The sequence below is a fragment of the Rhodococcus sp. MTM3W5.2 genome, assembly GCF_001984015.1.
Classification (GTDB): Bacteria; Actinomycetota; Actinomycetes; order Mycobacteriales; family Mycobacteriaceae; genus Rhodococcus_G; species Rhodococcus_G oryzae.
Window position 1 is genome coordinate 5,404,931 of the sequence record NZ_CP019572.1, and the last position, 112,457, is coordinate 5,517,387.

Annotated in this window: 105 protein-coding genes, 4 tRNA genes and 8 pseudogenes (2 of these 117 running past the window's edge); 48 read left to right on the top strand and 69 right to left on the bottom strand. The window is 69.1% G+C overall.

What is annotated here, in order from left to right; genetic code table 11:
- Positions 1 to 316: the 3' portion of a hypothetical protein gene (locus tag BTZ20_RS24695; RefSeq protein WP_077043166.1), read on the top strand. It extends 77 nt beyond the left edge of the window; 316 of the gene's 393 nt are visible here — the last part of the coding sequence; its start codon lies off the left edge, out of view; the stop codon is at positions 314 to 316.
- Here the strand turns inward: BTZ20_RS24695 and BTZ20_RS24700 are convergent.
- The gene (locus BTZ20_RS24700) at positions 297 to 983 is read right to left on the bottom strand and encodes a YceI family protein (protein WP_077043167.1); all 687 of its coding nucleotides are present in this window, start codon (positions 981 to 983) and stop codon (positions 297 to 299) included. The two genes, BTZ20_RS24695 and BTZ20_RS24700, sit on opposite strands and share 20 nt — an antisense overlap.
- Positions 984 to 1,023: 40 nt before the next feature.
- Positions 1,024 to 1,515: an SRPBCC family protein gene (locus BTZ20_RS24705; RefSeq protein WP_077043168.1), complete on the bottom strand. Its 492-nt coding sequence runs from the start codon at positions 1,513 to 1,515 to the stop codon at positions 1,024 to 1,026.
- Between the two features lie 110 nt (positions 1,516 to 1,625).
- Between BTZ20_RS24705 and BTZ20_RS24710 the strand changes: the two genes are divergently transcribed.
- Complete coding sequence (locus BTZ20_RS24710) at positions 1,626 to 2,210, top strand: TetR/AcrR family transcriptional regulator (RefSeq protein WP_223263509.1); 585 nt, start codon at positions 1,626 to 1,628, stop codon at positions 2,208 to 2,210.
- Positions 2,211 to 2,226: 16 nt separating this feature from the next.
- Here BTZ20_RS24710 and BTZ20_RS24715 read toward each other — a convergent pair whose 3' ends face one another.
- The 5 genes from BTZ20_RS24715 to BTZ20_RS24735 all read right to left on the bottom strand — a co-directional run bounded on the left by BTZ20_RS24715 (position 2,227) and on the right by BTZ20_RS24735 (position 4,608).
- On the bottom strand, positions 2,227 to 2,730 hold the full coding sequence (locus BTZ20_RS24715) for a hypothetical protein (protein ID WP_077043169.1): 504 nt from the start codon (positions 2,728 to 2,730) through the stop codon (positions 2,227 to 2,229).
- A gap of 2 nt (positions 2,731 to 2,732) precedes the next feature.
- The gene (locus BTZ20_RS24720) at positions 2,733 to 3,236 is read right to left on the bottom strand and encodes an ImmA/IrrE family metallo-endopeptidase (protein ID WP_189636545.1); all 504 of its coding nucleotides are present in this window, start codon (positions 3,234 to 3,236) and stop codon (positions 2,733 to 2,735) included.
- A 202-nt stretch (positions 3,237 to 3,438) separates the two neighbouring features.
- Positions 3,439 to 3,529 (bottom strand) — tRNA-Ser (locus BTZ20_RS24725).
- A 65-nt stretch (positions 3,530 to 3,594) separates the two neighbouring features.
- Positions 3,595 to 4,029: a nucleoside deaminase gene (locus tag BTZ20_RS24730; protein WP_145982504.1), complete on the bottom strand. Its 435-nt coding sequence runs from the start codon at positions 4,027 to 4,029 to the stop codon at positions 3,595 to 3,597.
- Positions 4,030 to 4,068: 39 nt separating this feature from the next.
- On the bottom strand, positions 4,069 to 4,608 hold the full coding sequence (locus BTZ20_RS24735; RefSeq protein ID WP_077043983.1) for a tRNA adenosine deaminase-associated protein: 540 nt from the start codon (positions 4,606 to 4,608) through the stop codon (positions 4,069 to 4,071).
- A 48-nt stretch (positions 4,609 to 4,656) separates the two neighbouring features.
- Between BTZ20_RS24735 and BTZ20_RS24740 the strand changes: the two genes are divergently transcribed.
- Positions 4,657 to 5,652 (top strand): prephenate dehydrogenase, encoded by a 996-nt coding sequence (locus BTZ20_RS24740; protein WP_077043171.1) that lies wholly within the window; start codon positions 4,657 to 4,659, stop codon positions 5,650 to 5,652.
- A gap of 21 nt (positions 5,653 to 5,673) precedes the next feature.
- Here BTZ20_RS24740 and BTZ20_RS24745 read toward each other — a convergent pair whose 3' ends face one another.
- From BTZ20_RS24745 to BTZ20_RS24765, 5 genes are all read right to left on the bottom strand, one after another.
- A complete protein-coding gene (locus tag BTZ20_RS24745; RefSeq protein ID WP_077043172.1) occupies positions 5,674 to 6,273 on the bottom strand; it encodes a putative glycolipid-binding domain-containing protein in 600 nt (199 codons plus the stop codon).
- A 76-nt stretch (positions 6,274 to 6,349) separates the two neighbouring features.
- Positions 6,350 to 7,408 carry a hypothetical protein gene (locus BTZ20_RS24750; RefSeq protein ID WP_083742838.1) on the bottom strand — a complete coding sequence of 353 codons (1,059 nt, stop codon included), beginning with the start codon at positions 7,406 to 7,408 and terminating at the stop codon, positions 6,350 to 6,352.
- A 602-nt stretch (positions 7,409 to 8,010) separates the two neighbouring features.
- A tRNA-Arg gene (locus tag BTZ20_RS24755) sits at positions 8,011 to 8,083 on the bottom strand.
- Positions 8,084 to 8,118: 35 nt separating this feature from the next.
- Positions 8,119 to 8,210, bottom strand: a tRNA-Ser gene (locus tag BTZ20_RS24760).
- Positions 8,211 to 8,294: 84 nt separating this feature from the next.
- A complete protein-coding gene (locus tag BTZ20_RS24765; protein ID WP_077043173.1) occupies positions 8,295 to 9,023 on the bottom strand; it encodes a dienelactone hydrolase family protein in 729 nt (242 codons plus the stop codon).
- 114 nt (positions 9,024 to 9,137) lie between these two features.
- On the opposite strand from BTZ20_RS24765, the pseudogene hisC reads away from it, so the two are divergent.
- Positions 9,138 to 10,227 (top strand): annotated as a pseudogene (gene hisC / locus BTZ20_RS24770) (histidinol-phosphate transaminase).
- A 217-nt stretch (positions 10,228 to 10,444) separates the two neighbouring features.
- Here hisC and BTZ20_RS27450 read toward each other — a convergent pair.
- On the bottom strand, positions 10,445 to 10,657 hold the full coding sequence (locus tag BTZ20_RS27450; RefSeq protein WP_077043174.1) for a hypothetical protein: 213 nt from the start codon (positions 10,655 to 10,657) through the stop codon (positions 10,445 to 10,447).
- Between the two features lie 61 nt (positions 10,658 to 10,718).
- On the opposite strand from BTZ20_RS27450, the gene BTZ20_RS24780 reads away from it, so the two are divergent.
- Together BTZ20_RS24780 and BTZ20_RS24785 are read left to right on the top strand one after the other, a co-directional pair.
- Positions 10,719 to 11,534, top strand: a complete 816-nt coding sequence (locus BTZ20_RS24780) for a GTP pyrophosphokinase family protein (RefSeq protein WP_189636546.1) — start codon at positions 10,719 to 10,721, stop codon at positions 11,532 to 11,534.
- 1 nt (position 11,535) lies between these two features.
- Positions 11,536 to 11,754: a hypothetical protein gene (locus BTZ20_RS24785; protein ID WP_223263510.1), complete on the top strand. Its 219-nt coding sequence runs from the start codon at positions 11,536 to 11,538 to the stop codon at positions 11,752 to 11,754.
- Between the two features lie 89 nt (positions 11,755 to 11,843).
- Here the strand turns inward: BTZ20_RS24785 and BTZ20_RS24790 are convergent, their stop codons facing one another.
- The 10 genes and pseudogenes from BTZ20_RS24790 to BTZ20_RS24830 all read right to left on the bottom strand — a co-directional run bounded on the left by BTZ20_RS24790 (position 11,844) and on the right by BTZ20_RS24830 (position 16,909).
- Entirely contained in the window at positions 11,844 to 13,037 is a 1,194-nt protein-coding gene (locus BTZ20_RS24790; protein WP_077043177.1) for a phage major capsid protein, read from the bottom strand.
- 439 nt (positions 13,038 to 13,476) lie between these two features.
- The gene (locus BTZ20_RS24795) at positions 13,477 to 13,785 is read right to left on the bottom strand and encodes a hypothetical protein (RefSeq protein ID WP_077043178.1); all 309 of its coding nucleotides are present in this window, start codon (positions 13,783 to 13,785) and stop codon (positions 13,477 to 13,479) included.
- A gap of 139 nt (positions 13,786 to 13,924) precedes the next feature.
- Positions 13,925 to 14,230, bottom strand: coding sequence for an HNH endonuclease signature motif containing protein (locus BTZ20_RS26990; RefSeq protein ID WP_189636547.1), 306 nt, complete (start codon positions 14,228 to 14,230; stop codon positions 13,925 to 13,927).
- Between the two features lie 31 nt (positions 14,231 to 14,261).
- Positions 14,262 to 14,480 (bottom strand): CheR family methyltransferase, encoded by a 219-nt coding sequence (locus BTZ20_RS27455; protein WP_077043179.1) that lies wholly within the window; start codon positions 14,478 to 14,480, stop codon positions 14,262 to 14,264.
- A 181-nt stretch (positions 14,481 to 14,661) separates the two neighbouring features.
- Positions 14,662 to 14,910 (bottom strand): annotated as a pseudogene (locus tag BTZ20_RS30020) (CheR family methyltransferase); the annotation flags it as partial.
- A 6-nt stretch (positions 14,911 to 14,916) separates the two neighbouring features.
- Positions 14,917 to 15,087, bottom strand: coding sequence for a hypothetical protein (locus BTZ20_RS27460; RefSeq protein WP_189636549.1), 171 nt, complete (start codon positions 15,085 to 15,087; stop codon positions 14,917 to 14,919).
- 496 nt (positions 15,088 to 15,583) lie between these two features.
- On the bottom strand, positions 15,584 to 15,928 hold the full coding sequence (locus BTZ20_RS24815; RefSeq protein WP_077043181.1) for a helix-turn-helix domain-containing protein: 345 nt from the start codon (positions 15,926 to 15,928) through the stop codon (positions 15,584 to 15,586).
- Between the two features lie 17 nt (positions 15,929 to 15,945).
- A complete protein-coding gene (locus tag BTZ20_RS24820; protein ID WP_077043182.1) occupies positions 15,946 to 16,137 on the bottom strand; it encodes a hypothetical protein in 192 nt (63 codons plus the stop codon).
- The gene (locus BTZ20_RS24825; RefSeq protein WP_077043183.1) at positions 16,137 to 16,595 is read right to left on the bottom strand and encodes a hypothetical protein; all 459 of its coding nucleotides are present in this window, start codon (positions 16,593 to 16,595) and stop codon (positions 16,137 to 16,139) included. Before BTZ20_RS24825 ends, BTZ20_RS24820 begins: the two co-directional genes overlap by 1 nt.
- Before the next feature lie 107 nt (positions 16,596 to 16,702).
- Positions 16,703 to 16,909: a helix-turn-helix transcriptional regulator gene (locus tag BTZ20_RS24830; RefSeq protein WP_077043184.1), complete on the bottom strand. Its 207-nt coding sequence runs from the start codon at positions 16,907 to 16,909 to the stop codon at positions 16,703 to 16,705.
- 126 nt (positions 16,910 to 17,035) lie between these two features.
- On the opposite strand from BTZ20_RS24830, the gene BTZ20_RS24835 reads away from it, so the two are divergent.
- Both BTZ20_RS24835 and BTZ20_RS24840 read left to right on the top strand, forming a co-directional pair.
- A complete protein-coding gene (locus BTZ20_RS24835) occupies positions 17,036 to 17,578 on the top strand; it encodes a helix-turn-helix domain-containing protein (RefSeq protein ID WP_189636550.1) in 543 nt (180 codons plus the stop codon).
- The gene (locus tag BTZ20_RS24840; protein ID WP_077043186.1) at positions 17,578 to 18,708 is read left to right on the top strand and encodes a tyrosine-type recombinase/integrase; all 1,131 of its coding nucleotides are present in this window, start codon (positions 17,578 to 17,580) and stop codon (positions 18,706 to 18,708) included. Before BTZ20_RS24835 ends, BTZ20_RS24840 begins: the two co-directional genes overlap by 1 nt.
- 37 nt (positions 18,709 to 18,745) lie before the next feature.
- Here BTZ20_RS24840 and BTZ20_RS24845 read toward each other — a convergent pair.
- From BTZ20_RS24845 to BTZ20_RS24855, 3 genes are all read right to left on the bottom strand, one after another.
- A tRNA-Ser gene (locus tag BTZ20_RS24845) sits at positions 18,746 to 18,833 on the bottom strand.
- A 52-nt stretch (positions 18,834 to 18,885) separates the two neighbouring features.
- The gene (locus BTZ20_RS24850) at positions 18,886 to 19,320 is read right to left on the bottom strand and encodes a MarR family winged helix-turn-helix transcriptional regulator (RefSeq protein WP_077043187.1); all 435 of its coding nucleotides are present in this window, start codon (positions 19,318 to 19,320) and stop codon (positions 18,886 to 18,888) included.
- 122 nt (positions 19,321 to 19,442) lie between these two features.
- Positions 19,443 to 20,624, bottom strand: a complete 1,182-nt coding sequence (locus BTZ20_RS24855) for an alpha-hydroxy-acid oxidizing protein (RefSeq protein WP_077043188.1) — start codon at positions 20,622 to 20,624, stop codon at positions 19,443 to 19,445.
- 102 nt (positions 20,625 to 20,726) lie between these two features.
- On the opposite strand from BTZ20_RS24855, the gene BTZ20_RS24860 reads away from it, so the two are divergent.
- Entirely contained in the window at positions 20,727 to 21,713 is a 987-nt protein-coding gene (locus tag BTZ20_RS24860) for an NAD(P)H-quinone oxidoreductase (protein ID WP_077043189.1), read from the top strand.
- Positions 21,714 to 21,719: 6 nt separating this feature from the next.
- On the opposite strand, the gene BTZ20_RS24865 is transcribed toward BTZ20_RS24860, so the two are convergent.
- Positions 21,720 to 22,922: a cysteine desulfurase-like protein gene (locus tag BTZ20_RS24865; protein ID WP_077043190.1), complete on the bottom strand. Its 1,203-nt coding sequence runs from the start codon at positions 22,920 to 22,922 to the stop codon at positions 21,720 to 21,722.
- A gap of 181 nt (positions 22,923 to 23,103) precedes the next feature.
- Here BTZ20_RS24865 and BTZ20_RS24870 point away from each other — a divergent pair, with 181 nt between their 5' ends.
- From BTZ20_RS24870 to BTZ20_RS24885, 4 genes are all read left to right on the top strand, one after another.
- Positions 23,104 to 23,688, top strand: coding sequence for a bacterial proteasome activator family protein (locus BTZ20_RS24870; protein ID WP_077043191.1), 585 nt, complete (start codon positions 23,104 to 23,106; stop codon positions 23,686 to 23,688).
- A 65-nt stretch (positions 23,689 to 23,753) separates the two neighbouring features.
- A complete protein-coding gene (locus BTZ20_RS24875) occupies positions 23,754 to 24,599 on the top strand; it encodes an ABC transporter ATP-binding protein (RefSeq protein ID WP_077043192.1) in 846 nt (281 codons plus the stop codon).
- Positions 24,596 to 25,495 carry a glycosyltransferase gene (locus BTZ20_RS24880; protein ID WP_077043193.1) on the top strand — a complete coding sequence of 300 codons (900 nt, stop codon included), beginning with the start codon at positions 24,596 to 24,598 and terminating at the stop codon, positions 25,493 to 25,495. The genes BTZ20_RS24875 and BTZ20_RS24880 overlap by 4 nt, the downstream gene beginning before the upstream one ends.
- Positions 25,496 to 25,526: 31 nt before the next feature.
- A complete protein-coding gene (locus tag BTZ20_RS24885) occupies positions 25,527 to 26,405 on the top strand; it encodes an ABC transporter permease (protein WP_083743001.1) in 879 nt (292 codons plus the stop codon).
- A 9-nt stretch (positions 26,406 to 26,414) separates the two neighbouring features.
- Here BTZ20_RS24885 and BTZ20_RS26430 read toward each other — a convergent pair whose 3' ends face one another.
- The 4 genes from BTZ20_RS26430 to rfbB are packed head-to-tail and all read right to left on the bottom strand — an operon-like array spanning position 26,415 to position 30,998.
- A complete protein-coding gene (locus tag BTZ20_RS26430; protein WP_145982410.1) occupies positions 26,415 to 26,612 on the bottom strand; it encodes a hypothetical protein in 198 nt (65 codons plus the stop codon).
- Positions 26,600 to 27,952, bottom strand: a complete 1,353-nt coding sequence (locus tag BTZ20_RS24890) for a glycosyltransferase family 39 protein (protein WP_083742842.1) — start codon at positions 27,950 to 27,952, stop codon at positions 26,600 to 26,602. The genes BTZ20_RS26430 and BTZ20_RS24890 overlap by 13 nt, the downstream gene beginning before the upstream one ends.
- 3 nt (positions 27,953 to 27,955) lie before the next feature.
- Complete coding sequence (locus tag BTZ20_RS24895) at positions 27,956 to 29,860, bottom strand: glycosyltransferase (RefSeq protein ID WP_077043986.1); 1,905 nt, start codon at positions 29,858 to 29,860, stop codon at positions 27,956 to 27,958.
- 49 nt (positions 29,861 to 29,909) lie between these two features.
- Positions 29,910 to 30,998 (bottom strand): dTDP-glucose 4,6-dehydratase, encoded by a 1,089-nt coding sequence (rfbB, locus tag BTZ20_RS24900; protein ID WP_083742843.1) that lies wholly within the window; start codon positions 30,996 to 30,998, stop codon positions 29,910 to 29,912.
- Between the two features lie 61 nt (positions 30,999 to 31,059).
- On the opposite strand from rfbB, the pseudogene rfbA reads away from it, so the two are divergent.
- Positions 31,060 to 31,934 (top strand): annotated as a pseudogene (gene rfbA / locus BTZ20_RS24905) (glucose-1-phosphate thymidylyltransferase RfbA).
- Position 31,935: 1 nt separating this feature from the next.
- Positions 31,936 to 32,541 (top strand): dTDP-4-dehydrorhamnose 3,5-epimerase family protein, encoded by a 606-nt coding sequence (locus BTZ20_RS24910; RefSeq protein ID WP_077043195.1) that lies wholly within the window; start codon positions 31,936 to 31,938, stop codon positions 32,539 to 32,541.
- 37 nt (positions 32,542 to 32,578) lie between these two features.
- Here BTZ20_RS24910 and BTZ20_RS24915 read toward each other — a convergent pair whose 3' ends face one another.
- Positions 32,579 to 33,118 (bottom strand): pentapeptide repeat-containing protein, encoded by a 540-nt coding sequence (locus BTZ20_RS24915; RefSeq protein ID WP_077043196.1) that lies wholly within the window; start codon positions 33,116 to 33,118, stop codon positions 32,579 to 32,581.
- Between the two features lie 209 nt (positions 33,119 to 33,327).
- Between BTZ20_RS24915 and BTZ20_RS24920 the strand changes: the two genes are divergently transcribed.
- Positions 33,328 to 34,497, top strand: coding sequence for a S1C family serine protease (locus BTZ20_RS24920; protein WP_077043987.1), 1,170 nt, complete (start codon positions 33,328 to 33,330; stop codon positions 34,495 to 34,497).
- Between the two features lie 13 nt (positions 34,498 to 34,510).
- Here BTZ20_RS24920 and BTZ20_RS24925 read toward each other — a convergent pair whose 3' ends face one another.
- Positions 34,511 to 34,978: a GtrA family protein gene (locus tag BTZ20_RS24925; protein WP_077043197.1), complete on the bottom strand. Its 468-nt coding sequence runs from the start codon at positions 34,976 to 34,978 to the stop codon at positions 34,511 to 34,513.
- Between the two features lie 163 nt (positions 34,979 to 35,141).
- Between BTZ20_RS24925 and BTZ20_RS24930 the strand changes: the two genes are divergently transcribed.
- The 3 genes from BTZ20_RS24930 to BTZ20_RS24940 all read left to right on the top strand — a co-directional run bounded on the left by BTZ20_RS24930 (position 35,142) and on the right by BTZ20_RS24940 (position 38,157).
- Positions 35,142 to 35,765, top strand: a complete 624-nt coding sequence (locus tag BTZ20_RS24930; RefSeq protein WP_072752934.1) for a superoxide dismutase — start codon at positions 35,142 to 35,144, stop codon at positions 35,763 to 35,765.
- Between the two features lie 185 nt (positions 35,766 to 35,950).
- Positions 35,951 to 37,399: an FAD-binding oxidoreductase gene (locus BTZ20_RS24935; protein ID WP_077043198.1), complete on the top strand. Its 1,449-nt coding sequence runs from the start codon at positions 35,951 to 35,953 to the stop codon at positions 37,397 to 37,399.
- Positions 37,396 to 38,157, top strand: coding sequence for a decaprenylphospho-beta-D-erythro-pentofuranosid-2-ulose 2-reductase (locus BTZ20_RS24940; protein ID WP_077043199.1), 762 nt, complete (start codon positions 37,396 to 37,398; stop codon positions 38,155 to 38,157). The genes BTZ20_RS24935 and BTZ20_RS24940 overlap by 4 nt, the downstream gene beginning before the upstream one ends.
- Positions 38,158 to 38,263: 106 nt before the next feature.
- On the opposite strand, the gene BTZ20_RS24945 is transcribed toward BTZ20_RS24940, so the two are convergent.
- Entirely contained in the window at positions 38,264 to 38,500 is a 237-nt protein-coding gene (locus BTZ20_RS24945; protein ID WP_145982411.1) for a hypothetical protein, read from the bottom strand.
- Between the two features lie 259 nt (positions 38,501 to 38,759).
- On the opposite strand from BTZ20_RS24945, the gene BTZ20_RS24950 reads away from it, so the two are divergent.
- Positions 38,760 to 40,604: a galactan 5-O-arabinofuranosyltransferase gene (locus BTZ20_RS24950; RefSeq protein ID WP_077043988.1), complete on the top strand. Its 1,845-nt coding sequence runs from the start codon at positions 38,760 to 38,762 to the stop codon at positions 40,602 to 40,604.
- A 52-nt stretch (positions 40,605 to 40,656) separates the two neighbouring features.
- On the opposite strand, the pseudogene BTZ20_RS24955 reads toward BTZ20_RS24950, so the two are convergent.
- A pseudogene (locus tag BTZ20_RS24955) lies at positions 40,657 to 41,096 on the bottom strand (DoxX family protein).
- Positions 41,097 to 41,191: 95 nt separating this feature from the next.
- Positions 41,192 to 41,662: a MarR family winged helix-turn-helix transcriptional regulator gene (locus BTZ20_RS24960; protein WP_077043202.1), complete on the bottom strand. Its 471-nt coding sequence runs from the start codon at positions 41,660 to 41,662 to the stop codon at positions 41,192 to 41,194.
- Positions 41,663 to 41,745: 83 nt separating this feature from the next.
- Between BTZ20_RS24960 and BTZ20_RS24965 the strand changes: the two genes are divergently transcribed.
- The 3 genes from BTZ20_RS24965 (at position 41,746) to BTZ20_RS24975 (ending at position 44,405) form a co-directional block, all read left to right on the top strand.
- The gene (locus tag BTZ20_RS24965) at positions 41,746 to 42,297 is read left to right on the top strand and encodes a carboxymuconolactone decarboxylase family protein (protein ID WP_223263511.1); all 552 of its coding nucleotides are present in this window, start codon (positions 41,746 to 41,748) and stop codon (positions 42,295 to 42,297) included.
- Positions 42,298 to 42,428: 131 nt separating this feature from the next.
- Positions 42,429 to 43,118 carry a TetR/AcrR family transcriptional regulator gene (locus BTZ20_RS24970; protein ID WP_077043203.1) on the top strand — a complete coding sequence of 230 codons (690 nt, stop codon included), beginning with the start codon at positions 42,429 to 42,431 and terminating at the stop codon, positions 43,116 to 43,118.
- Positions 43,119 to 43,175: 57 nt separating this feature from the next.
- A complete protein-coding gene (locus tag BTZ20_RS24975) occupies positions 43,176 to 44,405 on the top strand; it encodes a serine hydrolase domain-containing protein (RefSeq protein WP_083742846.1) in 1,230 nt (409 codons plus the stop codon).
- Here BTZ20_RS24975 and BTZ20_RS24980 read toward each other — a convergent pair.
- Both BTZ20_RS24980 and BTZ20_RS24985 read right to left on the bottom strand, forming a co-directional pair.
- Positions 44,402 to 44,995 carry a TIGR03086 family metal-binding protein gene (locus BTZ20_RS24980; RefSeq protein WP_077043204.1) on the bottom strand — a complete coding sequence of 198 codons (594 nt, stop codon included), beginning with the start codon at positions 44,993 to 44,995 and terminating at the stop codon, positions 44,402 to 44,404. The genes BTZ20_RS24975 and BTZ20_RS24980 overlap by 4 nt on opposite strands.
- Positions 44,992 to 45,978, bottom strand: a complete 987-nt coding sequence (locus BTZ20_RS24985) for a sigma-70 family RNA polymerase sigma factor (RefSeq protein ID WP_077043205.1) — start codon at positions 45,976 to 45,978, stop codon at positions 44,992 to 44,994. Before BTZ20_RS24985 ends, BTZ20_RS24980 begins: the two co-directional genes overlap by 4 nt.
- 137 nt (positions 45,979 to 46,115) lie before the next feature.
- On the opposite strand from BTZ20_RS24985, the pseudogene BTZ20_RS30025 reads away from it, so the two are divergent.
- Positions 46,116 to 46,748: pseudogene (locus BTZ20_RS30025) on the top strand (alpha/beta fold hydrolase); the annotation flags it as partial.
- A 192-nt stretch (positions 46,749 to 46,940) separates the two neighbouring features.
- Here the strand turns inward: BTZ20_RS30025 and map are convergent.
- Positions 46,941 to 47,708, bottom strand: coding sequence for a type I methionyl aminopeptidase (gene map / locus BTZ20_RS24995; RefSeq protein ID WP_077043991.1), 768 nt, complete (start codon positions 47,706 to 47,708; stop codon positions 46,941 to 46,943).
- Positions 47,709 to 47,759: 51 nt separating this feature from the next.
- Between map and BTZ20_RS25000 the strand changes: the two genes are divergently transcribed.
- The 6 genes and pseudogenes from BTZ20_RS25000 to BTZ20_RS25025 all read left to right on the top strand — a co-directional run bounded on the left by BTZ20_RS25000 (position 47,760) and on the right by BTZ20_RS25025 (position 51,553).
- Complete coding sequence (locus BTZ20_RS25000) at positions 47,760 to 48,029, top strand: helix-turn-helix domain-containing protein (RefSeq protein ID WP_077043206.1); 270 nt, start codon at positions 47,760 to 47,762, stop codon at positions 48,027 to 48,029.
- A 172-nt stretch (positions 48,030 to 48,201) separates the two neighbouring features.
- A complete protein-coding gene (locus BTZ20_RS25005) occupies positions 48,202 to 48,843 on the top strand; it encodes a dihydrofolate reductase family protein (protein WP_077043207.1) in 642 nt (213 codons plus the stop codon).
- A 105-nt stretch (positions 48,844 to 48,948) separates the two neighbouring features.
- Positions 48,949 to 49,176: pseudogene (locus tag BTZ20_RS30030) on the top strand (YybH family protein); the annotation flags it as partial.
- 278 nt (positions 49,177 to 49,454) lie between these two features.
- Positions 49,455 to 49,703, top strand: a complete 249-nt coding sequence (locus BTZ20_RS30035; RefSeq protein ID WP_411269170.1) for a YciI family protein — start codon at positions 49,455 to 49,457, stop codon at positions 49,701 to 49,703.
- 40 nt (positions 49,704 to 49,743) lie between these two features.
- Positions 49,744 to 50,931: an RNA polymerase sigma factor gene (locus BTZ20_RS25020; RefSeq protein ID WP_262982518.1), complete on the top strand. Its 1,188-nt coding sequence runs from the start codon at positions 49,744 to 49,746 to the stop codon at positions 50,929 to 50,931.
- An 85-nt stretch (positions 50,932 to 51,016) separates the two neighbouring features.
- The gene (locus tag BTZ20_RS25025; protein ID WP_077043209.1) at positions 51,017 to 51,553 is read left to right on the top strand and encodes a VOC family protein; all 537 of its coding nucleotides are present in this window, start codon (positions 51,017 to 51,019) and stop codon (positions 51,551 to 51,553) included.
- On the opposite strand, the gene BTZ20_RS25030 is transcribed toward BTZ20_RS25025, so the two are convergent.
- Positions 51,550 to 52,761: an erythromycin esterase family protein gene (locus BTZ20_RS25030; RefSeq protein WP_317616061.1), complete on the bottom strand. Its 1,212-nt coding sequence runs from the start codon at positions 52,759 to 52,761 to the stop codon at positions 51,550 to 51,552. The genes BTZ20_RS25025 and BTZ20_RS25030 overlap by 4 nt on opposite strands.
- 27 nt (positions 52,762 to 52,788) lie before the next feature.
- Here BTZ20_RS25030 and BTZ20_RS25035 point away from each other — a divergent pair, with 27 nt between their 5' ends.
- The 7 genes and pseudogenes from BTZ20_RS25035 to BTZ20_RS25060 all read left to right on the top strand — a co-directional run bounded on the left by BTZ20_RS25035 (position 52,789) and on the right by BTZ20_RS25060 (position 64,886).
- Complete coding sequence (locus BTZ20_RS25035) at positions 52,789 to 53,601, top strand: TioE family transcriptional regulator (protein ID WP_083742847.1); 813 nt, start codon at positions 52,789 to 52,791, stop codon at positions 53,599 to 53,601.
- Positions 53,602 to 53,801: 200 nt separating this feature from the next.
- Positions 53,802 to 54,467, top strand: a complete 666-nt coding sequence (locus tag BTZ20_RS29590; RefSeq protein WP_317616062.1) for a hypothetical protein — start codon at positions 53,802 to 53,804, stop codon at positions 54,465 to 54,467.
- Positions 54,464 to 55,285 carry a GMC oxidoreductase gene (locus BTZ20_RS29595; RefSeq protein WP_317616063.1) on the top strand — a complete coding sequence of 274 codons (822 nt, stop codon included), beginning with the start codon at positions 54,464 to 54,466 and terminating at the stop codon, positions 55,283 to 55,285. Before BTZ20_RS29590 ends, BTZ20_RS29595 begins: the two co-directional genes overlap by 4 nt.
- A gap of 102 nt (positions 55,286 to 55,387) precedes the next feature.
- Positions 55,388 to 57,178, top strand: coding sequence for a glycosyl transferase (locus tag BTZ20_RS25045; RefSeq protein WP_077043211.1), 1,791 nt, complete (start codon positions 55,388 to 55,390; stop codon positions 57,176 to 57,178).
- A gap of 15 nt (positions 57,179 to 57,193) precedes the next feature.
- Positions 57,194 to 60,468 (top strand): annotated as a pseudogene (locus BTZ20_RS25050) (arabinosyltransferase domain-containing protein).
- 203 nt (positions 60,469 to 60,671) lie between these two features.
- Complete coding sequence (locus BTZ20_RS25055; protein WP_411269171.1) at positions 60,672 to 63,947, top strand: arabinosyltransferase domain-containing protein; 3,276 nt, start codon at positions 60,672 to 60,674, stop codon at positions 63,945 to 63,947.
- 84 nt (positions 63,948 to 64,031) lie between these two features.
- Complete coding sequence (locus tag BTZ20_RS25060) at positions 64,032 to 64,886, top strand: dienelactone hydrolase family protein (RefSeq protein ID WP_077043212.1); 855 nt, start codon at positions 64,032 to 64,034, stop codon at positions 64,884 to 64,886.
- 28 nt (positions 64,887 to 64,914) lie between these two features.
- On the opposite strand, the gene BTZ20_RS25065 is transcribed toward BTZ20_RS25060, so the two are convergent.
- The 7 genes from BTZ20_RS25065 to BTZ20_RS25095 all read right to left on the bottom strand — a co-directional run bounded on the left by BTZ20_RS25065 (position 64,915) and on the right by BTZ20_RS25095 (position 78,076).
- Positions 64,915 to 66,459 carry an acyl-CoA carboxylase subunit beta gene (locus tag BTZ20_RS25065; protein ID WP_077043213.1) on the bottom strand — a complete coding sequence of 515 codons (1,545 nt, stop codon included), beginning with the start codon at positions 66,457 to 66,459 and terminating at the stop codon, positions 64,915 to 64,917.
- Complete coding sequence (gene pks13, locus BTZ20_RS25070; protein WP_077043214.1) at positions 66,460 to 71,490, bottom strand: polyketide synthase Pks13; 5,031 nt, start codon at positions 71,488 to 71,490, stop codon at positions 66,460 to 66,462. It lies immediately after the preceding gene.
- A 50-nt stretch (positions 71,491 to 71,540) separates the two neighbouring features.
- The gene (fadD32, locus tag BTZ20_RS25075; protein ID WP_077043215.1) at positions 71,541 to 73,424 is read right to left on the bottom strand and encodes a long-chain-fatty-acid--AMP ligase FadD32; all 1,884 of its coding nucleotides are present in this window, start codon (positions 73,422 to 73,424) and stop codon (positions 71,541 to 71,543) included.
- 177 nt (positions 73,425 to 73,601) lie between these two features.
- Complete coding sequence (locus BTZ20_RS25080; RefSeq protein ID WP_077043216.1) at positions 73,602 to 74,594, bottom strand: LLM class F420-dependent oxidoreductase; 993 nt, start codon at positions 74,592 to 74,594, stop codon at positions 73,602 to 73,604.
- 99 nt (positions 74,595 to 74,693) lie between these two features.
- Positions 74,694 to 75,668, bottom strand: coding sequence for a cutinase family protein (locus tag BTZ20_RS25085; protein WP_077043217.1), 975 nt, complete (start codon positions 75,666 to 75,668; stop codon positions 74,694 to 74,696).
- Between the two features lie 6 nt (positions 75,669 to 75,674).
- Complete coding sequence (locus tag BTZ20_RS25090) at positions 75,675 to 76,208, bottom strand: DUF732 domain-containing protein (protein WP_077043993.1); 534 nt, start codon at positions 76,206 to 76,208, stop codon at positions 75,675 to 75,677.
- A 149-nt stretch (positions 76,209 to 76,357) separates the two neighbouring features.
- A complete protein-coding gene (locus BTZ20_RS25095; protein ID WP_083742848.1) occupies positions 76,358 to 78,076 on the bottom strand; it encodes an alpha/beta hydrolase-fold protein in 1,719 nt (572 codons plus the stop codon).
- 72 nt (positions 78,077 to 78,148) lie between these two features.
- Between BTZ20_RS25095 and BTZ20_RS27005 the strand changes: the two genes are divergently transcribed.
- Positions 78,149 to 78,760, top strand: a complete 612-nt coding sequence (locus BTZ20_RS27005; RefSeq protein WP_077043218.1) for a hypothetical protein — start codon at positions 78,149 to 78,151, stop codon at positions 78,758 to 78,760.
- Positions 78,761 to 78,812: 52 nt separating this feature from the next.
- Here BTZ20_RS27005 and BTZ20_RS25105 read toward each other — a convergent pair whose 3' ends face one another.
- From BTZ20_RS25105 to BTZ20_RS25140, 8 genes are all read right to left on the bottom strand, one after another.
- On the bottom strand, positions 78,813 to 79,808 hold the full coding sequence (locus BTZ20_RS25105; protein ID WP_077043219.1) for an alpha/beta hydrolase: 996 nt from the start codon (positions 79,806 to 79,808) through the stop codon (positions 78,813 to 78,815).
- Positions 79,809 to 80,092: 284 nt separating this feature from the next.
- A complete protein-coding gene (gene zomB / locus BTZ20_RS25110; RefSeq protein WP_223263853.1) occupies positions 80,093 to 82,081 on the bottom strand; it encodes a flagellar motor control protein ZomB in 1,989 nt (662 codons plus the stop codon).
- Between the two features lie 49 nt (positions 82,082 to 82,130).
- The gene (locus BTZ20_RS25115; RefSeq protein ID WP_077043221.1) at positions 82,131 to 83,036 is read right to left on the bottom strand and encodes a decaprenyl-phosphate phosphoribosyltransferase; all 906 of its coding nucleotides are present in this window, start codon (positions 83,034 to 83,036) and stop codon (positions 82,131 to 82,133) included.
- On the bottom strand, positions 83,033 to 83,569 hold the full coding sequence (locus tag BTZ20_RS25120) for a phosphatase PAP2 family protein (RefSeq protein WP_223263854.1): 537 nt from the start codon (positions 83,567 to 83,569) through the stop codon (positions 83,033 to 83,035). Before BTZ20_RS25120 ends, BTZ20_RS25115 begins: the two co-directional genes overlap by 4 nt.
- Positions 83,570 to 83,582: 13 nt before the next feature.
- Positions 83,583 to 85,505 (bottom strand): glycosyltransferase, encoded by a 1,923-nt coding sequence (locus BTZ20_RS25125; protein WP_077043223.1) that lies wholly within the window; start codon positions 85,503 to 85,505, stop codon positions 83,583 to 83,585.
- Positions 85,502 to 86,749 carry a UDP-galactopyranose mutase gene (glf, locus tag BTZ20_RS25130; RefSeq protein ID WP_145982413.1) on the bottom strand — a complete coding sequence of 416 codons (1,248 nt, stop codon included), beginning with the start codon at positions 86,747 to 86,749 and terminating at the stop codon, positions 85,502 to 85,504. The genes BTZ20_RS25125 and glf overlap by 4 nt, the downstream gene beginning before the upstream one ends.
- Before the next feature lie 130 nt (positions 86,750 to 86,879).
- Positions 86,880 to 87,641, bottom strand: a complete 762-nt coding sequence (locus BTZ20_RS25135; RefSeq protein WP_077043225.1) for a MerR family transcriptional regulator — start codon at positions 87,639 to 87,641, stop codon at positions 86,880 to 86,882.
- A gap of 99 nt (positions 87,642 to 87,740) precedes the next feature.
- Entirely contained in the window at positions 87,741 to 88,277 is a 537-nt protein-coding gene (locus BTZ20_RS25140) for a MepB family protein (RefSeq protein WP_223263515.1), read from the bottom strand.
- Positions 88,278 to 88,357: 80 nt separating this feature from the next.
- Between BTZ20_RS25140 and BTZ20_RS25145 the strand changes: the two genes are divergently transcribed.
- A complete protein-coding gene (locus BTZ20_RS25145; RefSeq protein WP_077043226.1) occupies positions 88,358 to 89,089 on the top strand; it encodes a VIT family protein in 732 nt (243 codons plus the stop codon).
- A 26-nt stretch (positions 89,090 to 89,115) separates the two neighbouring features.
- Here BTZ20_RS25145 and BTZ20_RS25150 read toward each other — a convergent pair whose 3' ends face one another.
- Genes BTZ20_RS25150 through BTZ20_RS25160 form a run of 3 tightly spaced genes read right to left on the bottom strand, consistent with a single transcriptional unit; the run spans position 89,116 to position 91,842 of the window.
- Positions 89,116 to 89,697: a TetR/AcrR family transcriptional regulator gene (locus BTZ20_RS25150; protein ID WP_077043227.1), complete on the bottom strand. Its 582-nt coding sequence runs from the start codon at positions 89,695 to 89,697 to the stop codon at positions 89,116 to 89,118.
- The gene (locus BTZ20_RS25155) at positions 89,694 to 90,923 is read right to left on the bottom strand and encodes a cytochrome P450 (RefSeq protein ID WP_077043228.1); all 1,230 of its coding nucleotides are present in this window, start codon (positions 90,921 to 90,923) and stop codon (positions 89,694 to 89,696) included. Before BTZ20_RS25155 ends, BTZ20_RS25150 begins: the two co-directional genes overlap by 4 nt.
- A 31-nt stretch (positions 90,924 to 90,954) precedes the next feature.
- Entirely contained in the window at positions 90,955 to 91,842 is an 888-nt protein-coding gene (locus BTZ20_RS25160; protein WP_077043229.1) for a sigma-70 family RNA polymerase sigma factor, read from the bottom strand.
- Between the two features lie 105 nt (positions 91,843 to 91,947).
- Between BTZ20_RS25160 and BTZ20_RS25165 the strand changes: the two genes are divergently transcribed.
- Positions 91,948 to 93,075, top strand: coding sequence for an alkene reductase (locus tag BTZ20_RS25165; RefSeq protein ID WP_077043230.1), 1,128 nt, complete (start codon positions 91,948 to 91,950; stop codon positions 93,073 to 93,075).
- 13 nt (positions 93,076 to 93,088) lie between these two features.
- Here the strand turns inward: BTZ20_RS25165 and BTZ20_RS25170 are convergent.
- Positions 93,089 to 93,561: pseudogene (locus BTZ20_RS25170) on the bottom strand (VOC family protein).
- A 76-nt stretch (positions 93,562 to 93,637) separates the two neighbouring features.
- Complete coding sequence (locus BTZ20_RS25175; protein ID WP_077043231.1) at positions 93,638 to 95,164, bottom strand: SpoIID/LytB domain-containing protein; 1,527 nt, start codon at positions 95,162 to 95,164, stop codon at positions 93,638 to 93,640.
- Positions 95,165 to 95,385: 221 nt separating this feature from the next.
- Here BTZ20_RS25175 and BTZ20_RS25180 point away from each other — a divergent pair, with 221 nt between their 5' ends.
- The 3 genes from BTZ20_RS25180 (at position 95,386) to BTZ20_RS25190 (ending at position 99,733) form a co-directional block, all read left to right on the top strand.
- A complete protein-coding gene (locus BTZ20_RS25180; RefSeq protein ID WP_077043232.1) occupies positions 95,386 to 97,629 on the top strand; it encodes an N-acetylmuramoyl-L-alanine amidase in 2,244 nt (747 codons plus the stop codon).
- Between the two features lie 158 nt (positions 97,630 to 97,787).
- Positions 97,788 to 99,092, top strand: coding sequence for a sensor histidine kinase (locus BTZ20_RS25185; RefSeq protein ID WP_189636551.1), 1,305 nt, complete (start codon positions 97,788 to 97,790; stop codon positions 99,090 to 99,092).
- A complete protein-coding gene (locus BTZ20_RS25190; RefSeq protein WP_077043234.1) occupies positions 99,092 to 99,733 on the top strand; it encodes a LuxR C-terminal-related transcriptional regulator in 642 nt (213 codons plus the stop codon). Before BTZ20_RS25185 ends, BTZ20_RS25190 begins: the two co-directional genes overlap by 1 nt.
- A gap of 23 nt (positions 99,734 to 99,756) precedes the next feature.
- On the opposite strand, the gene BTZ20_RS25195 is transcribed toward BTZ20_RS25190, so the two are convergent.
- Positions 99,757 to 100,344: a TetR/AcrR family transcriptional regulator gene (locus tag BTZ20_RS25195; RefSeq protein WP_077043235.1), complete on the bottom strand. Its 588-nt coding sequence runs from the start codon at positions 100,342 to 100,344 to the stop codon at positions 99,757 to 99,759.
- A 191-nt stretch (positions 100,345 to 100,535) separates the two neighbouring features.
- Here BTZ20_RS25195 and BTZ20_RS25200 point away from each other — a divergent pair, with 191 nt between their 5' ends.
- Positions 100,536 to 101,549 (top strand): NAD(P)H-dependent flavin oxidoreductase, encoded by a 1,014-nt coding sequence (locus BTZ20_RS25200; protein WP_223263855.1) that lies wholly within the window; start codon positions 100,536 to 100,538, stop codon positions 101,547 to 101,549.
- Positions 101,550 to 101,554: 5 nt separating this feature from the next.
- Here the strand turns inward: BTZ20_RS25200 and BTZ20_RS25205 are convergent, their stop codons facing one another.
- Positions 101,555 to 102,529: a helix-turn-helix transcriptional regulator gene (locus tag BTZ20_RS25205; RefSeq protein ID WP_077043236.1), complete on the bottom strand. Its 975-nt coding sequence runs from the start codon at positions 102,527 to 102,529 to the stop codon at positions 101,555 to 101,557.
- A 134-nt stretch (positions 102,530 to 102,663) separates the two neighbouring features.
- On the opposite strand from BTZ20_RS25205, the gene BTZ20_RS25210 reads away from it, so the two are divergent.
- Positions 102,664 to 103,059 carry a RidA family protein gene (locus tag BTZ20_RS25210; protein WP_077043237.1) on the top strand — a complete coding sequence of 132 codons (396 nt, stop codon included), beginning with the start codon at positions 102,664 to 102,666 and terminating at the stop codon, positions 103,057 to 103,059.
- 66 nt (positions 103,060 to 103,125) lie between these two features.
- Here the strand turns inward: BTZ20_RS25210 and BTZ20_RS25215 are convergent, their stop codons facing one another.
- Positions 103,126 to 103,956, bottom strand: coding sequence for a Cof-type HAD-IIB family hydrolase (locus tag BTZ20_RS25215; RefSeq protein ID WP_077043996.1), 831 nt, complete (start codon positions 103,954 to 103,956; stop codon positions 103,126 to 103,128).
- 259 nt (positions 103,957 to 104,215) lie between these two features.
- On the opposite strand from BTZ20_RS25215, the gene BTZ20_RS25220 reads away from it, so the two are divergent.
- A complete protein-coding gene (locus BTZ20_RS25220) occupies positions 104,216 to 105,133 on the top strand; it encodes a hypothetical protein (protein ID WP_077043238.1) in 918 nt (305 codons plus the stop codon).
- Between the two features lie 83 nt (positions 105,134 to 105,216).
- Here BTZ20_RS25220 and BTZ20_RS25225 read toward each other — a convergent pair whose 3' ends face one another.
- From BTZ20_RS25225 to BTZ20_RS28735, 4 genes are all read right to left on the bottom strand, one after another.
- Positions 105,217 to 105,795, bottom strand: a complete 579-nt coding sequence (locus tag BTZ20_RS25225) for a vancomycin high temperature exclusion protein (protein WP_083743005.1) — start codon at positions 105,793 to 105,795, stop codon at positions 105,217 to 105,219.
- A 65-nt stretch (positions 105,796 to 105,860) separates the two neighbouring features.
- Positions 105,861 to 106,604: a lysophospholipid acyltransferase family protein gene (locus tag BTZ20_RS25230; RefSeq protein WP_077043239.1), complete on the bottom strand. Its 744-nt coding sequence runs from the start codon at positions 106,602 to 106,604 to the stop codon at positions 105,861 to 105,863.
- A gap of 191 nt (positions 106,605 to 106,795) precedes the next feature.
- Entirely contained in the window at positions 106,796 to 107,491 is a 696-nt protein-coding gene (locus BTZ20_RS28730; RefSeq protein WP_223263516.1) for an LCP family protein, read from the bottom strand.
- A complete protein-coding gene (locus BTZ20_RS28735) occupies positions 107,446 to 107,991 on the bottom strand; it encodes an LCP family protein (RefSeq protein ID WP_223263517.1) in 546 nt (181 codons plus the stop codon). Before BTZ20_RS28735 ends, BTZ20_RS28730 begins: the two co-directional genes overlap by 46 nt.
- A gap of 251 nt (positions 107,992 to 108,242) precedes the next feature.
- Here BTZ20_RS28735 and BTZ20_RS25240 point away from each other — a divergent pair, with 251 nt between their 5' ends.
- On the top strand, positions 108,243 to 109,778 hold the full coding sequence (locus BTZ20_RS25240) for an MBL fold metallo-hydrolase (protein WP_077043240.1): 1,536 nt from the start codon (positions 108,243 to 108,245) through the stop codon (positions 109,776 to 109,778).
- 32 nt (positions 109,779 to 109,810) lie between these two features.
- On the opposite strand, the gene BTZ20_RS25245 is transcribed toward BTZ20_RS25240, so the two are convergent.
- Positions 109,811 to 110,854: an alpha/beta hydrolase family protein gene (locus BTZ20_RS25245; protein ID WP_083742850.1), complete on the bottom strand. Its 1,044-nt coding sequence runs from the start codon at positions 110,852 to 110,854 to the stop codon at positions 109,811 to 109,813.
- 490 nt (positions 110,855 to 111,344) lie between these two features.
- Between BTZ20_RS25245 and BTZ20_RS25250 the strand changes: the two genes are divergently transcribed.
- Positions 111,345 to 111,641 carry a hypothetical protein gene (locus tag BTZ20_RS25250; RefSeq protein ID WP_077043241.1) on the top strand — a complete coding sequence of 99 codons (297 nt, stop codon included), beginning with the start codon at positions 111,345 to 111,347 and terminating at the stop codon, positions 111,639 to 111,641.
- Positions 111,642 to 111,725: 84 nt separating this feature from the next.
- Here the strand turns inward: BTZ20_RS25250 and BTZ20_RS25255 are convergent, their stop codons facing one another.
- Positions 111,726 to 112,457, bottom strand: the 3' portion of a protein-coding gene (locus BTZ20_RS25255; protein ID WP_262982519.1) for an MFS transporter. Its footprint extends 453 nt past the window's final position; only the last 732 of its 1,185 coding nucleotides appear in the window; its start codon lies off the right edge, out of view; the stop codon is at positions 111,726 to 111,728.

The window sequence follows — 112,457 nt, forward strand, 5'->3', positions numbered from 1 at the left end:
GTCGGCGTCGCGGGTCGAGTCCCTCTACGGCGTGCGGGTGGGCGACGCCGACCTGGAACTGCTGCTGCGCCACCGCGCCGCGCTGCTGGCGATCGTCGGCGGCGGGCTGCTGGCGGGCACGTTCGTGCCGTCGATCCGCGTCCCCACCGTCGCCGCCGCCGCGACGAGCATGGGCAGCTACGTCGCGCTGACCGCGGCGGTGGGACCGACGAACCCGCAGTCGTCGCGGGTACGTGCGGTGGACGTTGGCGCACTGGCGGCGCTGGCCGTCGCGGTGGGCCTCGGGTCCCGTTCGCTCAGGCCCGCCGCAGGCTGACCAGGAAGTCGACGGTCCCGGACCCGTCCACCGTGACGAACCCCAGCGACGGCGGCTGCACACCGAAGTCTGTCCACGTGACAGGGATGCTGCCCGAGGCGACCAGCGCATCGCCCGACCGGAGCACCTCGACGTCGACGGTGACCGGCCGCGCCACCCCCTTGATCGTGAGGGTTCCGGTCGCGGTGACCGTTCCGCTGGTGCCGTCGACCGGCAGGCCGGACAGGTCAACGGGTCCGTCGGGGACGAAGGTGGCGGTGGGGAATTCGTCGGTCGACATCACCCTTCCGTCGAACTGCCCGTCACGGCGGGAGTCGTCCGTGGCGATGGACGCGACCTGCACGGTGATCTCGCCTGCCGTCAGCTTCTCGGCCTCGACGGTCGCCGAGCCACTCACCTCCCCGGTGGAGCCGACCACGGTGACGCTGGCGCCGTTGAGGATCTCGTGCACCGTGTAGCCGGCGGCGGTCTCGTTGGGCGGTAGGCCCGCGTAGACCGCCCACTGCCCGTTCATCTCCCCGGTGGCGGGCTCGGCGCCGGAGGTGGACACCGAGGCGGCGGGCGCATCGTCCTCGGCGATCCAGGTGCCGTACACCCACGGCCCCACGACGAGCGCGAGCACCGCGACGACCGCGATCCCGCCGAGTACCCACCAGCGTCTGCTCATGTCGGGGACAGTACTGATCTCCCGCGCCCTCCGCAGGGTGTCAGTTCACTGCACCGAAGTGCTTGCGGGTGTCCCGCACGAAGCTCGCGAACAGTGCCTTGTTCACCGGCAGCGCGAGCAGGACCGGGACCCCGAAGCCGCGGCGCGGGGTGAACGCGAAGGTCCAGACGAATCGGCAACCCGTCGGCGTCGGCTCGACCCGGTAGTCCTCGGCGAACGATCGGAACAGCGGGACGTTGGCCTGTTTCACGTAGAACGCGTGCCGCCGTTGCTCCTCGTCCCAGACGAAGAACTGCTCGCGCAGTTGCATGAAGCCGCCCGCCACCTTGGCGACCCTGGTCGTCGCCGTGCTGTGCGGGGCCGCCGAGGTGTAGTGCACGTCGAGCAGCCGGCACCACGACAGCGGCTCGGCGCCGGTCAACCCCCGCCACACCTCGTCCGCGCCCGCGCGCAGATCCATGCCGTAGGTGTAGACGAAATCCGCGGTGTCGAAGTAGGAGTCGTCGATCGGGTCGAGGTCGAACCAGTGCATGGTCGCTCGCTTTCGCTCGAGGGCCAGCCGATTGTGTCGCGCGACATGTCTCGAGGGCCGACAGTACCGAACTATGCTGACCGACATAGGCAGCAAGGGAGAACGAGCACGTGACACAACGCCCCACCGCCCGCGACCGGATGCTCACGAGCGCCATCGCCCTCTTCCGTGAGCGGGGCATCGACGCAACCTCCTTCGCCGACGTCATCGAGCGCGCCGAGGCCCCGCGCGGGTCGATCTACCACCACTTCCCCGGCGGGAAGACCCAGCTGGCCGAGGAGGCCACCCGCACGGCGGGCGGGCTGATGGAGACGCTGATCGAGTCGAGCCTCGCGCAGGGCGGACCGTCCGAGACCCTGGCACGGCTCATCGGCATGTTCCGTCGCCAACTGCTGGACTCGGACTTCCGGTCGGGCTGCCCGGTGGCCGCGGGCGCGCTGGAGAGCGGGGACTTCGCGGCCGTGCGGGAGATCGCGGGCGAGAGCTTCACCGCCTGGGAGGACGCCATCGCGGCCGCCCTCGTCGAGCGCGACGTCCCCGCGGCCCGCGCCGCGTCGCTGGCGACCACCGCCGTCACCGCCGTCGAGGGGGCGCTGCTCGTGGCACGGGCGCAGCGCAGCGTTCAGGCCCTCGACCGCGTGGGCGCCGAGCTGTCCGGGCTGATCGACACGGCGGTTGACGCGGCTCGGCGGTGACCGCGGTGAGAACCCGCTAGCTGGAGCCCTGCGCGTTCCCGTTCTTGACGGGGAACAGACTTCGTGCGATGACCAGCAGGATGCCGATGACCTCCACGACCGAAGCAGTCAGCCACGCGATCATCACCTGGGAATCGGGGTTCTCCCTGTTTACAAAGAGATACACCCCGAAGAACACGTTCGACATGAGGAGTTGCGCTCCGACAAAGATGGTCGACCAGAGCGCAAGGCGCTTCCGAAGCTTGATGTCCTGTTCGCGGTTCTTCGCCTTCAGTGTCCGAATGCGCAGCTCTGCCGCGAGGAGAGCACTGTTCGAGTCCTCATCCCGCTCCGATTGCTCGCCAGATTCCAGACCGCTGTCGGATTCAGCGGGCGCATTCGCCGCAGCAGTGTCTCCAGCACCGGCGCCTGAAGGCTCCTCTCCAGCGACATACCGCTTGTGGAGCTCTTCCAACCTGGTCGCGCGCGCTAGTTTGACGCCGACCTGACTCTGATCGACGGCAGTTCCATCCCCACTCACAGTCAGAGCAATCCCAGGCTGGCCAGGCGATTGTTCATCGCGGGAGTCGACACGTTGAACTTCCGTCGCAGATCACCGATCGACAAGCCCTCGGCCCACCCTTTTTTCACGATCGCCGCCGGCATCAACAACTCGGCGGCGAACTGGTTTGCCCAGATCTCCTCGGGGTCGGTTCCTGACGAGGCGAGCTCCGCGCGCTCGTCGACGAACCCCATCGGCTCGGGGTCGTCTTGATGCCGAATGTAGTGGCCGATCTCGTGCGCGAGGGTAAACCGCTGGCGTACCGGGTGATCGGATTCGTTCACATAGATCTCGGTCGGACCGTCTGCCTGCTCCCGGACAATGAATCCAGCCAGGTTGTTGTCCAGCATCGCAGGCCGAACCGCGATACCGAGGCGCTCGGCAATCTCCCAGGGATCGATCGGGAAAGCGATATTTCCCATGCCGTCGTTCCAGTACTGCATTCGCAGTTTGCGGGCAGCGTCCTTCGCGGTCGCGGTTGCCATGGGTCCACCTCCGATCGCTGGGTTCACTCCCGCCAAGGGACGGGTATCCATGCCCTTGGCCTACGGGGCAAGTGGGACTGTACCCACAATCTATGACGCTCGAACTCGTGCCCTCGGGCAGCTCATTTGCTCGCGTTCGCGCCCGTTGCGGCGCCTCTGATGACAAAAAAGACCCTCACCTGCGCGAGCAGGTGAGGGTCTTTGGCGGTGGCGGAGGGATTTGAACCCTCGGACGGGGGTTACCCGTCACACGCTTTCGAGGCGTGCTCCTTAGGCCGCTCGGACACGCCACCGCCGGTGACTTTACCCGACTCCGGGCCTGGCGCTAAATCGGCCGCTGACCGGGGTCTCCGCGCGATCAGCGCTGCTCGCGGAAGAAGCCCTCCAGCAGCGCCGCGCACTCGTCCTCGAGCACGCCGCCACGCACCTGCGGACGGTGGGTGAGCCTGCGGTCGCGCACCACGTCCCACAGCGACCCGACGGCCCCGGTCTTGGGCTCCCACGCCCCGAACACGACCTTCTCGATCCGGGCCAGCACCAGCGCCCCCGCGCACATCGTGCACGGTTCCAGGGTCACCGCCAGGGTCGCGCCCTCCAGCCGCCAGCCGTCGCCGTGCACCAGCGCGGCCGCGCGCAGCGCCAGGATCTCGGCGTGCGCGGTCGGGTCGGCGTTGGCCTCGCGGGCGTTCGCGGCCCTGGCCAGCTCGACACCGTTCGCGTCGAAGACCACGGCACCGACCGGGACGTCCGCGGAGGCGGCCGCGGAGGCGGCGGCGATCGCGGCCCGGATCATCGCCTCGTCGCGGTCCCTCGCCCCGCTGGGCAGCGACATCTACCGGGGCAGGGTGTCGAGCACCGAGGAGAGTTCGGTGGCGAAGCCGAGCCGCTGCGCGATCATGCCCAGCTGCTCGTCGGGGTACAGCTCGGTCTCCGCGAGGATCACCCCGAGCACCGGCTCCGGCAGGCCGAGGTCCGCCAGCAGACTGAGGTCGCCCTCCTCCCACGGGTCGACGTCGTCGAGTTCGTCGGGGTCGAGGTCCGGGGTCTCGATGTTGAGCGCATCGAGCACGTCGGAGGCGATGTCGTAGTCGAGCGCCGCGGTGGCGTCCGAGAGCAGCAGCCGGGTGCCCGACGGGGCCGGGCGGAGGATGACGAAGAACTCGTCGTCGATGTCGAGCAGGCCGAACACGGCGCCGGAGCTCCGCATCTCGCGCAGCTCGGTCTCCGCGGCCTCGAGACTGTTCAGTGCGGCCGAGGTCAGCGCTGTGCACTTCCACTTGCCGTCGTCGAGGACAACCGCGACGCCGAAGCCATCGAGATCCTCGAACTGGTCCGAGGGGGCGCTGTTGTCACGCGCGCGCTGAGCAGCCATGCCGTCACCGTAGTCCGCCGGGCGCCGGTAACTGAAGTCCGCTGGCAAATGTGCCAACCTATCCGGGTGTCTGATGAAGCGACTGACCCGCCGGTGTGCGTTCTCGGGCTCGGACTGATCGGCGGTTCGGTGCTGCGGGCCGCCGTCGCCGCGGGTCGGACAGCCTGGGGCTACAACCGCTCCGCCGGTGCCGTCGAGGATGCCCGCGCCGACGGATACGACGCCGACACCGACCTCGAGGCGGTGCTGGAACGGGCGCAGCGGTCCGGCGCGCTGATCGTCGTCGCGGTGCCTGTCCCTGCCCTCGACACCGTGCTCGGCGCGGTCGAGGTGCACGCCCCCGACTGCGCGCTCACCGACGTGGTGAGCGTGAAGCGGGCGGTCCTCGACGCGGTGCGCGGCCACGGCCTCGGCGCGCGGTTCGTCGGGGGGCACCCGATGGCGGGGACCTCGCAGTCCGGCTGGGCGGCGGGCGACGTCGCCCTGTTCCGCGACGCGGTGTGGGTGGTCGGCACCGACGACGGCGTCGACCCCGTCGTGTGGGGCCAGGTGGCCGCGCTGGCCCTGGACTGCGGCTCGGTGGTGGTACCAGCCGCCGCCGACGAGCACGACGCGGCGGCCGCCCGCATCTCGCACCTGCCGCACCTGCTGGCGGAGGCGCTCGCGGTGACCGCGGCGGCAGGCGGCGACCTGGCACTCGGGCTGGCGGCGGGCTCGTTCCGGGACGGCACCCGGGTCGCGGGCACCGCGCCGGAGCTGGTGCGCGCGATGTGCGAGGCGAACTCGGGCGCGCTGATCGTGGCGCTGGACGAGGCGCTGCGGCTGCTGACCGAGGCCCGCGACGCCCTCGCCGACAGCGGCAGCACGGAGGAGCTGGTGACGGCGGGGCACGCCGCGCGGCTGCGCTACGAGAACCTGGACCGCTGGGAGATCACCGACGTCGCGGTGGGCGAGGACGGCTGGGTGGAGCGGATGCGCGACGCCGGCCGCCGGGGTGGGGCGCTTCGCGCCCGTGCGCGCTTTGCGAGTGCAGGGACTCGGTAACCACGCACAGGCGCGGAGCGCCTAGATCCGCTCGGCGAGGCCCTGGTAGTCGAGGATGAAGCCGTCGCGGTCGATGGTGACCGAGGAACTCGACACCGGCGAGAGCACGTGGATGCCGTCCGAACCGCTGCTGTAGGTCAGGCTCGCCTCCTGCACGCTCAGGTCGGGCAGGTACACGTACACGACCGGGACCTGGATGTCCTCGGAGTCGGTGTGCATGCCCAGCCGCCGGATCGGCAGGGTGTTGAAGAACGGGCTGAGCACCACGTCGACGTCCAGCGCGCCGCCGAAGGTGGATCGCTTGGGGTTGGTCCCGTTCTCGACCATCCAGTTGCCCTCAGAGTCCCTGCTGATCGAGACCTGCCGCTCACCCGAGGCCAGGCTGGTCCGCAGCGAGAGCCTGCGGGTCACCCCGTTCTCGTCGGTGACCAGGTCGTAGGACGCGCTGAACGCGGGGTGCTCGGCGCACTGACCACCGATGATCCGGCCGGCCGCCTTGATCCGGTTACCGACGAGCTGCACACGAACCGACTCCATCCGAGGAGCGGTGTGGGCCCGCCACGTGAGGACAGCTGGCCAGACCGATTCGGTGGCCGCGGCGCCCTGAGCTGGATTGGTCACCTGACTACGGTAAGCGACGTGGGGCCTTCGGGCAGCGGTGGCGCCGAACCTCGCGGGTCGCGGATGCGCCGACCACTCACGCCGCCTCGGCCGCGCGGCGCTCGAGCACCGCGATCCTGGCCGACAGCACCGCGAGGGCGAACAACCCGACCACCACGTTGAGCAGCGCCCCGAACTCCTGCGCGACGAAGTCGAACACCTGCGTCAACAGCACCGTGACCAGCGCCGCGGCTCGCAGGAACTGCAGCGGCCACAGCTTGCCGTTGCGCAGCCTCGCGACGCCGACCCAGCTCAGCGCGCACGCGACGGCGGTGCCTGCGAGCTGGCCAAGGGTGGTGATGGTCCCGGCCGAGCCCTCGAGATCGGAGGACAGGGTGACGATGGCGTTGATCAGCCCAGACGTCGAGAAGAGCACAAGGACGAAGGCTGCGACGCCGACCGCGGTGCGGCTGCTCAGCGCGGACGGGATCCGCCGCGATCCCCACGCCCGCACTCCCCCGAACCGGCCGGGCTCCCGCGGATCGCAGCGCGCGAGCAGATCACCGATGTCCGCGATCGCGGTCACGTCGGCGCCCGCCGCCTTGGCCCGGTGCAGTTGCACCTCCGCGAGCGCCCGACGCTCCGGCGGCAGTCCCCGGATGAGGCCGTCCACCGCGATGGCGGCGGCGTTGCTGATGTCCTCGGCAACGCTCGGCGGCCGGGAGTCGTGCAGCCAGCGGTTGAGCAGCAGCAGGACCACCACGACGACGTACATGATCGCGACGGCGGGACGATAGAAGTAGTCGTTGGTCTTGGTGACGAACTTGCCGACCTCGTCGAGGAAGAGCCCGAATCCGATGCCGCCCAGCACCACCGCGAGGAGCCGCGGCCGCAGGCCGAGGAACGAGAAGACCACGACAAGGGCCGCCACCATCAGCAGCCCGCCCCACAGCACGTGTGCGACGTGCAGAGTGGACCCGCCGACCTGTGGGTATCCGGTCAGATGCAGGTAGGCGCGGGTGACCAGGATCGTCAGCACCCCGATGATGACGAACGCCTCGACGAGCGAACTGGCCTGCGCGTCACGCAGCAGCAGCGGCCTGCGCGGGGCGCGCCCGGTCTCGGTCCGACCGATCAGCGCGGACGCCAGTGTCATGGCTGCGTTCCTTCCGTGGCCCTGGGTCCCCCAGTGTCCCCCAACCGGGCGGTCGTCGTCCCCGTCCCCGATCCCGCGACTTGTCCACAGCTGTGGATAAATCCTGTTAACACCCGACGCCAGACTGTGGACAGTGTGGACGAATCTGTGGATTACATTGATGTAATTAGCCTGTACCTGCGGTTTTGCCATCCACAGGCCTGTGGATGACGAGGTGGCGCGATGGCCATGCGCTGTTGATCCCTAGCCCGATCGGAGGCTCGTCCACAGGCGGCACACAGTTGGTGAGGAGAATCCCGGCAATTCGAGTGTCGCTGCGCCGGATCGTCGATGCGAAAAGCCCCGCCGATCACGTGGATCGACGGGGCCCGCATGCCGCCCCAGGTCGGGGAACCGGGCGGCACGATTGGTGCGGGCCCATGCCTTCGAGCTGGCTGGCTCCATCGGCCCGCGACGACCACCTTAGCGGTAATCGAACGTGCGTGCTAGTCGACCCGCGTCGGTCGCGCGGCCGAAAGCCGCTGCGCCCGACGGGAGTTCGACCGGGAGGCCCACGAGAAAACCCCTCACCGGCACTACTGCCGGTGAGGGGTTCCTCACTGTGCGCCCGAAGGGATTCGAACCCCTAACCTCTTGATCCGTAGTCAAGTGCTCTATCCGTTGAGCTACGGGCGCATGTCTTCAGTTGTGCTGGCCTACGAGCACCAGCGTGGCGGAAGCGAGAGGATTTGAACCTCCGGTCCCCTTTGAGGAGGACAACTCATTAGCAGTGAGTCCCATTCGGCCGCTCTGGCACGCTTCCTAGGCTCAGGTCCTTTCGGAACCGCCGGATGGAAAGATTACACAGGCACGGCGTAGGGCGCAAAACGGCCGGTCACAGCGATTTCTAGCGCAGATTGCCATCGAACCAGTCGAAGATCCGGCGCTGCGCATCCATCATCGCCTGCGCGGCCGGATCGTTGTCATCCCCGTCCACCGGGAAGTCCGGCGGCTCGTCCGCACGGTGCTCGAGACCGGTGTAGCTGACCACCAGGGTCGCGACGTCGGCGCGCGCGATCGCGTCCCGCAGTCGTTCGACCTCCTCGCGCGGTGCGCCCGGGTCGTCCTCGCCGTACAGCCCCAGCCACGGGGCCTGCAACCTCGGGGCGGCATCCACCAGAGCCGGGGCGCCCTCCGCGAGCGGGTGGACGATGCCGCGCGCCGACACGCTGACCGCGGCGCCCACCGGCCTCGACGTCGCGACGAGCAGGGCGGCCGTGCCCGCGTCGTCGAAGCCGAGCACCCCGACGCAGTCCGGGTACACCCCGCGCGTGGTGAGCCAGTCGAAGGCCGCGTCGAAGTCGGCGAACAGGTTGTCCCCGAACACCTCCGCGGTGCTGTGCAGCGGCTCCCGATGGAACAGGTGCGGCGCCACCGTCAGCCAGCCCTCAGCCGCCAGCGAGCGCATGAGAGCGAGCAGGTTGTCGGTGAACTCCCGCGATTCGTGCAGGACCACGATGCCGCCGCGGGCGGGTCCGTCCGGTTCGACGGCCGTAACGGGGACGCGAACGGGAGGCTCGTCCGGATGCTCCCCCAGGGCGCGCAGCACCGCGCTGTCCGTGAAGATTCCCGACATACGTATACCTTGGCACGCTCACGGCCCACCCGTTCAAGATTCTTTTCGGGGTCGCCGGATTCTTTTTCGCCGCACCCGCCACGCCCGATCGGAAGCGGCGCATAATGTCGATCCATGACCGTGCGCACCCGCCCCGACCTCTCGAGAATCGCCCCCTACGTGCCGGGACGCAACTTTCCCGGCGCGATCAAACTGGCCAGTAACGAGACCACCGCCGGTCCGCTGCCCAGCGTGATGGACGCGATCGCCGAGGCCGCGGCAGGCGCCAATCGCTACCCGGACAACGGGTCGGTCGCCGTGCGCGACGCGCTGGCCGCCAAGCTCGGCGTGAGCGCAGACCGGATCACCACCGGCTGCGGATCGGTCGGTATCTGCCTCGAACTGGTGCAGGCGACCTCCGGGCCGGGCGACGAGGTGATCTACGCGTGGCGCTCGTTCGAGGCCTATCCCGTGGTGGTCAAGGTCGCGGGCGCCACCCCCGTCGAGGTCCCGCTGACCGCCGACTACGAACACGACCTGGACGCCATGCTCGCGGCCATCACCGACCGCACCCGGCTGATCTTCATCTGCAACCCGAACAACCCGACGGGGACCGTCCTCGACGCCGAGGCCCTCGCGCGGTTCCTCGACGCGGTCCCCCGCACATCCTCGTCGCGCTGGACGAGGCCTACTACGAGTACGTGCGACCCGACGCGGGCGCCGAGACCGCGCCCGACGGCATCGCCCTGGCCGAAGGGCGGCCGAATGTCGTTGTACTACGGACCTTCTCGAAGGCCTACGGCCTGGCCGGTCTGAGGATCGGATACGCGATCGGCGACCCGGAGATCATCGCCGCCCTGTTCAAGGTGCACCTGCCGTTCGCGGTCACCAGCGTCGCCCAGGCCGCCGCGGTCGCCTCGCTCGCCGCCGACGCGGAACTGCTCGCCCGCACCGACGGGGTGGTCGCCGAGCGGACGCGGGTGCGGGACGCGCTGATCGCAGGCGGATACGACGTGCCGCCGACCTCTGCCAACTTCCTCTGGCTCCCGCTCGGCGACCAGGCCGCGGCCTTCGGCGAGGCAGGCGTCAGCGCGAAGGTGCTCACGCGACCGTTCGCGGGGACGGGGTGCGCGTCACCATCGGCGATCCCGACGAGAACGACACCTTCCTGGCGTTCGCCCTCGGGGCCGGGCTGCCCATCTGGAAGGCCTCCCAGCAGGGCTGAGGACTCCATACCACCCACAACGGCTCCGACCAGGGGACCTGGTCGGAGCCGTTTGTTGTTGGCGGAAGCGGAGGGATTTGAACTCTGCGGAACCCTGCAGGTCAGGACAGAAGATGCCCTCTCACCTGGCATTTCGGGTGACGCCGGGTACCGTCGGATGGCCCGGAATTGCGGCCATGTGTGCCCAAAATGTGCCCACGGATCGGGCGCCGGGAAGCTAGTCCTCAACCTCGAACGTCATGATCCAGTTGACACCACCGCCGCCAACCCAGGTGAGCTGATGCCCGACGATCCGCGCACCGCCGATCTCTGCAGCGAGGTCAGGATAGGACGACTGCAAGCTGGTGGGATCCAAGCTCAGCGAATGCGGCCTGTTTGCATACGGGAACAGGTCATTCGGCGGGACCCAGAAGACGATTCGATTTGCCATGGCGAGTTCATATCAGCCCATAGCGTCATCCAGCCACGCGGGTTGGTGCTTCACTACCCGAGTGGATCTGACGGAAACCCTGCCGTGGTCGCGCCGGAAGCTGCGACGCCTCGGCGAAGCCCTTGCGGCCGGCGACGAATCGCCAGATGGTTGCCCTCACTACGACGAGGTCATGCTCTGGCACAACGACCTGGCCGCCGAGGTAGCAGCGACACTCGCGATCACCGATTGGACGACGATAGATTCAGATTCATTCGACTTGGCTGCACGGCCGAAAACGCTCGACACCCTGGTCCAGAAGCTCCGCCGCCGTCCGCCGCGGCTCACCTTAGACCAGGTCCAGGACATCGCAGGGGTGCGAGTGGATGCAGAGTTCACACTCGATTCTCAGCTCGCACTCGCTCACGAGGTTGTTGCTTTCTTCGGCGAGGACTCCGTTGTCAAGGACATACGGGACAATCCTCATAGCGGCTACCGGGCGGTGCATGTGTGGCTCCGGCTTCCACCCGGCCGTGTGGAGATCCAGTTACGCACGACTACGCAGAGCGCATGGGCGAACACTTACGAACGTCTCGCCGACAGGATCGGACGCGGAATCCGCTATGGGGAGATTCCGGACGCCCCCGGCATCCGCGGAGTCGTCGAACACCTCCACACCTTCTCGAATGAGATTGCAGCCCTGGAGCAGCTGGAGCAGCAACTTTCCGACCTCCAAGCCGAGCTAGAGGCCGTCCCACACGGTGACAGAGATGACAATCATCGTGCCCTAGTCCGGCGCGTCGGTGAGATCGAAGATGGTGTCAGGGATTCAAGAAGCAGGTACATTGAGCTGCTACTTGACCTGAAACGTACTCTTGACGATATGGAGGATGCTTGACATGCCTGGCTACGTCATTGAGTTCAATCGTCGCACCCGAGATCGCCGAGTCCACGAGTTCGTGGACCACCAGGACGCGATGCGGTACCGCCTTCGTCTTGAAGCCGAACGAGTCGACCGAGATGTGGAAATCGCCGCACTGATCAGCAAGTCTTTGGAGACACTGCAGCGAACACACTCGCGCTACTTCACTGGCAAGGAGCTTGCCTCGGCCTCGTAGGCCCGGATCGACTCAGCAGAACGCCCCGACCTCGCTGCGAGGTCGGGGCGTTCTCTGTTCGCTGGGGTACGGCAGGCGTACCCCAGCGACTACGCGGTCGCGGTCGCGATCTTCACGACGCCGAGCGGCTGGAACACGTCAGCCTGGAACCGGCCCTCGACGCGGGCCCGGGTCTGGTTCTTCGTGAAGTCGTCGGCTACGTTCTCGCTCCACTTCACCTCGATGCCGTTGGCGTCGGTCGAGATCCCGACCGAGCTGAGGTCGAGCAGTGCGCCCGTCTTGGCGGGCAGGGCCGTCGAGACCGCAACGGGCACACCCCAGACCTTGCGCGCAGCGCGGTCGACCGGGCCGCCGAGCTCGAGCTGCCCCGCAGTGTCGGTGCGAGCGAGCTCGAGCGCTTCCCAATCGCCCGGCGCCAGCACGAACAGGCCGGGCTCGTGGCCGGCCGTCTCGGCCTTCGTGATCGCCTGCCGGGTCGTGGTGAGCAGGTTCGTCGCGAACGCCTGCACCTGGATCCCGGAGGCGCCGAGCACACCGTCAAGCTGTGGGCTCGCGCCGCTGCCGTTGAGGAACTGATTTTCGAGTGCAACCTGCAGCCCGTACAGCAGCTCGGCCGCGATGAACTGCTCAAGGTTGGTGTTGTCGGTGAGCCAGTACGAGTGAACCGGCTCCGACAGGTGCGCCACTACTTCGAGCGCCGCCTCGATGTTCTCGAGGCCGAGGACGGTCGTCGGCTTGGTCGCTCCGATCGCGACGGGCGCAGCGTTGTTCGTGCGCCCGTTCTGCCTCAGGTAGCTGTAGTGCGCCGCGCGGGTGATGGCGGGCACCGCGTCAAGCAGCGACAGCACCCGGCGCCCGAGCGCGATCGGCGACTCGGCGAGCATCGGCACGGTGGAGACGACCGCACCGGACGGCAGCAGCGCCTTCGTGCCGCCCGCCTGGTCATAGGTCATCTTCTCGGCGATTCCGGAGACTGTCCCGGCCACAGCCTTCCGGCCGAGGGCCAGGTACCCGCGGCCCTTCGCCTGTCCGCCTTCACCTTCCGGTGAACCGATTTCGGAGGCCAGGGACTTCGCGGCGTCGAACACCTCGAGATCGCGCCGGCCTTCCTTGATCTGCTCGAGGAGGCTCCTGCTCTTCGCCATGCTGTTGTCGAACTCGCGCCGCTCGTCCGTGGTGAACTCGCGGCCCTCGAGCTGCGTCTTCGCAGCGATTGCCTGCGCCTTCGCGACAACCGTCTCGGCCTCGTCGCGGAGCTCCTTGAGCTTGCTCTTGGTCATCATGGTGAAACCTCTTTCGGTACAGCGCCGCTCACGGTTCGCAGGCAGCGCGAAATGACTTGGGGGTTTCGCCAGGTGGACGGGTTTACCGATGGCCTGCCAAGGCGCCCTAGGGCCTCGGAGGCGGGCGGATTCATGTGGCCCAGTCCTGGTCTTCTCGACCGTCCTCCGGGAGCGACGCCCGAACTGCTGGCCCTTGCCTGCGTCTTCGCCGCGTCCGGCGAGACCAGGGGACGGACAGTTCGAACGTCGCCTACAACCCGAGAAAGGTCGATGCAGATTCTACGGCCTTGCGTGCCAATATCGCTCGTCCCATTCGCGGGCGGTGTCGACGGGCATCGTGGCGACCTCGGCCCCGTCCTCCACGCCAAACGGGCCCCGCACGGTCTTCCGCACACGGACGGGACGGGTCTCGGCGGTCGTCTCCGCGCGGCAACCGAGGTCATGATGACCCCAACTGCCCACGACTTCGCCCGGAGCGGACTCGGTGTCGCTCATAAGCCCCCTCGGTCTGACTCACGCTCGCGTCGAGCAGCACCATGCTCAGCGTCTTCCGCGCGCCGTCCTCGCCGACCGTTCCGACGAGCAGCTCCACGGTGGCAGAGGCCATCGCGGCGAGCAGTCCGGGCAGCCCGGCCGGTGAGGCGTGGGCTTCGTCGAGAATCTTGGTGACTTCGGCGGGCGTGCCGTCGAGGCAGGCGAGCAGCAAGCTCGCGGCCCGGATTGTGTGGATGGTATCGATCTCGGTCATGGTGAACCGTCCTGTCGTCGTTGTGGTTTCGATCTGCGGCCCAGGCCGGGCGAGATACCCCCATGAGCCCGAATCTGAGCGCGAAGAAGCGGGGCTACCGCAGCGCAGTCCGCCGGCCAGGGTGTAGAAATCCCGACCCCTATCCCCCGGCCCGTCGCTTCCGGCCCTCAGCTGCCTCCTGCGCGGTCTTCTCCCGGTGGTGAGGAACGCAGATGCCGCGGAGGTTCGTGCGGTCGTAGCGATCTCCTCCGGCCGCCAGCGGCACGATGTGGTCGACCTCGACGGACGCGCGCTGACATCCGAGGACCGCGCAGAACGGTTGCTCGTCCAGCACCTGGCGCCGCAGTGCCCGCGCCCGGCGCGTCGAGCTGCCAGGGTTCTTGGACCCGGCCCACGGCGGTCGGCAGGTCGGGCACCCGCGGGGTTGCTGTGCGCCTTGCGGCACTTCGGGCACATCCGAGGTGGTGCGGTGGGCATCAGATTGCCTCCTTCGGCTGAAAGATGAGCTCGTATCCCGCAGGGCTGAAGTAGGTTTCGAGGGTCGGCGGCCGGTGGTCACGCAGATGTTGCGAGTACAGATCGGCTGGTCCGATCACCAGCCGTCCGTCCCGGGGTAGCGCGCCGTGAATTGCCCTGAGAAGGCGGTGCTGCTCGTCCGACGTGAAGAAGCGCCAGCAGTTCGCCACGATCACCACATCGACAGCCGGGCATTGAAGTGGCGGAGATCTCGCACGGCGAAACGCACGCGACGTCGGATGTGCTCGCGCACGATGTACCGGTCCCCCGCTGCCGCATAGCTGCGGCAGTCAGTCTGCGCAGTCCTGAGGGGAGTCGGCTCCCGCGGTTCATGTACTCATCCATGAGCTCGACGCCGTAGCTGCTGGCGCGTGCCGCGGCGACCGCGTCGGGATTGACGTCGGAGGCGTACACAGTGCCGTCGACGCCGAGTGCGTCGAGCATGATCGCCGCGGAGTACGCTTCCTCGCCCGTCGAGCAGGCAGCCGACCAAATGTCGCAGCGCTCGCGTCCACGCACGTAGGCGCCGAGGTGCCGCCACACTTTCGGGCTGCGAAACCACCCGGTGGTTGCGTTCTGCGGACTGTCCACGGTCGGTGGGGTCAGCATCTCAGATCACCCTCTCTGCTTGACCTGGTCGGCTGCGTCGTGCAGCTGGTCGGCGAGCGCGCGGGCCTCATTGCACGAGAGCGCGTAGCCCTGACTGCCCAGAAGCAGCAGGATCGGATTGCGGCAGTTCGGGTTGTGGGTGACCGTTGGATCGACCCTGCGGGGCTGCAGGCGCATCAGTTCTCGTCCTCCTCGCGGTGCATCGGGCAGTAGGTGCCCGTCCGGATCAGATGCGCGCAGCTCGGTGCTGCGCAGCGTTGGATGGTCATGCGGTGGCGTTCCTCGCTGCGAAGTCATGGACGGTCGCGGTGCGGGCCAGGTGCGGCCGGCACTGCAAGCACGGCACCGGTCGGCCGTCGAGGTCTGTTCCGAGCCAGCCGCTCTGACACCGGGGGTCGTGGAACCGCGGCGGCTTGGCGTCTTCGGGCTCTTCGCCATATCGATCAGGCATAGTTCGTCCTCCTCGCGCGTGCGGTGGTGAGTTGCGCTCTCAAGCCGGGAACGCTCTCTTTGTTCTGGTAGTGGGTGGTCTTGTTCTGGGTGTCCGACATGGGTGTCGGGTAGAAGCGACACCCATGTCGGGTAGACGTGTCACCGGTGTCGGGTAGACATTTCGATCTACCCGACAGTGGTGTCGGGTAGAGACGAGTTCTCTGCCCGACGCCCATGTCGGCTAGACCTTCCACTCGTCGGCATCGAGAACCAGCCGATCGAGCACATCGGCAGGCACCGTGAGGCGGTACTCGTTCGGCAGGCCGATGTGCCGGTTGCCGTACTTGGTGCGGACGATGAAGCCAGCAGATTGCAGCCACGCCATCCCTCGCTCGACCGTCCGAGGGGTCTTCTCGATGACGTTGGCAAGACGGATGTTTGACGGGTGCACCCGGGTGCCGTCACCGTCGGCATAGCTCGCCAGCACGAACGCGAGGAACTTCACCCCAGCGGGCATAGACGCACGGCGGACGATGCGCTCCCACTCGAACCGGCGCACCGGCTGCGGCCCCTCGTACTCGATCACTGGCTCAGCGGACACGGTCAGCGGCCGCCCTGCTCGAGCTCGACGAGCGCAGCGGCAAGGGCGTCGACCAGACCGACGGCCTCTGCAGTGGTGAGGGACAGGTACAGCCCCATCCCGTAGCGGATCCGGACGCCGGGTGAGAGCTGATCGTGCACCGCGGTCGCGGTCGGCGTTACGGCCTCGATCTGGTGGTCTGTGGACACGTGCATCACGCCACCTCCTCGGTCGTTCCGCGGGCGGCGTCCACGGCCAGCAACAAGCTGTGTGCCAGTTCAGCGGCTTCGTCGAGGGTGAATCGATACTCGCTGCCGGCGATTCGCTCACGCCTACCGTCAACGCCGGCCCAGCGTTCGACATGGATGTACGGCTCACGCTCGAGCGCGTACTGGCGGATCTGTACCGAGACGTGCGCCGGGTCGATTCGTTCACCATTGGTGACGTAGGAACCGGGGTGACGACTCAACGTGTTTCGCATCGCCTCGGATCGCAGCTCAACGCCGTTGGGTGCGGGCCTGACGAACTCGCTGTATGCCCACCAGGTGGGCAGTTCGAGGTCGGCAGTGGTCTCGTCGACATGGATGGACCGACCGTGCTGGCTGTTCTCAGCGAGGGCGTTCCATCGCGAACCCGACGAGGTGGCGCTGGGCTGATCGGGCGATAGGCTCACGGTCGAATCTGCTCCTTCTTGGGTGTTGGGGTGGTTCTCGGCGCCCTCGGCCACATGTGCGGTTGCATCCGCGTGGCCGGGGGCGTTTCTCGTGGTACGGGTGCTGGTCATGCAGCACCCGGCCGGTCGTCTGTGCGCTGCAGAGTGTTCGCATCAGCCCATGCCAGGACGTCCGCCCAGCGGTAGAGCACACGGCGGCCGTGCTTCACGAACTTCGGGCCGACTCCGCGGTAGCGGTCCTGGGCGAGCTTGGAGCTAGTGGTCCGCAGGTAAGCGGCAACTTCGTCCGGCGTGGCGAGAGGGGACTCTGGCATCGTTGAACCTCCGTCATGATTCTGATGCCTATCATTTTGATAGGTCTGACGAGCACTATGCAGTGCGATCGACGAGAAGTCAATACGATGCTGGTGCATATCATTTTGATAGTTCATACTTCGGGGATGAGCGAGAAGAAGAACCCGCTGGGACCCACCGGCATCACGGTCGCCGAGAACATCAAGCGCCTTCGGGAAGAACGCCGACTGACGTACGTTGAGCTCAGCCAGACGCTCACTGAGCTCGGCCGGCCAATCGCCACGCTGGGCCTGTCTCGTATCGAGTCCGGACAGCGTCGGGTGGACGCGGATGACTTGATGGCGCTCGCAAGCGCACTAGGCGTATCGCCAAACTTCCTTCTTCAGCCTCGAGGCCGCGACCGTGACACGCCCGTCGAGGTAACAGGAACTCGCGAAGCGTCGACCGTGGAGAACGCTTACTACTTCCTCGAGGGAGTTCGAACCCTGAACGGGGACAACAACCTTGAGTTCGCTGCCCGCTCGCTCCCCGAGTTTCTCCATATCCGACGGGAGGCCAGGCGCGACTCCTGGAGCACCCCGGGCCGCACGTGGATCTACCGAGCTATGGAGACGGACGGGAATGACGTGAAGTGGTCAGTCACCGAGTCGGACGAAAGCGTGCTGGCTCGGGAGGACGAGGACGACTGATGGCAACCATCGAGCCGTACTCGACGGCGGCCGGCAAGCGGTACATGGTCCGCTACCGCACGCCCGAGCACGGCCAGACGAAGAAGCGCGGCTTTAGGACGAAGCGCGATGCCGAAGCGTTCGCCGCGACGGTCGAAGTCGAGAAGCTCACCGGGTCATACGTCGCCCCGGCGCTCGGTCGGATCACGGTCGGCGAACTCGGTGCGGACTGGCTGGCACGCAAGCAGACCGACGTAAAGCCGTCCTCATACAACAGCCTCGAGACCGCGTGGCGGATCCACGTCGCGCCGCGGTGGGGGCGTACCCGGATCGCGGACATCGACCTCGATGCGGTCGAGCGCTGGATCACGGAGCTGGTGCGCGCAGGCAAGGGCCCGACAGTGGTGATCCGGGCGTACGGCGTGCTCGCGAGCATCCTGGACGGCGCGGTGAAGGCGAGGCGGCTGGCGTCGAACCCGGCCCGCGGCGTCGAGAACCTGCCTCGGAAACAACGCAAGGCGCGGGTCTACCTCACACACGAGCAAGTGCAGGCGCTCGCCGAGGAGTCCGGCCAGCACGAGACCCTGGTCTACCTCCTCGCGTACTGCGGCCTGCGCTGGGGCGAGGCGATCGCGCTGCGCGTCGAGCACCTGGACCTGCTCCGGAAGCGGCTCACGGTCGTCGACAACGCGGTGCAGGTGAACATGCAGATTCACGTCGGGACCCCGAAGTCGCACGTGCACCGCTCGGTGCCGATCCCACCGTTCCTCGTCGAGATGCTGGCGCGGCAGTGCGAGGGCCAGGCCCGCGGCGACCTCGTGTTCCCCGGCCGCGGCGGCGGGTATCTCCTGCGGCCGGTGAGCTTCACGGGGTGGTTCACGAAGGCCGTCCAGCGCGCGGACGTCCCTCCTCTGACACCGCACGACCTCCGGCACACCGCGGCGTCGCTGGCGGTGTCGGCGGGCGTCAACGTGAAGGCGCTGCAGCGGATGCTCGGACACGCGTCGGCGGCGATGACGCTGGACACCTACGCGGACCTGTTCGACGACGATCTCGAGGCCGTGGGAAGCGCCCTCGATGACGCGCGTTCGCGAGCGAGTGTGCCCAAAGTGTGCCCACCAGCGCCCCGGAGCGACCGCGGCAGCGCATGAAAATGGCCCTCACCTGCACTTACAGGCGAGGGGCCAGTGGCGGAAGCGGAGGGATTTGAACCCCCGGTCGCTCTCACGACGCTCGCTTTCAAGGCGAGTGCATTCGGCCGCTCTGCCACGCTTCCATCGCAGATCCTAACGGCACCCCCGGTGCCCGGCGGAATCCACCGCGCCGGGTCAGCCCGCCGATCGCTCGCCGATGGCCGTGTTCACCTTGGTGAACACCCCCTCGACGCTCGTCAGCTCGTCCGCGTCCAGCAGATCGACGAGATAGCGACGAACCCCGTTGACGTGCGTTGGGGCCGCCTCCTCGAGCCGTCGGCGCCCCTCCTCGGTGAGGATCGCCAACACCCCGCGGCCGTCGTCGAGGCAGGTGTTCCTGGTGACCATCCCGTCCGCCTCCATCCGACGGATCTGGTGGGTCAGCTTGCTGCGTGAGGAGATCACGCCGTCCGCGAGATCGCTCATCCGGACCGACCCGTCCGGCGATTCGGACAGCATCACGAGAATTCGATAATCGGCCGTGGTGAGCCCGTGGCGATCCTGTAACTCGCGGTTGAGTAAGCCCATCAGCCGCTGGGAGCCGTCGATGAAGGCGCGCCACGCGGCCATCTCCGTGTCGTCGAGCCAGCGGGGGTCTCGTCCTCAGAACCGTCGATCTGTGTTGTCACGCAACCATTCTAGTTGCCTGCCCTCACGATTCATACCGCTCGGTCTGAAAGACCGGCGTTGCATCAGCCGGACACCGCGCGCAACGCGGAGGTGTCGATCTCGGCGAGGTTCGCGAAGCCGGCCAATCCGAGCGTCAGATCGAAATCCGCCAGCAGAATTCGCAGCGCGTGCCGGACGCCCGCCTTGCCCGCTATACCGAGCCCGTACACCCATGGCCTGCCGTAGAGCACCGCGTCCGCACCGAGCGCCAACGCCGTGAGCACGTCCGCCCCACACCGAATTCCCGAGTCCAGCAACACATCCGCGTGGTCGCCCACCGCCGCGGCGACCGGCGCGAGGGCGTCGAGCGCGGCGATCGCACCGTCCACCTGCCTGCCGCCGTGATTGCTCACCACCACGCCCGACGCGCCCGCGTCGACCACCGCGCGTGCGTCGTCCGGGTGCAGGATGCCCTTGACCGCGATCGGCAGGTCCGTCCACTCCCGCAGGCGGGTCACGTCCGCCGGGCGCAGGCTGTGGTTCCCGAACATCGACACCCAGGTCAGCACGGCCATCTGCATCGCCTCGGCGCTCTCCTCGGGCGCGCTGGCGAGCCGAGACAGGAAGACGGGGTCGGTGAGATAGTTCGCGATCCCCTTGCCCTGCAGGAACGGCAGGTGACCGAGCTCGAGATCTCTTGGGCGCCATCCCATTCCCGGCGTGTCCGCGGTGAGCACGATTGCCTTCGCGCCCGCGGCCTCGGCCCGGCGCACCAGCGACTGCGCCACCTCGTCGTCGGCGGGCCAGTAGAGCTGGTACCACCAGTTCTCGCCGGACACCGCCCCGACCTGCTCGATGGGGGTGGACGACGCCGTGGACAACACCGAGCCGATCCCGAGCTCGTCGGCGGCCTCGCCGACCGCGAGCTCCGCGTTCGGGTGCACCAGTTCGAGGACCCCGACGGGCGCGGTCAGCACCGGTGCGGCCAGCCGGGTGCCGAGCACCTCCACGCTCAGGTCCCGCGCGTCCGGGGCCGCGGTCCCGCGCAGCATCCGGGGCACGATCGAGTGCCGCTGGAATGCAGCCAGGTTCGCGGCGGCGGTCCGCTCGCTCGATGCGCTGCCGGCGATGTAGGCGAAGGCCTCCTCCGACAGCGTGATCGCGGCCAGCTCCTCGAGCCCGGCCGCGGTCATCGGCAGCTCGGGCCTGGCGCCGCCGACCCCGGACAGGTAGATCTCGTTCTGCAAGTTGCCGAAGTAGGTCACCCGCGTGACGGTAGCGGGTCGCGGCCCCCGACGGGAGGGGTCGGCGCATCGGTTCGGCCGCTCCCGCGACAGCGGGACGGCCGCGGGGATAGCGTCGACATCATGCGCGCCATCACCGTGACCGGCCCCGGCGGACCCGAGGTGCTCGAGTGGACCGAGGTCCCCGATCCGCGGCCGGGACCGGGCCAGGTCCTCATCGACGTCGCGGCCACCGCGATCAACCGCGCCGACCTGTTGCAGCGGGAGGGCCTGTATCCCCCGCCGCCGGGAGCCAGCGAGATCCTCGGGCTCGAATGTTCGGGCACCATCGCCGAACTCGGCGACGGCGTGCGCGGCTGGGCGGTCGGCGACCCGGTGTGCGCGCTGCTGTCCGGCGGCGGCTACGCGCAGCGGGTGGCGGTCCCGGCGACCCAGCTCCTGCCGGTACCCGACGGCCTGGACCTGATCGCGTCGGCGGCGCTGCCCGAGGTGGCCTGCACGGTGTGGTCGAACCTGGTGATGATCGCCGGCCTGCAGGCGGGCCAGGTGGTGTTGATCCACGGCGGCGGGGGCGGCATCGGCACCCACGCGATCCAGGTGGCGGCCGCGCTCGGCGCCACCGTCGCCGCGACGGCGGGCTCCGAACACAAGCTGGCGGTGTGCCGTCGGCTGGGCGCGTCGATCGCCGTCAACTATCGCGAGGACGACTTCGTGGCCGCGCTGTCCGCGACCCCCCGCGGCGGCGCCGACCTGATCCTCGACAACATGGGCGGCGCCTACCTCGGACGGAACATCGACGCCCTGGCCAAGGACGGGCAGCTATGCGTCATCGGCATGCAGGGCGGCCGGGTCGGCGAGCTGGACCTGGGCAAGCTGCTCGCCAAGCGGGGCCGGGTGTTCGCGACGGGCCTGCGCGGCAGGCCGGAGACCGGGCGCTCGAGCAAGGCCGCCATCGTCGCCGCGGTCACCGAGCGCCTCTGGCCGATGGTCGCGGACGGGGCCGTCCGGCCTGTGGTGCACGCCGAGCTGCCGATCACCGACGCCGCGCGGGCCCATGCCCTGCTGGATTCGCCCGAGACCGTCGGCAAGGTCGTGCTGACGCTCGAGTGAGGCCGATCAGCCGAGGGCGGCGACGGCGCGCACGAGCTGATCGATCTCGTACCGGGTGGTGTAGGGCGCAAGACCGATCGTCACGGCACCGCCCTCGTCACTGACCCCGAGCGAGTCCAGCAGCCTGCTGCCGCCCCGCTCGCCGACGAGGGTCCCGATCCGGCGCTCGGCGAAGTGCAGCGACACCTTCTCCGCTGGCACCCCCGCGACCGTGAAGCTGATGGTCGGCACGCGGCTGTGTGAGGTGCCGATCAGCATCACCTGGGGCAGCCGCCGCAGCGACGCCATCAGATAGTCGAAGATCCGGTCGTGGTAATCCTGCAGCGAGCTGATCGAGGTCTCCAGGCGCTCCCTGCGGCTGCCGCGGGCGGTCTCGTCCAGTCCGGCCAGGTAGTCGATCGAGGCCGTCAGCCCGGCGAGCAGGGCGTACTGGTGCCCGCCCATCTCCAGCCGCTCCGGCCCGGTGGCGTACGGGTTCAACGAGATCGCGGGGATCTTGTCGAGCAATGCGGGCTCGCGGAAGATCAGGGCGCCGATCTGCGGACCGCCCCAGCTCGGCGCGTTGACCGCGAGCACGTCGGCACCCATCTCGTGGATGTCAACGTGTGCGTAGGGCGCGGCAGCGATGGCGTCGGCGACCAGCAGGCCACCGACCTCGTGGATCCGGTCCGCGGCCACCCGCACGTCCGGCGCCGACCCGACGATCGGGGAGGCCGCGGTCAGCGCGACCAGTCGCGTTGTCGACCCGATCAGCTCGGCGAACTGCCAGCTGGGCAGGTCGCAGGTGTCGATCTCGACCTCGGCCCAACGAACCTGCGCGCCATAGCGATTCGCCACCCGCAACCAGGGCGCGACATTGGCTTCCTCGTCGAGCCGGGAGAGCACGACCCCGGTACCGAGGCCGAGCCTCGAGCTGAGCGCCTCGGCCAGCCAGGCCAACAGCACGGCCCGATCCTGGCCGAGCACCACGCCGGCCGGGTCGCCGCCCACGAGATCGGCGACCGCCTCGCGGGCCGCCTCCAGTGTCGCGGCGCTGCGCCGCGACGAGACGTGCTTGCCGGTGTGGGAGGCCGCGGAGCCACGGAACGCGGTCGAGACCGCGGTGGACACCGAATCCGGATGCTGCATGCCGGCCTGAGGATCGAGATGGATCCAACCGTCTCCGAGCGAAGGGATAAGTCCCCGCACCCGGGCGACGTCGTATGCCATGCCCGACAGCCTAGGACCTAATTTCGAAACGGTGCGATGCGGATGGCCGGATTGTGAGGCATCACAGTATCTGTAACTGCATACAACACAAACTTTTCCGGGCCCGTGCCGCACGCCGAAACCCGTGCATGGTTCGCAGCCGGTCGATGCGCGGGCTGCCGTCCTGAGACAAGATGGAGCCATGACGCAACCGGACAATGAGCAGGTGGTCGTGATCGGACCCGACGGGCAACCCATGATGGTCGCCGCCGCAGGCCTCCCCGGCGTCGGATCGGGTCCGGGCGACACCGGCTTCGCGGGCGCGGGCCGGCCAGACGGAGAGAACGGCGAGAATCTCGCAGAAATGGTCGAACAGCCGGCCAAGGTGATGCGGATCGGCACCATGATCAAGCAACTCCTCGAGGAGGTCCGCGCGGCACCGCTCGACGACGCCAGCCGGAACCGGCTCAAGGAGATCCACAAGTCCTCGATCCGGGAGCTCGAGCAGGGGCTTGCCCCCGAACTCCGCGACGAACTCGAACGACTGACCCTGCCGTTCACCGACGACACGGTGCCCTCCGACGCCGAGCTGCGGATCGCGCAGGCGCAGCTCGTCGGCTGGCTCGAGGGCCTCTTCCACGGCATCCAGACCGCACTGTTCGCCCAGCAGATGGCGGCCCGGTCCCAGCTCGAGCAGATTCGCCAGGGCGCGCTGCCACCAGGCATGGGCGCAGGCCACGGGCACCAGAATCCGCAGCAGGGCTCGGGTACCGGCCAGTACCTCTAGCCGTGCGCGTGGTTGGGCCCGCCGGTGCGACCAGTAGGCTCGACCCTCGTGGATGAAAGGCGCGCATGACTGAGCACGTGAGCATCGAGACCGACAACGCGTGCGTCGACTTCCCCATCTTCGACGCCAAGACCCGGTCTCTGAAGAAGGCGTTCCTGGGCAAGGCGGGCGGCTCGATCGGCCGTAACAGCTCGGACGTCGTGGTCGTCGAGGCACTACGCGACATCACCATGTCCCTCAAGGAGGGCGATCGGATCGGCCTGGTCGGCCACAACGGTGCGGGCAAGTCGACGCTGCTGCGGCTGCTGTCCGGAATCTACGAGCCGACCAGGGGAAGCGCCCGCGTGCGGGGCCGCGTCGCCCCTGTCTTCGACCTCGGCGTCGGCATGGACCCGGAGATCTCCGGGTACGAGAACATCATCATCCGCGGCATGTTCCTTGGCATGACCCGCAAACAGATGCTCGCCAAGATGGACGAGATCGCGGACTTCACCGAGCTCGGCGAGTACCTGTCGATGCCGCTGCGGACCTACTCCACCGGCATGCGGGTGCGGGTGGCCCTCGGCGTCGTGACGAGCATCGACCCCGAGATCCTGCTGCTCGACGAGGGCATCGGGGCGGTTGACGCGGACTTCATGAAGAAGGCCCGGGTCCGGCTGCAGGCGCTGGTGCAGCGCTCCGGGATCCTGGTCTTCGCCAGCCATTCCAACGAGTTCCTCGCCCAGCTCTGCGACTCCGCGATGTGGATCGACCACGGTCAGATCCGGATGCACGGCGGGATCGAGGACGTGGTCAGGGCCTACGAGGGCGACGACGCGGCCGATCACGTCGCGCATGTGATCAAGGAAATGGAACGCGAGAATGCCGAGTCGGCGACCGAGTCGGCGCGCGCGGCGAACGGCACCGCGTGAGCGTCCCGTCCGACCCCAAGATCATCGGAGTGGTGGTCACCCATCAGCGCCGCGAGCTGCTCGCCGAGTCGCTGAAGGTGCTCGCCACCCAGTCCCGGCCGCTCGATCACCTCATCGTGGTCGACAACGCCGCCGAGGATGCGGTCGCCGAACTGGTGGACGGCGCCGACCTGCCGACCACGTACCTGGGCTCCAAGCACAACCTGGGCGGCGCGGGCGGCTTCGCGCTCGGCATGCTCTATGCGCTCTCACTCGGTGCCGACTGGGTGTGGCTCGCCGACGACGACGGCAGGCCCGACGGCCCGGACGTGCTGGCCACGCTCTACGACTGTGCGCAGCGGCACGGGTTGGCCGAGGTCTCCCCCGTGGTGTGCGACATCGGCGATCCCGACCGGCTGGCCTTCCCGCTGCGCCGCGGGCTCGAGTGGCGGCGGCTGCGCTCCGAACTGGGCGAGGACGACCTGCTGCCGGGGATCGCTTCGCTCTTCAACGGCGCCCTGTTCTCGGCCGATGCCATCGACGCCGTCGGGGTGCCCGACCTGCGACTGTTCGTCCGGGGCGACGAGGTCGAGGTGCACCGTCGGCTGGTCCGCTCGGGGTTGCCGTTCGGCACCTGCCTGCAGACGGCGTACCTGCACCCCTACGGCACCGACGAGTTCAAGCCGATCCTCGGTGGGCGGATGCACACCCAGTACCCCGACAACGACACCAAACGCTTCTTCACCTACCGCAACCGCGGGTACCTGCTGTCCCAGCCCGGCATGCGCAAGCTGCTGCCCCAGGAGTGGCTGCGGTTCGGCTGGTATTTCCTGATCACCAAGCGCGACCCGGCCGGCCTGCGGGAATGGGTGCGACTGCGCAAGCTGGGCCGAGAGGAACGTTTTGAACGACCGTGACCTGAGTGCCGTTCGCGACGAGGCAGACGCCATGGACGGACGGGTAGTCTCGTCCCCTGTGTCAGTAGTCCCCGCCGAAGCCGATGCGCAGCCCGTCACCTCGGACTCCCGAACCTTCCGCCGGGCCGTCCAGGATCTGCGGGAGGGCCTCGGCCACCACCAGCTGTGGTTCCACCTCGGCTGGCAGGACATCAAGCAGCGCTACCGCCGGTCGGTGCTCGGACCGTTCTGGATCACCATCGCCACCGGTACCACCGCTGTCGCGATGGGCATCCTGTACGCCTCGCTCTTCAACCTCGAAGTCGCCGAGTTCCTGCCGTATGTGACCCTCGGGTTCATCATCTGGAACCTCATCCAGGGTTCGATCCTCGAGGGCGCCGAGGTGTTCATCTCGAACGAGGGCCTGATCAAACAGCTGCCCACACCACTGAGTGTGCACGTGTACCGGCTGGTGTGGCGGCAGTTGATCCTGTTCGCGCACAACTTCGTCATCTACATCGTGATCCTGTTCGTGTTCCCGAAGAACCTGTCCTGGGCGGACCTGTCGTTCATCCCGGGGCTGATGCTGATCGCACTGAACGCCGTCTGGGTCAGCCTGGTGTTCGGCATCCTCGCGACCCGCTACCGCGACATCGGCCCGCTCCTGAACAGCATCGTGCAGCTGCTGTTCTTCATGACGCCGATCATCTGGACCACGCAGTCGCTGGAGGGCACCGCGAACGCCGAGCGCGCCAAGATCGCCGAGCTCAACCCGCTCTACCACTTCCTGGACATCGTGCGGACCCCGCTCCTCGGCGGCACCCAGCAGCTCTACCACTGGGTGATCGTGCTGGCCGTGACCGTCGTCGGCTGGACCGTGGCGCTTGTCGCCATGCGCAACTACCGCTCGCGCGTCGCCTACTGGGTCTGACCAGGGGCGTCACCAGTTCGCGCGCACCATCCGCACCACCTGGGTGTGGTTGACGGGCGTCCGCTGGTCGATGACGAAGCCATCCGAGGCGAGCGTCCGGTACAGCGCTGACCCGGCGAAACGGAATGGCTCGAACTGCCACCACACGTTTCCCGGGCCCAGCAGTCGCGAGGCGCCGGCCCGCTCGGTGTCGGTCAGAACCCACACCACCTGGCAGCGCGCCGCCCGCGCCGCGACGACCGTGTCGGCGACATCTGTGTCCCACAGCTCCCCCGCGACGCACCGGACCGGCCGAACCCGATGTCGACGAGCCCGGCGAAGGCGTCCGGCCGAGCCTGCTCGATCGCGCGCAGCGAGGTCGGCTGCCAGGGCACCGTCGGCTGGAACACCACGCAGTCACCCCCGGCGGCGTGATCCCCCACGAAGTCCGCGACCGAGCTGTAGTCCATCCCGCCCTGCTTGCCCCACGGCTGACGCTGAGCCAGGTACGCGGGCAGCGCGGCCAACCCCAGCGCCAGCACCGCGACGACGACCGCGAGCCGCGCGGCGAACAGCCGCACCAGGCAGACGGCGACCAGCAACGCCACCGAGGGTGCGGTGAAGATGAGATAGCGGCCGACATAGATGTTGGTCGCGAGCGCGGAGTACGCCAGGAACGCCGCGATCGGCACCACCATCGCGGGCAGGGCGAGCCGGAGTAGGTCGGCGTCGCCACCGCGAACCACCGACGGCCCGGCCAGGACCATTCGGAGCAGGCCGGCCACCACCACCGCCGCGCACCCGGCCGCGAACCACGGCGCCTGCTCGAACCACTGGTCGAGGAGCACGGTCCGCACCCACCGGCCGTCGAGCGGCGGCACCCAGGACACCTGACCTGCCTGCGCAATCGCGAGACCGGCGAGGGGCGCCGCCAGGACGGTGGCCCCGGCGGCCGCGACCACGAATCGCAGCCTGGGCGCGCCGCGGGTGCAGGCCACGGTCACCGCGTGCGCAGCGACCAGTGCCGCGCTGTAGACGAACAGCATGATCGAGAGCGCGACGACCACCGCATACAACGCCCACCACCAGCGGCTGGTCGAGCGCATCGCGAGAACCAGCACCAGACCGGCCACCGCGGCCAGCGCCGCGACCATCGCGTACGACCTGGCCTCGGTGCTCGCCCAGGTGATGCGCGGCATGATCGCGAACACCGCGCCCGCCACCACCGCGGTGCGGGTGCCTGCGAGCAGGCTCGCCGTCTGCACCAGGGCGGCGGTACCGATCCCGATCGCGATGGCGCCGGGCGCCCGGGCGGACAGCTCGGAGACGCCGAACAGCTCGAACCAGCCGTGCATCACCAGGTAGTACAGGCCGTGCACGGCGTCGATCCCGCGCAGCAGCTCGACCAGCTCCGGCACCGAACGGTCCGCGGCGGACACCGTCGCCGCCTCGTCCCACCAGAAGGACGGCCGCCAGGACCACGCGACCCCGATCAGCGCCGCCGACAGACCGGCGGCGAGCGGCAGCAGCCACCGCGCCCGACCCGTAGCGTCAGCCGGTGGCGCCACCGGTCACCCCTTGGCGCCGAACAGGCGAGTCCAGTTCTCCTTGCTGGTGATCCGCGGCAGAGCGTCGGAGTAGATGGTCTTCATCTGCGGCGCCTCCTTGCGGAGCCGCCAGCACACCTTCGCCGCCCGCTTCGTCAGGTCCAGCGCGGTCTGCTTGTCACGCCTGCGGACCCGGACGCCACCCTGCGAGGAATCGGTCACCGTGGCCTGCGAGAACAGGGATACATGCCACCAGTTCGCGTAGTGCGCCGGGATGGTGACCGGGCGGCCGTCGACCTTGCCGAGGAACTGCTGGACCGCCCGCTTCGCCAGCACCAGGCCCTCACGGCTCTCGTCGGGCTCGAAGTCCCACACGTCCATCTGGGTGTGCGGATCGGCGTCGGCTCCCGCCTCGACGGCGGGGCGGGCGACGGTCTCGGGATACTTGGCGCGCAGCTCGCGGATCGACGACAGCACCGACTGGCCGCCGTCTTCGAGGAAGGACGGACCGGCGAGGAAGTCCTCCGCGGCCTGGATGAAGGTCGCGGCGAGCCCGTACTGCATGGAGACGATCAGCTCGCTGATCTTGCGGAACAGGTACTTGGACATGGTCTTGCCGTCGAACCGGCCGTAGATCGACGAAACGATCAGCCCGTTGCGGATGCTGAAGTACCGCGCCCAGTCGTCGTAGTCTTTGAGGTGGAAGTCGGCGTGCCACACGCCTGCGTTGGGCAGGGTCACCGTGGGGTGGCCCCTGAAGCGGGCTCTGATGCCGTACTCGATGTCGTCCCACTGGAAGAACAGCGGCAGCGGCAGCCCGCAGTCGGCGATGATCTCGGCCGGCAGCAGGCAGGTCCACCAGCCGTTCCAGCCCGCGTCGAAACGCTCTTCCTGCTTCTTCTTGAGCAGGTCGACGCCCATCATCGCGCCCGCGGTGAGGGTGCCGGCCTTGATCTCGTCGAGCACCTCCCGCTCCGCGCTCACGTGCAGGGTCTGCGGGTTGCTGAGCGAGAGCATCTGCGCGCCGACGATGGCGGGCTTGACCGTCATGTTGGCGAACGCGTTCATCCGCAGCACCGTCTCGGGCTCGCAGAGGATGTCGTCGTCCATCAGGATGACGTTGGCGTGCGCCGATCCGGGCGCCGAGGTGACCTCGTGCATGCCACGGGCGAAGCCGCCAGCGCCGCCGAGGTTCGGCTGCGTGAGGTAGATGAGCTTCGTGCCGAGTGCGGCCGCGACGTCCTGGAACTCCTGGCGCGACTGCACCTGGTCGGTGCCCTGGTCCACGACGCAGACGGCGTCGATGTCGGCCATGGCGCCTGCGTCGGCGGCAAGGGTTCCGACGGTCACCGCACAGTCGTCGGCGCGGTTGAAGGTGCAGATCACCACGGCCGCCGGGCGGAGGTGCTCGGGTGCGGGGACGGTCCAGCGGGCCTCGGACAGGCTGAGCTCGCCGCGGTCGGCGTCCGCCTCGAACCAGAGCGCACCGCCGTCGACGAACCGGTCGAGCTTCCCCTCGAGGGTCAGTACACCGGATCCGGTCACGGTCTCCTGCAGGATCAACCGCTTGCGGCCGCGCGCGTCGGAGGCCCGCAGCGCGATCCGCGCGGTGCCGGTGGTCTCGTAGCGCACCTCGAAGCGGAGCGCGGTGACTGCGGTCCAGCGCTGCCAGAAGCTGGCCGCAACCCTGCCGAAGTAGGTGTTGGTGTCGGCGTGCGCACCCTCACCGAGCTGGAGGGAGTCGCGGGTCGCGGTGGCCGCGCCCTTGAGGTCGACGTACATCTTGCGGGGCACCCGCGGCGACGTCGACGAGAACAAGCCGCGCTGGACCACCAGTCGGTCGCGCCGCTCGTGCTCGACGAGCGCGTCCTGCAACGCGTCGACGTTGTTTTCGATCGGCGGCGCCCCGACCGCAGTTGCCTGATCCATCGAGCTGTCCCAACCGTCGTCTGTCCCGAGCAAGTCCGCGACGAGACTATCAATGCGCGGGGTACTCCCTGAATCGCGCGACGCGAGGTCCCGGAGGAACCCGCACCGACCCAGCCGGGCGAACCCGGTGTTCAGGCCCCGATCCCCGTTCGGCCGCCGCGTACGCCGCCTCGGTGGCCGCCTTCTGTGGTCGCCACCACTGCTCGTTGTCCCGGTACCACCCGATGGTGGCCTCGAGCCCGGCGCGGAAGTCGACATAGCGCGGGCGCCACCCCAGCTCGTCGCGGAGCCGGCTCGGGTCGATGGCGTAGCGCAGGTCGTGCCCGGGCCGGTCCGTGACGAAGTCGAACTCGTCCCGGTCCCGGCCGAGAATCTCCAGAATCGACTCGACGACGGTCCGGTTGTCGGTCTCGCCGTCCGCGCCGATCAGGTAGGTCTCGCCGATCCGCCCGCGCTCGAGCACCGCCCACACCGCCCGGTTGTGATCGTCGACGTGGATCCAGTCCCGGACGTTGAGGCCGTTGCCGTAGAGCTTGGGCCGCACCCCGTCGAGCACGTTGGTGATCTGACGGGGGATGAACTTCTCCACGTGCTGGTACGGCCCGTAGTTGTTGGAGCAGTTCGACAGCGTCGCCCGGATGCCGAACGAGCGCGTCCACGCCCGCACCAGCAGGTCGCTGGAGGCCTTCGTCGACGAGTACGGGCTAGAGGGGTTGTAGGCGGTGTCCTCGGTGAACCGACCCGGCTCGCCGAGCTCGAGGTCGCCGTAGACCTCGTCGGTGGAGATGTGGTGATAGCGGACGTCGTGGGCGCGCACCGCCTGCAGCAGGCTGTAGGTGCCGATGATGTTGGTGTGGACGAACGGCCACGGATCGGCGAGCGAGTTGTCGTTGTGCGACTCCGCGGCGAAATGCACCACCGCGTCCGAGCGGGCGATCAACCCGTCCACCAGCGCCGCGTCGGTGACGTCGCCGTGCACGAACTCGATCCGATCGGCCACCGGGTCCAGGGACGCCCGATTGCCTGCGTAGGTGAGGGCATCGAGGACCGTCACGTGCACCTCCGGGTGCTCGGCCACGGTCTGGTGCACGAAGTTGGCGCCGATAAACCCGGCGCCGCCTGTGACGAGAAGCCTCATGTGCTCGAACAGTACCGGCGTCGCAGCGTGTGCCCGGTGCCTGCGTGGGACACTGCAGACCATGCGCGGAATCATTCTGGCCGGTGGGACGGGGTCGCGGCTGCATCCGATCACCCTCGGGGTGAGCAAGCAGCTGGTGCCGGTCTACGACAAGCCGATGATCTACTACCCGCTCTCGACCCTGATGCTGGCGGGCATCCGGGACATCCTGGTCATCACCACCCCGAGGACTCCGACCATTTCGCCCGGTTGCTCGGCGACGGCTCCCAGTTCGGCGTGCACATCACCTACCGCGTGCAACAGACCCCGAACGGGCTGGCGCAGGCCTTCGTGATCGGCGCCGAACACATCGGCGGCGACACCGCGGCGCTGGTGCTCGGCGACAACATCTTCTACGGGCCCGGCATGGGCAGCAGGCTGACCCGGTTCAACCGGCTGTCCGGGGGCGCGGTGTTCGCGTACCGGGTCTCCGATCCCAGCGCCTACGGCGTGATCGAGTTCGACACCGCAGGCCGGGCGGTGTCGCTGGAGGAGAAGCCGAAGAAGCCGCGCTCCAACTTCGCGGTGCCGGGCCTGTACTTCTACGACAACGACGTGGTCACCATCGCCCGCGACCTGCGGCCGTCCGAGCGGGGCGAGTACGAGATCACCGACGTCAACCGCACCTACCTCGAGGCGGGCACCCTGCAGGTCGAAGTGCTGCCACGGGGGACGGCCTGGCTCGACACCGGCACCTTTGATTCGCTGCTGGATGCGTCGAACTACGTGCGCACCATCGAGGAACGGCAGGGCCTGAAGATCGGTGTGCCCGAGGAGGTCGCGTGGCGGCAGGGCTTCATCGACGACGACGAGCTCCGCGAGCGCGCGGAACGGCTGGTGAGATCCGGCTACGGAAGCTATCTGCTCGGGCTGCTCGAGCACGGCAAGGACTGGTGACGTGGAGTTTCGGGAACTGAAGATCGCCGGCGCCTGGGAGATCACCCCACGGCAGTTCGGTGACGGGCGCGGCGTCTTCCTCGAGTGGTTCAAGGGCTCCGCGTTCGAGGCGGCCGTCGGCCGGCCGCTGGACCTGCGTCAGGCGAACTGCTCGGTATCGGCCGCGGGCGTGCTGCGCGGCATCCACTTCACCGACAACCCACCTGGTCAGGCGAAGTACGTCACCTGCGTCAGGGGCGCCTTCCTGGACGTGATCGTCGACCTGCGGGTCGGATCGCCCACGTTCGGCCAATGGGATTCGGTGCTGATCGACGACGTCGACCGTCGGGCGGTGTTCCTGTCCGAGGGGCTCGGACACGCGATCCTCTCCCTGGAGGACGGCTCCACGGTGATGTACCTGTGCTCGCTGGAGTACACGCCGACGCTCGACCGGGACCTGCATCCGCTCGACCCGGAGCTGGGCATCAACTGGCCCACGGCGGGCCGGGACGGAACCGAGTTCGCGTTCCAGCTCTCCGACAAGGACGCCGCGGCACCTACGCTCGCCGCCGCGTCGGAGGCCGGGCTGCTGCCTCGCTACGAGTCGGGGACGCACCCAGTCGGCTAGGCCTCCTTGCCTGACCCCTGTCCGGTCCGATGCCGGCTCAGTTCCAGTTGATGCCCAATGATCCGAAGCCGACCGATCCCAGCCCGGTGACGAGGATTCCCTCGGTGAGGATGCCGGTGTTCCCCGAGCCGGTGTTGAGCGAGCCGGTGTTCAGGGACCCCACGTTGCCGGAACCCGTGTTCCCGAACCCGACATTGCCCGAACCCGTGTTCGCGAACCCGATGTTGCCCGAGCCGGTGTTCGCGGACCCCACGTTGTCGGAGCCGGTGTTGAAGGACCCGGTGTTCTGCGAGCCGGTGTTGTCGGGTCCGTTGTTGGACGATCCCGCGCTGCCGGAGTCGAAGGTGGTCCCGAGGCTGCCGAGCCCGGCGAAGCCGGTGTTCAGGCTGCCGATGGCGGGGTGGGTCAGCGAGTCCGCGAACTCCGCCAGGCCCGTCGGCGGGGCGGCGCCGGGCGCAGCAGGGCCGGTGGATGCGACGGCGATGCCTGCCGAGCCGGCCGTCACGAGCGCCGACGCGAGGGCGATGGTCGTCGCCCGTGCGAACCGGCGCGACCTCCCCTTCGATGTGACCTCCATGGAAGTGCCCCTCCCCGGTTCGCAACGAATGAACGTGCACGCGCCAGGGACGCTACCGCCGCAACCACGCCGAACTGCCGAAATCGGCACTTTTCGGCGAGTCCGGCAATGAAGCGGGGCGCCAAACGCCCGACCACGCATGGGCCGCCCGCGTAATCTTGAACGACCGCACCACGCCGACCAGAGCCCCCTCCGGATGCCGGGTGTACATGACCAGGACCGAGCGCGACCGGACCACCCCGCAGCGTCGCCGTGCCCGCCGGACGCTGGCGATCCTGGCCGTCGCCGCGGCCGTCACCGCAGGCCTGCTCGCAGGCCAACGCCTGGCCTCGGACCCGCCGAACCAGCTTCCCGCCCCGGCGCAATCGGGCGTCGTCGCTCCGGAAGTCGCCACCCCGCAGTCGATTCCGCCACCGGCACCGCCGCCGCCGGTCCTGCTCACCCCCGAACAGATCCACCAGCGGGTGGCGCCGACGACCGTGCACCTGATCTCGCGGGTTGGCTGGCGCGAGACCGCGGGGACCGGCATCGTGCTCACCCCCGACGGCCTCGTCCTGACCAACCACCACGTGATCGACGGCGCCACCGACATCATGGCGGTGAACCAGGGCAACGGCGCGAGCTACGACGTCGAGGTGGCCGGGTACGACCGGACCCGCGACCTCGCGGTGCTACGGCTCGCGGGCGCCACCGGGCTACCGACGCCCGCGCTCGGCCGCTCCGCCGCGGTGCGGACCGGCGATCCGGTGACCGCCATCGGCAACGCCGAGGGCGCGGGCGTTCCGCTGGCCGCGGGCGGCATCGTCACCGCCCTGAACCGATCTGTCACCGCGCGCGACTCGGCCGACGGCTCGACCAACAAGTTGTCCGGCCTGATCGAGGTGAACGCCGACATCCGGCCCGGCGACTCGGGTGGGCCGCTGGTCGACGGCACCGGCGCGGTCATCGGGGTCAGCACCGCGGGCACCGCCGTCTCGCACGACGAGGGGCCGACACCCGCCCCGCCGCGGGAGATCAAGTCGTTCGCGGTCCCGATCGACGAGGCGATCACGGTCGTGGACCAGGTCCGCGAGGGCCGCGGCTCGGACACCGTGCACATCGGGCCGACGGCCCTGCTCGGCATCAGCGTCAGCGACTCCGTCACGCTCCCCGGCGCCCGGGTGGTCGCCGTCAGCTACGGCACGCCAGCCGAGGGGGCCGGGCTGGTGCGGGGCGACGTGATCACGACGTTCGACGGCAAGCCCATCCGGACCGCGGCCGAACTCACCGCGATGATGGTCGCTCGGCATCCAGGCGATCGCATCGAACTGGGATGGACCGACGCGAGCGGCGGGTCGCGGTCCGCGACGATCGTGCTGACGACCGGTCCGCCGCGGTGACCTGCCCGCCGGCTCAGTGGATCTTGAAGATGACCGCGCGCTGGACGACGAAGTTGATCACCGTCGCGGTGCCCTGCGCGATGACGAAGGCCAGCGGGGTCCGCCACCACTCATCCGCGAACACGTTGTTCATCAGCTCATTGAGCCCGACCTGCACGAGGAAGGTCACCGCGTAGAGCACCACCACCGCGACGAATCGAGCGCGGCTGGGCGGCGCCTTGAAGGTCCAGCGCCGGTTGATCAGGTAGGCGGTGCTGGTGCCGGCGACGAAGCCGATCGACTTGGCCACGATGCGCGGCAGCCCGAGCGCAAGGAACAGCGTGTACAACCCGTAGTCGACGACCGCGGACAGCCCGCCGGTGGCGATGAAGCGCACCATCTGCGTCTTGAGGTCCACATCGGTGCCGCCCGGCTCGTCGACGAGGGGCAGCTCGACGGGTAGCGGCAGGTGCGGCTCGGGGGCGCTGGCGGTTCCGGACACCGGTCGAGAGTAGGCGACTGCGTCGCCCGTGCGCGTGTCTCGCCCCAGTGGGGGTACAAATCGCGCACGGTCCCGGCATGCGTGACGTGCCACACAACCCCTGGACCTCCAGTGCGGTTGAGGTTGCAGGATCGGGTCACGTCAACCGCAAAAGGAGCATCTCGTGTCCGTCTACTCGCTGCCTGAACTGCCCTACGACTACGCCGCCCTCGAGCCGCACATCTCCGGCAAGATCATGGAGCTGCACCACGACAAGCACCACGCCGCCTACGTCGCAGGCGCCAACGCCGCCCTCGACAAGCTCGCCGAACTCCGCGCCGCCGACGCCGTCGCCCCCGTGGTCAACCTGCACGAGAAGAACCTCGCCTTCCACCTCGGCGGCCACACCAACCACACCGTCTTCTGGAACAACCTCAGCCCCGACGGCGGCGACAAGCCCGAAGGCGAACTCGCCGCAGCCATCGACGACCAGTTCGGCGGCTTCGACGCCTTCCGCACCCACTTCAACGCCAACGCCAACGCCATCCAGGGCTCCGGCTGGTCCATCCTCGCCTGGGACTCCATCGGCCAGCGACTGATCATCGTCCAGCTCTACGACCAGCAGGGCAACATCTCCATCGGCCTCACCCCCCTGCTCATGCTCGACATGTGGGAGCACGCCTTCTACCTCGACTACCAGAACGTCAAGGGCGACTACGTCAACGCCTTCTGGAACATCGTCAACTGGAACGACGTCGCAGCCCGCTTCGACCGCGCCCGCACCCAGACCGCAGGCCTCATCGTCTAGTCCCTCCCTGCCGAGTGTGCACTTGCCGGGCCAAACCCCAAGGAACGGCGACGGGAGCTGCACACTCGGCGGGTCCGGGCCGGGTGCCGAGTGTGCAGCTACCGGGCCAAATGTCGAGTGGCGGCGGCCATATCTGCACACTCGCCAGGGGTCGGATCCGCTACCGCCAGGTAACCTCTACAACGATGTCCACGACAGCTGAAGAGTCCCCGGCCGCCGCCGTGCAGCCGCAGCCTCTGACCACCCAGACCCGCACCCTGACCGGCTGGGGGCGCACCGCGCCCACCACCGCCCAGGTGCTGTCCACGCCCGACGTCGAGGTGATCGCCAGCGCGGTCGCGCAGGTCGCCGAGCAGAACGAGGGCAAGCCGTCCTACCTGCGGCGCGGCGTCATCGCCCGCGGGCTCGGCCGGTCCTACGGCGACCCGGCGCAGAACGCAGGCGGCCTGGTCATCGACATGAATGCGCTCAATCGCATTCATCGCATCGATCGCGACACCGCCCTGGTGGACGTCGACGCCGGTGTGAATCTGGACCAGCTGATGAAGGCGGCCCTGCCGTTCGGCCTGTGGGTTCCGGTGCTGCCTGGCACCCGCCAGGTCACGATCGGCGGCGCCATCGGCTCCGACATCCACGGCAAGAACCACCACAGCGCCGGCAGCTTCGGCAACCACGTCGTGTCGCTGGACCTGCTGACCGCCGACGGCAAGGTCCGCACGCTCACCCCCAAGGGCGGGCGCAACGATCCCAAGGCCGCGCTCTTCTGGGCGACGGTCGGCGGCATGGGCCTGACGGGCATCATCCTGCGCGCCACCATCAAGATGACGCCGACCGAAACGGCGTACTTCATCGCCGACGGCGACGTCACCCAGAACCTGGACGAGACCATCGCGCTGCACAGCGACGGCTCCGAGGCGAACTACGAGTACTCCAGCGCCTGGTTCGACGCGATCTCCGCGCCGCCGAAGCTGGGTCGTGCCGCGGTCTCCCGTGGCTCGCTGGCGAAGCTCGATCAGCTGCCGGCGAAGCTGCAGAAGAACCCGCTCGCGTTCGATGCGCCGACCCTGATGACCTTCCCGGACATCTTCCCGAACGGTCTCGCGAACAAGTTCAACTTCGGGGCGATCGGCGAACTCTGGTTCCGCAAGGCCGGCACGTACCGCGGCAAGGTCCAGAATCTGACGCAGTTCTACCACCCGCTCGACATGTTCGGTGAGTGGAACCGCGCCTACGGTTCGAACGGGTTCCTGCAGTACCAGTTCGTGGTGCCGCCGGAGGCCGTCGAGGAGTTCAAGAAGATCATCGTCGACATCCAGCGCTCCGGGCACTACTCGTTCCTCAACGTGTTCAAGCTGTTCGGCGAGGGCAACCAGGCGCCGCTGAGCTTCCCGATGGCCGGCTGGAACATCTGCGTCGACTTCCGGATCAAGCCGGGCCTGAACGAGTTCGTCACCGAGCTCGACAAGCGCGTGCTCGAGTTCGGCGGCCGGCTGTACACCGCCAAGGACTCGCGGACCACCGCCGAGACCTTCCACGCCATGTACCCGCGGATCGACGAGTGGATCGCGACCCGCCGAAAGTACGACCCCACAGGCGTTTTCGCCTCCGATATGTCCAGAAGGTTGGAACTGTGATCAACGCCGTGGGTAACCCCCAGACGCTGCTGCTCCTCGGCGGCACCTCCGAGATCGGCCTGGCCATCTGCGAGGAGTACCTGAAGAAGGCTCCGATGCGGGTCATCCTTGCCGCGCTGCCGGGTGATCCGGGCCGCGACGCCGCCGTCGCCCAGCTGAAGGCCAAGGGCGCCACCGAGGTCGAGGTCGTCGACTTCGACGCCGTGGACACCGAGTCGCACCCGAAGGTGATCGACGCGGCCTGGTCCAAGGGCGACGTCGATGTCGCGATCGTCGCGTTCGCGCTGGACGGCGACTCCGAGGAGCTGTGGCAGAACCAGCGCAAGGCCGTGCTGGTGGCCAACGTCAACTACACCGCGGCGGTGTCGGTCGGTGTGCTCGTCGGCGAGAAGATGAAGGCGCAGGGCTTCGGCCGCATCATCGCGATGTCGTCGGTGGCCGGTGAGCGCGTCAAGCGCGCCAACTTCGTCTACGGCTCCACCAAGGCCGGCCTCGACGGCTTCTACCTCGGGCTCGGCGAGGCCCTCGCCCAGTTCGGACCGAAGGTCACGGTGGTCCGGCCCGGCATGGTGCGCACCCAGTTCAGCGCGCACGTCAAGGAAGCTCCGCTGACGGTCAACAAGGACATCGTCGCCACGCTCGCCGTTGCCGCGTCCGACAAGGGCAAGGAGATCGTCTGGACGCCGGGTCCCTGGCGCTTCGTGATGATGGTGCTGCGGCACGTGCCGCGGGCGATCTTCCGCAAGCTGCCGATCTAGCCCCACACGACCGCAGCACCCGACGAATCGGCCCCACCACAGTGCATCGTGGTGGGGCCGCTTTCGTCGTTCGGGGCGTACCGCAGCGGGCAGGGCCGCACGTCGCTCATCCCGGCATGACCCGCCGCCATTGGCCGTTGCTCTCACAGGTCTGGTAGCTGCCGTCCGGGAGATAGATCTTGCTGCCGACGCTGTGCTCCTTGCCGTCGTGGACACAGACGACCGCCTGCGTTCCCTCTGCCGAGCTGCGGATCTCCGCCTGCGCGACCGAGGCGGTGGCGCCGATCGATCCCGCGGCGACGAGTAACGAGATGCCGAGCATCTTTGCGGTTCGAGGGATCATCTGAGGCTTTCCGTTGGGGTCGGGTGCGGGTGGACTACAACAAATATGGGACGGCGAGGCCCACACCACCAGGCACCCTAGGGTGCCGATTCGGCCACCCCCGCAACCCCGCCGCGGCGCTCGCGTCGGGCTCACCCTCGGTTCACTAAGCTCAGTGCTCGTGACTGACGCTCCCGCAGCTCCGATCCCCGACACAGCCCCGAGCACGTCCGCGGCCCGCAGGGATCCGCTGCGTCGCGCGGTGTCCACCGCCGGGGAGATGGGGCTGGCGGCGGTCGTCGCGGCCGCCATCGCCGCGGTCGGACTGATCGCCTTCGGGCTGGTGGACTGGCCGGCGTTCAACTCCTCCAACGTCACCCAGGCGCTGACCACGGTCGGGCAGGTCGTGACCTTGACGGCGCTTGGTCTGTCGGTGTGGCTGCTGCGGGCCCGCCGCGCGGTGGTCGCGGCGAAACTGCTGTCCTGGGCCGCGCTGTCCGGTTTCGTCACCGTCACCCTCGGGATGCCGCTGGCCGCGACGAAGCTGTACCTGCACGGCATCTCGGTGGACCAGGAGTTCCGCACCGAGTTCCTCACCCGGATGACGGACACCGCCGCGCTCGACGACATGACCTACGCGGACCTGCCCTCGTTCTACCCGGCGGGCTGGTTCTGGGTCGGCGGCCGGGTCGCGAACCTGCTCGGCATGGAGGGCTGGGAAGCGTTCAAGCCGTACGCGATCGCCTCCATCGCGGTGGCCGCCGTCGTGTCGCTGGTGTTGTGGTCGAAGCTCATCCGCAACCACGTTGCGGTGCTGGTCGCGACGGCCGTGACGGCGATCGCGCTGGCGTACGCGTCCCCCGAGGCGTACAGCGCGGTCCTCGTGGTGCTGCTGCCGCCGGTGCTGGTGCTGGCCTGGGGCGGGCTGTACCGACCGGGGCGGAGCGGGGCCGACGGCTGGGGTGCGATCGTCGGGACGGGCATCTTCCTCGGCGTCGCCGCCACCTTCTACACCCTCTACCTGGGCTGGGCGGCGTTCGCGGTGACGCTGATGGCCGTGCTCGCCGCCGCGCTCGCGGTGCGCGCGAACGGGCCGCGGGCTGCGCTGGACCCACTGCTCCGCCTGGTGGTGGCGGGGGTGATCGCCGGGCTCATCGCGTTGATCGTGTGGCTGCCGTACCTGAACGCGATGCGCACCGGCCCGACCGCGAGCTCCGGCACGGCATTGCACTACCTGCCCGATGCCGGCGCCCATCTGCCCCTGCCGATGTTCCACTTCTCGCTGCTCGGCGGCCTGTGCCTGCTCGGCACGGTGTGGCTGGTCGGCCGCGCCTCCTCCTCGCGGCGCGCACAGGCACTCGGGATCGGCGTCGTCGCCGTGTACGCCTGGTGGCTGCTCTCGATGGCCGTGACGGCGATCGGCAACACCCTGCTCTCCTTCCGCCTCGAACCGGTGCTGTTCGTACTACTCGGCGCCGCAGGCGTTTTCGGGTTCCTCGATTTCGCGCGCTGGACGATCCTGGCGACCAGCGAGAACCCGCGTGTCCGGGCCGCGATCGTCGCGATCGGCGCGCTGGGCGCCTTGGCGTTCGCGCAGAACATCCCGCAGGTCCTCGCATCGGAGATCACCACCGCGTACACCGACACCGACGGCAACGGCGAGCGGGCGGACAAGCGGCCGCCCGGCGCCGCCGCTTACTACGACGAGGTCGACGCGGCCATCATCGCCCAGCGCCCGGGACCGCGCTCGGGCACCGTGGTGCTCACCGCAGATACCAGTTTCCTCAGCTTCTACCCGTACTTCGGCTTCCAGGGGCTGACGTCGCACTACGCGAACCCGTTGGCGCAGTTCGACCGCCGCGCCGCCGCGATCGCAGACTGGGCCGAGACCGAGAGCCCCGACGAGTTGGTCAAGGCCATGGACGAAAGCCCCTGGCGCACACCGGATGTGTTCGTCTTCCGCAAGGGAGCCGACGGCTACACCCTTCGCCTGGCGGAGGACGTGTACCCCAACGATCCGAACGTGCGCCGCTACACCGTGACCTTCCCTGAGAAGCTGTTCGACGACCCCCGGTTCACCACCACCGAGGTCGGTCCGTTCGTGATCGTCACCCGGGTCGCCTGAACACGGCTGTCCCCCACACCGGTTCGGTGTGGGGGACGGCATCCGAGATGGGTCAGCCGCGGACGAGCGGCATGATCGCGCGCACCCGGAGATCGCGCAGGTACAGCCCGCCCCACACCAGGATGCCGAAGTAGATCGGCGCGAGGGTGGTGCTCAGGATGGGCTGCTCGGTGAGCAGGTTGGTGGCCACGGCACCGCCGAGGTAGCCGGTCAGCAGGACGGCACCGAGGATCGACGTGACGGGCACGACGTAGAGGGCGAGGCAGATCAGCAGCACCACGCCGAAGACCCTGTTCAGGCTCGGGTCGAACCCGAGGTCTGCCATCGCGGTGCGCACCTGTTCGACGTTGGCGATGTGGGTGAGCGAGTCGAAGAGGAAGAACACGACGACCAGACCGGTGATGATCAGGCCGGCGATCCGGGCTCGCCGCGAGGGGCGGCGGTGCCGGCGGCGGCGGGTGCGGTGGTCGTGGTGTGCGGCGTGGTGGTCATGGCGGGCTCCGATGCTGGTTTGCTTCGTGCACGGCGCGCGAAGCGGTTGCCATATAGACCGGCGACGACCGCAAAACTCATCGCGCGCGGGTCAATTATCCGCCGAACCAGGCCTGCGCGTCGAGACGGAAGCCCTGACCAGCGGTGACGGTGCGCAGGTCGGACTCCAACGCGCGCAGCCGTTCCGGCCCGATCGTCGCCGCCCAGTCCGCCTGCAGCCGGTCGAATGCGACCGCAGACCGTCGCAGGCTGTCGAGCCCCCGTTCCGTGAGCACCACCCGCTTGCTGCGGGCGTCCGACGGGTCGCTCTCGCGCGCCACGTAACCGAGGCCCTCGAGCCGATCGACCGTCTTGCCCGCCGCCTGCTTGGAGACGCCGAGCCTTCGCCCCAGCTCGCTCGCGCTGGTCCCCGCGATCCCGATCGCCTGCATCGCGAATCCGTAGGCGGGGCGCATGTCCGGGTGCCCCTGCTCTGCCAGCTGGCGATGCACCTCGTCGATCAGGGTCCGGAATCCGGCGAACAGCAGCAGCGGCAGCTCGTAGCCGGGGCTCTCATCGACGGCCACGGCGCACCCCTTGCCGAATATAGACAACCATGTTTACTATATGGACAACCACGTTGACGATATTACCGCAGAGAGGACTCCAGATGCCCTTCAACCACCACACCGCCCAGACCGCCCCCGGCGCCGCGCGCCCGACCATGACGGCCATCGAGGGGAAGTTCGGATTCCTGCCCGCCCCCGTTGCGCTCATGTCGGAATCGCCCGAGCTATTGCAGGCCTTCACCCGGTCGAACGCGCTGTTCGAGCGCAGCACGCTGACCGAGCTCGAACGCGAGGTACTGGTCCTGACCATCGCGACGCGCAACGCGTGTCACGTCTGCGTCGCCCTGCACACCGCCTCACTCACCCGCGCCGCGGCGCCGGCGGAGCTGGTCGCGGCCCTGCGCGCCCGGCAACCGCTCACCGACCCGCGGCTCGACGCCATCCGCGTGTTCACGCTCGCGGTCCTGGACACGGCGGGAGGTGTCGACGAGGAACAGATGCGGGCGTTCCTCGAGCGTGGCTTCACGCGCCGCAACGCCCTCGAGGTCGTACTGGGGGTCGGCACCTACACGCTGTCCACCTTCGCCAACCGGATGACCGAGGCGCCACTGGACCCGCCGTTCGCACCGTTCGCCTGGGAGGGCGCCGCGTAGCACTTTCGCCGTATGCCCCCGCCGCCACATCAGCGATGTCATCATTGATGACAACACTGATGATGCGCACCTGTGAGTCCTTCCGGCCCCGTGGCAGGCCAGAAGGACTCACGGCAGGAGGGGTACAGGCGATGATCGAGGACGGTTCGAATCGTCCGGTGCGGTTGACACCGGAGGTGATCGTGGACGCCGCCGTGCGGATCGCCGCGCGGGGCCGCCCCGACGGACTGACCGGACGCGCCCTCGGCGAGGAGCTCGGCGTCGACCGGTCGGCGGTCTGGCGGCACTTCTCCGACAAGGACGCGCTCCTGCGAGCCGTCGGCGACCGTCTGTTGACGATGGCGCACGATCGCGTCCCCGCCGGGCTCGGCCCGAAGGAGCGGATGGAACATCTCGCCGGCGCCGTGGTCGCGGTGTTCACCGAGCATCCCCATGTCGGCGCCGCCGTGGCCCCGCGCACGACCCGCGGCCCGGGCGAGTTCGCCCTGGTCGAGATGATGCTCGCCGCGCTCGACGAGCTGGGGCTGGAGCCTGCGGATGTGGTCCGCTACCAACGGATGATGGCCGAGGCCGTGCTGTCCTACGCGGGGATGCAGGCCGGCCACGCGCTGCTGCCGGACAAGCTGCGCGCGGGCGACGAACGCGCCTGGACCCACGAGTACGTCGGCGCGGACGCGGGGCGCTACCCCGCGATCGCCGTACACGCGTCTGCCCTGGCCGAGGTGGGCCCGGATCTTGTACTCGCCACCATGATCGAGGCCTTCTGGACCGCGCTCGACGCCAGGGCTGACACCGCGTCCGCCCGCGTGCGCACGGACTGACCCGGCCCGCGCGGCGCTCAAGACCCACCCACCCCCGATATCGAGGATCACCCACGCATGACCGAGCCCAGCACCACCACCGAGCCCACCACCACCGCCGAGCCGACCGTCACTGAACCGCCTCGCAAGCGCTCCCGACTGCGCACGGCCGCGATCGTCGTCCCGGTGGTCGCGGCGACGCTGGTGGCGGCGACCTATGCGGCGACCGCGGTACTCGCGATCCCCGCGCCCCTGACCCTGGCCCGGCTGCTGACCGAGGCTCCGTCGAAGCAGGGCGAGCTGTATCCATCGCGCACGGTGGCGGCCTCGCCGAATCCCACTCCGCTGCAGTCGAACTCGATACCGCTACCCGAGACGGTGCCGTGGAAGGGTGAGCAGATCCCGGTCGCACAGTTCCTCGAGACCACCCACACCAACGCCTTCCTGGTGCTGCGGGACGGCGCGCTCACCCACGAGTGGTACCGCGACGGCGTCGAGGCCACGACGCCGCTGGCCTCGTGGTCGATGGCCAAGTCCGTCGTCTCGCTGATGATCGGTCAGGCGATCGACGCCGGCAAGCTCAGCGAGGACGATCGACTCGTCGACGTCCTGCCGGAGCTCGCCACCGGCGGGGAGTACGACACCGTGACGGTGCGGCACCTGCTGGACATGACCGCGGGTGTCGATGTGTCCGAGAACTACAACCCGTACTGGCCGCTGACCGGCACCGCCCGGATGTACCTGACCCAGGACCTCGACGAGTTCGTCGCCGACCACCGCGAGGTCACGTCCACTCCGGGCAGCGAGGGCGACTACCGGAGCGTCGAGACCCAGCTCCTTGGACAGGTGCTGGCCCGGGTCGAGGGCACACCGCTGACCGAGCTGCTCGAGCGGAACCTGTGGGCCCCGATCGGCGCCGAGGACGGCGCCACCTGGAACCTCGACCGGGACGGCGGCCAGGAGAAGGCGTTCTGCTGCCTCAACGCGACAGCCCGCGACTACGCCAAGATCGGCCAGCTCGTCCTCGACGGCGGGCGCGCGGGTGAGACCCAGGTGGTCCCAGCTGCCTGGATCGACCGCATCAGCACCCCTGCCCCGCACCAGGTTTCGACCTCGCCATGGGGCTACTCCGCGCAGTGGTGGCACCCCACGCCCGACAGCCCGGACCTGTCCGCGCTCGGCGTCTACGGCCAGTACACCTACGTCGACCCGACCACCGGCACCGTCATCGTCAAGCTCAGCGACCACGGCACCGAGCAGGACGAGCAGGAGACCTTCGAGGTGTTGCGGGCCATCGCCGGCGCCTAGAGTCGCGGACCCCGACCGAGGTAGGCCAGCAGACGCTCCCCCGGCCCCGCCCCTGCCGACAACTCGACGGGGGCGGCGAACCGGGCCGGTCGGTCCGCATCGCTGACGAAAAGCGTTGCACAGGTGAGCAGTTCCTCTGCGAGGTCCGGCGGGATCGGCCGGTTGCGGCCACACGCCGTGGCGACGTCCCACCCATGCACGGCGATCTCCAGCGCACCGGCGGCGGGCACGATGCCCGCGGCCATCGAGACGCCACCGATCTGGATCCCCTCCGGATCGCCCGAACGCGCCCACGCGCCGAGCAGTCGGCAGGCGCGATCGCACAGCGCTGCAACGGGATCGGACTCGGGATCGGGCGCAGCCGCGGCGGGTGCCAGCGCGATGTGCCGGTCCATGGCGGCCTCCTGCAGCGTGCCGAGGGCGTCGTTCATGTGCGCCAACAGCTGTCGCAGGTCCCATCCGCGACAGGGCGTGGCCCTGTCCATGGACTCCTCCGTCACGAGCTGCAGACTGCCCAACGTGTACGCGATCGAACGCTCCAGCAACGCGACCGGGTCGGCCAGCGGCCACGCGACCGCGGCGCCCGTCATGACCCGACCGGCAGCGTCTCGGGCAGCCCGAACTTGCCGAACAGCGACCTGTCGAAGAACACCGTCACATGACCGATCCCCGACGGCCCGAGCGAGACCACCTGCAGCTGGAAGGCGGAGTACCCGCCATCGGGTTCGCGCATGTACATCGCGAACGCTGGCTGCCCGTTCGACACCGTGGGGATCAGCTTCATGTCCCCCGGACCCTTTGCCGGGCAGTTGTTCTCGATCAGGGTACGGATCGCGTCGGGACCCTGGTACCAGCCGACGAAGGGCGGCATCTCCCAGACGGCGTCCTGGGTGAACAGCTCCTTGAGCGCGGCCATGTCGTACGTCTCGAAGGCCGCCATGTACTTGTCGAGCAGCTCGCGCTGATCCGGCGCGACCGGCTCCACGACGGCATCCTCGGCGGGCGAGGCATGATCGATCTGCGCGCGGGCCCGCTGCAGGGCGCTGTTCACGGCCGCCGTGCTGATGCCGAGCAGTTCCGCGACCTCCGCCGCAGGCCAGGCCAGCACCTCGCGCAGGATCAGCACCGCCCGCTGCTTCGGCGGCAGGAACTGCAGGGCGGCGATCAAGGCCAGCCTGATGCTCTCGCGGGACGTCGCGACCACAGCCGGGTCACTCGCGGCGGTGCCGAGCATGGCGTCCGGGATCGGCTCGAGCCAGGGCACCTCGCCCTGCTCGACCAGCTCGCCCGCCGGGTCCGAGCTCGGCGCGCCGAGGCCGGTGGGCAGGGGGCGCTTGCCCTTGCTCTCCAGCGCGGTGAGGCAGGTGGTCGTCGCGATCCGGTACAGCCAGGTACGCAGCGAGGAGCGACCCTCGAACTTCTCGTAGGCACGCCACGCCTTCAGGTACACCTCCTGCACCAGGTCCTCGGCGTCGTGCACCGAACCGGACATCCGGTAACAGTGCGCCAACAACTCCCGCCGATACGGCTCCGCCAGCGGAGCAAAGTCCTCCTGAACCGCGCCCTCTGTCATCGCTTCCCACCCTTCGTCGAATGCCTTCCCGAGTACAGACCCGCCGCATGGGGCAAACTCATCGGTCTCGCGCGATGAATTTTCGTGCCCCGCCCGGTCAGTACAGAGGAACACGATCCGAGGAGCGAGGGAAGCCCATGTCCGAGACGTCCGAAACACCGCAGCAGAACCCCGTGCACAAGGCGATTTCGCGGGACGGCACCGTCATCGCGTATGAGCGGTCCGGCGACGGCCAGCCGATCATCATCGTGGGAGGCGCCTTCAACGACCGCGCGACCGCGGCCGCCCTGGCCGCCGCGCTGGCACCCGGCGCCACCGCGATCGCGTACGACCGACGCGGCCGCGGCGACAGCGGCGACACCGCGCCGTACGCGGTCGAGCGCGAGATCGAGGATCTCGCCGCCCTGATCGAGGACGTCGGCGGGTCCGCGGGCCTGTTCGGCCTCTCGTCCGGCGCGATCCTGGCCCTGGACGCGGCCGCCGCCGGGTTGCCCGTCACCTCGGTGGCGATCTTCGAACCACCGTTCCAGACCGAGGGCGGCCCGCAGCTTCCCGACGACTACCTGGACCGGCTGGCCACCTTCACGGCGGAGGACCGCCGCGGGAAGGCCGTCGAGTACTTCATGACCGCGGCGGTCGGGCTGCCGCCGGAGGCGGTCGCGCAGACCAGGCAGTCGCCGATGTGGGCGGGGATGGAATCCCTTGCGCACACCCTCGGCTACGACGGCGCCATCACGGTGCGACCCATGACCGCCGACCGGTTCGCCGGGATCTCGGCTCCGACCCTGACGCTGGCGAGCGCCGCCAGCCCCGCCGTCGCTGCAGCTGCCCGCCCGCGCCGTGGCGGAGATGATTCCCGGCGCCCGGCACCGCACGCTCGACGGCGGCTTCCACGACGTCCCGCCCGAGACCCTCGCACCGGTGCTGCTCGATCACCTGGCGGCGACCTCGTGATCGCGCCCTCATGCGGCGGTGAGGATCAGCGGCCCGTCCGGGGTGATGGCGATGGTGTGTTCGCTGTGCGCCGCGCGAGTGCCGTCGAGGGTGCGCAGCGTCCAGCCGTCCGGGTCGTGCCGGTAGTCGTCGGTGCCGCCGCCGATGAGCATCGGCTCGAGCGCCAGCACCAGGCCCGCGCGCAGCTTCATCCCCCTGCCGCGCCGTCCCTCGTTGGGCACGTCGGGGTCCTCGTGCATGGCGCGACCGATGCCGTGGCCGCCGTGATCGGCGAGCACCCCACGCCCCCTGCTCCTGGCGAAGGCGCCGATGGCGTCGGCGATGTCACCGATCCGGTTCCCAACCCGCGCGGCCTCGATGCCCCGCGCGAGCGCCGCCTCGGTGTCCGCGATCAGCCTCAGGTCCTCGGGATCGGCCTCGCCGACCACGAAGCTGATCGCCGAGTCGCCGCACCATCCGTCGAGAAAGGCCCCGCAGTCCAGGCTCACCAGGTCGCCGTCGGCGAGCCGGTGGTCCGTCGGGATGCCGTGCACGATCGCGTCGTTGACGCTGGCGCACACCACCCCGGGGAACGGCGTCGGCGCCCACTCGGGGTGGTAGTCGAGGAAGGCCGGGGTGGCGCCCGCCTCCCGGATCACCGCCGCGGCGGCCGCGTCGAGGTCGCGCAGGCGCACCCCGACCGCTGCCGTCGCCCGCGCCGCCGCGAGGGCCTGCGCCACCACCCGTCCGGCCGCCCGCATCGAACGCACCTCGTCCTCGGTCTTGATCTCGACCATGCCCACCTCTCCCATGTAGCCAATAACTATACCGGTATTACTATAAGGGACATGGTGCGCGTGCCGCTGACGGCGGAGGAACTCGAACGGGGCAAGCGGCTCGGCGAGCTGCTGCGCGGAGCCCGCGGCGAGGCCAGCATGGTCGAGGTCGCGCTGGACGCCGGCATCTCGGTCGAGACGCTCCGCAAGATCGAGACCGGCCGGATCGCGACGCCAGCGTTCTTCACCGTCGCCGCCCTCGCCCAGGTCCTCGGCCTGTCGCTGGACCTGGTCGCCGAGGCGCTGGCCGATCCGCCCACGCGGCGCGAAGCGGCCTCGTAGCCGCCAACCCTCCGACGGCGGGGGTCCCGCCGGGAATCCTCCGGCCTGAGGCATCGAGCGGACGTCCACTTCCGCGCCGTTCCGGGGATGCTGGTCAACCTTCCCGATGAGTTTGTGCGTCCTGGGGAGTCTCAACTTCCATCACCATCAATCGAGAGTGTGGGAGCACAGAGTGAGTCAGCTACTGCGAGTCCAGAACTTCAATGTTTCGAGTGACGGAATCGGCGCAGGGGAAAACCAGAGCTTCGAGAGCCCGTTCGGCCTCGACCCCGGAGCCATGTTCGCGTGGGGCGGCGCCACGGCCAGCTGGCCCACCCGCACCGACCCCGGTGGCAGCCGCGGCCTCGACGACTACTTCACAAGAGACTTCGCTCGCAACATCGGGGCCGAGATCATGGGACGAAACAAGTTCGGGCCCCAGCGCGGGCCCTGGGAGGATCTCGAATGGCGCGGGTGGTGGGGCGACGAGCCGCCGTTCCGCACCCCGGTGTTCGTCATGACCCACCACAAGCGTCCCTCGTTCACGCTCTCCGACACGACGTTCCATTTCGTCGACGGCGACCCGGCCACGATCCTCGAGCAGGCTCGCGAGGCAGCGCAGGGCAAGGACGTCCGACTCGGCGGCGGAGTCACCGCCATCAAGCAGTTCCTCGACGCCGACCTCGTCGACACCATGCACGTGGCGGTCTCCCCGATAACGTTCGGATCCGGACTCCGACTCTGGGAGTCACCAGACGAACTGCGCGACCGGTTCCACCTCGAGATCGTGCCAAGCCCGAGTGGTGTGGCCCACCACCTGTTCTGGCGAAAATGACCACCCGAGGGAATTTCTGCATAGCTGTCGATTCCGACGGGTGGCGAGTGTCGTGTAGGTGAATGGCCCGATCGGCGGGCCACGACACAGTGAAGGAGAACGGGCATGAGTGACACCCGGTCGAAGGATGAGGCCGCCATCCGAACCGTCTTGGCGGGTATCTACCAAGCGTGGGGCAACGATGCCGACGCTTTCGTCGCTGATTACACCGAGGACGCCACCGCGATCCTGCCGGGTTCCTTCCGGCGTTCCAGGGAAGAAGTCCGACAGAGCATGGCCGACGGGTTCGCGTCGTTCCTGAAGGGTTCGACGACAAGGGATGAGATCCGGAGCATCCGATTCCTGGGCAAGGATGCCGCCGTTGTCGTGAGCGAGACCGGCATACTTTTCCTGGTGAGACCCAGGTGCCGGCCGACCGGCTCGCCAACGCGACGTGGGTGCTGGAGAAGCGTGACGAGAAGTGGCTGCTCGCGGCCTACCACAACAGCCCGGCCAATGCGGGCTAGGAAGAACGAGGCTATGGCGCAGTATCTGGCCCTGATCTATCAGGACGAACAATCGCTCGGCGATACTTATGCGGGCGAGACCTTGGCCCCGACCACGGGGCGTTCATCGCGGCCAACCAGGCTGCACTGGCGGGTGGGATTGCGCTCGAGCCCAGCCACACCGCGACCTTCATCCGGCCGAAAGGCGGAGGCAGTTTCTTTGTCAGCGATGGTCCGTTCGTCGAGACCAAAGAACAGTTGGTTGGCTACTACATAATCGAGGCCACCAATCTGGACGAGGCAATCGCCATCGCGCAACAGATCCCGATGGACTACGGCGGCGTCGAGGTTCGGCCGGTTCGTGTTCTCTCCTGAGCAGGCTGTCGCCGACGCGCACCGACGTGAGTGGGCCCTCGTGCTCGCCGCGACGGTGCGCGTCACCCGCGACCTCGACCAAGCCGAAGAGTGCGTTCAAGACGCCTATGCGTATGCCCTGACCAACTGGACTGCCAACGGGGTTCCCGCCAAGCCGGGAGCATGGCTGACCACCGTCGCCCGTAACCGCGCACTGAATCTGCTGCGGTCTCAATCCAGGATGAAACGAACACTGCCACTGTTGGTACTCGACGATGTCGATGATGACATCGCCGATATCGCCGTGGAGCGGGTCGACGGAATGATCCGCGACGATCTGCTCCGCCTGATCTGCACCTGTTGCCACCCGGCCCTCTCGATCGAGGCGCAAGTGGCCCTGACACTACGGCTGCTGTGTGGGCTCAGCACCACCGAAGTCGCACACGCATTCCTGGTCTCGGAGTCGACGATGGCGGCACGAATCACCAGGGCCAAGAAGAAGATCGCCGCCGCACGCATCCCCTACCGAGTACCTGGTCCTGCCGAGTTGCCGGAACGGATCGAGGCCGTGCTCAACGTTGTGCATCTACTGTTCACCACCGGACACACCGCGCCCTACAGTGACGAGCTGGTGCGACGTGATCTCACCGAACGCGCAGTCGAACTCGCCCGAATGCTGACCGGACTCTTTCCTGACCACCCCGATGTGGCCGGGTTGCTGGCGTTGATTCTGCTGACCGACGCCCGCCGCGAAGCCCGTACCGACGAAAAGGGACAGCTGGTTCGGATCTCCGAGCAGGACCGAAGCCGCTGGAACCGCGCTCAGATCAATGAGGGCATCGCCTTGGTCCGGGCTGCGCTGCGGAAGGGTCCGGGCCGGTACGCCTTGGAGGCCGCCATCTCCGCTGTACACACCGAGGCACCCAGCTACGACCTCACCGACTGGCGCGAGATCCTCGGCCTGTACACGGTTCTGGTCCAACTATGGCCGTCTCCGGTGGTGGCTCTCAATCGGGCGGTTGCTCTTGGCTTCGCCGACGGTGCCGCGGTCGGCCTGGCCGCCCTCGACGAACTGGCTGCAGAACCCCGATTGGCCGGTTACAGCTACCTCGCGGCCGCTCGAGCCCACTTCCTCGCAGAACTCGGCTACACACCCCAAGCTCGAACGGCCTATCACGAGGCGATCCTGCTCACCGGCAATGCCGTTGAGCGTGACTTCCTCACTGCGAAGCTCCAAGAACTGATCTGAATACGTCCTGGGGAATGCGCTCCATTCCTCTGCCGAGGCAAAATGCGGACAGCCGCTGACCGGATTCGATGACAGCCTCGCGGGCATGACCACGGGAGCGCTGATCCGATCCGATTCCGACCTGTCCAACGGCTACGGCAGCCTGAACGCCTTCGCGGCGGTGAAGGGCCGCGGAGGCGCACGGGCGTTCATCCGTTTCCTCACCGAGGTGCTCGACGGCCGAGAAACCGAGGAAGCGCACACGGTGGACACCGACGGGTTGCTGATCCACGCGGAGGTCCGGGTCGGGGACTCCTGCCTGATGGTCGTCGACTCCAAGCCGGACTGGGCGTTCACCCCCGCCCTGCTCCAGGTGAACGTCACCGACTGCGACGAGGTACTCCGGCGCGCAGGCGACCGAGGCTCCCGGGTGATCACGTCGACCACGCCGTTCTACGGGGGCAGCTCCCTCGCCCGGTTCGCGGACCCCTGGCACAACGTGTGGTGGCTGTTCGGCCCGGCGATCGAGGGCGCACCCGAGCCGACATGGGATCCCGACGCCGTCGCCGAGGAGTCGACGATCCACGCCACGATCTGCGAGGCGATGCGTACCCTCTCGCCGCCGACACCCGGCGAGGCCTAGCCGGGAGCGTGCGTGAGCGCCGTTGCACCCGAGCTGATGTGCAGGATCGTGCCGACCGTGTCGAGGGTCGCCCGGTCGAGCGGGAAGTAGCCCTGCGCCGGGGTGGCATCGGTGCGGGTGCGCGCGGCGGCGACCCCGGTGGCGGGCGTCAGACCCCAGGTGGCGATCCGGGCCTGGAGGACGCCCTCGTAGGTGTCCGGCTCCGGGTCGCCGAGCCCGATCGTGTCGCTGCGGCCGAGGCTGCCCGCGATGAAGGCGTACCGGTCGCCCACCAGCGACCCCACGATGGCGCCGACGCTGAACCATTCGAGGTCCATGTCCCTCATCCGCATGGTGCTCGGGCGTTCCTGCAGGTGGCTGTTGTGCGCGAAGACCAGGGTCGCTCCCCGCCGATCCTCGATGCCTCGGATATCGAGGAGATTCCGGGCCATGAGCGCATCTCGAGTGCCCAGCAGGAGCGATATCCGCTCGCTCTCGTCGATGCGCTGCGCCGCCTGCTTGTGGTAGCGGAGCAGGCCGAGACCTGCGGTGAGATACGTTTCGGCCCTGCGCCATTCGGCGCGTGAGGTCGTCGCGATCAGTTCCGGCGCCCGTACGTAAAGGGTGGTGAGCAGGTCGTCGGCAGTCGTCCGCAGCCGTTCGGCCTCGGCCGTGGCTCCGATCGACGCGGCCGAGTCCATCACCGCTTCCGCGCGACTCCAGCGCTCGTCCTCGCCGCAGAGACTCGCGATGTCGAGGTCGAGCCCCAGATAGTCGCGGGCGTGTTCGAGGTAGCGTCGCGGGCTGGGCGCGCTGGTGTTCTCCAACGGAGCGTCTATGCCGTGAAAGGCCAAACGTTCTGCAGGCGGCCGGTTCTCGTTGTAGCGGCGCATCCAGGCAACCAGCTGTCGGTTGGCGTCCAGGTCGCCGAAGCCGTGGGAGAAGCCCTCGCTCATCGCCAGGTCGAGGCTTCCGACTCCCTCCTGGACGAAGTCGTTCACGGTGAGCGCAGCCACGCGATCGGTTTCCAGTGCGATCGACCGGAAGCCGCCGTCGACCAGTTGCGCGAACAGTTCGTTGCGGACCCGCGCGAAGGCGGGTTCCAGATGCGTCGGCTCACCGAGCGCGAGAATGTCACATGATGCGGGTACGAAGTCTCTGATGTCGTGGCTCATGTGTCTCAATCGTATCGTTGAAAGATCGGTTGAGACTTGTGGAGCATCAGCCACCGATAAAGCCGGTAAAGTCTCAAATCGATGATCAACCTGCGACCATTCGACCTCGCACGCGAGCACGGCATCTCAACCCAGGCGGTCCGCAACTACGAGCGGGACGGCTTCATCCCACCCGCAGACCGCACGCCCAGCGGCTACCGGGTCTACACCGAGATCCATGCGGCGGCGCTGCGCGCCTACCTCGCGCTCCTCCCGGCGTACGGACACGCGGTGGGCGGCCAGATCATGACCGCGCTGCACCATGGCGAACTCGACGACGCCCTCATGATCATCGACCGCGGCCACGCCCAGTCGCTCCGCGACCGAGACACCCTCGATTCCGTCAGGAACGCGGTACATCACCTGACAGCCGATTCCGGTCCCGCCACGGACCCATCGAACGACGCCGACACCCGCACCATCGGCGAACTCGCGCACCACCTCCGCGTCACCCCTGCGACGCTTCGCAATTGGGAGGGCGCCGGCATCCTCGCCCCGACGCGGGATCCGGCCACCGGATACCGCCACTACCGCGCGATCGATGTCCGCGACGCCGAGCTCGCACACCTCCTCCGACGAGGGGGCTACCCGCTGGACCGCATCGCCGCCGTGGTCCAGCAGGTCCGAAGCGCGGGCGGCACAGACGCTTTGGCCGCGACGCTGGGTGACTGGCAGCGAAGGCTCACCGCACAGGGTCTCGCCATGCTCGACGCGGCCGGCGAGCTCGGCCGCTACATGGAATCGCTCGACCGCGCCCTGCCGGGGCCCATCACGGCATCCGCCGCGCGGCACTGGCCACCGGACCGCGTCAGCACCGTCGCTGCCCCTGGCCGCGCTCACACCTTTATCGTTTAACTGTTCGTTTCCTCAGCCGCCGCGTAGGTTGCCGACGTGACCATCGCCGAGCAAGCGCCGCAATCCCCCCGAACCGCCGTTCCGTCCTGCGCGGCGCCGCCCTCGGCGTCGGTGCCCTGGCCGCGGGTGCTGCCCTCGGGCCCCTGTCCGCCGCGCGAGCGGGCGCCTCCCCGTCCGCGCTCACCGGCAAGACCGCCGTTGTGGTCGGCAGCGGATTCGGTGGCGCGGTCGCGGCGCTGAGGCTCGGCCAGGCGGGCGTCCGGACCACGGTCCTCGAGCGCGGCAGGCGCTGGCCGGTCGACCCGGACGGCACGACCTTCTGCACGATCAACGAACCCGACGGCCGATCCGCGTGGTTCGCCGACCACCCGCCGATCAACCAGCTGACGCGGCTGCAGTCCATCGCCCGGTACCCGGGCCTCATCGACCGCGTGTACGGCAACGGCATCGACGCCATCTACGGCGTCGGGGTCGGCGGCGGCTCGCTCGCGTTCGGCGCGTTCACGCCGCAGCCCCGGCGCAAGGATTTCGCCACGGTCTTCCCCGCCCAGATCGACTACGACGAGCTCGACCGGACGTACTACCCGCGCGCCAAGAAGATGCTGGGCACCTCCCCCTCCCGGCGGACCTCCTCGCGAACCCCGCCTACCGGGGTGCCCGCGCCTGGCTGGACTACATCGAGGATTTCGGCGGCGAGCCCGTCCTGCACGACTTCTGCGTCGACTGGGACGTCGTCCGCGAGGAACTCGCCGGCCGCGCACCCGCGTCGTACTCGATCGGCGAGGGCCCGTACGGCAGCAACTCCGGCGCCAAGAACAGCGTCGACCGCAACTACCTGCCCGCGGCCGAGGCCACCGGGAACGTGACGATCCTCCCGTTGCACGAGGTCATCGAGATCCGGGAGATCTCCGGACAGGACCGGTTCGAGGTCGTGGTCAAGCGGATCGACGAGTCCGGCGCGGTGCGTGAACACAAGACACTGGTGGCCGACTACGTGTTCATGGCGGCAGGCTCGTACTACACCTCCGCGCTGCTCGCGACCGCCAAGGCGAAGGGCACGCTGACCCGGCTGAACGACCACGTCGGCAAGGGATACGGCAACAACGGCGACTTCCTGATCGCCCGCGGACTGTTGCGCAGGGACTGCGGCGCCAAGCAGGGCGGCCCCGGCGTCGCGGTGATGTACGACGACGACAATCCGGACGGCCCGATCTCGATGTCCTGGGAGGCGTCACCGTTCCCGGACATCGCGGGCGGCTCGAACATGGCGAACCTGATCCAGGTCATCTCGGACGAACGCGGCTCGATCGACTACAACCCGGCGACCGGCCGGGCGGAACTGAACTACCCGTTCGGCGAGTCGAACAGCGACGTGGACGCGCGCGGACGGAACTTCGCAGGCCGCTTCCACGAGCGGACCGAGACCCGGTTCGGTTCACCCGCCACCGGGATCCCGATCTACACCCGGCTCAGCGACTTCGGCTCCGGGTGCACCTGGCACGGACTCGGCGGCATGGTGATGGGCCGGGCGTGCAGCCACGAGGGCCAGGTCGACGGCTACGCCAACCTGTTCGTCGTCGACGGCGCCCTGCTGCCGGGGTCGTCCGCCATGGTCAATCCGGCGCTGACGATCACCGCGGTGGCGGAACGCTGCATGGACCGCTTCGTGGCCGCCCGGTCCTGAGCCCGACCGACCACCGACAGGAACCTCACAGGGCCGGTGAGTACGGTGGCCGGGGCCAAGGGCTCGGCAATCCGTCAGCCCGCCGACGGACAGGAACGTGCAATGCCCCAGGCACCGATGCTGGCGGACCCCGCGAGGACCTCGACAACACCGAGGTCCGCGCGCGCCGTCGTCGGGCGCCTGCGGGGACACCGGGCCGGGCCGGACGTGGCCGCGGCGCTCGGGTTCACCGCGCTCGCGATGGTGGTGCTCGGCCGCCAGTGGCGCTCCCCCACCGTCGGCTACCTGATCGGCAGCGGCCAGGACCAGCGGATGTGGGAGTGGTTCTTCGCCGTCGCGGCGCATTCGGTCACCCGGCTGGAGAACCCCCTCGGCACGCTCCTGCAGAACTACCCGGATGGCGTGAACCTGATGGCCAACACGGCCATGTTCGGCGTCAGCATCCCGCTCGCGCCCGTCACCCTGTTGTTCGGCCCGACCGCCACCTGGACGCTGGTGCTGACCGCGGGCCTGGCCGGGACCGCCTTCGCCTGGTACTGGCTGCTGTCCCGGTATGCGGTGCGGTCGCGGGCCGCGGCGGCCGTCGGCGGCCTGTTCTGCGGGTTCGCCCCCGGGATGATCTCGCACGCCAACGGTCACCCGAACTTCGTGGCGCTGGCGCTGCTGCCGCTGATCCTCGGCTGCGTGATCCGGCTCAGCCGCGGCGCGGGCACCAGGACCACGATCGCGCTCGGCCTGCTGGTCGCGGCGCAGATCCTGCTCGGCGAGGAACCGCTGCTCATCTGCGCCATGTCCTTCGCCGTGTTCACGGTGACGTACTTCGCCTTTCGTCCGCGACTCGCCCGCGCCGCGGTGCGGTCCGCGTGGCGACCGCTGCTGCTCGCGGCGGCGATCGCGCTGACGATCACCGCGATCCCGTTGTGGTGGCAGTTCTTCGGGCCGCAGAGCTACCGGGTCATCGACCACGGGGCAATGGGCAACGATCTCAAGGCGCTGCTGCAGTTCCCGGAGCAGTCACTCGGCGGACGCACCAACCCAGGGCAGGACGTCTCGATCGGCGCCACCGAGGAGAACGCCTACTTCGGCTGGCCCCTGTTGGCCCTCGTCGCCGCGGCGTCGGCCTGGTTGTGGCGGTCACCGCTCGCACGGGCGGCGACGATGACGACACTCGCGATGGGCGTGCTCTCGCTCGGGTCCGAGCTGACCGTCGGGCGGAACAAGACCGGGATCACCCTGCCGTGGGCGTGGTTCGAGCACGTCCCGCTGCTCGAATCGGTGCTCGAGACCAGGTTCGCGATGGGCGCGGTCCCCGCGATCGCGCTGCTGCTGGCGATGGCGACGGACCGAGCCGTCCGCGAGCGGGCGACACTGGTTCCCTGGTGCATCTGTCTGGTGCTCGCGCTGCTGCCGCTGACCCCGATGCCGCTGCCCGCGGTCGACCGCAAGCCCGCTCCCGAATTCTTCGCCGACGGGACATGGCGCGGATACGTCGACGACGGTTCCATCGTGACGGTCCCGCTGCCCCGGCCCGAGGATGCGCGCGCGCTGTCCTGGCAGGCCCAGGCCGATTTCGGCTTCCCGCTCGCGGGCGGCTACTTCGTCGGACCAGCGGGCGCCGCCAAGAAGGCCAAGTACGGCCCGGACGATCGTCCGACGGCCCTGTTGCTGGCCGAGACGGACAAGACCGGCGCGGCGCCGACGATCACCGACGAACTGCGCGCGCAGGCGGTCGCGGACCTGAGGTTCTGGCGGGCCGACGCTCTCGTGCTCCCGCCGGGCAAGAACCGTCAGGTGCTCCGCGAGACCGTGAGCGAGCTGCTCCGCGACAGCGGTCATGCCGCCGACGACGTGTGGGTGTGGGATGTGCGCGCCCTGGTCGCCGCGGGGCGCTGACCCTGGCGCCGTCCCATACGATCGGACCTTGTGTCCGACGCGCCTGAATCCACGCCAGCCGACCGCACCTCCCTGCGCACCGCCCGCCTGATCGCGGTCGTCGCGGGTCTGGCCGGGCTGCTGCTGGCCGTCCTCACCCCGCTGCTGCCGGTCAAGCAGACCACCGCCAGCGTGTCCTGGCCGCAGAACGGCGCCCTGACCAGCGTGTCCGCGCCGCTTGTCAGCTACGAACCGCTCAGCCTCAGCGCACACATCCCCTGCGCGGTGGCGACACAGCTACCGCCCGACGGGCAGGTCCTGCTCTCCACCGCCCCAAGCAGGCGGCGGACGCCGAGCTCGACGGCCTCACCGTCAAGGTCGCGGGCGATCCCGCGCGCGAGACCGGCCGCGAGGTGCAGGTGATCCTGCGCAACAGCGTGCTGCTCTCGGCGCCGCTGGCCGACGTCGCGGCGAAATGCTCGGCGATCACCGTGTTCACGGACGCCGAGCACACCACCGCCACCTTCGCCGGGCTCACCGACGATGCGGGCGAGCCGCTGAGCGTCGACGTCGCAGGTGACCTGCGCCCACAGATGGTCGGCATCTTCAGCGACCTGCAGGGCACCGCCCCCGCAGGCCTCGAGGTACGCGCGGACATCGATTCGCGGTTCTCCTCCAGCCCCACGCTGTTCAAACTGCTCGCGATCATCGCCGGGACGCTGGCCACGCTGATCGCGCTCGTCGCGCTGCACCGCCTCGACAGCACCGACGGCCGTGCCGCCCGCCGCTTCCTGCCCCGGCACTGGCTGCGTTTCACCGCAGTCGACGGCCTGGTGGTCGGCACCCTCGCGCTGTGGCACTTCATCGGCGCGAACACCTCCGACGACGGCTACCTGCTGAACATGGCCCGGGCGTCCGAACAGGCCGGCTACATGGCCAACTACTTCCGCTGGTTCGGCGTCCCCGAAGCCCCGTTCGGCTGGTACTACGAGGTGCTGGCCGCGATGGCCAAGATCTCCACGGCCAGCCCCTGGATGCGCCTGCCCGCACTGATTGCCGGCGTCCTCTGCTGGATGGTGATCAGCCGCGAGGTGATCCCCCGCCTCGGTAACGCGGTGCGCCACAACCGGATCGCGATCTGGACCGGCGGACTGGTCTTCCTCGCGTTCTGGCTGCCCTACAACAACGGCCTGCGGCCCGAGCCGATCATCGCGCTCGGCGCGCTGCTGACCTGGTGCTCGATCGAACGCGCGATCGCCACGGGCAGGCTGCTGCCCGCCGCGGTCGGCGTGCTCATCGCGGCCTTCTCGCTGGCCGCAGGGCCGACCGGCGTGATCGCCGTCGCCGCGCTGATCGTCGGCGCCCGGCCGATCACGGCGATCCTGGTCACCCGGGCCCGCCAGGTGGGGTGGCTGCCGCTGCTCGCGCCGATCGCCGCCGCAGGCACCCTGGTGTTGGCCGTGGTCTTCGCCGATCAGACCCTCGCGACCGTGCTCGAGGCGACCCGGGTCCGCACTCTGGTTGGCCCGAACGTGAAGTGGTTCGACGAATACCACCGCTACGACGCGCTGATGAACGTCTCCCCCGACGGGTCGCTGGCCCGGCGGTTCGGCGTGTTCACGATGATCCTCTGCCTGGTCGTCTGCGCGATGATCATGCTGCGCCGGGGCGGCAAGATCCCTGGCGCCGCCGCCGGGCCGTCGCGCCGCATCCTCGGGATCGTGTTCGGCTCGCTGGTGCTGATGATGTTCACGCCCACCAAGTGGACCCATCACTTCGGCGTCTACGCGGGTCTGGCCGGTTCCATCGCCGCGCTGACCGCCGTCGCGGTCGCCGCGGCCACCCTCCGCTCGCGCCGCAACCGCACGCTGTTCGCGGCGGGCGTGCTGTTCCTGCTCGCGCTGGCCTTCACCGGCTCGAACGGCTGGTGGTACGTCTCCAGCTACGGCGTGCCGTGGTGGGACAAGCCGCCGTCCATCGGCGGCAACGCCTTCTCCACCGCGCTGCTCGGCCTGGCGGTGCTGGCGCTGCTGCTGGCGGGCTGGCAACACCTGCGGGCACCGTACCGGCCGGAGGAGCAGGCAGCTCCGCCGCGCGGGCTGCGTGCGCTGCTCGGTTCCCCGCTCACGCTCGCGGCCGCGTTCGTGGTGCTCTTCGAGGTGCTGTCGCTCGCCAAGGCCGCGGTCGCGCAGTATCCGGCGTACTCGGTGGCCCGCTCGAACATCGAGGCGCTCACGGGCGACACCTGTGCGCTCGCCGACGACGTGCTCATCGAGTCGGACGCCAACGCCGGGATGCTCACCCCGGTGAGCCCCTCGAACAACCCGCTCGGGGCGGACGCGGACTCCGGCTTCACCCCCAACGGGGTGCCCGTCGACCTGACCGCCGACGAGGAGAGCAAGGCCGCGGGCGGCGCGAACACCGTCGACAGCGACGCCACCCAGACCACCTCCGGCACCGCGTCGGGTACCGGCGGCGGCACCGGCTCCACGGGCATCAACGGCAGCTCCGTTGCGCTTCCGTTCGGACTCGACCCGGCGCGCACCCCTGTCCTCGGCAGCTACCAGACCGGCGAGCAGGCCACCGCGAAGCTCACCTCCGGGTGGTACGGGCTGCCCGAACGGACCGATGCGGCCCCGATCCTGGTGGTCACCGCCGCGGGCCGGATCCGGTCCGTCGACGCCGACGGCATCGTCACCTACGGCCAGGACCTGGTCGTCGAGTACGGCGTCCCCGCTGCCGACGGCACGATCGAGGCCCGCGGCAGCGTGCTGCCCATCGACATCGGCCCGTCGCCGTCGTGGCGGAACCTCCGGGTCCCGATGGCCGACATCCCCGCCGATGCCACCGCCGTGCGGCTGGTCGCGAACGACCACGATCTCTCCCAGGGCCAGTGGCTGGCCGTCACGCCGCCGCGGGTGCCGCAGCTGCGGACGCTGAACGACGTGGTCGGCTCCAGCGCGCCGGTGCTGCTGGACTGGTCCGTCGGCCTGTCCTTCCCCTGCCAGCGGCCGTTCGACCACGAGTACGGCGTCGCGGAAGTTCCCGAGTACCGGATCCTGCCGGACCGGGTCGGCGCCGACTCCACGAACGGCTGGCAGGACAGCCTCGGCGGCGGACCGCTCGGCTGGACCGACCTGCTGCTCACCGCGCAGACCATGCCCAGCTACCTCGACCGCGACTGGGACCGGGACTGGGGCTCGCTCGAGCGGTTCACCCCGTTCATCGAATCCGAGGTGCCGGCACGGGTGGACACCGCGACCGTCACCCGGTCAGGGACTTGGGACCCGGGGCCGATCCCGGCGCGGTGACGGCGGCTGCGATCGCGAACCCCGTGATCGCAGCCGATCCCTCCGCCGCGGCGGCCGACCAGGCCGCTGAGCTGGGGATTGGAGCTGCGTCACGGGGGCGTGGATCACCGATTCCAGAGATTCTCCGTAGCGATGTGAACGCCGACCGACCCTCGCCTACCATCGTGAACCGTGCCCGACGTCGTGACAGCCCTGAACCAGCCATTTCCGCACCGCCGCCACCGGTCGACTGCAGAACGAAGTACCGCACCGCGCGGCTGATCGCGGTCGTCACCGGGCTGCTCGGTGCACTGTTCGCGGTGGCGACGCCTTTCCTGCCGGTCGCCCAGACGACGTCCACACTGAACTGGCCCCAGGCGGGGGTCACCTCGAGCGTCGACGCGCCGCTGATGGCCCAGGTGCCGATCGACCTGCAGGCGACGGTGCCGTGCGCGCTCGTCCGCGAACTGCCCCCTGAGGGCGGCCTGCTGCTGGCCACCGCGCCGCCGCAGGGCACGGACGCCCCGCTCAACGCGATGTTCATGCGGGTCACCGCCGAGACCGTGGACGTGCTCGACCGCAACGTGGTCGTCGCGTCCGCCCCGCGCGCCCGGGTGGAGGCCGGTGGCTGCACGGCCATCACCTTCACCTCCGACATCAACAGCACCACCGCCACCTTCGAGGGGCTGTCCATCGGCGGCAACCCGGTCACCGGCACCCTGACCGGAGACCTGCGTCCTCAGGTGGTGGGCGTCTTCACCAGCCTGGACGGCCCCGCACCCGCCGGACTCTCGTTGACGGCGAACATCGATTCCCGGTTCACCTCCTCGCCCACGCTGATCAAGAGCGCGGCGATGGTGCTCGCGGTCCTGCTGACCATCGCCTCGCTGGTCGCGCTCGCCCGGCTCGACGGCACCGACGGCCGCGGCCACCGGCGCTTCTTCCCGTCGCACTGGTGGCAGTTCAAGCCGGTCGACGGCGCGGTCGTCGGCATCCTCCTGGTCTGGCACTTCATCGGCGCGAACACCGCGGACGACGGCTACCTGCTCACGATGGCCCGGGTGTCGGAACACGCCGGCTACATGGCTAACTACTTCCGCTGGTTCGGCGTCCCCGAGGCCCCGTTCGGCTGGTACTACGAGGTGCTGGCCGCGATGGCCAAGATCTCCACGGCCAGTCCGTGGATGCGCCTGCCCGCGCTGCTGGCAGGCATCCTCTGCTGGCTGGTCATCAGCCGCGAGGTGATCCCCCGCCTCGGCCGCGCGGTCCGGCACAGCTCGGCCGCGGTGTGGACCGGCGGGCTGGTGTTCCTCGCGTTCTGGATGGCCTACAACAACGGCCTGCGCCCGGAACCGATCGTGGCCCTCGGCGCGCTGCTGACGTGGTGCTCGGTGGAGCGCGCCATCGCCACCGGCAGGCTGCTGCCCGCCGCGGTCGCGATCCTGATCGCCGCGTTCTCGCTCGGCGCCGCCCCGACGGGCCTGATGTGTGTGGCGGCCCTGCTGGCCGGCGCCCGGCCGATGGTCCGGATCCTGGTCCGCAGGCACCGCGAGGTCGGCGCATGGCCGCTGATCTCTCCGCTGCTCGCGGCGGGCACCGTGGTGCTCGTCGTGGTCTTCGCCGATCAGACCTTCGCGGGCGTCCGCGAGGCCACCCGGGTGCGCAGCCTGATCGGCCCGAACATGAACTGGTACGAGGAGTTCCTCCGGTACTACTACCTGTTCGTGCAGACGGTCGACGGTTCCGTCGCCCGCCGGTTCGCGTTCCTGGTGATGATCCTCTGCCTGTTCACCACCCTGTTCGTGCTGTTGCGCCGCAAGAAGATCCCTGGTGCGGCGGTCGGTCCGTCGTGGCGCTTGCTCGGCGTGGTGTTCGGAACCATCTTCTTCATGATGTTCAACCCCACCAAGTGGACCCACCACTTCGGTGCGTATGCGGGCATCGCCGGTTCGCTGGCCGCGCTCACCGCGGTCGCGGTCTCCGCCTCCGCGCTGCGCTCGCGCCGCAACCGCACCATGTTCGCGGCCGGCCTGCTCCTGGTGCTCGCCTTCTCCTTCTCCGGCATCAACGGCTGGTGGTACGTCTCCAGCTACGGCATCCCGTGGTTCGACAAGACCGTCTCCCTCGGCGGCAGGCAGCTCAACTCGGCGTTGCTCGCGCTGTTCGTCGTCGCCGTGCTGGTCGTCGCCTGGCAGTACTTCCGCGAGGACTTCATCGGCACCGAGGTGAAGGCGTCCAGCGAGAAGGGCAGGCGCATCAAGAAGTTCGCGGCCGTGCCGCTGACCGTGGTTGCCGCGATGATGGTGCTGTTCGAGGTGCTCTCGCTGGCCAAGGGCGCGGTATCCCAGTACCCGGCGTACTCGCTGGCCCGCTCCAACATCGACGCCGTCACCGGGTCGCCGTGCGGTCTGGCCGACGACGTGCTGACCGAGGCGGATCCGAACGCCGGCCGACTGCAGCCGGTCATCGACCCGACCGACCCGGCCGCGAACCCGAACAACCCCCTCGGCGGCAGCGATCCGACCGGGTTCAGCCCGAACGGCGTGCCCACCGACCTGTCCGCGGACTACACCGAGGTCAAGCCCGGCCAGTCGAACACCGACGGCCAGACGGTCGGCCCGAACTTCGCCACCGGCGCTGGCGCGGGCACCGAGGGCGGCACCGGGGCTGTCGGCGTCAACGGCAGCAACGTCAAGCTGCCGTACGGCCTGAACCCCGCGACCACACCAGTTCTTGGCAGCTACCAGACCGGGGTCCAGGAGCCGGCCAGCCTGACCTCCAGCTGGTACGGGCTGCCTGCGCGCAGCGAACAGTCGCCGCTGGTCGTGATCTCCGCGGCCGGGCGTATCTGGTCGGAGAGCAAGGACGGCGAGGTCACCTACGGTCAGTCCCTGCTGCTCGAGTCCGGGCACCGCGAGGCCGACGGCACGATCACCGCGCTGGGCACCTACCTGCCCAAGGACATCGGCCCGGCGCCGTCCTGGCGGAACCTGCGGATCCCGATCGACGAACTGCCCGCGGGCACCGACGTGGTCCGGATCGTCGCGAACGACCCGAACCTGACCGGCGATCAGTGGCTCGCGTTCACCCCGCCGCGGGTACCGCAGCTGCAGTCGCTCAACGACTACATCGGCACCACCCAGCCGGTGCTGCTCGACTGGGCGGTCGGTCTGCAGTTCCCCTGCCAGCGCCCGTTCGACCACAAGTACGGCGTCGCCGAGGTCCCCGGATTCCGCATCCTCCCCGACCGCCCGCTCGCGGTCAGCTCCACCGACACCTGGCAGAGCCACGAGAACGGCGGACCGCTCGGCTGGACCGAGATGCTCGCCGAGGCGTCCACGGTGCCGACCTACCTGGTCGACGACTGGGGCCGCGACTGGGGCGCATTGGAGCGGTACACGCCGTACTTCCCGCAGGCTGAGGCCGCCGTCGTCGACACCGGCGAGGTGCGACGCTCGGGCTTCTGGAGCCCAGGCATGATGCGCGTGTACGAGAAGTAGTCGCCCACACGACGAAGACCGGCTCCCCACACGGGGAGCCGGTCTTCGTCGCATCGGAGGGCCTACGGCCGCATACTCGGTTACATGCCGGACGACGACCTGAGCGATTTCGAGGCCGCACATTTCACCCACGACGGCACGACGCGCGCGATCTACCGCCGCGGCACCGGCCCTGCGGTGATCATCATGGCGGAGATCCCGGGCATCACCCCGAAGGTGCTCGAGTTCGCCCGCCGCGTCGCCGAGATCGGGTGCACGGCAGTGCTTCCGCACCTGTTCGGCGACCCCGGCCGGGATCCGAATCCGGATACCCACGGACGGGTCGCGACGGCGGCCAACGCGGTCACCACGATGATCCCGGTCTGCGTCAGCCGCGAGTTCACGATGCTGGCGACCGGGCGCAGCTCGCCGGTGGTCACGTGGTTGCGGGCGCTGGCGGCCCACGAGCACGATCGGTGCGGCGGACCGGGGGTCGGCGCGGTCGGCATGTGCTTCACCGGTGGCTACGCGCTCGCGATGGCCGTTGACGACGTCCTGGTCGCCCCGGTCCTGTCGCAGCCCTCGCTGCCCCTCGGCGTCTCCGCGCGACGACGGCGGACCATCGACATCTCGCCCGGCGACCTGGCAAGGGTGAAGCAGCGCTGCGCGAACGGGCTGACCGTCCTGGGACTGCGCTTCGACTCCGACCGTCTCTCCCCCGCCGAACGCTTCGACTTCCTCCGCGAACAGCTCGGCGACGCCTTCGTGGCCGTCGAGATCGACGGCGGCGCCGCGAACCCGGACGGGCTGCTGCCCCCACACTCGGTGCTGACCGAGCACCTCATCGACGAGCCAGGTCAGCCCACCCGCGCCGCGCTCGACCAGGTCCTCGACCTGATGCGGACACGGTTGCTGACGCCGACCGCGGACCCCGACACCGGACCTGTCGATCCGGCGTGAGCCCCGCGGGCGGCGCGATCGCCCTGCGCTAGAACGGGATCAGCGAGTGCTTTCGCGGGTTCTTGGGAAGCTCCTTGTCGCGGAGCAGGTTCAGCGCCTTACGGATCTCGAGGCGGGTGGCCGCAGGCTCGATCACCGCATCGATGTAGCCACGCTCCGCCGCGACGTAGGGGGTAGCGACGTGCTCGTTGTAGTAGTTGATCAGCTGGCGGCGCACCGCGGGGGCGTTCTCGCCCGCCGCCTCGATCTGCTTGCGGCCGATCACCGCGACCGCGCTCTCCGCGCCCATCACGGCGATCCGGGCGGTCGGCCACGCGAAGTTCACGTCGGCGCCGAGCTGCTTGGAACCCATCACCGCGTACCCGCCGCCGTAGGACTTGCGGACCACGACGGTCACCTTCGGCACGGTGGCCGAGACGTAGGAGAACAGGAACCGGCCGCCGCGCTTGATGACGCCGACCTTCTCCTGTTCGACGCCGGGCAGGAAGCCCGGGGTGTCCACGACCAACACCAGCGGGATGTCGTACGCGTCGCAGACCTGCACGAAATGCGCGGCCTTGTCGGAGGCGGACGCGTCCAGCGCGCCGGAGAGTGACATCGGCTGGTTCGCAACCACGCCGACCGGGCGGCCGTCCACTCGGGCGAAACCGGTGATGATGTTCTGCGCGCTCTGGCTGCGGACCTCGTGGAAATCGCCGTCGTCGAAGATCCTGAGCAGCACGTCGTGCATGTCGTAACCGGCGTTGTCGGCGTCCGGCATGAACGTGTCCAGCGAGAGGTCGTCCTCGGTGATCTCCGGCTCCAGGCCGGGATTGACGATCGGGGGCTTCTCGGTGCAGCTGGACGGCATGTAGCTCAGGTACTTGCGGGCCCACTCGAACGCGGCCTTCTCGTCGGCCGCGACGTGGTGCACGTTGCCGTACTCGGCCTGCTTGCGCGCGCCGCCCAGGTCCTCGAGGCTGACATCCTCGCCCGTGACGGATTTGATGACGTCCGGACCGGTGACGAACATGTACGACTCTTCGGTGGCGATCACGACGTCGGTGTTGATCGGCGCGTAGACCGCGCCACCGGCGCACTTGCCGAGGATGATCGAGATCTGCGGGCACAGTCCGGACAGCGGCTCGTGCCGCCTGCCCATCTCCGCGTACCAGGCCACCGACGCGACGGCGTCCTGAACGCGCGCGCCCGCGGACTCGTTGATCCCGATGACGGGGCAGCCGATCTTGATCGCGAAGTCGAGGATCGCGGAGACCTTCCGGCCGAAGATCTCGCCCGCCGCGCCACCGAAGACGGTCTGGTCGTGCGAGAACACCGCGACCGGACGGCCCTCGACCGTGCCGTGCCCGGTGACGACGCCGTCGCCGTACGGGTTGTTGGGATCGCCCGCCATCCTGGCGAGCTGGCCGACCTCGACGAAGCTGCCCGGATCGAGCAGCATGTCGATGCGCTCACGCGGAGTCGGCAGACCCTTTTCCTTGCGCCTCGCGATGGCCCTCGGGTTACCAGGCGCCTTCGACAGCTCGAGCTTCTCGCGAAGGTCCGCCAGCTTCTCGGCCGTAGTGGTGCTCACTCAGTTGCTCCGATTCTCGGCCTCGATGTCGGCCAGCTTCTTGGTCAGGTCCGCCCCCACCTTGGCAATGTACGGCTCGTCCACGATCTGGATGTGATCGCCACCGACGTGGACGATCTCCAGGTTCTTCGCGCACTCGCCCCAGCCCCCGTCCGGCTGCCGGGTGCTGAACGCGGGCTCGAGGGCCATCGCATCGTCGTGGTAGCGGTCGGCCAGGTACAGCACCACGTCGCCGTCGTACTGCTCGAGCTGCGCGGTCTGGATGGCACGGTTGTCCAGCCAGGAGGTGCGCTGGTGCTCGAGGATGCCGCCCGGGATCTTGGTCCCGCTCATCTTCAGCAGATCCATCAGGATCTGGATCTGCGCTTCGTCGGACTCGGCCGCCGCCAACTTGTCGTACGGCAGCGGGGCGTCGACGTTGTAGGTCTTCTTCGCGAAGGCGGAGTACCGCTTCCAGCGGGCCTTGATCTCCTCCGGGGTGTCCTCGACCTTCTCGCCCGCCATCACGGTGTCGATCAGTCCGACGATCCGGACGTCGGCGCCCTCCTCGCGGAGCAGCTTGGCCACCGCGTATGCCAGCACGCCGCCAAGCGACCAGCCGTACAGCACGTACGGGCCGTCGCCCTGGATCTCGCGGAGCAGCGGCAGGTAGGCCTTGGCGCGCTCCTCGATCGGTCCCTCGGTGCGCTCGAGCCCGTACATCGCGGTGCCCTCGGGCAGCCGCTTGAGCAGCGGCTCGTAGGCCACCGTCGAGCCGCCGGCCGGGTGGAACACGAACACCGGCACCGCAGTGGATCCCTCGGGACGGGGGCGCAGGGTGCGGACCAGCCCGTCGATGCGGACACCGTCCTCGAGGTGCTCGCGCACCTTCTCCGCGAGCTGCTCGATGGTCTCCGAGTCGAGGATGTCGTCGAAGGTCACCTCGCCGCCCGCACGCTCGGTCAACCGGGCCGCCAGCTTCTCGGCGGTCTCGTCGTCGAGCACCGGCAGGGTGTTGAAGATGCCCTTCGCGGACTGGCCGGTGATGACCGCCCACGTCGCGAACGTCAGCCGCTCGGCGGCGTCACGCGGGGGCACATCGGTTCCGGTCGCCTCCGCCGTGGCCTGCTGGGCGTCGACCTTCGTCTCGGGTTCCGCGGCAGGGGCGGCCTGCTCGGCGGCGGCAGCAACGATGGCCTCGGCCTCGGCGACGGGGCTGGTGTCCTCGTCGGCGAGCGCCTCCTCCTCGGCGGCGGCCGCGTTCGAGGCCTCCTTCTCGACGCGCTGCTTCTCGGCGAGCGCGGCGACCTCTTCACGGTTGTCGATCGCGTAGCGCAGGTACTTCTCCACCTCGCGCAGGCTCGCGTCGCGGACCGCCTGCAGCTGCAGCTGCGGGATGTCGAACTCGTACTCGACGCGGTTCTTGATCCGCACCGCCATCAGCGAGTCCAGTCCCAGCTCGATCAGCGGGATCTCGGCGGGCAGGTCCTCGGGCGCATAGCCCATGGACTCGGCGACGATCAACGCCAGCCGCTCCTCCATCGACTGCGAGCTGCTCGGGTCCCAACGGTCACCGAAGGACTCGACCACCTCTGGCAGCTCCTCCATCGGGGAGCTGGAGCGCGGCGATGGAGCTGCCGCGGCGACGACGAGCTCGGGCAGCGGTTCGCCCGCGGTGACCACCGCGTCGAGCAGCAGCGCGAAGCCGTCCGCGGTCTTGGCGTGCACCTGCAGCGAGGCGCCGCCCGGGTGCGGGTTCAGCGTCGTGGTCATGGTGCCCGCGGCCGGGACGTCGCCGCGCGCGACGGCGGCGGTCAGCACCACATCCGAGAGCACCTGCGCGGCGGCCTCGGTCGCCAGCGCGTTCAGGTCGGAGACCGCGGCGGCCTCGACCTCCCACACGTGCCTGCCGTCGGGCAGCGAGACGTGCGCACCGGGCACCCGGGCGTTGCCGCCCGAGGAGATGCGGATGTCGAGCCAGTGCTCCTTGCGGAGGAACGCGGTCCGCGGCAGGTCCGCGTAGCCGCCGTCCGCGAACAGCGACGGCAGGTTCACCGGGTGGCCGTGGACGTAGAGCTGGGCGAGGGCACTGAGCACGCCCAGCTCCTCGTCCTCCTTGCGCTTGAGGGTCGGGATCAGCTGCGCGTCGTGCAGCCCGGCGTCGAACGCGGTGGCCGCGACCGACATCAGCGTCGCCGGGTTCGGGGCCAGCTCGACGAACGTGGTGTGCCCGGCGTCGACGGCGAGGCGGACCGCGTTGGTGAAGTACACGCTGTGCCGCAGGCCCTTGGTCCAGTACTCGACCGGGTGGATCGGGTCGTGCCCGGCGCGGTAGAAGGTCTCCTTGTCGACCGAGGAGTAGAGCCCGGCCTTCAGCTTGTGCGGCTCGATGCCTGCCAGCTCCGCGGCGAGCTCGCCCAGGATCGGGTCGACCTGCGAGGTGTGGCTGGCGCCCTTGGTCTGCAGGATCCGGCCGAGCTTCTCCTCGGCCTCGGCCCGGGCCACGATGGCCTCCACCTCGGGCTGCGGGCCCCCGATGACGGTGTGGGTCGGCGCGGCGTACACGCAGACCTCGAGATGCGGGAAGTCGCCGAGCACGGCCTCGATCTCGGCGGCGCTGTACTCCACGAGCGCCATCAGCCGGATGTCGTCGCCGGACAGCGTCGACTCGGCCTCGCCCATCAGCCGGGAGCGAGCGGTGATGACCCGGACCGCGTCCTCGAGCGAGAGCCCGCCGGTGACGTACGCGGCGGCCGCCTCGCCCATCGAGTGGCCGACCGCGGCCTCCAGGTCGGCGCCGTGATGGCGGAGCACCGCGGCAAGGCCGATCTGGATGGTGAAGATGCCGACCTGCGCGGTCTCGACGTCGTAGTCGACCGAGTCGTCGAGGAACTTCTCGGCCATCTTGTAGCCGGCCTCGTACTCGATCAGCTCGTCGACCGCGTCGACCGTCTTCCGGAACACGGCATTGTTCAGGTAGAGCTGCTTGGCCATCTTGCGGTGCTGCGAGCCGAAGCCCGAGAACACCCAGATCGGTCCGTTGGAGGCGGGTGCGTCCGCGGACAGCACGCCCTGGCCGGGCTTGCCCGCGGCGACCGCGCGCAGGCCGGTGATGGCCTCGGCGCGGGTACGTGCGAGCACCACCGCGCGGGACCGGCCGTGGTTGCGGCGGGCCAGCGTGCGGCCGACGTCCTCGAGCGGGGTCGTGCTGCCTGCCTCGGTCTCCAGCCAGTCGGCCAGGTCGGCGGCGGCGCGGCGGCGACGCGAGGGCATCGAGGCGGACACCGCGAGCAGCACCGGCGTCGGCTCCGCATCGGCCTCGGCCGACTCGGCGGTCACGACCGGCTCGACGCCCATCGACTCGGCGGCGTCGGCGAGCACGCCCGCGGCCTCCGTCTCGACATCGAGCGACTCCGTGGCCTGTGAGTCCTTCTGGTCCCCATCCGGGCCAGAAGTGCTCACGGGCGCCGCAGGCGCCTCGTACTCGCGGACCACGACGTGCGCGTTGGTGCCACCGAAGCCGAAGCCGGAGACGCCCGCGACGGCACGGCCGGTGTACCGCGGCCAGTCGGTGGCCTCGGGGATCACCTGCAGGTGCGCCTTGTCGAAGTCGATGTACGGGTTCGGGCCCGCATAGTTCAGCGACGGGGGGAGCTTGTCCTCGCGCATCGCGAGCACGACCTTGATCAGGCCCGCGGCGCCCGCGGCGGCCTCGAGGTGACCGAAGTTGGTCTTCGCCGACCCGAGAAGGGCGGGCTGGTCGGCCGTTCGGCCGCGGCCGACGACGCGGCCGAGGGCATCCGCCTCGATCGGGTCGCCGAGGATGGTGCCGGTGCCGTGCGCCTCGATGTAGTCGACGCCGGACGGGGCGATGCCCGCGTCACGGTAGGCGCTGCGCAGCACGGCGGCCTGCGCGTCGGGGTTCGGGGCGAGCATGCCGTTGGAGCGGCCGTCCTGGTTTACGGCCGAGCCTGCGATCACCGCGAGGATGTCGTCACCGTCGCGCTCGGCGTCCTCGAGGCGCTTGAGCACGACCAGTCCACCGCCCTCGGCGCGCACGATGCCGCTCGCGTCGGAGGAGAAGGCCTTGATCTTGCCGTCGTCGGTGAGGATGCCGGTCTCGTCGAAGCCGAGCGTGGCCGGCGGCGCGACGAGCATGTTGACGCCGCCCGCGAGTGCGAGGTCCGACTCACCGGTGCGCAGCGAGCGCACCGCCTGGTGCACCGCCACCAGCGAGGACGAGCACGCGGTGTCCATCGCGACGGAGGGGCCGCGGAAGTCGAAGTAGTAGGAGACCCGGTTCGCGACGATGGCGGTCGAGGTGCCGGTCAGGGCGTAGGGGTGCGCGTGCACCGGGTCGCTGACCGCGAGCAGCTGGTAGTCGTTGGCGGAGCTGCCGATGAACACACCGACCTGCTCGCCCTTGAGCTCGCTGGCCGGGATGCGGGCGTGCTCGAGCGCCTCCCAGGTGAGCTCCATGGCCAACCGCTGCTGCGGGTCGACGTTGCGGACCTCCAGCGGCGACATCGCGAAGAACTCCGCGTCGAAGCCCTTGACGTCGTCGAGGTAGCCGCCCTTGGTGTTGGCCTTCTCGATGGCCGCGGCCACGGTCGGGTCCGCGGCGAACTCCGACCAGCGACCCTCCGGCAGCTCGGTGACCGCGTCGCGGCCCTCGATCAGCAGCCGCCACATCTCGTCGGGGGTGTGACCGGTGCCGGGGAACCGGCTGGACATGCCGACGATCGCGATGTCATGCGACTGCGAGGTGTCCTTGATCGCGTAGAACGACGCGTCCTCGGGCTCCTCGGGGACCTCCGGCTCGCCCTCGATGATCAGGGTCGCCAGCGCGGCGATCGTGGGGTGCTGATAGACGACCGTGGCGTTCAGCGTGATGCCGACCAGTTCCTCGATCTCCCCGCTCAGAGCGACGGCGTCCCTGGATGAAAGCCCGAATTCCTCCATCGGACGGTCATCCGAGATCTGATCGACCGGTTGCCCGGTCGCCTCGGCAACCCAGTTGCGCAGCCATTCGCGCAGCTGCGCGACCGTCATCTCTGTCTCAGCCATCAACACACCACGCTACCCGTCAAGAAGAGGTTGTCTTACACGCTATCGGGGAACGCGGTCTGCGTGTAACCACCACGGAGCGTCCCCTCGATGTATGCGGCCTTGCAGGCGCGCCTGGCGATCTTGCCGCTGGAGGTCCTGGGGATGGATCCGGCGGGCACCAGCAGCACGTCACGGGCGGTCACGCCGTGCCGGGTGGAGATCGCAGCACGCACCGCGTCCGCGATCGGGGCCGGGTCGGCCTTGCCAGCGCCCGGTGCCCGCTCGCCGACCAGCACGAGCTGCTCGGAGGCGTCGTCGGCGTCGAAGGTCAGCCCGCTGCCGGCCTCGAACACCTCCTTCGGGAGCTGGTTCGCGGGCACCGCGAACGCCGCAACGAAGCCGGGGCGGAGCGCGGCGCTCGCCTCCTGCGCGGTGGCCTCGAGGTCCTGCGGGTAGTGGTTGCGACCGTCGACGATCACCAGGTCCTTGACGCGACCGGTGATGTACAGCTCGCCGTCGACGTAGACGCCGTAGTCGCCGGTGCGCATCCAGTTCGAGTCCTCGGGCGCGCCGTCCGCGTGGCTGCCCGTGGCGATCGTCGAGGACAGCCGGTTGTGGAAGGTCTGCTCGGTCTCCTCGGGGCGACCCCAGTAGCCCTGGCCCATGTTGTTGCCGTGCAGCCAGATCTCGCCGACGTTCTCGTCCTCGAGCTCGGCGCCCGTGTCGGCGTCCACGATCGCGGCCCACTGGCTGCGCGAGACGTAGCCGCAGGAGACCTGCGGGATGGCGCCCTCGGCATCCTTGTCGACCTTGACCATGCGGCCCTCGTTGAGCTGGGCGCGGTCGACGTAGATGATCTTGGCCTCGTCGCTGTGCTTGGTGGAGGAGACGAACAGCGTCGCCTCGGCCATGCCGTAGGACGGCTTGATCGCGGTCTTGGGCAGCCCGTACGGCCCGAACGCGTCGTTGAACTTGCGCATCGACGAGGTGGTGACCGGCTCGCTGCCGTTGATCAGCCCGATGACGTTGCTCAGGTCGAGGCTCTCGCCGTCCTTGGGCAGGCCGCGGGCGGCGGCGTGCTCGAACGCGAAGTTCGGCGCTGCGGCGAAGGTGCCCGCGCCGTCGGTGATGGCGGCGAGTTCCTTGATCCAGCGGTAGGGACGCGCCACGAAGGCACGCGGGCTCATGATGGTGATGTACTTGCCGCCCAGCGCAGGCAGGATCACCGTGAGCAGGCCCATGTCGTGGAACAGCGGCAGCCAGGTGACGCCGCGGGAGTCGGTGGTCAGCTCGATGGCGTCGACCATCTGCAGCGCGTTGGTGCCGACCGCCCTGTGGGTGATCTCCACGCCTGCGGGCACCCGGGTCGAACCGGAGGTGTACTGCAGGTACGCGATGTCGTCGAGCCCGATCTCGGGGTACACCCAGGTCTCGCCGACGGTGTCGGGGATCGCGTCCACCGCGATGATGCGGGGGCGCTCCGCCGCGGGCAGCGAACGGAAGAGCTGACGGACGCCGGCGGCCGAAGTCGACGCGGTGAGGATGGCCGACGGCTTGCAGTCGCCGAGGACCGCGTGCAGGCGGTCGCCGTGGCCGGGCTCGTCCGGATCGAACAGCGGCACCGCGATGGTGCCCGCGTGCATCGCGGCGAAGAAGGAGATGACGTAGTCCAGGCCCTGCGGCGCCAGGATCGCGACACGCTGACCGGGCTCGGTCACCTGCTGCAGACGGGCGGCGACGGCGCGCAGCCGGTTGCCGAACTGGGTCCAGGTGAGCTCGTGCACCTCACCGTCCCGCTCGCGCGAGTAGTCGATATAGCGGTATGCCAGCTCGTCCGCGTTCTCGCGGGTGTGCTGTTCGACGTGATCGACGAGGGTGCTGCCGGGCATCAGCCTGATGTTGCCGGCTTCGTCGACGTAGTCATCGAAGTTCTTCATACCTTCTCCTCCAAGGCAAGCTCCCGGTGATCGCGACGAACACCGGTGAGCTTCGTCCCCTGCAGCCGCGTGGGATCGTGCAAATAGTGACTAGTGGTGGCAATGCGTGCAGGTCTCAGATCGGTAACGACGTGCGCCCCATCCCAAACCAACAGCATGTTACAGACAGTGCCGTTCTCATTCACCCTTGAGCAGGGGTATCACCGGAGCGAATGCCTCCATCTGCGTGGGGAAGATCCCCACGTAGGACATGGAGGTCTGCGCCCGCACGCTGCGGATCTGGTCCGCGATCTCCTCGTAGGAGCCGAATGCGAGGTACGGGGAGTTCAGGATCTGCTCCACCGTGAGTTTGACGTCCACCTCGATGTTCGGCGGGTACCCGTTGTCCAGGGCCGCCAGCGCCATCTCGGCCATCGCCTCCCGATCATCGGTCGGCATGATCGTGGTGATCGTCCAGTTCAGCTCGATGTCGTCGAACCGGTCGCCCGCTGCCTCACGGATGCGCTCGACCCGCGCGGCGGTCGCCTCCATCGTGATGCCGGACAGCAGCATCTTGCCGTCCTTGTTGCTGGGCGGGGCGAGCGAGATGATGTCCGCGTACTTGGCGGCCAGCGCCAGCATCTTCGGTCCACCGCCGCCGACCACGATGGGTGGGCGCGGGCCCTGCCGGGGCCGCGGGCTGCCCTTGAGCCCGTTGATCTGGTAGTACTCGCCCTGGAAGTTGCACTCCTGGCCGCGCAGCAGCGTGTCGAGGATCTCGAGGGACTCCGCGAGCTTGGCGATGCGCACGCCCGGGCTGTCGTACGTGATGCCGCCCTTGTCGAACTCTTCCTTCATCCAGCCCGCACCGATGCCGAGTTCGAGCCGTCCGCCGGAGAGCACGTCGATCGTCGCCGCATCCTTGGCGAGCACCGCCGGGTGCCGGAATCCGTTGGCCAGCACCGCGGTGCCGATCCGGATCTTGTCCGTCGCCACCGCGAGGGCACCCAGCGCGGCGATCGGGCCGACCTGATTACCGAGGTGGTCGGGAATCATGAAGCTGTCGTAGCCGAGTTCCTCGGCCTTCTGGGCCAACTTGATGAACCGGCGGGCACCGCCCTCTTCGGCGTTTCCCTCTCCGCCGGCGGCAAACCGGAACTTGCGCGGCGCGGGTGCGTCGGCGGAACTCATCGATCATTTCTCCTGAAACCTGGGCACAACGGGGGACCTGGACGGCGCGGTACGGCAACGTGGCCGGTGGGACACTCTATCGGCATCGCACCGTTCCCACTATTCGTGAGCTGGGGTCGGCGCGGACCTCACCTTGTCGGCCGCCCAGTTTGTCATCCACTGTGTGGCCGTGGTGCCGTTTTGATCCACCACGAACGAGTTGTACATGGCATGCACCGGGTTGTTGATGTACTCGCCGATCCGGGCGAGGCTCGCGAGGAAATTCGCCGGCTTGAAGGCGTTCGGCGGGGCGTCGCAGATACCGTCCGATGGCGCGCAGATGTCGACCACCCGATCGCCGAGCGACCCGAAACCACCCGGCCGGGCCCCCGTCATCGTCATTCCCGGCACCTTCAGGCCGCCGAGCGACAGCTCCGCGCCCACACCGGCCACCGGCGTGCCGACGATCTGGGCCGTGCCGGGCTCGCGCCTGCCGTCCGCGATCAACCCGACGCCGAGCACCAGGTCCGCTGGCACCGGGCCGGTGCCCTCGCCGATCGACGATGCAAGGTCACCGGCGATGACCGCGCCCTGCGAGAAGCCCAACAGCATGAATGTCGTGAGCGGGCAGTTCGCGTGCATGGCCGACATCGCCTCGCTGGCCCGTGCGGTGCCCTCGCCGCGACTCTTGTTGTACGACATCTGACCGTCCGGCGGCAGCGCCACCGGGTTCGAGAACTGCGCCACGTACGGGACGGTGTACACCTCCGCGCGTTGGCCCTCGAACTGCGCCTGCAGCGGCCGGGTGATGTTGAGCATCAACGACGCCGGGTTCGCGCCCGGGTTGAAGGGATCGTCGATCGCGCTCGACTCCCAGGTGCCCGGGATGGCGACCACCTGGACGTCCGGGCAGCTCGCAGGCTGCGCGCTCGGCCGCTCCGGCTCCGGGCCGGGGCCCGGTGGCGGCGGGGGCACCCGCCCGGCCAGCAGGTACCAGGCCACCAACGCGACGAGCGCGAGGAGCAGCACCACGATGAGCACGATGAGCAGGCGCAGCACACCCGACTTGCGGCCCTTACGTCCGGCAGCATTCATCCGCGACTACTTGCAGTAGTGGGTATTGGCGGCGTCGATGTACACCTGGGCGGCCGCGGCGGCCTGCTCCGGGGTCATCGTGGCGCCGGTGATGCTGGCCTCCGCGCCCGCCATGCCGGTGACGTAGGCGGTGACCTCCTCGCTGTTCGCACCGCTGACCTTGGCCCCACAGATGTAGTTCGCGGTCACGATGGCGATGTCACCGTTGTCGGCGACGGCGATGCCGCCCTTCTTCAGTGCGTCCAGATAGGCCTTTCCACGGTCGTCCAGCGCGGGGGCCTCGGTGGGGCCGGGGAACCCACTCGGAACCGCCTGGGGCGTCTCCGGGGGCGCGGTCGCGGCGACGGCCGGGGTGGTGAACGGGGGCACCTCGATCGAGGTCTCGGGTGCTGGCGCGGACTTGGAATGGGTGGTCAGGGTTGGCGTGCTGCTGGCCGTCGAGTCGTCGCTGCCACACCCGGCGAGCAGCCCACCGGTGACCGCCGCGAGCGCGCCGATCGTGAGCGCACGGGCCAGGGAGTTACGAGTGGAAACAAGCATGGTGTTCAGTCCTCGGATTCGTGATCTGCGGGTGCGACCCACCCGGCGGACGAGGTGCCAACGGCCACGCGGGTGTCGATGAACAGGCTACCGACGCGAACGGGCCGGTCGCCGGGTTCACCCGGCCACCGGCCCGTGCGCGAAGGGGGCTAACGGTTGTGGATCTCGGCGTTGCCGTTGCGGACCGTGATGTTTCCGCCCTGGAAGTCCTGCTGGATCCCACCCGCGATGTCGCGCTGGTCACCAACCGGGAAGCCCAGCCTGCCGTTCTCGTAGTTCTGGCTCTTCCACGCGTCGAAGATCGGGCCGTTGCGCACCGACCAGGCCCCGCTGAGGGGACTCCAGTAGATGTTGCCGTTCTCGAACTCGTTGAAGCGGCCGTTGTCCTTGACCGGGACCTCGCTGGTCCTCGGGAAGCCGAGCCAGCCGCCCTCCCAGCCCAGTTCGCCGTACTTCTTCATGATCAGGCCCTGAACGGCGTGGGTCCCGTTCGGCGGGCTGTGATACATCGCGCCGATCTCGAAGCCCTGGATCGCGCCGTCCTTGCCCGGCGCCTTCACCTCGTCGAGGATCGGGTAGCCAAGCGGTCCACGCTCCCAGCCCTGACGTGACCACTCGTCCCGGATCGCGCCGCGGACCGCGTGCGCGCCGGTCTGCGGGGTCCAGTAGATGGAGCCGTGCTGGAAGTGGTTGAAGCGTCCGCGGCCGTCCGGGGTGCCGTTCTCGTCCGTGGTGGGCAGTCCGAGCGGCCCCGCAGGACCGCCGTTGGCCTGGTACGAGCCGCCGATCATGCCGGTCAGCACGTGCGCGCCGGTACCGCCCGACCAGAAGATCCGGCCGTTGCGGAAGTCCTGCGCCTTGCCTCCCGCGACGTCGTACTCGCCGGTGACGCAGCCGCTGAGCCACGGGTTCGCGTTCGCGAGCGCGCCGATGTCACCGCTGGTGCCACAGTTCGGGGCGCTGGCGTCGACACCGAGGGCGTTGGCCACCTGCGGCCAGGCCTGGTGCATCTCGAACTGCCAGTACGGCCAGGAGTGCGTGCCGGACGGGCGGTAGTTGATCTGCGCGGGAATGCCGAGCTTGTTCAGCTTGGTGGCGAAGCTCTGCGAGCTGAGACGGGACAGGATCTCGAGACCCATGCCCGCGTAGTTGGTGGAGACTCCGGGGATCCCGGACGGCTGATCGTAGGGACCGGTCATGCCGCTGCCGCTGGAAACGTACAGGCTGACGCCCCTGAGCTTCTCGGCGTTGGTGTACGGATCGTGCGCCGCCCATGCCGGGCTGCCCGGCGGGCCCCACATCTTCGAGACGTTGTAGCCGCCCGCGTCGGTCATCGCGTACTGCAGCGCCTGCGGCATGCCGAGCGAGGTGGTGCTCAGGTAACCGGAGAACGAGCCGGCGAACTTGAAGAAGCCGGGGTTGCGCTCGGTGAGGAACATCGCCGAGGTGCCGCCCATGGACAGGCCGATGATGCCGCGCGTCGTGGTGGTCCGCAGCCCGTTCTCGAGGACCGGCGGGAGCTCCTTCATCAGGAAGGTCTCCAGCTTGTAGAACTTGCCGTTGTCCGGCGCGAGCCAGTCGGCGTAGAAGCTCGACTCGCCGCCGACCGGCAGGATCACGTTGACGTTCTTGTCCGCATAGAAGTTCGCGGCGTCGGTCTCGATCGTCCAGCCGCTCTCGTCGTCGCGCGCGCGCAGACCGTCGAGCATGTACAGCGCGGGGAACGACGCGTCGGGCCGCGAGTTCCAGTCCCTGGCCAGCAGGACCTGCACCTGGAACGGGGCGCCCATCGCGGCGGAGTCCACCCACAGGGCAACGCGCCGATCGGTGATCCACTCGACCTTGGAGACGCCTGGGATCGACAGCACCGGCGCGGCGGCGCGGGCGACGGACGGCGCGGCCTGCGGCGCCCGGGGGCAGCGGCGGGCGCGGCCTCGGGCGTGGTGGTCGGCGCGACCGTCGTGGTCTGCTCCACCGTGGTCCGCGCGGGTGCCTCGGTGGTGGTGGCGACGGCCTCGGTGGTGCTGGCGACCGGCTCGAGGGTCTCGGCCGCAGGCACCTTCGCCGTCGTGGTCGCCTTCGGCGCCGTCGTGGTCGTGGTGGTCGTCGTGGTCGTGGTCTCGGAGGCCTCGGGCGCCGCGAATGCGGTCGCTGTCGCGGTGGTCAGGCCCGCCGCGGTCGGCAGCACGAGTGCGGCCGCGAGCAGTCGCAAGACCCTGCCCCGCGCGCCCGGTGCGGACGCCTTCCCCCGGGATGCGTTCCCGGATTCCTCAGTGCTGTTCGCATCTGACCGTGACACTCCTTCTGCTGTTTGGCCCCAGTGCTGTGACCTCGGCCCGGAAGATCCGGACCTCGACCGTTCCCCCCGGCCCGTGTGGGTGTCGTTCGATCGAGCGACACCTACACCCGTGCTCTTTTTACACGCAGGGAACGGGCGCCAGGGGGTGACGCGCTGTGACGGGTGGTGCAATTGTTACTTCTGCGGGGTAAGAACCCCATGGTCGCGACGCTGGTCCGCTCCGGATACGGCGATGCCGCCCCACGCTGCCTGAATCGGCACGAGGGGCGGCATCATCGGTTTACGCCGCGACCTGAGCCGGTCGATCAGGCGTTGAGCGCCGACAGGATCTGCGGGCGCGCATTCCAGAGCTCGGACTCCCAGTACTTCCACGCGTGGGTGCCCCTGGCCGGGAAGCTGTAGGTGGCCGGGATACCGAGCGTGCCAAGGCGGACCTGGAACGCGCGGGTGTTGGCGAGGGAGAGAGCCTCGAGCGCCATGCCGTTCGCGGTGTTGAAGTAGTCGATCGGCGCGCGCGGGTTGTCATGCGCACCGGGCAGGCCACTGGCGGCCGAGACGTACATCGACAGGCCCTTGAGCTGCGGGGCGAACACGAACGGGTCGTTGCGCAGCCACTGCTTGTTCCACGGCGGGCCCCACATGGCGTCCACGTTGTAGCGGCCGGCATCGAGCATCGCGACGCGGATCGCCTCACGCATGCCCGGCGCGGAGATGTTCAGGTAGCCCGACAGCGAGCCGGCGAACTTGAACTGGTCGCGGTGGTGTGCGGCCAGGGTCAGGGCGGCCGAGCCACCCATCGACAGGCCGAGCACGCCGTTGTTGCTACGCGAGACGCCACGGGTCTCGAGGTAGGCGGGCAGCTCCTGGGTGAGGAAGGTCTCCCACTTGTAGGTGCCCTTCTGCCCGTTGAAGTTCGAGGGCGACATCCAGTCGGTGTAGAAGCTGGACTCGCCGCCGACGGGCATCACCAGGGTGACGTTGTCGTTGCGGAACTGGTCGAGCGCGTTCGTCTCGAAGGTCCATGCGTTGCGGTCGTTGCGCGCACGCAACCCGTCGAGCAGGTACAGCGCGGCGTTGCCACCATGGGCCGCCCACTGGATCTGGACCTTGATGGGGCCCATTGCGGAGGGCACGAAGACCTCTTCGAAACCACCGGCGGGCGCGCGGTGCGCGACCGGCGCGGCGCCTGCGACGGCGGTGCCGGCAATACCTGCAGCCATCGGCAGGACGAGCGCGGCTGCTGTGAGGCCGAGGGCGCGCTGCTTGAGGCGCTCAGAAAACCTCGGTCTGCCAATACGCATGAATACTGCTCTCTTTCTTCTCTGCGGTGCCCGCCGAAGCGGCCCGACGATCCGGCGGAAGCCATGCTCTGTCGCCCCCACCACATGTGGAAGCGACAGTGGAACTGATCAAGATCACACTGCGCTCGGTGGAGCGTATGTCACACAGCGAGCACTGACAAACGGTGCCTCGGCTTGTGTTCCCCGAGGCACACACGACATCTATATCGACCCGTTGGTAGCCATCGTTACACGTCTGAGACAAGTTCGCACGACGAAGTAAGCGAGGCCTACTCGACACCCGCTCATCTGGGTTCCACCGGCGGCGGCACCAGATTGCACCGCTGGAGCTCGTAGGCCGGAACCCGGTCGAAACGGTACTTGGCGTAGTCGAAGGCGCGCTTGAAATTGCGGATGAAAAGCTGACGGGTGAGCTCCCCCCGGCTCGACGCCAGCACCTCCTGGGTCTCGGGGCAGGTGAGAGCGACCTTGGCGTCGGCCACCCAGTCCTCGTCCATGTACCAGGGCAGCCAGGGATGGATGTCGACCATGCCGGTGTCGGCCACCACCCAGTCCGGGTAGAGGGCCTTGTCGTGGCCGATCCGGCCGTCGTCGAGGCGCTTGGTGTGCGCGGCCAACGGATAGGCCAGGCCCATCTGGTCGATCACCTTCACGTCGAGGCCGACGTTCATGCTCGTCATGCCCAGGTTGAGGAAGTAGACGGTGTGTCCGGCGCCACCCTCGGGGATCGGCTCCGGCGGCGGCACCACGTCCCAGTAGGTGAAGGCCGCGGCGGGCAGCAGCAGGCCGCCGTCGGGGGTGTTGGCGATCGCCTCGACCATCGGGCGCATGCGCGGGTAGTCCAGGTAGTCCTCGGCCAGGATCGGATGCGGGTGGCCGGTGTTGAGGGCGTAGAAGTTCCGCTCGTCGACGATCCCGGACTTGCCGACCACGGTGCCGTTCGGCATGCCCGACGAGTTCGTCACCGAGATCGCCCAGATCACGGTGATCAGCCAGGCGCCAGCACCGACCGCGAACAGCGCGGTGGACCGCGTCTTGCCCCAGTCCTCGCGGGCCGGGATTCGGATCGGCAGCACGGCGATGGGGAGCATGAAGCAGAACAGCACGGGCAGCAGCACCCGGCCGTGCATGAAGTCGCCGCCGACCCGCAGCGAGTAGATCATCAGCAACAGACCGGTGACCAGGATGACCGCGACCACGGCGCCGGGGGTGCGCAGCCGCGACTGCCACCGCACGATGGCTGAGCCGTCCGAGGTTGCTGTGGCTGAGCCGTCCGAGGTTGCTGTGGCTGAGCCGTCCGAGGTTGCTGTGGTCGAGCCGTCCGGATTCACTGCGGCCGACCAGGGTCGGGTCACCAGGACCGCGACGGCCAGCACGAGCAGCGGCAGCCACAGCCAGTACGGCCCCACCAGGTTCCACAGATACGTGAAGCCCTGACCCCACTTGGCGCCGCCTGCGTCCTTGGCAACCGCAGTGTTGGGATAGGGCAGCCCGTAGTAGCCCATCCGCCAGATCTGGTAGCCGACCGGGACCGCACCCGCGACCGCGACGATCGACGCGCGCAGCTTCCAGGTGCCGGGCGCCAGGAAGATCATCAGCAGGGCGAGGCCGGCGAGAATGACCAGCTCGGGCCTGACCAGCGGTCCGAGGCCCGCGACAAAGGCGAGGATCAGCACCGAGGCCGTGGTCGGCGGGCGCTGAGTCCAGCGCACCAGCAGCAGCCACAGCAGGGCGATCCAGAAGATGACCAGGCAGGACTCCAGCCCGGAGGTGGCGTAGTCGCGCGCAGGCGGCACCGCGATGTAGGCCAGCGCGCCCGCGGGCAGCAGCAGAGTGGCGGGAGCGGAGCCCGCGGAGCGACCCAGGGGGCCGGGAGCAGAGCCTGCGGAGCGACCCAGAGGGCCGGGAGAGGAGCCTGCGGAGCCCCGGCCCAGCCCACGCCAGAGGGCGCCGGTCCCGAGCATGCCCAGCACGATCGCGCCACCGGAGAGCACCAGCGCGATGCCGAGCACCACGTACTCGAGGCGGGCCTGCGTGAGCCAGCTGAACGCGTACACCAGGTAGGTCCAGATGGTGCTGGTGTTCGCCTCGACCCGCTCCCCCGCGTTGAACACCGGACCGTTGCCTGCGAGCAGGTTGCGGACCGTGCGCAGCACGATGAGCCCGTCGTCGGCGATCCAGCGGCGCTCCCAGCCACCCCAGACGAAGAGGGCGGCGGTCAGCGCGATCCCACCGAGGAACACCGAGCGGGGCAGCCATGCGGGCAACCGCATCGCGGAGCCGGTCTGCTCGGTGGCCTCGGTGTTCTCCACGTGGGGCCTGTCAGACGATATAGACAGCGACACCCACCGCTCCAATCCAAGCAATCGCGAGGAATTGGAGCACCCGATCGCCGAGCGCGATCTCCTCCGGCTCCCCCGCCTCGCCACCGTCGACATCGACCGCGTACCGCAGGATCGCGATCGTGAACGGGACCATCGAGATCGCGAACCAGTTGGTGTTGTTGACCTGGTCCCGCTCGAAGGCCCACAGTCCGTAGCAGATCACCACCGCGGTCGCCGAGAGCGTCCAGACGAACCGCAGGTAGGTGCCGGTGTAGTACTCGAGCGACTTGCGGATCTTCGCCCCGGTGCGCTCGGCGAGCTGCAACTCCGCGTAGCGCTTGCCCGCCGCCATGAACAGCGAACCGAACGCCATGATCAGCAGGAACCACTGCGACAGCGGGATCTCGGCGGCCACGCCACCGGCGATCGCCCGCAGCAGGAAGCCGGACGAGACGATGCAGATGTCGAGGACGGCCTGGTGCTTGAGGCCGAAGCAGTAGGCGAGCTGGATGCCGATGTACACCGCCATCACGACCGCGAGCTGCCAGTTGGCGAGGAACGACAGGCCGATGGCCCCTGCCAGCAGCACCACGGCCATCGCGTAGGCGAGGCGGACCGGCAGCACCCCCGCGGCGATCGGACGGAAGCGCTTGGTCGGGTGCGCCCGGTCGGCCTCGACGTCCATCGCGTCGTTGACCAGGTAGATGCCGGAGGCGGCCATGCAGAACACGACGAACGCCAGCGCCACCGGCATCAGCACGTCGACCTCGGTCACCGAGCCCGCGGCGAGCGGCGCGGCCAGCACCAGGACGTTCTTCACCCACTGGCGCGGGCGCAGTGCCTTGACGATCCCGGCAGGCAGCGACTTCGGCGGCCCGGAGACCTCGGTCGGGTGCTCGCTCATTTCTCTCCAAACTTCCGTTCGGCACGCAGCACCACTGCGGCCGAGGCTGCGCCCAAGGCGGATCCGGCAAGCACATCGGTCGGGTAGTGGACCCCAAGCACGAGCCGCGAGAGCAGCATCGGGGGCACCAGCACCGCGGGCAAGGGTAGCCCGGTCAGCCGGCCGAGGAGCACCGCGGCGGCCGTGGTGGACGTGGCGTGCGACGACGGGAAGCTGAGCTTGCTCGGCGTCGACACGTTGACGGCCACGCTCGGGTCGTTCGGCCGGGGACGCCGGACCACCCGCTTGATGACGATGGAGGCGGCGTGCGCGCCGACCGCGCCGACCGCAACGCCCGCCCACTGACGGCGGCGGGGCTTGTCGAGCGCGGCGCCGACGCCCGCGATCGCGACCCAGCCGAGCGCGTGCTCACCGAAGTGCGACATGCCGCGGGCCGCGGCGATGACGCCGGGCTGTGCTCCGATGGTGGACTGGATGGTGCCCAGGATCCTCACCTCGGCGGCGGACTCGGTGGTCGCGGCGCCGTCGAGCAGGGCGCCCTCAGGCCTACGCCGGGTAATGAAAGACACTCTCCCACCTCTCCTTGCTGGTCAGCGACGGAACCGCGTCGGCGTAGACGCGCTTGAGCTCGGGGAACCGGGTCGCCAGTTCGCGGCGCAGCCGCATGGCCTCCTTCAGCAGACCCCAGGCCTGACGCGGATCGCGCTTGCGGTAGACCACGCCGCGGCCGTCCGCGGTGGTGACTGTGACGCCGTCCACCTGGGAGAGCAGGAACCAGCGGGCGTCGAGGGTCGGCACGTTGAGCTGCGGGCGCTCGTGGTGCTGCTCGTGCGCGGGCCGGACGTTGTGCACCAGGCCCTTGCCGAGGCGGACGAGCTTCGCGAGCGGGTTGGTCGGCTCACCGACCGCGCCGACCTCGGCGCCCGAGGGCAGCGGCAGCGAGGTGGACGACGGCAGCACGACGGCGTCCGGGAAGTCCTCCCGCATCGCCCGGACGTCGCCGAGCGCGGTGGGAAGCAGTTCGAAGATGTGCTCCGGCCCCTGCAGAAAGTCGGCGATGGCCTTGTTCTGGATCGCGACGGTGGAGTACTCGAGGCAGAGCAGGTGCTTGAGGGTGGCCTTGACCGTGTTGACGACCATGCCCCTGCCGTTGCCCGGCATGTGCAGCGCGGCCACCACCAGGCGGTTGCGCAGGTGGAAGTACGCCTGCCAGTCGATGGCGTCGTCCTTGTCGGACCAGGCCATGTGCCAGATGGCCGCGCCGGGCATGGTCACCGTCGGGTAGCCGGCCTCGCGGGCCCGCAGGCCGTACTCGACGTCGTCCCACTTGATGAACAGCGGCAACGGCTGGCCGATCTCCTCCGCGACCTGGCGCGGGATCATGCACATCCACCAGCCGTTGAAGTCCACGTCGATGCGGCGGTGCAGCAGCTTCGAGTTCTCCCGGTCCTTGAGCGGGAACTGCGAGAAGTCGTGGTCGTACTCGACGTTCGGGGCGGCCGACCACATGAAGATGCCGCGGTTGACCACCTCGCCCATCGAGTGCAGGTGACTGCGCTCCTGGAGGTTCAGCATCTGGCCGCCGATCAGCGTCGGGGTCTTGGCGAACCGGGACAGCGCCAGCGCGCGCAGGATCGAGTCCGGCTCGATCTCGATGTCGTCGTCCATGAACAGGATCTGCTGGCAGTCGGTCGTCTTGAGCGCCTCGTACATGATCCGGCTGTAGCCGCCGGAGCCGCCGAGGTTCGCCTGGTCGTGCATGGCGAGCCGGTCCCCGAGCACAGCGGCGGCCTCGGTGAAACCGGGCTCGTCGCGGACCTTGCGGGTGCCCTGGTCGGGGATGATGACGGCCTTGACCACGTCCATCACCAGCGGATCGGAGCCGAGGGCGGTGAGCGCCTTCACGCAGTCCGTCGGCCGGTTGAAGGTCGGGATGCCGACAGCGACGCTGGCCTCGCCGGGCGCCTCGATCGGGGCATACCAGCCTGCGCTCTCGAGCACCACCTCGCTGTCGGAGGTGATGTCGAACCAGATCCAGCCACCGTCCTCGAACGGAGCCAGCTCGACCTCGAACTCCAGCGCGGCGTCACCGTCCTGGAACTCCCTGCCCTCCACGTGGATTCGGGAGGAGTCGGCCTTCGAGCGGTACACATCCACCCGACCGTGACCGGACAGCTCCAGGCGCAGCACGACGGAGGTCAGGATCGACCAGCGGCGCCAGTAGCTGGCCGGGAAGGCGTTGAAGTAGGTGCAGAACGAGGCCTCGGACTCGGCGCCGATCGACAGCGAGGTCCGCGATGTCGCGTGCGCGCGCCTTGCGTTGGTGGTCGCCTCCTCCAGGTAGAGGGTGCGCACGTCCAGGGGCTCACCGGGCCGGGGCAGGATGACCCGCTGCAGCAGGGCCTTGCCGAGCACCTCGAGTTCGTCGCCGGCGTGCTCGTCCGCCTCGATCAGGTGCCGGGGGCTCATGCGCCGTTCCCGTTTCCGAGGGGCGCACCGGTTTCGAGGTGCGGCCGGAGCGTGTTGTCGAACATGCTGAGCGCGCTCGCGATGGCCATGTGCATGTCGAGGTACTGGTAGGTACCCAGGCGCCCGCCGAACAGCACCTTGTTCTGTGCGGTCTCCGCCTTGGCCCGCGCCCGGTAGGACTCGAGCTTCTCGCGGTCCTCCGGGGTGTTGATCGGGTAGTACGGCTCGTCCTCGCTCTCCGCGAAGCGGGAGAACTCGCGCATGATGACCGTCTTGTCCGACGGGTACTCGCGCTCGGGGTGGAAGTGCCGGAACTCGTGGATGCGGGTGAACGGCACGTCCGCGTCGTTGTAGTTCATCACCGGGGTGCCCTGGAAGTCGCCGGTCGGCAGCACCTCGGTCTCGAAATCGAGGGTGCGCCAGCCCAGTTCGCCCTCGGAGTAGTCGAAGTAGCGATCCAGTGGACCGGTGTACACGACGGGGGCGTCGGGGCTCGCGGCCCGCAGCTCGTCCCGCACGTCGAACCAGTCGGTGTTCAGCCGGACCTCGATCTTCTCGTCCTTGGCCATGTTCTCGAGCCACGCGGTGTAGCCGTCCACCGGCAGGCCCTCGTAGGTGTCGTTGAAGTAGCGGTTGTCGAAGGTGTAGCGGACCGGCAGCCGGGTGATGTTTCCCGCGGGCAGGTTCTTCGGGTCCGTCTGCCACTGCTTGGCGGTGTAATCCCGGACGAACGCCTCGTACAGCGGGCGCCCGATCAGGGAGATCGCCTTCTCCTCGAGGTTGGTCGCGTCCTTGCTGTCGATCTCGGCGGACTGCTCGGCGATCAGCTTGCGTGCCTCTTCGGGGCTGAAGTAACGGCCGAAGAACTGCGACACCAGGCCGAGGCCCATCGGGAACTGGTAGGACTGCCCGTTGTGCATCGCGAAGACGCGGTGCTGGTAGCCGGTGAACTCGGTGAACTGGGTGACGTAGTCCCAGACCCGCTTGTTCGAGGTGTGGAACAGGTGCGCGCCGTACATGTGCACCTCGATGCCGGTCTCCGGCTCGGCCTCCGAGTAGGCGTTGCCCCCGAGGTGGTGGCGACGGTCCAGCACGAGGACCCGCTTACCCAGCTCGGTCGCGGCGCGCTCGGCGATGGTCAGTCCGAAGAATCCCGAACCGACGATGATCAGGTCGTACTGGCCGGAGGTGGCGGGGCCTGGGGTTTCAGAGGTCACGGGCAACCAGGGTATCGGACCTGACATGGAGGTCCCGGGCAACCCGTGGCTGCCGGGTGGTACGTCACACGCGGGCCGCGTCGATCATCACAGACGATCCGGCGGCCAGCTGGCCGGGGTGAACTCCGTCTGCAGCCGGAGTTCACGCCCTCTTCACCTACAGGCCGCGCTCGACGTACACGGTCAACGCGTCCCGGACGAAGACCGCGCCATGCGTTCCGCCGTAGTTCGCGGCGAAGCGCTCGTCCGCGACGTACATCTCACCCAGGCCCAGGATGTACTCCTTGTCCGGGGCAGCGCCGCACCCCGGCGTGCCGGGGATGCCGCCGAGCCACTCGACGTGGCGACGGGCCAGATCCTGCGCCCGCTCGCCGTCGGGCGTCGCGCCCGAGGTCGCGGCCTCGATCCAGTCGGCATTGAGCTGGGCCAACGCCGCCTGCCAGTCCCGACGCTGATCGCCGGTGAGGCCACGCCACCAGCGGTCGCTGGACTGGTAGGCCTGCTCGCCCCAGCGCTCGATCACCTCGTCCTTGTGCTGGGTGTGGTCGAAGCCGTCGAAAACTTCCTCTGCCATCAGTTGTTCACCTCCTTCCGTTTTCCGCAATGTCGTCCGCACCGACTCGATCTGCCGTCGCACCCGGCCGAGCTCCTGCTCGAGGAGGCCGAGGTGGGTGCCCAGCGCGGCCGCCGTGTCCCGCTCGCCTGCCAGGACCTCGGCGATGGCCGGGAGGCCGAGGCCGAGTTCGCGCAGCAACAGGATCCGTTGCAGCCGCACGAGGGCGTCCTGGTCGTAGTAGCGGTACCCGTTGGCGCCGATCCGGCTCGGTTCCAGCAGTCCCCGCTCGCCGTAGTGGCGCAGCGTGCGACTGGTGGTCCCGGCCGCCTTGGCCAGGTCCTGGATCGACCATTCCCCTGCCATCGAAGAATTCCTCCGCTCGTCGGTGTCGGTGCGATCCGACAGGACAAGAATGGAGGTTGACGCTGCGTCAATGTCAAGGGCGCGGCGGGAGTGACACGCCTAGGCCCGGTAGAGCGCCACGGCGCGGGCGGTGTCGAGTGCGCCCGCGTCGGCGATCGGCAGGAAATGATCCAGCTGCCACGCCTGGGTGCCGCGGGCCTGGCGACTGGTCGGCGCCGCCCACGGCGGGTACACGCGGATCGCCCGCTTCCCGCCCACACCGTCTCGGGACAGCACGCCGCGATCGGCGAGCACCCGCTTCGGGAAGACGAACTGCCCGAGGTGATCGCCGCCGCGGGCGATGACGATGAACAACTCGACCGGGTCGACGATGTCGAAGGGCGCGATGGGGCCCTGCGCCGACCGCTTCCACAGGGTGACGAACTGGCCGACCTTCTTCGGTGTCGTCTTGGCGACCCGGAAACGGATCGGGCGGCCGTCGACCGTGAACTCGTGCGCCCCGTAGGCCGCGCTCTCCGGCTCGGGCACGGGAGCCGAACAGGCGAAGCCGCACGGGTCGAACACCTGCGTCTTCGCCGCCAGCAGATCGGCGTGGACGGCCCCGGCATCCTGCCATGGTTCCGGTTCGATGCTCACGTGCCCGAGGATACGGCGGCGGACTTCGGCGAGCCTTGCATTGCTGGCCGAGTCATCTTGATGCCGATAGCGTTCCGCGTATGAGCACGGATCCGGATCAACTCCCGGCGTCGCATCCGGCGGAGCCGCACGTCCAGGGGCTCTCCGCCAAGCTGAACTGGCTGCGGGCGGGCGTACTCGGCGCCAACGACGGCATCGTCTCCACCGCCGGTCTGGTCGTCGGCGTCGCCGCGGCGAGCACCGCACGCGGCCCGATCCTCACCGCGGGCATCGCCGGGCTGGCGGCCGGGGCGGTGTCGATGGCCCTCGGCGAGTACGTCTCGGTCAGTACCCAGCGCGATACCGAGCGGTCGCTGCTGGCCAAGGAACGCCGAGAACTCGCCGAGCTGCCCGACGCCGAACTCGACGAGCTCGCGTCCCTGTACGAGGCGAAGGGCCTGACCCCCGCGACCGCCCGCACCGTGGCCGAGGAACTGACGGCACACGACGCCTTCGCCGCGCACGCCGACGCCGAGCTGGGCATCGACCCCGACGAGCTGACCAATCCGTGGCAGGCGGCGGCCTCCTCGGCCATCTCCTTCACCCTCGGCGCCCTGCTGCCGCTGATCGCGATCCTCGTCCCGCCCGCCACCTCGCGCGTACCGATCACGTTCGTCGCGGTGCTGGTCGCGCTCGCGCTGACCGGCAGCGTCAGCGCCCGGCTCGGCGGGTCACCACGCGGGAAGGCCGTGCTGCGGGTGGTGCTAGGCGGCGCACTCGCGATGCTGGTCACCTACGGCATCGGGCAGATCGTGGACACCGTCCACATCTGAGCCCGTTGCCGTGCGGATCGAGGTCCTCAGGCCCGATCCGCTCCCGACATCAGCACCGGGATCACGAACTGCTCGATCATCGCCCGCTCGTCGGCCTCGTCGGCGCCGGGGACGGTGAGCAGCGAGACGATGACCCGCACCAACCACCGTGCCCGACTGGAGATCTCGCGGTCGTCGCTGCCCCACACATCGGCGAGGAAGCTCGCGCCGAGCACCTCGATCACCTGCGAGGTGCCGGCCAGCTCGGAGGCGATGCCCGCGTCGCCGAGCCCGAACCAGGCGGCCAGCGTCGGTGTCGCGCGCACCTCGCGCACCGAGGCGAGGATGGCCGCGGTGATCCGCTCGCGCGGATCCTCGATGCCTGCCACCAGGCCGGTCACCCGCTCGCCGAGCCGCCGCGCCTCCCGGTGCACGAACGCCAGGTGCAGCGCGCGGCGGTTCTCGAAGTAGCGATAGAGGGTCGCGCGCGAGCACCCGGCGGCCTTGGCGACCTCGGCCATGCCGGTCGTCGCGACGCCACGCTCGACGAACAGCTCCGCGGCCGCGTCGAGGATGCGCTCCGCCGCGAGGTCGGTGCGTTCGTCGCGCAGCCAGGTTCCGGAACTCATGGCCGGAACGGTACGTGCGTAGGCCGCCGGACGTAGTTACCGGCCGCGTACTCGATGCCGTCGACGTCCACCTCGAAGTCGGGGCAGCGGGCCAGCAGTTCCTCGAGCGCGACGCGGGCCTGCATGCGTGCGGCCGCCGCGCCGAGGCAGTGGTGGCTGCCGTGACTGAAGGTCATGATCTGGCGGGGCGCCCGCAGCACGTCGAGTTCCTCGGAGTTGGCGCCGTAGACCCTGGGGTCGCGGTTCGCGGATCCGTAGACCAGCAGCGTCTTGCGGCCCGCGGGGATGGTGACGCCCTCGATCGTGACGTCCCGGGTGGTGGTGCGGGCCAGGCCCTGGACCGGCGAGGTGAGGCGAAGCAGCTCGTCGACGGCGTCGGGGATGCGGGACGGATCCTCCAGCAGCAGCGCGCGCTGGTCGCGGTGCTGGGTGAGCAGCGCCGAGGAGCCGCCGAGCATGCCTGTGGTGGTGTCGTTGCCGCCGGTGACCATCGTGAACGCGAAGCCCAGGATGGACAGCACGCCCGCGAAGTCCCCGTCGGCGGCGATGCCGGCGGCAACGAGGTGCGAGATGGTGTCGTCGGCTTCCCTGCCCGCGGCAACGTCGGCCTTGCGACGTTCGATCAGCCCGCCGAAGTAGCCCATCAGGTCGCCGACCGCGGTCGCCGCCTCGAGCGGGTCGCCGGCGGCGTTGGCGGCGACGATCGCCTCGGTCCAGCCGTCGAACTGCCCGCGGTCCTCCTCGGGAACGCCCAGGTAGTGCGCCACCACCATGCTCGGCAGCGGCTTGAACAGCTCGGTGACGATGTCGCCGCCGCCCGCCGAGCGCAACCCCTCGATGCGCTCGACCACGAACTCGCGGACCGCAGGCTCAACGGCCTCGACCTGACGCGGCGTGAACCCGCGGGCGACCAGGCGGCGGAAGTCGGTGTGGACCGGCGGATCGAGCATCACCAGGGGCGGGTTGTCCTTGAGCCCGATCTTCTCGAGCTCGCCGTAGCTCGTGGTCAGGCCGTCCGCGGAAGAGAACGTCTCATGGTCGCGGGCGGCCGCGTACACGTCGGCGTGCCTGGTCAGCACCCAGTAGTCGTCCGTGGGCGACTGCTCGGGCACCACGTGGTGGACCGGGTCATGCTCGCGCAGCGCCGCGTACATGCCCCAGGGGTCGCGCCAGGACTCGGCAGAGGGCGGAACGTAGGCGGCCTGGCCGGACATAGTCGTTATCATGTGTCGAGCGTGAGACACATGAGCTACTTTGTCAATCGATGGCGAGGACGGCCAGATCCAGCTCCCTCAGCCGCTCCGGGTCGGCGATCACCTCGTACTCCGTGATCCGGTCGCCCTCGATCACGAAGGTGAGGGCGAGGAGCAACCGCCCGCGTGGGGCCACGATCACCCCCACGGCACCGTCGACAAGGGCCGCCTCGGCGAACCGCGCCCGCCTGCCGAACGCCATGACGCCCTCCACCACCGCGCGCACACCGCGGGCCACGGTCGCCGCACCGGCAGGCAGGGCGGCCGGGTCGGCAGTCCGCACGACGTCGGGTGCCAGCACAGCCAGCAGCGCGTTCAGGTCGCCGCTGCGCGACGCGGCGAGGAATGCCTCCACGACGTGCCGTTGGGAGCCCAGGTCGGCGCGTGAAATCGATTCAACACCTTGCACTCTCAGGCGTGCGCGGCTGGCGATCTTCTTGGTGGCGACGGGGGTCCGCCCCACAATCAGGGCGATCTCACTGAACGGCACCGCGAACATGTCATGGAGCACGAACACGATTCGCTCGACGGGAACCAGCTTGTCCAACACGACAAGCAGTGCGCGTCCGACCGAATCAGCCAGCAGCGCTTCATTTTCCGGATCAGTCGCCGTGTCTGGGCTTACGAAGTGGTCGGGGACCTGCTGCCCTGCCGGGTCCTCCCGCCGGGACTTTCGGGTGCGCAGCATGTCCAGGCACAGGCGTGACACGACGGTCCGCAGCCAGGCGGCCAGATCCTCCACCTCGCTGACGTCCGCACGGCTCAGGCGCAGCCACGCCTCCTGGACCGCGTCGTCGACCTCGCTCAGCGATCCGAGCATCCGGTAGGCGACCGCCCGCAGGTGGCTGCGCTCCGATTCGAATCGCTGTGCGAGCTCGTCTTGATCACCCATCGGTCACCTTTCCGCGCCGTGCTCCGTCTACGTCATTGAGGCACAACGCAGCCGAGGCGATCCGACCGACCCCGGCACCACCGGGCCCGATGATGAGGAGAGAACATGACCAGGACCCACACGACCGCGCTCCAGCAACCACTGCTGCGGCGAGCGGACTTCCGAGACTTCCAGCTACCCAATCGCATCGTCATGGCCCCGACCACCCGAGCTCGCGCGGCGAACGACGGGCTGGCGCCGACGGAGATGCATGCCGCCTACTACGCCCAGCGGGCAAGCGCGGGGTTGATCATCACCGAGGGGACCTGGGTCAGCGAGCAGGCGATCGGGTTCGTCAACGTGCCAGGAATCTACAGCGAGGAGCAGGTCACGGCGTGGCGTCGGGTCACCGACGTGGTGCACGCCGTCGGCGGTCGAATCCTGGTGCAACTCTGGCACAACGGTGCCGCCTCGCACCCCGACCACCTGCGCGGCGAGCTGCCCGCCGGACCATCGGCGATCAATCCGCACGAGTTGTCCTTCACCCACGACGGATTCAAGAACACGGTCACGCCGCGCGCGATGACCGTGGTGGACATCGAGAACACGATCGCGGAGTACCACCGCGCCTCGGAGAATGCCCGGCGCGCCGGGTTCGACGGGGTCGAGGTCCACGCCATCGGTTCGACGCTGGTCCCGCAGTTCCTCAACCCACGCCTCAACCGGCGCTCCGATTCCTATGGCGGCGACAGCGCGCGGAGGCGGCGCCTGCTGCTCGAGATCCTCGATGCGGTCGCGGAGCCGTGGGACGGACGATGCGTCGGGGTCCGCCTGTCGCCCTACTGGACAGCTGGCGACCGTTTCGTCGCCGACGATCAGGAACTCGCCGACTACGACGAGCTCGTGGCCGCCCTCGCCGACCACCCCGTGGCGTACCTGCACCTGCGCGGACGAAACCCCGCCGCGCCGGGCGCCACGCCCGACTTCGACGCGATCGCCCGCTACCGACGCCAGTTCGACGGCCCACTCATCGCGAACAACGGGTTCGATCGCGAATCCGGGAACGCCCTCGTCGACGCGGGTATCGCCGACGCCGTGTCGTTCGCCACGCACTTCATCGCCAACCCCGACCTCGTCAGCCGGTTCGCGCTTGACCACGATCTGGCCACGGGCGATACCGCCACCTATTACTCCGGCGACGCAGGCGGCTACGTGGACTACCCGATCAGCGGTTGCGCGGGAGGCGTTGCCTGACACCGACGGGCGGCTATTCCCCGTCGTACGCGCGTCGCAGTTCGTTCACGTCGAGCTTCTTCATCTGCATCATCGCCTGCATGGCTCGCTGCGCCTTCTCGGGATCGCCGGTCACCATCATCTCGTCGAATCCCGGGGCACGATCTGCCAGGACAGTCCGTACTTGTCCTTGAGCCAGCCGCACTGCACTTCCTGCCCGCCGTCCGCGGTCAGCTTGGCCCAGTACTCGTCGACCTCCTCCTGTGAATCACAGTCGACGAGCAGGGAGACCGCCTCGGTGAAGGTGAACTGCGGTCCACCGTTGATCGCGTTGATGCGGTGCCCGTTCAGCTCGAAGTCCACGGTCATCACGCTGCCCTCCGGGCCCGGCGCTCCGGCCGGGTACCGGGCGATCGTCAGGATTTTCGAGTTCTTGAAGATCGACACGTAGTAGTTCGCGGCCTCCTCGGCCTGATCGTCGAACCAGAGTGAGGGATAGATCTGCATCGTTGCCTCCCGGGTCGTGGTTTTCCACTCTCACATGTTGTGACCCGGGAGGCAGCCGAAACTCATCGCGGTCGGGTCAGCTCCCCGTGCCGGGAAGCTTGGCCGTGAGGACACTGGCATCGAGCACCTGCGCGCCGGTGGTCTTGGTCCAGACGATGGCCCCGTGCGTGTACATCCGGAACCGGCCCGCCTCATCGGGCATCGCCAACTCCGGACCGACAGGGGCCCCGAGCACGCCCAGATGCCCACCGAGCTCCGCGTACTTGCGCTCGATGTCGGTCGGCTCGACGGCCCCGGTCGGGTCGGCGTTGTCGACGCCAGGCGCCGCAAGAGCGGAGGCCGGCGGCGGCGCGGCGGGACCGACGCCCTCGGTGATGGTGAACCAGTCGGACTTCAGCCCCAGCTTGGTGCGCGCCTCGTCGCCGGTCACCTCCTTGGTGCCGGTCGAACCCGCCACCCGCAGCCCGGTGACCCGTCCGCCGTCGGGACCGAGGTTGTTACGCGAGGTGACCTCGATCGAATGCAGCTCACCGACGCCGAACGCGGTGGCGATCTCGCCCGCGGTCAGGGTCTGCGTCCACTTGTGGTTGGGCGATTCGGTGTCGCCCAGGTCCTCGACGGCCCCGAACGCGCCGCCGGCGCTGTACCCGCCGGTCGACGCCGAGAACTCCGCGGAGACCGGCTTGCCCTCCTTCATCAGCACCTTGCCCGCGGTGGAGCGGACGGCCTCGGTGGTCTTCGGATTCTCCTTCGAGGAGCCGCCGTACACCTGGCAGTCCTGCGTGTCGCAGGTCTCCGCGTAGGCGTACCGGCTCTCGGCCGCCGCGTAGGACCGGGCCGCGACAGCCTGCGCTCGCAGCGCCTCCGCACCGCCGGTGTCGGCCCATTCGGCCCTCGACTCCGCCGGCACCACGCCGAGCAGATAGTCCTCCATACCGACGTGGTTGACGACCCGGGGCGCGTCACCCTCGAGCGCGACGCCGAGCGAGCCGCGGAACGGCGCGCCGCCACCGCACAGCTTCAGGTGTTCGTTCGCCGGCCGGTCCGGGCCGAGATCGACGGGGTCCACCCAGGGGTGCGCGGTGGACTCCTGCCACAGCACCTCGCCGTCGCAGCCCCTGGTGACGACCACCGTCGCGCCGCCGCCGGGAGAGGCGGTGAGATGCACGGCCTCCCCTGGCGCCACGGTCCGGCCCGCCACCCCCATCGGCGAATCCGAGAACACGTCGAGTCCCTTACCGTCCAGGCCCATGAGCCGGACGCCGATCGCCTTGTCCCCCAACGCTTCGAGTGTGGTTCCGCCGTAGTAGTAGCCGAGGATGCGTTCGGCGGTCCAGCCCTGCTTGGCGTAGCCGTACGCGCCCCACTGCCCCATCCCCCTGCCGTGACCGTGGCCGTAGCCGGTCAGTGTGTACGGGGCGTCGGCGGCGACGGTCTCGGCGACATCCGGGCCGGCCGATCTGGTCGCGACCACCACGCCGACGGTGCCGCCGACCAGGAGTGCGGGCGCCAGCCCCAGGATCGCGGCCCGCATCGCGAACGGTGTCCAGCCGCCCCGCATCGGTCGACCGACGACAAACTTCTTCCTTCGGGTCCTCGCCATACCCTGATCTCCTCATCGACGGAGTTGATCGTCAGCGCGCGACATACGGGATGACGCGCGGTGGCGCGTACGTGCCGATCTCGAAAGCCTCAAGTTAAGGTTGAGCGTTGGAAAGTTTGTGACTAGTGTGGCAAGAGTGACTAGCGATGGCAACAACCGTCACACCTGTAACACCAGTTGCTGACACCGACACCCGCGAACCACAACTGAGGGAGTCCCTTTTGCCTTACCGCCGACCAAAGCCGTCAATCGTTCTGGGCACGGTTGCCGCCTTGGCGATCGCGAGCCCGCTCGCGGTCTGGGGCGTCACCAGCGCCACCGGCGTCCGCTCCACCACCACCTCTGCGCCGTCGGCGGTCCCGACCCAGATCGCCGAGGTGGTCCTCGCGCAGGTTCCCGACATCGTGATTCCGCTCAAGGACATCACCGGACTCGACCTACCCGACCTCCACCTGTCCGACCTGAAGAAGATCCCGATCCCGGCCAACCTCCCGACCGAGATCCCGCTGCCGCAGAACCTGCCGCTGCCCCCCGGGATCTCGCTGCCGCCGTCGATCCAGATCCCGCAGCTGACCGCGCCCGGCGACATCGCAGGCGGCGCACCGGCCCCCGCGCCGGCACCGGCACCCGAGCCAGCACCGGCTCCCGCCGCGAGCCCCGAGGAGCAGTTCGGCACCGCGGTCAAGGAGATCACCCGCGACACCCCGTTCAGCATGATCGCGCTGACCTCGGAACTCGGTGCCACCGCCGCCAAGGTCCGCGCCAAGCTCGCCGACGGCTCGTGGGGTCCCTGGTTCGCCACCGAAAAGGTCGACTCCCGCAAGGACGACAAGACCACGGGCGGCAAGACCGGCACCGAGCCGGTGTTCGTCGGTGCCACCAAGGCCGTCCAGGTGCTGGTCACCAAGGTCGAGCAGGCCGCGGCGGCGCTGCCTGCGTCGGGAACAGCCGAGGCTCCCGCAGCTCCGGCACCGGCGCTGCCGAACCAGCTCGCCCCTGCCGATCCCGCGCAGCTGCCGATGGGCTTCGCGCCCGCCGCGCTGTCGAGCCCACTGCGCGGCCAGGAACCCGCGCCGCAGCCGGAGGCACCGCAGCAGGCGCCCGCACCGCAGCAGGCCGCCGCACAGCAGGCGAACTCCGTGCAGCAGCTCGCCGAGGCGGTCACGGCCGTGCTCATCGAGCCCGGCACCTCGGCATCGGACAGCACACTCGGCGACATCGCGACTCCCCTTGGCAGTACTTCCGGCCCCAAGGTGATCACCCGCGCGCAGTGGGGCGCCGACGAGTCCATCCGCTGCCAGGAGCCGGTGTACGACGATTCCCTCGGCGGCGCGACGGTGCACCACACCGCGGGTAGTAACGACTACTCCAAGTCGGAGTCGGTCGAGATCGTCCGCGCGATCTACGCGTACCACGCCTCCACGCTCGGCTGGTGCGACGTCGGCTACAACGTGCTGGTCGACAAGTACGGCCAGATCTTCGAGGGCCGCGCGGGCGGTCTGGACCGCAACGTCCAGGGCGCACACGCGGGCGGGTTCAACGAGAACACCATGGGCATCGCGATGATGGGCGACTTCTCCACGGTGACCCCGCCGCAGGAGACCGTCAACGCGGTCGGCAAGTTCCTCGGCTGGCGACTCGCAAAGGCGGGCCTGGATCCCAAGGGCCGCACCACGATGTACTCCGAGGGCACCGAGTTCACGCCGTACGCCCAGGGCGAGGCCGTAGACCTGCCGATCATCTTCGCGCACCGCGACGTGGGCAACACCAGCTGCCCCGGCGACGCCGGCTACGCCAAGCTCGGCCAGATCCGCGACATCGCGGCGGCGAACCTGGGCGGCGGTTCGTCGTCCGGCGTGCTCGCCGCGGCACCGAACAACCCGCCAACCGACAACGCGAGCCCGGGCGTCGCCCCTGACGCTGCCGCAGCAGGCACCGGTTCGACGGCGGGCGCCATCGGCGCACTGGTCGGCGAGCTGCTCCGGCTGACCGACCCCTCCCCCATCGCACAGAAGTGGATCGCGGAGGGCGGCGACACCGGACGCCTCGGGAACTCGCTGTCCGGCGAGATCCCGGTCAAGGGCGGCAACAAGGTCGTGAAGTTCACCAACGGCGCCATCGCCACCTCCCCGAACGGTGGGGTGTGGACGGTGCTCGGCAAGATCTTCGAGACCTGGCAGACCTCCGGCCTCGACTCCGGTTCGCTCGGCCTGCCGACCAGCGATGAGTACACGGTGCCGGATGGCAAGCGCACCGACTTCGAGGGCGGATCGTTGATCTTCAACGAGGTCACCGGCATCGTCACCACGATCCTCAAGACCTACAACGACGCCTACGCGAAGGCCTATCAGGAGGGCGCGGCCGCGACCCCCGCAGCCGCACCCGTCGCCGAGGCGGCACCCGCTCCTGTGGCGCCTCCCGCTCCGCCCGCGGCTGCCGAACCGGCACCCGCGCCCGTCGGCTGACCGCAAGCACAGCAACGAGAACATCGGCCCCGCATCGGTTTCCCCGATGCGGGGCCGATCCCGTCGCCACGCCACCCGCCGGGGTGTGGCTGGCCACACCCCCGAATCGCCTGGCAACACCCTCGAACGCTCGTCGGGCATCGGGAAACATGGTTCCCATGACGACGACCACTCCCCGTCCACCCGCGCTCCGCGAGTTCCTCCGCGCCCCGATCGCGGCGCAGACCTGGCGCGAGGGCGGATACCTGGCGGTGACCGCCGTGCTGGCACTTGCCGGCATCACGTATCTCTTCCTTGGCGCCATGTTCGGGGGCGTACTCGTGATCACCCTGATCGGCATCCCCCTGCTGGCGGCGATGATCGTGGGGGCCAGGGGGTTCGGCCACGCCTATCGCACCCTCTCCGCGTCGATGCTCCGCTCGCCGGTGGTGGATCCGCCACCGTTCTCCCCTCGCCCGGGTGCGCTCGGGTTCATCTGGTCCGGACTCATCGACCGAACGGGATGGCGCGTCATCGCGTTCATGCTGATCAAGACTGTGCTCGCAATCGCCGCCGTGTGGGGCGCCCTGCTCTTCGTGGTCGTCTCGTTGGGCTTTGCGGTCTCGCCGCTCCTGTGGTGGCTGATCGAGCCCACGAACTACGACGAGAACGGCGTCGCCCGGCGTTCGCTCATCCAGTTCGGCGATGTGTACCTCGACACCTGGGCGCAGATGCTGGTGCTGTCGACGGCAGGCATCGTGGGCCTGTTCCTGGCGCCCTGGCCGATCCGCGCGCTCGCCGCGCTGGACCGGATGCTGATCCGGGCCCTTCTCGGGCCCGCGGCTCGCGACGTTCGCGTCGAGGAGCTCGAGCGCACCCGCACCGAGGCGGTCGAGGACTCGGCCACGAGGCTGCGACGGGTGGAGCGCGACCTGCACGACGGCACCCAGGCCCGACTGGTGGCGATGGCGATGACCCTCGGCCGCGCGGAGGAGCGGATCGCGGCGGGCGAGGACCCCTCGGAGCTGGTGCACAGCGCGCATTCCGCCGCCAAGGAGGCGCTGACCGAGCTACGGGAAATGGTGCGGGGCATCCATCCGCCCGCCCTCGACCTCGGCCTTGCTCCCGCGCTGCAGACGCTGGCCGCCCGCAGCGTCGTGCCGGTGGACCTCGCGGTGTCGGTGGATCCGCGGCCGACGCCAGGCACCGAGACGATCGCCTACTTCTCCGTTGCCGAGCTGCTCACCAACGTCGCTCGACATTCCGGGGCCACCCGCGCATGGGTGTCTGCGATGTCCGATGGTGATGGACTGTCGGTGTCGGTGCGGGACAACGGCATCGGCGGGGCGATCATCGGCGCCGGCAGCGGGCTCGCCGGGCTCGCTGCCCGGGCCGGTACCGTGGACGGATCGCTGCACGTGGACAGCCCTGTCGGGGGTCCTACGGTGGTGACCCTTTCGTTGCCGGTCGACGGGACACACTGATGCGGATCGTGATCGCCGAGGACAACGCCATCCTCCGAGATGGTCTGGCGCAGTTGCTGATCGAACGTGGACACGAGGTCGTGGCCATCGTCGGCGACGCGACCTCGCTGGGGGCGGCCGTCGCCGAGCACCTCCCGGATGTCGCGGTCGTCGACATCCGGATGCCGCCCACCTTCACCGACGAAGGCCTGGTCGAGGCGGTGGCCCTGCGCCGCAGGTTCCCCGACGTCGGGGTTCTCGTGTTCTCCCAGTGGGTCGAGACGCGGTATGCCGCTGAGCTTCTCGCCGGCCAGGCCGCGGGTGTCGGCTATCTGCTCAAGGACAGGGTCGCGGACGTCGGCGAGTTCGTCGACGCCCTGCAGCGGGTGGCCGCGGGCGGGACCGCCCTCGATCCGGAGGTGGTGACCCAGTTGATCGGCTCGAGTCGCAAGGCCCAGGCCCTCGACGCCCTCACCCCACGCGAGCGGGAGGTACTCGGACTGATGGCGCAGGGGCTGTCCAACGCCGCCCTGGCCGCCTCGTTGCACGTGACCGAGCGTGCCGTCGAGAAGCACATCGGCAACATCTTCACCAAGCTGGACCTGCCGCCGTCGGACGGCCACCACCGACGGGTGCTCGCCGTGTTGCGCTACCTGGAGTGAGATCGCCCTGGCGTCAGTCGCTCTCAGCGCATCAGCCGGACCAGCTGTCCCCACAGCCCGTCGAGAGCGCCTGCATCGTTGCGCAGCTTCGCGAACAGCACGGCGCCCTCGAGCTGGGCGAGCATGGCGGCCGCCAGCTCCCCGCTCGAGCCGTCGGGCGTGAGGCTGCCGTCCGCGACAGCCTCGTCGAGCACGGCGGCCACCAGCGCGGCCTGCTCGTCGAAGATCGTCTCCAGGTCCGCCCGGATGGTCGCGTCCTGCGTCGACAGCTCGAGTGACAGGTTGGCGAACAGGCAGCCGTTGATCGCCCCGTCCGCCTGCTCCGCGCGCAGGCCCTGGACCTGCATCGCGAAGAGCGCCTCCAGCCGCTCGAGGGCGGGCTCGTCGCCGGAGAGCACCGCCACCCACCTGGCGCGCTGGGTCTGCCAGTGTTCCCGGATCACCTCACGGGTGAGGACCTGCTTGGACTCGAAGTAGTGATAGAAGCTGCCCTTGCGCACGTCGGCCACGGCGCACACCTCGGCCACGCCGACCCCCGCATATCCGCGGTCCCGGATCAGCCCGCAGGCGGCGTCGAGCATGCGTTCACGAGCGTCGCTGGTTCGTCCCACCCGGTCACAATACAACCGGTCAACTATTGTCCGATTGACGTTTAGTTGACCGGTCGTCTAGTTTCGAGCTCGGGCCGAAACCGACTCGGCCGGACAAGGAGCGCCATCGCCATGGCCGACTGGACAGACACACGCTTCACCAGGGAATTCGGTGTTCAGTACCCGATCGTGCAGGGCCCGTTCGGGGCGGGATCTCGCGCGTCGAGCTCACCGCCGCCGTCTCCGACGCGGGCGGACTCGGCTCGTTCGGCGCCCATCACCTCCACCCCACCGAACTCGACGCCACCCTCACCCGGCTGAGCGCCGCGACCGACCGGCCCTTCGCGGTGAACCTGTGGGTGCCGCTGCCCGGTGAGCCGAGAACTCTCGATCCTCTGACGCACGCAGGCCAGTCCGACGCGCTGGCACCGTGGTTCCGCCGCGCCCGGATCGAGCCCCCCGCCTACCGGGCGCCCGCGCCGCCCGACTTCGAGGCTCAGGTCGAGGTCCTCCTGGAGCGCCGGCCTGCGGTGTTCAGTTTCGTATTCGGGATCCCGGAACCGGGCATCCTCGCCGAGTGCCGCCGTCGCGGTATCCGAACCCTCGGCGCTGCCACGCATCTCGACGAGGGCTTGGCGCTGCGCGACGCGGGCATCGACGCCGTCGTCGCGTCCGGCTACGAGGCGGGCGGGCATCGACCGGCATTCCTGCGGCCGGCCGAGGACTCCATCGCCACCGGCCCGCTCACCGCCCAACTGTCCGCCGCGCTCGACATCCCGGTGATCGCGGCGGGCGGTATCGCTGACGGACGCGGCGTCGCCTCCGCGCTGATGCTGGGCGCCGACGCCGTTCAGGTCGGAACCGCTTTCCTGGCCACCGACCAGTCCGGCGCCCCGGACGCGCACAAGCAGATGCTCCGCTCGCCCCGGGCCCGGTACACCGCACTGACCACGGCGTTCTCCGGGCGGCTCGCGCGTGGCATCCGCAACGAGTTCCTCGATGAGCACGCGAACGCGGACCTCCCCCCGTACCCGCAGCAACTGTGGCTCACCGCCCCCATCAAGGCGGCGGCCGCGCACAGCGGGGACGCCGAGCTGCTCGCGCTGTGGTCCGGCCAGGGCGCACCGCTGCTGACCGAACGACACGACGCCACAGAGGTTTTCGACCACCTGGTCACCGGCACCACCCGCACGCTCCGCTCCTTCGATCGCTCCACCCAGGAATAGACGCCTCAGGATGACGCTCCGTAGCAGGTGGCGATCGCGGCGGCGCGGTTGCGCAGGGAGTCGCGCAACCACTGCGGGGCAAGGGCTTCCGCGTCCGTGGCAAGCTGCCACAGCGCCCATTCGGCGTGTCGCGGATCTTGGAAGGTCACCTCCAGCCGCAGCCACCCGTGTGCGTCGGGTTCCTCGGCACGGACGGCCAGCGCGGTGTCCAGCAGGACCTCCCGCCGCGCCGGGTTCACCCGTACCAGTACGGCGACTTGGTCGCCGCCGGCGCGAAACCGGGTGCTGCGCTCCCGCCAGGCGCGGTCCAGATCGACCCGGTCCGGTCGCTGTGCCGGTTCCTGGAGTTCCTCGGCTGCCACCACCCGCGACAGCCGGTAGGTGCGGTCCGCGCCAGATCTCGTGGCCAGCAGGTAGCCCCGGTCGCGCACGGTGACCAGGCCGATCGGGTCCACGGTGCGCCACTGCGGGGTCTGGTCGATCGCCGCGTAGTGGATGCGCAGCTTGTTTCCGGCGAACACCGCGCGCCGGATCTCTGCCAATACGGTGCCGGGCACCTCCTCGGCGTCCAGCCGACGCGACAACAGATCGGTCTCCGGGTCGATGAGCAATCGCTCGGCCACGTCGGCCGCGGTGTCCCGATAGCTTTCGGGTAGCGCGTCAACCACTTTGAGCATCGCCGCGGCAAGCGCCGAGTCGAGGCCGAATGCCTGCGCGCCGCGCCGCGATCCGGCGACCAGCAGGGCAAGCGCCTCGTCGTGGTTCAGCCCGGTGAGCTCGGTCCGAAACCCGGGCAACAACGCGAAACCGCCGTGCCTGCCGCGTTCGGCGAAGACCGGGACGCCGGCCACGGACAGCGCCTCGATGTCGCGCAACACGGTGCGGGTGGACACCTCCAGCTCGTCGGCCAGCTCGGCCGCAGTCAGCTGACCGCGCTGGCGCAGCAGCAGCACCAGCGACACCAACCGGTCTGCGCGCACACGAAAACACTACCGAATACATGACACAGGATGTCGTGATTCGTTGGGAGGCTTGCCACTACGGCGTCGCAGACAGCCGCTACAAGGGCCGATGGACGTACGTACACCAACAAACGAATGGAGCTGATGTGGCAGTGGAACGAACGGCAGTCAACCCGGTGACATGGTCGGTGGAGATGGGGTTCAACCAGGGTGAGCTCGTCTCCGGGCACACCCGGACCCTGTATTGCTCCGGGCAGACCGCGATGAGCGGCGACGGCAAGCCCCAGCATGACGGTGACATGGAGAAGCAGCTGGCGCTGAGCCTCGAGAACCTGGAGGCCGTGCTCGGAGAGGCGGGCATGTCCCTCGCGAACCTCGTCCGGCTCAACGTCTACACCACCGACGTCGATCTGCTGTTCCAGCACTACGGCGTGCTGGCGTCGCGGCTGGGCGCTTCCGGGGTGGCACCGGCCACCACGATGCTCGGGGTCACCCGGCTGGCGATCCCCGGCCAGATGGTCGAGCTCGAGGGAACCGCCGTCGAGTGATGCCACCTCGCCGCCTCCGGTGGGGCTACCGGAGGCGGCGGGAAGCAAGGAATGGGGTGCTTACAGCTAGCCCCACCAGCGCTCGAGGACCCGCGCCACGCCGTCCGCCGAATTCGACGTGGTGACCTCGTCCGCAGCGGTGATCGCGTCGAGGTGTGCGTTCTCCATGGCGACCCCGTGCCTGGCCAGGGTGAGCATGGGCACGTCGTTGGGCATGTCACCGAACGCGACTATGCCGGACACCGGGATGCCCAGCTGCTCGGCGACCACCGTGAGCCCGGACGCCTTGGTGATCCCGGGGGCGGAGACCTCGATCAGACCTTTGTCGGTCGAATACGTCAGGTCCGCGCTGGCGCCGATCAGCGGGGCGAGGGCGGCTGCCATCGCGGCGCTGCTGGTGCCGGGCAACCGGATCAGCAGCTTGACGGCGGGGTGAGCCAGCACCTCGTCCCCTGACATCTCGGTGTTGTCCGGGTTCAACCAGGCATGCTCGTAGCCCGGCGAGCTGACGAACTGCGGGGTGGCGGCGTCGTGGGCGCTGGCCCCGACCCTCTCCGCGGCGAGGCCGCAGCCGGGCAGGGCGCTCATCGCCAGATCTGCCAGCCAGCCCAGCTCATCGGTGGACAGCGTCACGGCGCTGAGCACCCGGTCGGCGTTGCTGTCGTAGACCACCGCACCGTTCGCGCAGACGGCCAGCGGCGCGAACCCGAGCTCGTCGACCACCGGCGCGATCCACCGCGGCGGGCGCCCGGTGGACAGCACGAAGGGCGTCCCGTCGGCTACCGCTGCCTGGACGGCGGCCCTGGTCCGGGCGCTGACCTTCTCGTCGTCGTCGATCAGGGTGCCGTCGACGTCGCTGGCGATCAGCAGGGGCTTGGTGTGTCGGTTGTCCTGCATCGAACCCATCATGCCGGAACCACTCGACGTCCCCGACGCAGCGGACCGCGGCGGTCGCGGCGACGAGACGACGTCGAGCAGGTGCAACGCGTTTCACCCATGGCGGGATCCTCAACGCCGCGACCCCTCGCCACGCTGGGCTGATCGCAGTTTCAACGATTCGATGCCTATGCGAACGAGTTCTCCTCTATGGTCCAGGTCACAGAATCTCTTTACTTCTGTACAACTAACTGTTTCCGAAGTCAGTAAGGAGCAATGCATGTCCTTCACGCACGTTCGCCGGGGTGCGGTCCCCGTGGTCGCCGCCGCGGCGGTGGCCGCGGGCAGCCTGCTGATGGCGTCGCCCGCATCCGCCGCGCCCACCTCGATCGAGTTCCAGGGTGCCTGCCAGGCGAGGGCGATCCTCACCCAGCACATGTCGCAGCCGCTGGGCATGACGATCGATGCCCCTGGCTCCGTGAAGGTCGGCGAACAGTTCACCTACCGCCTGCAACCGACGGTGAGCTCCCTGCCGGACAAGGAGTCCATCGCCACCACCACCGACATCCAGCGGCTCAAGATCGACTGGGAGCTCCCGGAGAACACCGAGTTCGTCGGGGCAACGGTCGTTGCGGGCACCGGCAAGGGCCTGACCGGCGTCGCACCCTCGGTCATCCGCGTCAACGACGCGGGCGAGCCCGACGCGGCAGGCACCATCCTGCGGCTGTCCGGCGACAACGAGACCGTCGGCAACGGCCCGAAGTCCAGCCTGAACACCCCGGGCGGCATCGCGGTGGCGAAGACGAAGACCGACATGGACGGCAACCCCACCGCCGACGGTTCCACCAAGTTCCAGCTGCCCGCCGTCGAGGTCACGGTCAAGGCCGTCGCCGAGGGCGTCGTCACTCCCAAGGTGCGGGTCGCGGGCGAGGCCGCGAACTACAACAGCGAGAAGAACTACGACACCTTCCTGGCCCGGGCGTTCGCGCTCGGCTCGAACCAGAACGCTCCGACCTTCTGCACCCCGAAGGACGGCACCCGGCCCGCCAACGACGCGCCGGTGAACGCGGGCGGCAGGGCACTCGCGACCATCCAGGTCGGCGCGGGCGGACCGGTCGACCCGGGCCCCGACCCGGATCCGGGCACAGGAACCGGATCCGTCGACCTCGGTTCGGTCGGGTCCATCTTCGGATCCTGACCTGACAGGGTCCTGACCTGACAACGGAGGCCGGCTCCCCCAACGGGGAGCCGGCCTCTTGTCGTCTGGGGCCGAGCGCGCCGTCAGCCGGACAACGCCCGCTCGAGCGAGTCGTCGGGAGCCGAGACGACCTTCGGGTCCCTGCTGCTGAGCATGTCCGCGACGGCCTTCGGGCTGGCCAGCCACTCACGGACGGTGTTCCTGGCCACGGTGATGAAGCGGCAGTCGCAGTCGCCCTTGACGCCGTCGGCATCGATGCCTGCGTCGCGGCACAGCGCCACCGCCCGGGCGACATGATTGCCCTGGCTGACGATCAGCGCCTTGCGCACGCCGAAGGTCGTGGCGGCACGCGCACAGGTGTCGTAGGTGTCCAGGCCGTAGTCGTCGCCGACGATCAACGACCGATCGATGCCCTTGGCCACCAGATAGTCGGTCATCGCGGCGATCTCATTGCCGGACGTGCCGTTCGCGTCGCCGGAGACCAGCACCGCGCTGGCCTTGCCCTCGCGCACCATCTGCGCGCCGACGTCCAGGCGACCGGCGAGGAAGGACATCGGCTTGCCGCCGGAGACCTTGGCGCCGAGCACGATCACCACCGGGGCCTCCGGGGCATCCTCCGGGTCGTACACGTGCCCGGCCGATGCGACGGCCACCCAGGCCATCGAGCCAAGCAGCGCGACCACCGGCACGGCGATGACCGCTCCCGCGATGCGCAGCAGCCTGCGCCTCACTGCTGTGCCCGACGTGCCGCCTTCGCCTCGGCCTCTTCGGCATCCATCCGGTTGGCCTCCTCGAGCGTGGGGGCTCCGCCACCGAGGCGCGCGGGAACCCAGTAGGCGCCGGCCGGGTGCTCGTAGTCCCGCTGCAGCTCGTGCAGCATCGACTCCATCGTCGCGTGCAGTTTCGCGGTGAGCTCGCCTGCCGGCTCGAACGGCTGGATCGGCTCGCCGACGGCGATGGAGATCGGAGTGTTGGTGCGCCCCAACCGCTTCGGATGACCCTTGGTCCAGACCCGCTGAGCGCCCCAGATCACCACCGGGATGATCGGCACCCCGGCCTCGATGGCCATCCGCGCGGCGCCGGACTTGAACTCCTTGAGCTCGAAGCTGCGGCTGATCGTCGCCTCCGGGTACACGCCAACCAGTTCCCCGCCGCGCAGGTCGTCGACGGCCGCCCGGTAGGACTCGGCGCCCGCGGCGCGGTCGACCGGGATGTGCTTGAGCGCGCGCATGATCGGCCCGGAGATCTTGTTGTCGAAGACCTCCTTCTTCGCCATGAACCGGATGTAGCGCTTCACGGTGCGCACGGGCAAACCGGCGTAGGTGAAGTCCATGTACCCCGTGTGGTTGACGGCGATGACCGCCCCACCCGTGGCCGGGATGTGCTCGTCACCCTTGACGGTGAACTTCAATCCCTCGGCGGCGAACACCACGCGGGCGATGCCGATGATCGTTCTGTAGACGGGTTCCACGTCGGCCAGCGTAGCCCGACCGCCGTGATCCGGCCCACCACGACGAGCGGGCAGGACTCAACACACCCGGGTCGGGTCAGTCGACACACCCGGGTCGGGTCAGTCGACACACCCGGGTCGGGTCAGTCGACACACCCGGGTCGGGTCAGTCGACACACCCGGGTCGGGTCAGTCGACACACCCGGGTCGGGTCAGTCGACGCAGGGGATGCCGTCGTCCGCCCGCACGGCCCCGCCCTGCGGCCCCGAGGAGGGCACGTCGCCCGCGAAGGCGCGCAGGCCCTGGTCCGGCGCCGCGCCCCGCGCGGGCTCGTCGCGGTCCGGGAGACTCGGCGCCTGCCTGCCGCCCTGGACGACCGCGGACCGGCCGCTGCCGAACAACGCCGCGATCTCCGCCCGCAGCCGGTCCGGGTCGACCCGGTTCACGGACTGCCCGTCGATCGTGGCGTATTCCTCGATCGGCAGCGTGAAGAAGTCCAGGTTGCCGGAGGTCAGATTGTCGGCCTGGGAGGCGAAGGACACCGGGTCCATCCCGGAATCGATGACGACGTCCTTCTTGACGATGTCGACCAGCGACTGCATCTTGCCGATATTGCCGATGACGCCGCTGCTCTTGAGATTGGCGATCACCCCGGCGATGAACGCCTGCTGGCGGTGCGTGCGGTCCAGGTCCCCGTTGTCGAGACCGTGCCGCTGGCGCACGAACGCCAGCGCCTGCGCCGGGTCGAGCGACTGCGGACCGGCCTTGAAGTCGGCCCCGGAGAAGTCGTCCTGCACGGCGTTGTTCAGGCAGACCTTGACGGGACCGACCGCCTGCGCCAGGTGGTAGAAGCCGAGCATGTTCACCTCGGCGAAGTGGTCGATGGGCACCTGCAGCAGGTTCTGCACCGTCGCGAGCGTCGAGCGACGACCCGCATCGCGCGACTGCCGTTCCCGTTCCCCTGAGTCGTCGACACCGGCCTCTGCGAGCCGGCTGTCCTCGTCGGCCTTGGCGAGACCGTAGGCCTCCTTGATCTTGCGCATCCCGTACCCGGGACGCTCACGTAGTCATCGCGCGGGATCGCGGCGGCCGTCGCCCGACTCCCGTCGCCGGGGACGTGAAGCAGGATCAGGGTGTTCGTGTTGTACCCGCCGACGCCACTGTCCCCCGCGTGCAGTTCGTCGGTGACGAACTGTGCGGGCAGGTCGCTGCCGTCCATCGCCTTGCGGCTGTCCAACCCGATCAACAGGATGTTCGCGTCGCCGTGCCGGGACTTCGGGCCTGCCCCCGCGAGCGCATCGAGCGCGTCCGAGAACTGCAGCCCCGAGGTCAGGTGCGACTGTGCCGCCCAGCCGAGGCCGACACCGCCGAGCACCATCGCGGACAACGAAGCCGACAGCAGCCGCACCCGCCCACCCCGTCGCCGGCGCCGCTGTGAACGGTGTCGCCCCGATCGTCGCTCCGCCGCATGCTGGTGACGGACCGGGGGGCGAGGACTGTTCCGGGCATTCACCGCATCCACCGTACGGACGGGCCGGGCGCGCTCGCAGAAGCAAGGACCTTGGTCCCTTCTTGGAGTGGCCGACGCCACGCGAGGTGCCGGGCGGCCTCTCGGCCGCCTACCCTGGAGGCGTCGTAAACCCCCCAGGAGGACTACCAGTGCAGGTCACCAGCGTCGGACACGCCGGATTCCACATCCAGACCAAGGCCGGATCGATCCTGTGCGACCCCTGGGTGAACCCCGCGTACTTCGCATCGTGGTTCCCGTTCCCGGACAACACCGGGCTGGACTGGGATGCCCTCGGCAACTGCGACTACCTCTACGTATCGCACCTGCACAAGGACCACTTCGACCCGGAGACGCTCACCAAGCACGTCAACAAGGACGCGACGGTGCTGCTGCCCGACTACCCGGTGCCGGACCTCAAGCGTGAGCTGGAGAAGCTGGGCTTCACCAAGTTCTTCGAGACCGAGGACTCGGTCAAGCACAGGGTGGGCGACCTCGATGTCATGATCATCGCGCTGCGCGCCCCAGCGGACGGCCCGATCGGCGACTCCGGCCTTGTCATCTCCGACGGCGAGACCACCTGCTTCAACATGAACGACGCGCGGCCGGTCGACATGGACGTGCTGCACGAGCAGTTCGGCAAGATCGACATTCACCTGCTGCAGTACTCGGGCGCGATCTGGTACCCGATGGTCTACGACATCCCCTCGCGGACCAAGTCGAACTTCGGCAAGCAGAAGCGCCAGCGCGGCATGGACCGCTGCCGCAGCTACATCGAGCAGGTCGGGGCCACCTGGGTGGTGCCATCGGCCGGTCCCCCGGTGTTCCTGGACGAGGAGCTGCGCTACCTCAACGACGATCGCGGCGACGAGGGCAACATCTTCCCGGATCAGATCGTCTTCCTGGAGCAGATGCGCATCCACGGCAACGACGGCGGCGTGCTGATGATCCCCGGCTCGACGGTGGAAGTCCACGGCGCCGAACTGACCCTGACGCACCCGATCCCGGATGCCGAGGTCGACAAGATCTTCAGCGACAAGGCCGCCTACATCGAGGACATGGCGCAGCGGATGGCGCCGGTTCTCGCCGCGGAGAAGGCGTCATGGGCGCCCGCCGAGGGCGAGCCGCTGCTCGGGCCGCTGAAGGCGAAGTTCGAGCCGATCATGGCGCAGTCCGACCTGATCTGCGACGGCATCGGCTACCCGGTCGGCCTGGTGATGGGCGAGGAGACGGTCGTCCTCGACTTCCCGAACCGCACCGTGCGCGAGCCGATCGAGGGCGAGGGCAAATACCGGTACGGCTTCCGCATCGCCCCCGAGCTGGTACGCACGGTCCTGCGCGACGACGAGCCCGACTGGGTGAACACCATCTTCCTGTCCACCCGGTTCCAGGCGTGGCGGGTCGGTGGCTACAACGAGTTCCTCTACACCTTCTTCAAGTGCCTGACCGACGAGCGGATCGCGTACGCCGACGGCTGGTTCTCCGAGGCACACGACGACTCCGCGTCGATCGAGGTCGGCGGCTACGAGATCCAGCGGCGTTGCCCGCACCTCAAGGCGGACCTGTCCAAGTTCGGCGTCGTCGAGGGCACCAATCTCACCTGCAACCTGCACGGCTGGCAGTGGGACCTCGAGACCGGACGCTGCAAGACGTCGAAGGGTCACGAGCTGCGGTCGTCGAAGCTGTAGCACCGCACCGGAACACGGTCCTGCGCGGCGTATCAGCGCAGGACCGCGATCTCGGTATCCGTTGGCGGTCGATCGAGCACAGTGCCCGACCGGTTGCGCAGGAACTTGTCGAACATGGCCGCGACATACGTGCGGACGAGTGTGGTGGAGCGCGCGGGCGCAATGGGCCCGATGTAGCGTGCGGCGGCAGGCTGTACCGCCGCGGGCACAAGCACGGACATGTCGGTGAAGTCGTAGTGCGCTGAATCCCGCACCGTCACTTGACGCTTCCAGCCCGTGGCGTGCTGCCAGAACGCATCCAGCGACGGCTTGGCGTCCCCGACCTCTTCGATCTGCTGACTCGTCATGACCAGCACCGGACGGTCCACACCCTCGGTGGCGGCGCGTCCGAACTGCTCGTCGACACCGATCTGACCGTCGAGATCGACGGCGGCATCGATGCGGCGGTCGCCGTGCATCGCCTCGACCGCGGTGTACCCGCCTGACGAGTGGCCGACCATCCCGACCTGATCCAGATCGAGCGCGCGATCAAGGCCGACCGGCGGTTCGCGGTGGTCGGCGTCGGGGTTTGTGCCGCTGGCCAACTGGGCGAGTGAGTCGAGGACGAATCGCGTGTCGAGCAGCCTCGCGGTCATGAACTTCTGCCGGATGTCCTTCCCGATGCCCACCTCGACCGGGGATGCCTGGACGACCCTCCCTCCGGGGAATTCCACGGCGGGGGCCTCGTAGGTGTGGTCGATGGTCACGACCACGTAGCCCCGACTGGCCAGGTCCTCGGCCAGGCCGGTCCCGAGCAGGCGCGAAACTCCCCCGCCCGGCGAATAGAGGAGCACGGGGTGTACGCCGTCGGGCAGTGCCGGTGCGTCTGTGTGGGAATTGGTCGACAACCCCGGCAACTCGACATCGAACCGCTTCTCCAGTCCCGGAACAACGTCGGTGGACACGTAGTGCGCGCGCGGGTGCTTCTCGGTATCGGCTGCCGGGTAGAACACCGACACCATCAACTCACGTCGACGGTCGGGCTGAAACGGATCCTGCCGCGACTCGTCGACGAGATGCATCACCGTGGTACCCACCGGAGATTGACCGGATGGAGGCGGAAGGACGGTCACGCCTACCGGCGACGCTCCTGCGGCCGCGGCATTCCCCAGCACCAACGCGCATGCACACGCGGTCCCCATTGCAATCCGACTGATCATCTTGCCCCCACAGGCGTACGCGCATCCGCAGCCGTCGACACCGACTCTGCCGCACCGACCGTAACAGGCAAGATCATTCCCGCGCTGGACCGTTTCCTTTGCCCCAGTTCTTGAATCGGCTGCCGGGGTCGGGAATATCTCCTGGCGCCACCTGGTTACACCTGAACACGGTTATTCGAGGCGCGCCATGCCCACGGCCACCACCACGGTGGCGAGCGGGCGATCGCGAAGACCGATGGCACTGCCAGGTCGCGAGCATGACGGAAGCCTGCAGGAAGGCTGGGCGACGACGATTCGGCATCGTCGCCGGAGCAACGTTGTGCCCACATCGCGTCGACCCTCCTTCCATGACAGGAAGGACGAGGCAGTGAAACTCGCGATCACCTGGATGTTCGGATCCCTTGCCGCCGCCGCCGTGCTCTTCGGCGGCTACGGTGACGATCGGGCGGGAACGAACGTGGCCGCGCGGGACCCGGTCCCCTGTCAGGTACAGCCCGAGAGCGCGAGCTCGCCCTTCGACGACGGGGATATGGACAGGGACGACGACACGTGGCGCGACCGGGAGCGAGAACGGATGGAACGTGGCGAGGACCTCCAGGAACGGAGGGACCAGGTGCCGCCCGACGTCTGCGAGCCCCCCGGAATCTTCCAGAGCGCGGCGTGAGGCGCTGAACAGCGCATCTCCCCTGGCACGCGAAAGCGCCCCGCGCGCCGGGCAGCGCGCGGGACGCCTGGAGGGCGCGCGGGGTCAGGCCGCCACAGGCACGCTTTCCGCCGAACGCACCTGCGCACGGGCCCGCAGACCGAACGCGGTGATGACGGCAGCCGCGGCGATGGCGAGCACCGGAACCGTCAGCGCGGCACGGTAACTGTCGAGCAGGCCTGCCTCCGAGGAGTCACCGGAGAGCGTGGTGACCTGCACCACTGTCACCACCGCCAGACCGAGCGCGGATCCGAGCTGCCAGGAGGTGTAGAGCAGCGCGCCTGCCAGGCCCTGCTCGTCCTCCGCGATCCCGTCCGTCCCTGCGATCGTCAACGGCCCGTACACCAGCGCGAACGCGACACCGATGAGGACCAGCGCCGGCAGCATCGCGGCATAGGCCGTGTCGGTGCCGATCCACAGGAAGGCCGCATACGCCACCCCGGCCACCAGCAGCCCCGCGAAGATCACCCGGACGTTCCCGAACCGGTTCACCAGCCACGGCGTCAGGGTCGGCGCGAGCACAGCGTCGCCCGCCACCGCGAGCATGGCCAGCCCGGTCGCCAACGCAGACCAACCACGCATCTCCTGAAGGTAGAGCACCAGGATGAACTGGAATCCGACGAACGAGCCTGCGAACAGGACCGCGCCCAGGTTCGCCCGAACCAGGGGCCCCGAGCGCAGGATGCCAAGGCGTACCAGCGGCGCGGGCACCCGACGCTCGACTGCGACGAACAGGGTCAGCAACGCGGCGCTGCCCGCGAGCGCTGCCACCGTCGC

What these genes read in the sequence shown, in the direction of transcription:
- BTZ20_RS24700 (WP_077043167.1), bottom strand. Translation starts at nt 983, where the DNA reads ATGAGCAGACGCTGGTGGGTACTCGGCGGGATCGCGGTCGTCGCGGTG.
- BTZ20_RS24705 (WP_077043168.1), bottom strand. Translation starts at nt 1,515, where the DNA reads ATGCACTGGTTCGACCTCGACCCGATCGACGACTCCTACTTCGACACC.
- BTZ20_RS24720 (WP_189636545.1), bottom strand. Translation starts at nt 3,236, where the DNA reads ATGGCAACCGCGACCGCGAAGGACGCTGCCCGCAAACTGCGAATGCAG.
- BTZ20_RS24730 (WP_145982504.1), bottom strand. Translation starts at nt 4,029, where the DNA reads ATGATCCGGGCCGCGATCGCCGCCGCCTCCGCGGCCGCCTCCGCGGAC.
- BTZ20_RS24735 (WP_077043983.1), bottom strand. Translation starts at nt 4,608, where the DNA reads ATGGCTGCTCAGCGCGCGCGTGACAACAGCGCCCCCTCGGACCAGTTC.
- BTZ20_RS24740 (WP_077043171.1), top strand. Translation starts at nt 4,657, where the DNA reads ATGTGCCAACCTATCCGGGTGTCTGATGAAGCGACTGACCCGCCGGTG.
- BTZ20_RS24750 (WP_083742838.1), bottom strand. Translation starts at nt 7,408, where the DNA reads ATGACACTGGCGTCCGCGCTGATCGGTCGGACCGAGACCGGGCGCGCC.
- BTZ20_RS24765 (WP_077043173.1), bottom strand. Translation starts at nt 9,023, where the DNA reads ATGTCGGGAATCTTCACGGACAGCGCGGTGCTGCGCGCCCTGGGGGAG.
- BTZ20_RS27450 (WP_077043174.1), bottom strand. Translation starts at nt 10,657, where the DNA reads ATGGCAAATCGAATCGTCTTCTGGGTCCCGCCGAATGACCTGTTCCCG.
- BTZ20_RS24785 (WP_223263510.1), top strand. Translation starts at nt 11,536, where the DNA reads ATGCCTGGCTACGTCATTGAGTTCAATCGTCGCACCCGAGATCGCCGA.
- BTZ20_RS24790 (WP_077043177.1), bottom strand. Translation starts at nt 13,037, where the DNA reads ATGATGACCAAGAGCAAGCTCAAGGAGCTCCGCGACGAGGCCGAGACG.
- BTZ20_RS24795 (WP_077043178.1), bottom strand. Translation starts at nt 13,785, where the DNA reads ATGACCGAGATCGATACCATCCACACAATCCGGGCCGCGAGCTTGCTG.
- BTZ20_RS27460 (WP_189636549.1), bottom strand. Translation starts at nt 15,087, where the DNA reads ATGCGCCTGCAGCCCCGCAGGGTCGATCCAACGGTCACCCACAACCCG.
- BTZ20_RS24820 (WP_077043182.1), bottom strand. Translation starts at nt 16,137, where the DNA reads ATGCACGTGTCCACAGACCACCAGATCGAGGCCGTAACGCCGACCGCG.
- BTZ20_RS24830 (WP_077043184.1), bottom strand. Translation starts at nt 16,909, where the DNA reads ATGCCAGAGTCCCCTCTCGCCACGCCGGACGAAGTTGCCGCTTACCTG.
- BTZ20_RS24835 (WP_189636550.1), top strand. Translation starts at nt 17,036, where the DNA reads ATGAGCGAGAAGAAGAACCCGCTGGGACCCACCGGCATCACGGTCGCC.
- BTZ20_RS24840 (WP_077043186.1), top strand. Translation starts at nt 17,578, where the DNA reads ATGGCAACCATCGAGCCGTACTCGACGGCGGCCGGCAAGCGGTACATG.
- BTZ20_RS24850 (WP_077043187.1), bottom strand. Translation starts at nt 19,320, where the DNA reads ATGGCCGCGTGGCGCGCCTTCATCGACGGCTCCCAGCGGCTGATGGGC.
- BTZ20_RS24860 (WP_077043189.1), top strand. Translation starts at nt 20,727, where the DNA reads ATGCGCGCCATCACCGTGACCGGCCCCGGCGGACCCGAGGTGCTCGAG.
- BTZ20_RS24865 (WP_077043190.1), bottom strand. Translation starts at nt 22,922, where the DNA reads ATGGCATACGACGTCGCCCGGGTGCGGGGACTTATCCCTTCGCTCGGA.
- BTZ20_RS24870 (WP_077043191.1), top strand. Translation starts at nt 23,104, where the DNA reads ATGACGCAACCGGACAATGAGCAGGTGGTCGTGATCGGACCCGACGGG.
- BTZ20_RS24875 (WP_077043192.1), top strand. Translation starts at nt 23,754, where the DNA reads ATGACTGAGCACGTGAGCATCGAGACCGACAACGCGTGCGTCGACTTC.
- BTZ20_RS24885 (WP_083743001.1), top strand. Translation starts at nt 25,527, where the DNA reads ATGGACGGACGGGTAGTCTCGTCCCCTGTGTCAGTAGTCCCCGCCGAA.
- BTZ20_RS24895 (WP_077043986.1), bottom strand. Translation starts at nt 29,860, where the DNA reads ATGGATCAGGCAACTGCGGTCGGGGCGCCGCCGATCGAAAACAACGTC.
- rfbB (WP_083742843.1), bottom strand. Translation starts at nt 30,998, where the DNA reads ATGAGGCTTCTCGTCACAGGCGGCGCCGGGTTTATCGGCGCCAACTTC.
- BTZ20_RS24915 (WP_077043196.1), bottom strand. Translation starts at nt 33,118, where the DNA reads ATGGAGGTCACATCGAAGGGGAGGTCGCGCCGGTTCGCACGGGCGACG.
- BTZ20_RS24920 (WP_077043987.1), top strand. Translation starts at nt 33,328, where the DNA reads ATGACCAGGACCGAGCGCGACCGGACCACCCCGCAGCGTCGCCGTGCC.
- BTZ20_RS24935 (WP_077043198.1), top strand. Translation starts at nt 35,951, where the DNA reads ATGTCCACGACAGCTGAAGAGTCCCCGGCCGCCGCCGTGCAGCCGCAG.
- BTZ20_RS24945 (WP_145982411.1), bottom strand. Translation starts at nt 38,500, where the DNA reads ATGATCCCTCGAACCGCAAAGATGCTCGGCATCTCGTTACTCGTCGCC.
- BTZ20_RS24950 (WP_077043988.1), top strand. Translation starts at nt 38,760, where the DNA reads ATGGGGCTGGCGGCGGTCGTCGCGGCCGCCATCGCCGCGGTCGGACTG.
- BTZ20_RS24965 (WP_223263511.1), top strand. Translation starts at nt 41,746, where the DNA reads ATGCCCTTCAACCACCACACCGCCCAGACCGCCCCCGGCGCCGCGCGC.
- BTZ20_RS24970 (WP_077043203.1), top strand. Translation starts at nt 42,429, where the DNA reads ATGATCGAGGACGGTTCGAATCGTCCGGTGCGGTTGACACCGGAGGTG.
- BTZ20_RS24975 (WP_083742846.1), top strand. Translation starts at nt 43,176, where the DNA reads ATGACCGAGCCCAGCACCACCACCGAGCCCACCACCACCGCCGAGCCG.
- BTZ20_RS24980 (WP_077043204.1), bottom strand. Translation starts at nt 44,995, where the DNA reads ATGACGGGCGCCGCGGTCGCGTGGCCGCTGGCCGACCCGGTCGCGTTG.
- BTZ20_RS24985 (WP_077043205.1), bottom strand. Translation starts at nt 45,978, where the DNA reads ATGACAGAGGGCGCGGTTCAGGAGGACTTTGCTCCGCTGGCGGAGCCG.
- map (WP_077043991.1), bottom strand. Translation starts at nt 47,708, where the DNA reads ATGGTCGAGATCAAGACCGAGGACGAGGTGCGTTCGATGCGGGCGGCC.
- BTZ20_RS25000 (WP_077043206.1), top strand. Translation starts at nt 47,760, where the DNA reads ATGGTGCGCGTGCCGCTGACGGCGGAGGAACTCGAACGGGGCAAGCGG.
- BTZ20_RS25025 (WP_077043209.1), top strand. Translation starts at nt 51,017, where the DNA reads ATGACCACGGGAGCGCTGATCCGATCCGATTCCGACCTGTCCAACGGC.
- BTZ20_RS25035 (WP_083742847.1), top strand. Translation starts at nt 52,789, where the DNA reads ATGATCAACCTGCGACCATTCGACCTCGCACGCGAGCACGGCATCTCA.
- BTZ20_RS25045 (WP_077043211.1), top strand. Translation starts at nt 55,388, where the DNA reads ATGCCCCAGGCACCGATGCTGGCGGACCCCGCGAGGACCTCGACAACA.
- BTZ20_RS25060 (WP_077043212.1), top strand. Translation starts at nt 64,032, where the DNA reads ATGCCGGACGACGACCTGAGCGATTTCGAGGCCGCACATTTCACCCAC.
- pks13 (WP_077043214.1), bottom strand. Translation starts at nt 71,490, where the DNA reads ATGACGGTCGCGCAGCTGCGCGAATGGCTGCGCAACTGGGTTGCCGAG.
- fadD32 (WP_077043215.1), bottom strand. Translation starts at nt 73,424, where the DNA reads ATGAAGAACTTCGATGACTACGTCGACGAAGCCGGCAACATCAGGCTG.
- BTZ20_RS25080 (WP_077043216.1), bottom strand. Translation starts at nt 74,594, where the DNA reads ATGAGTTCCGCCGACGCACCCGCGCCGCGCAAGTTCCGGTTTGCCGCC.
- BTZ20_RS25085 (WP_077043217.1), bottom strand. Translation starts at nt 75,668, where the DNA reads ATGAATGCTGCCGGACGTAAGGGCCGCAAGTCGGGTGTGCTGCGCCTG.
- BTZ20_RS25090 (WP_077043993.1), bottom strand. Translation starts at nt 76,208, where the DNA reads ATGCTTGTTTCCACTCGTAACTCCCTGGCCCGTGCGCTCACGATCGGC.
- BTZ20_RS25105 (WP_077043219.1), bottom strand. Translation starts at nt 79,808, where the DNA reads ATGCGTATTGGCAGACCGAGGTTTTCTGAGCGCCTCAAGCAGCGCGCC.
- zomB (WP_223263853.1), bottom strand. Translation starts at nt 82,081, where the DNA reads ATGCGGTTGCCCGCATGGCTGCCCCGCTCGGTGTTCCTCGGTGGGATC.
- BTZ20_RS25115 (WP_077043221.1), bottom strand. Translation starts at nt 83,036, where the DNA reads ATGAGCGAGCACCCGACCGAGGTCTCCGGGCCGCCGAAGTCGCTGCCT.
- BTZ20_RS25125 (WP_077043223.1), bottom strand. Translation starts at nt 85,505, where the DNA reads ATGAGCCCCCGGCACCTGATCGAGGCGGACGAGCACGCCGGCGACGAA.
- glf (WP_145982413.1), bottom strand. Translation starts at nt 86,749, where the DNA reads ATGTCAGGTCCGATACCCTGGTTGCCCGTGACCTCTGAAACCCCAGGC.
- BTZ20_RS25135 (WP_077043225.1), bottom strand. Translation starts at nt 87,641, where the DNA reads ATGGCAGGGGAATGGTCGATCCAGGACCTGGCCAAGGCGGCCGGGACC.
- BTZ20_RS25145 (WP_077043226.1), top strand. Translation starts at nt 88,358, where the DNA reads ATGAGCACGGATCCGGATCAACTCCCGGCGTCGCATCCGGCGGAGCCG.
- BTZ20_RS25150 (WP_077043227.1), bottom strand. Translation starts at nt 89,697, where the DNA reads ATGAGTTCCGGAACCTGGCTGCGCGACGAACGCACCGACCTCGCGGCG.
- BTZ20_RS25155 (WP_077043228.1), bottom strand. Translation starts at nt 90,923, where the DNA reads ATGATAACGACTATGTCCGGCCAGGCCGCCTACGTTCCGCCCTCTGCC.
- BTZ20_RS25160 (WP_077043229.1), bottom strand. Translation starts at nt 91,842, where the DNA reads ATGGGTGATCAAGACGAGCTCGCACAGCGATTCGAATCGGAGCGCAGC.
- BTZ20_RS25165 (WP_077043230.1), top strand. Translation starts at nt 91,948, where the DNA reads ATGACCAGGACCCACACGACCGCGCTCCAGCAACCACTGCTGCGGCGA.
- BTZ20_RS25175 (WP_077043231.1), bottom strand. Translation starts at nt 95,164, where the DNA reads ATGGCGAGGACCCGAAGGAAGAAGTTTGTCGTCGGTCGACCGATGCGG.
- BTZ20_RS25185 (WP_189636551.1), top strand. Translation starts at nt 97,788, where the DNA reads ATGACGACGACCACTCCCCGTCCACCCGCGCTCCGCGAGTTCCTCCGC.
- BTZ20_RS25190 (WP_077043234.1), top strand. Translation starts at nt 99,092, where the DNA reads ATGCGGATCGTGATCGCCGAGGACAACGCCATCCTCCGAGATGGTCTG.
- BTZ20_RS25215 (WP_077043996.1), bottom strand. Translation starts at nt 103,956, where the DNA reads ATGCAGGACAACCGACACACCAAGCCCCTGCTGATCGCCAGCGACGTC.
- BTZ20_RS25220 (WP_077043238.1), top strand. Translation starts at nt 104,216, where the DNA reads ATGTCCTTCACGCACGTTCGCCGGGGTGCGGTCCCCGTGGTCGCCGCC.
- BTZ20_RS25225 (WP_083743005.1), bottom strand. Translation starts at nt 105,795, where the DNA reads ATGGCCTGGGTGGCCGTCGCATCGGCCGGGCACGTGTACGACCCGGAG.